This is a genomic window from Lujinxingia litoralis (assembly GCF_003260125.1).
Taxonomy (GTDB): domain Bacteria; phylum Myxococcota_A; class Bradymonadia; order Bradymonadales; family Bradymonadaceae; genus Lujinxingia; species Lujinxingia litoralis.
This window is the reverse complement of sequence record NZ_QHKO01000007.1, coordinates 62,672-178,014: the sequence shown is the minus strand read 5'-3', so window position 1 is coordinate 178,014 and position 115,343 is coordinate 62,672. Positions and strand designations below refer to the sequence as shown.

The window sequence follows — 115,343 nt, the reverse complement described above, 5'->3', positions numbered from 1 at the left end:
AGTTCCAGAAGGGAAACACAAAGGACTTCTGATCCGGGGTGCGCGGGCCGCCGAAGGTTGAAGCGCTCAGGCTGGCCGAGAGCCAATCGGTGACCGGGTAGCCCAGCGAGATGGAGCCGGAAGCTCCCTGACCGGCGCAGCCCAGACCGCGACACTCGTACTGAGAGCTGAACTCATCAGACTCATTGACGCGATAGGCCCAGGAGGTGCGCAGGTTGTAGCTCACACTGGCGCTGAGCTTGTTGGGGAAACTCATCGACGCGGAGAGCCCGGTGCCCAGCGAATAGGGCGTGTTGATCCCGCCCACCGCGAAGAGCCCGGGCGCCACCGCCTCGCTACCATCGTAGCGGTAGATCGCGTTCTCTTCCCCGATGTCGTCGATCTCAATGACCGGCGAGGTGTAGCGGTGGAAGGTGCGCGAGCCGCTCAGGGAGGCGCCGATGGTCAGACGCTTGAAGAAGGTCTTCGACGCGCTCAGCCCGAGCGAGCTTGAGAGGAGCATCGTCGCCACCTGAGAGGTGCGGCTGGTCGGCAGTGAGATCGAGAGCGAGGGGCGAAGCGAGACGCCGATGGCATCAAAGGACCAGCCCTTCCACCCGGCGCTCAACCCGAGATCGCCGAGGCGAGTCTCGTAGGGACCGTTCATCCCGTTGTTGGGCGTAAGCCCCTGGCTAAAGCCCAGGTTACCCGAGAAGTTGAAATCACCGACGCTGTAGCTGGGGCTGATTCCAAAACGCATGCTCACGCGATTGTACGCGCCGCTGCCGTCGTGGACCTCATCGGCCCAGGGCGAGTCGTTGGCGACGCGCACAAAGGTGCCCTGCCCCACCGAAAACCCGAGAGAAGCACCGATCGACCAGGGCTTATCATCCCTGCCACTGTCTTTCCCCAGCAGCTCATCGAGCTCCGCATCGAGCTCATCCTGGGCAGCCTCTTCCAGCTCTTTGGCTGCACTCTCTTCGGCTTCAGCGACCTCCACCGGAGCGCTCTCGGCGTTCTCCGATGCGTCGGGGGTATTGGACTGGGCGAACGCCGGGGCGCTGAAAAGGATCAGCGCGGCCGCGGTGGTGCTGGCGAGCGCTCTGGAGTTCGGGACCATCGTCTATCTCTCAGGTGAGTCGTTATCTTTCATCGGCGCCGGGCCTGGGGGCAGTGTCATACACCGAGCCGACAACATTTGCACGCGAGACGGGTTGGTGCAAGGAACATTCCAGCGATCGAGGTGTGCGTAAGCTATCAATTTTTTTGACGGTCCGGCCTCCTGCCGTAGCCTGAGGACGTTCCACGGCGGCACACCGCCCAACCGGTCTTCGGGCTGGTTCGGCAGCGTCACTCAAGGAGGAGCGACGCCCCCGACGGACTCGATGCGCAGGGATGCGTTGACGATACGAGTTGCCCCGTGCGGACGCCATCAAGAGGAAGCGCCGCCCTGGCGAATCGGCCCCATGGAATGGGCCCGTTGCCCGAGGCGCCACCATCCAAGGAGCGGATCATGAGCGCACTGCCTGTTAATCTGGAACGTCGTCGCAAGCGCAGCACCCAGACCATCACCGCGCTGACGTTGCAACTCGAACACATCTTTGAGCGCGAGCACCTGCGCAACTTCACCCTGGGCGACAGCCGCGGGCTGGTCATCGCCCAGGCCGGCGATTCGGCCGAGTCGGACATCCTGGCGGCCTACGCGCCGCTGCTCTGCCGCAGCACCGAGAAGGGGCACCGCGAGCGCATTCTGGCACGGATGCCCCAGTTTGTGCCGGGCATTGAAAGCGATGCCATCCACGTGAAGAGCTTTGAGGTCGATGGCGAGCCCCTCTTTCTGACGATCGTCGGCCAGCCCGGCGTCTACCGACACGTGGGCATGTACCGCGCGGTTACCGGCGTGCGGCGCATTCTGGGGCAGATTCCCCCGGCCTAAGCCCCCCGCAGCATCGATCCACCACACGCGCCTGTCGCCTCCCGAGGTTTCGCCTCAGGAGGTGGAGGCGCGTTCGTCGATCAGGGCCTCCACGCGGGCGCGATCGCCCTCCAGCTCCAGCTCCCGGTAGATGTCGCGGGCGCGCTGCCACAGGGCGCGGGCCTCCGCGGCGTGGCCGGCCTCGGCGCGAAGCCGAGCCAGACGCTCCAGGGGCTGCGCGTAGTCGAGATCCGGAACCGGGAAGCGCGCCGAAAGCTCGAGCACGCGTCCCATCGATTCGCCATCCTCGTCTTCGCCCCGCAACGCGCGCACCAGCGCCAGGTTGTACTCCACGCCGGCCTGCAAATAGGGGTATTCCTCGTGGGCCACCCGCTCGCGGGCGGCCAGCAGGTAGTCGCAGGCCGCGGCGTAATCGTTGAGTGCGATCGAGGTCAGCCCCAGGTTGGTGTACACCAGCGCCACATCGAGCTCCGCGCCGATGCTCTGGTAGGTGGCCAGCGCCCGGTCGTAGAAGCGACGTGCCGCGTCGTAGCTGTCGCGAAAGCGGGCCACGTCGCCCAGGCCGTTGTAACACTGACCGGCCCCGCGGCGATCTCCCAGGGCCTCGTAGCGTCGCAACGCACGCTGATAGAGTTCCTCGGCCTCATCGAAGGTCTTTTGAAAGCGCGCCAGCTGCGCCAGGCTCAAGAGGTTGCGGGCGATCTCAACAGGTTGCTCCGCGCGCTGACTCATGGCCATCGAGCGCCCGTAGAGTTCACGGGCCTGCTCCCCATCGCCCTGAATGCGGGCGACCTCCCCCAGGATCCACAACGATCGGGCCACGCCGGCGTCATCGCCGCGGGCCTGAGCACCCAGCAACGCCTCCCGGGCCAGCGCCACGGCCTCGGGGTAGCTGCCGCGATGCCAGGCCACCCGCGCCAGGCCGCGAGAGGCATGGTCACGCATCGGCGCGAGCTCCGCGCGCGTGGCAACCTCATCGCGCACCCGTCGAAACGCCCAGTGGGCGGCCTCAAAGTCTCCACGCTGCCAGGCGATGTGCCCCAGCCCCAGCCAACTCCCGGCCAGCGCGGTGAGCGCACGGGCATCCGGCGCATCACTGGGGCCCACCAGACGCACCACCCGACGGTAGCATCCCTCGGCGTCGGGAAACTCACCGAACCCCTCGTAAAGATCTCCCAGGCGCATCAGCGTATCGACGTAATCGGCGCCGCTCAGGCCCAGCTCCCGCGCGCGGGCATCCAGACGCGCCAACCCGGGGGGCTCCGAGGCGGTATCAAGCCCCAGCAGCTCGTCCATGATCAACAGCGCCTGGCTGTAGGCTCCGGCGGCCTGGCGCAGCATGGCCGCTCCCGAGGCTGTGCGCCCGGCGCGCATGTACCAGCCCAGCGCGCGTTCCAGTTCGCGGGCGGCATGCCAGTGCGCCGCGATCTCGGCGGCATACGCATCGACGCGCTCCGCGTACACCTCTTCGCGGGCCAGGGCGGCCATGCGGTGCAGGCGTCGCGCGCGAAACGCGCCACCGATCTGGCGAAGAAAATAGTCGCGCAAGAGCCCGTGACTAAACGCGTACCAGTCCTCGCGACGCCCGTGGCTCTCAATGAGCACGCCCTCGCTCAGGAGATGATCGAGGTCCTCGTCAAACCAACGCAGGCGCTCGGCGTCGCCCTCGCGCTCGATCATCGACCGGAGCACCTCGTAGGTAAAGCGCGGCCCGGCAATCGCCGCGCGCCGCAAGAGTTCCCCGAGCTGGCCCTGACGGTGGTAGCGGGCTTCGATCTGCTGGAGGCGCACCTCAAAGAGCCCGCCCAGACTGGGCGGCACCGCCTCGCGCACTGCGTCCACATCGGCCGTGGCCCAACGCTCGCCATCGCGTCGGATCAGCCCTTCGTCTCGCAGGTAGCGCAGCAAGAGCACCAGGTGCAGGGGGTTGCCGCCGGAGCGCTCAAAGATCACCCGGGTTAAGCGTTCATCGACCGGGAGCATCAGGCGAATAAGTTCGTAACCGCTGTCCGGTGCCAGACGGCCCAGTTTCATTCGCTCAACCGACTCCCCGACATAGCGATTCAGGGCATGAAACCGGCGCTCCAACGCGGGGTTCTCACTCATGTCCTCGGAGCGAATCGTGCAGATCACCATCAGCGGGATCGCGCGGTGACGCAGCTCCACGGCCAGAAAATCCAGAAAATCTCCCAGCTCTCGCCCCGCCCAGTGCACGTCGTCCAAAATGATGAGCCGCGGGCGGCGGGTGGCCGCCCGCTCCAACACGCGAAGGATGGTGGCAAAGAGGGTGGTCGGCGCGACCGCGGCCGGCGTCTCGCGCACCGCGCTATGCGGTCCGGCCGGCCGCATAAAATCCGCCAGGATGCGCGCATCGATGCCATCATCATGCCCCCACCTGGCGAGCCAGGCGCTCACCCGCGTCTGAACTTCGGCGCGGGGCTGACCGCGGGTGCCAAAGACGCTGTCGAGCACTTCCTGAAGCCCGCGTAACCCCTCGGTGCCGCCCCGGGTGAAGGCGCCGATATGTCCGTGCAAAATCCCCCGTTCTTCGGCCTGCTCCTTGAGCCACATCGTGAGGCGAGTTTTGCCCACGCCGGCCTCTCCCTCCATCAAAATGATCTGGCCGCGCTGGGTCTCTCGCACGGCACCGGCGATCTCCTGGAGGTGCTGTCGCTCCCGGGGGCGCCCAACAAAGGGAAGTTGTTTAATGCCGGCGACCCCGGCATTAAGCGCCTGGAGATCGGCCTGCTCCGCGGTCGGGAACTCGGGGCTCGGGCTGCTCGGCACCGGGGGGGGCAGCGGATCGCGAAGCGCACCGGAGCGACGTCGACCCACGATGCTCTCCTCCAGCGTCACCGGGAGCTGCCCCTCAGCGCTGACATCACCGGCCAGCGCCGGAGGAAAGGTGTGAATGAGCGGATCACCGGCCAACTCGGCCTGCAGGGCCTTAAGCTGCACGCGCATCTCCCCGGCCGAGGGCCAGCGCCGCGCCGGGGACTTCGCCAGCGCACGTGACACAAAGGCCTCCAGCGCCACCGGAAGGGGCAAGCCGGAGCGCGCAACCATCGGCGGAATCGGGTCATGCACGTGCATCGCCATCACCGCCAGTCCCCGCTCCTGAGCAAAAGGCGGACGTCCGCACATCAATTCGTAGAGAATCAGCCCCACATTGTAGAGATCGGTCCGCGGGGTCAGAGCCCGTTCGCCGGCGGCCTGCTCCGGGCTCATATAGCGCGGCGTCCCCACCACCTCGCCATGCGCCGTCTCCCGCGGGTCGGCGTCGGTAAGCACCGTGGCGATGCCAAAATCCACCAGTTTGAGCGTTCCCAGCCGCTCCGGGATCGAGGCGCCGACGACCATGAGGTTGGAAGGCTTTAAGTCACGGTGGATCACGCCGCGGGCATGCGCGTGTGCGAGCCCGGCCAGGAGCTGGTCCGTAAGCTCCAGAATCAGCGCCAACGAGAGCCCCTGACGGATAAGATCGGTGACGACCAACCCCTCCAGCAGTTCCATGGCGATGAACATGCGACCATCGGGATCGACCCCATGGTCGTGAACCGCGGCCACATTGGGATGCATCAGGCGACTGGCGGCGCGGGCCTCGCGGGAGAAGCGCCGGCGCAGGTGGGGCAACGTGGCCACCTCCGGCTTGAGCAGCTTCAGGGCAACCGGGCGCCGGGCGACCAGGTCCTGCGCCCGCCAGATCGTACCCACGCCCCCCTCACTGAGCAGCACATCGAGGCGATAGCGCCCATCGACGATCTGAGGAGAGGTCGAATGTTGCGGATCGTCGGAGTACATAGAGGCTGGGTCCTGAAAATAACCGGAGGGGTTCTGGCGAGCGCCGTCTATCGCGAAGCGCGCCCGGGGTCAAACCCGATGATGCATCCCCGACGAAGTCGTCACGAAGAGTTACGATGGAGCCCCCCCCGACGACCGGTGCACTCAGTCGAGCACGTTGAGTTTGGTCAGGTTCAGTCCGCCGGTGTAGGCATAGGAGACGTAGTTGTCGTAGCCGTAGACCACCAGCCCCAGCGGCACCAGGCTCTCAATGGTCTGAGGACCGGGCTCCAGCGGGATATGCGCGCGCATGCGACTGTTGTCGTCCATGATCTCGGCGTCGAATGCCATCGGGTCGATCTCTTCGCCGTTAAGCGTAAGGGTGAAGCCGGGGGCCATGGTGACCATCGCGTAGCTCTGAAAATAGGTCGGTGGCGCCAGAAAGGAGTAGTCGGTGCGATACTGCTCCTCGGGGGGCAAGAGGAAGAAGCTCGGATCCCCGGCGCGATCCTCCCAGTTGACCTGCTCATACACGGTGTTCTGCCCACTCAAAAAGGCCCCCACCGCGATCGGACGGCTGGCCAACACGCGGAACATGTGCCGGGTACCAAATTCACAGCTCTCGCCGGCATTGAGCACGAAGCTGCCGGTGGCCGGAGCGCTGGAGAAGCTCGCGCAGCCCGGCACCGACTCGCCGGAGGGCTGCAAGACGGCAGGCGGTCGCAGATCCATACCGGTCTGAATCAGGGTGTCATTTTCGCTGGCCACGAACTTCCAGTAGGTGGCCTCGCGAGAGCCCGCCGGAGGATCGGGATTTCGAAGTTTAAGTGGCGAGGCAATAAAGATGGTCCCCCAGGTCTCCAGCGGAAAGAGCTGACTCTCCAGGTGATCGCAGGCCGACCAGGTGTAGGGCACATTGGCGCAGCTGTGCCCGCTAAACACCGAGACCGGCTTGGAGGCCTCCACCCGCGCCCCGCTCAAATCTTCGACGGGCCCAACCCCGCGCCCCCCCAGGTTGAAGACCTCAAAGGGCTGCAAGGTAAAAGTAATGCGACCGCTCTCATCGGGCCCGGAGACGCGTTCGGGCTCGGTGATGGCGAAGATCAGGTCGTCGTAGGTTTTGTCGGCATCGGCCGGCGCGCGCAGCTGCACCGTAACGTCAGTCTCCTCGTCGAGCGCGATGACGCTGAGCGTGGCGGGCCGGGGCACAGACAAGCTCTCCGTGGAGGCATTGGCCCACACGGTCTGCCCCAGATACATGTAATTTTCGGTGAGTGCGCCCCGGGGAAGGAGCAGGCTGGCGTCATTGGTGTAGTTGTAATTACAGCAGAAAGGATTGAACTGATAGGCAACCACCGGCTCCGACGAGACCACCCGATAGGCGAAGGGCCGAATGGAGGTGGCGCGCCGCGGGATGGTGCGGTTGGGCAGGAGCAGGGTCATGGTGCTGTTGGGAGGAAGTTCCACCTGATCGATGGGCCCGCTCAGCGGCTGCCCCACCCGCCCGCCATCCGCATCGACAACTTCTGAATAGACGGTGACGCGCTCCTCACCAGGAAACTCTCGCCCGGGGATGACCTCGCGAGAGGTCACAAACTGAGCATGCTCCTCGGGAGCCGCCCACACGCTGATCCGCGCGCTGATAAGGGGGTCGGTATTGGCCAGGACCACCGCAAATGGAGCACGCTCGTCCTCATCGTCGAGGATCGCGCCTGTCTCACTCTGGTAGAGTTCGGAGTTTTCAAGCTCCACCGCCCAGTACTCGCAACCGATATACGAGCTGGTCTGCTCGGCGAGTTGGCAGCGGTTCAGGCACACCCCCCGCTGGCAGCGGGTGCCCGGGGCACAGGCTTCGGCGTTCTCAAAGGCGTAATCATCGCCTTCGGGTCGGCAGACCTGAGGCTGGCTCTCCGAGACGCATCGACGGGTATTGGGCCGACAGTTCACCTCCACACACGCGCCCTCGCGACAAAGCGAACTCGCCGGACACTCCACAAGCCGAGTGCTCGCGCCGTCTTCGGCGCAGACCTCACGTGAGGGGCTCTCGGGTCCCGGACACCCCAGAATCTCACCAGGGGTGCAGGCAAAGGCGACATCAGGCCCGTCGGGTCGTTGCGCATCGACGTCATCTGGGGCCTGAGCGACGTCGTCGCAGGCAGAGAGTGCGTAGAAGGCAAAAGCGAGCAGCGCGAGCGATCTCCGGGGGAGCATACCGGGTCCTACAGCAGGGCGCGCCGAGCGCGCGAAGTGGTGAGCCGTAACAAGCCCACCCTAGCGCATCATCGCGCACAAAGCATGTCATGACCGGGAGTCACATGACCGGGAGTCACATGACCGGGAGTCACATGACCGGGAGTCGCATGACCGGGAGTCGCATGACCGGGAGTCACATGACCGGGAGTCACATGACCGGGAGTCACATGACCGGGAGTCACATGACCGGGAGTCGCATGACCGGGAGTCACATGACCGGGAGTCCCTTCCCTACTTTTTCACTTTCTCCGACGGCACCCAGGGCTCCACCCCTTCGGGAGCCGGTCCGCATGGATGCAGTCCGACCTGATGCCAGACCCGAAACGACTGGAAATTATCGTCGATGGTCAGCAGCACGCGGTCGCGCAACGCTGGCATGTCAGTCCAGAGCCCTTGAGGTTCGGGAACGTCTTCATCGCGGAGGAGCTTAAGCTGGCGATCTGCCATCTCTTCGAGGATACGAAACTCGTTGTCCATAAAGCCGAACCAGTCGTTGAGCTGTCGGCGAAATGAACGCTCTCGCAACACCGCGCTATCCACGCGCTCGGCAACGCTGCGATGGCGTGAGCGAAACGCGGTAGCCGTCTCGCGCACCTGATCGACACTTTTAGGATCGGCGCCCAGAACATGGTCTTCCATAAAGCGCTCACGAGCCTGATACTCCTCGGCCATGAGGGTAACCTCATCAATGATCCCACGACAGACCGGATCATTTGTCACCGCGAGCACCTCCTCCTCGCCCGCCTCAACCTTGATATTAGGCCTAAACAGGGTGTCTGTATTGGTGACCATCCACCAGGCCACAAACCCCAGAACCGCCAGAATCACCAGACTGAGCACACCGGTTCGCAAGAGCCGGCGGTGCTCCTCGGCCCGGAGTTCATCAAGGGCAGCGTCAACATCGACGTCTTCAACATCGACCGGCGAGCGCTCCTGGTTATCGTCGTTCTGCATCAGACCTCTCCGCGACCGCGACACACGGCCGGATGTACCTCCTAAAAACCCAACCTACGCGCTACCAACATGACGGCTGCCCGCCATCTTCCGGCAGCGCTCACCGTCATCACCCTCAGAGTAGCCCGAGTCGCCCCGGTTGTCAGGCGCCGGCAGGCGTGCTATCGGAGCCTGCTCTCTGGCCCCGGTATTTCAGGACCGTGCTGCCTACCCTCGTCGCTCGAATAATCAGCCCGGGGAGGCCGTTGTATCCGGCGCGGGCCAGAATCTTAGACGCAGGCACTACTTGAGGCGGGCCCGGCAGCGACATGCTCCCCAACCTCGTAACCGATAGGACGCCCCTTGAACACTACGATTTTCCTCCAACGTCACCTTGATGCCACCGACGAGGAGATCCCCCGGTTGATCGAAATGGCGACCGCGGCGCTCTCCAACAGCACGGATTATCCTGGCGGCTCCGGAAACGAGGAGCGCCTGTGGCGCTACCTCCAGTACCCCTATTACCTGGGCCTCTTCGCCCAGCGGGTGGTGGCCGCCGAGGGCATCTCACCGCACGTGAAAGAAAAACTCAGCCACGCGGTGCTCCAGATCAACATGCATCTGGAGCAGGGGCAGGAGCCTGGGCCGGGCATCTTTCAGCTCTCGGCCTGGCTGGCCGGTGCCGGGCTCTTGAGCCACGACGATTACCTGGGGCTGCGCAAGGGACTTATCTGGCTGCCGCGTCTGACCGACAACTACGTCGAAGATGCCTCGCTTATCATGCCGGCCTGTGATGGCATTTTCCGCGACCCGCAGATTCGTCGCGAGCAGATGATTGAGCTCGTGCTGATGATCCTGACCGCGAAAGAAGCCATCGGCGACCAGGGGCGAGTGATCTTCGATCATCTGATGCAACTCAACGCGCTCAACAAGAGTCTCAAGCGCGAGGTCTGTCAGATTGTTGTCGAGCACGCCATTCCCTTCCCCCGTGGCGAGTATCAGCACCCGATTGAGACCACTGCCCAAGAGCAGGATCGACTCAGCATTCGCTTCCTTCCCGGCGGTGTGCGTCGTCTCTCGGTAGTCTGGCTGGCCCGCCTGGGTAAAGACTCCATGGAACTGCTCAAGCGCCTGCTCAAGCCCAATACGGTCCGCGGCCACGGCGGCGACCAGGTTGCCAGCGGTGCGCTCGACCTGCTCGACGAGCAGTGGAAAGACATCCCCGAGGAGACTCGTCTGGGACTTCTGCGCAAAGCCGCCGACCTGCCGGACACCGCCGTGCGCAAACGGGCCTATATCCTGGGCGAGAAGTACCTCGGACTGGACTTCTTGCGTCAGGCGCTTGATGACAAAGCCAAGAGCCTTCGAGAGTGGGCCGAGGATCGACTGGAGCGCCGGGAACGTGGCGAGGTGGCCACCGAAGAGGACCTGGCTGCCGAGTTGATGGAAGAGCTTGAGGAAGACGAAGATTAATCTGCAGAGCCCCTGTCTCGCCCCTATCCCGAGCGGGGGCTCGTCTCGTTTTGTCCGGCTCTGGAGATTGCGATGCCTACCTGGAGCGTGCGGGCCGATCGCCGCAACGTCGATCTGAGCCACCTTCAATCTGAGTTAAACGCCCTGGGAGCTACGGTACAGGGGCTCCGGGTGGAGACCGCCGAGGCTGCGCACTTCTGGAACGCCCCCGACCAGGGGGCGTTTCGTGATTTTGTGGCAGTCGGCAGCATCTCGCACTCCGAGCTCCGTGCGCTGGAGATCGTCGCTGAAGAGCTGATCGGTGAGTTTGGCTGGACCATCGACTTTACGCGCCACGATGAGACAGGGCTGTAGGCCCGCGATTCCGCGCGCACTGCCCAGATCTGCCTTTTCGCCGGGAAAAAGAGGCAGGGGAGAAAAAGCATGAAGGAAGAGCTTGGAGAGCTGAACGCATACCAGAAGCCCGAGCCCAATCTGGAAGTCAGGACTCGGGAGGGCTGGCAGGCGTATCTGGGGGATGAAGTCCCGTCCCCAGGAGAAGCTGTAGCGATCCTACATCCACAACATGAGCGCGTTTACGCAGCAGTGGTCCGCCACCTGGGGGCTCGTCGTGTAGAACTATGGGCTCCGTACTGGCCAAGCTGGGTGGAGGCGGGACTAGCCGTTGAGCGAAGCTACCAGACATCGGCGATTAACCTGACTCCCGGTCAGGGGACTCCCGGTCAGGGGACTCCCGGTCACGCGATTGTGGTTCCCGAGTCGGAAGGCATCGCACGCATCTGGCCCTACGCTCCGACGCTAACCGAGCTTCAGGGCGAAAGACCACCGCTATTCCTGGGCCTCGACGCGGTGGATACTATCGCTCCGGTCGTACGCGGCGGACTCAATCTTGTCATCGATACGCAAGACTCCCCAGATCACCCATCGGCGCTCTTTACCTCTCTGGCCTCGCATATAAGGCGGGCGTTATCTGAGGAGTCACCGGAGCTCTATGTGCTGGATGCGGCCTCCGTATTTTCCGACGCTCACACTCTCATTGCCCCAGGCAAGACCCCGGATCAGCAAGTCAGCGCGTTACGGGTTGCAGTAGCTCTCGGAGCAGCTCAACGAGGCCGGCACGCGGAAGTACTCAACGTTCTTTGCCTTCCAGTCTTACAGGAGTTCCGACAGGTATCCGCCCCCCAAGAGGCCGCTACTCAGTGGGGGCTACGAGAGCTCGTTGAGTTGCTCAACACCCACCTGGCCTCTACCCATTCGACCAGGCAGACTACATTGCTCTACCTCGGAATTCCGCCCCACCTGGGAGGACTTGCAGAGATCATTGAAACGCTCTGCCTTGGTGAGGTTGATGCTCAACTCGTTATCACCCCGGAAGGTCGTTTCAACCCAGAACGATCTGTATCACGAGCCGATATCAGCGATGCGCAACAGGAGAAGCAACAGCAATCCCTTTCCATGCTTGCGCGTAGTTCAAGCGCGCTCGATCGCGCTGACCTTTTCGGCGAATCTGAACTCAGTTCATCAGAGCGAGACGACATCAATCAAGCCAACATGCTCAAAGTAGATCTCCGTTCAGCTCTCGCATCAATGTAGCAGGAACAGACCGACTTGCCTGCTCTATAGACAAAGGACCGGGAGTTAAATGCCCCGGAGTCCATCGTTCGAAAAGATGTTCGACACTATAAGGTATCGTCTATCATTTGTCCGAGTCTTTGAAGTTCGAAGGCCGGCCCGGCCTTCTTTGCTTGTTAGTGTTCAAGCGCTTTCTAAACTGCGATCGCCAGTTTATCTGCACAGGCCCTATCACTAGCAAACCGGCCCCTCCCTGGGCTGGTATTGCTCCGGCCAGACACCATAACCATCAGGCCGGCAGCTTAACTAAGTGCGCCCGCAATCTATTGAGTCCAGACTCACACTTAATACTATCTCGGCCCGAACGTCTTCTTCAACTACGCCGAGTTGACTCCAATCAATGCCCGTTGTCGCTCGCCTGATTTCTGTACCCGTATCTTTGCGATTCGCACAATCTGAATGGATGGCGCATCACTGGGCGTTTTCCTGCACTTTACTGGACCATGACGCCTAAGCCAGATCGTCCCCGGCGGAAAGATACACCGTGCTTTCCCGCGTTTCCAACGCCGCCGCTGCTGCGCATAGTCTTCATAAAATGCCTTTCTCGCTTTCCTCGCCCGTTTCAACAGAACGGGATCCAACGTCGCGAACTCGGGATTTACTTTAGAATCACTATCCGGCGTACCGGGCGCCGAGAAAGAATCTGTCATCAACACTTTGTCGACACCGAGAAAAGGCGGCCAATTATCTCTGACGCGTTCGGCATGAATTTCGGTCTCGGCGCGTGCAATCAGCCGCTCATAATGCGCAATCGTCTCTTCTAGTGGCCACTCTTCATACCCTGGAGGCGGTTGGGGCGTAAAATCGATGAACTCCGGCGACTCATCACCATAGTAGTTTGAAGGCCGGTACACACGAATGGTCTTTCCCCAATCACGGGGCCTAATCATATAACCCGGCCACTCATCCACGCGAGACACCAGCCCTGCTCGCACCGGATTAGCCCAAGTGTACACGAGCATTCGCTCGATCGCGTTTGTATCAAGAAGCACACAGTCGCCATACGTTCCAGACTCCCAGAAGTGCCCTTTCCGCCCGAGGTCTTTGTTTCTCGCGCGAGCGATACTGGCCAATGCATCACGCGCCATCTCGCTCCGTTCTCCAGTTTCGTCAGTAAACACGGCATGGAAGTGGTTCGACATGGCCATCGCCGCATGTAGTTTCTGGCCGTGCCGAAGTGCCGCGCGAGCGAGATCGTAGGCCATCGCGTCGTTAATAAACTTGTCAGGTCGGAGAAAATAGCGGCGCTCAGATGTACGACGAGTAAACAAAACAACCTGGCCGGCGAGGTGTTGGCGAGGACGGGTCATCAAGTCGCTCCTGGGTGCGAGACGATTCAACTCGTTGCCCTCCTATTGTCGCGTGTTTGTCCCAGATGTTGCTGATGTGCGCTCAAAAAGTTGCTCGCACTGACCGGGAGTCCCCTGACCGGGAGTCCCCTGACCGGGAGTCCCCTGGCCGGGAGTCCCCTGGCCGGGAGTCCCCTGACCAGGTTTTGAGAAATACTCCTCGTCGAATACAAAAAAGCCCCGTAGCTCAAGGGCTGACGGGGCTTTGTACTACGCGGAATTAAACAGGCTGTTCCGCCTGCCTACACGACTTAAACTCAGGCAGCAGCCGTCTTCTCATCGTTGTAAAGACTGTTGAGCAACTCTCCGTAACGCGCCAACACCACTCGACGCTTCACGCTGAGTTTCGGCGTAAGCATATCGTTCTCCGCACTGAACTCTTCTTCGATCAACGCAAAGCGTTTCGGCCGCTCATAGCCCTTGAGCGTCGAGCTGACCCGCTCGATCTCTTTGCGATAGAGCTCCTTGACCTTTGGATGGGTCAAGAGTTCATCGCGCGATACCCCATTATTATCTGCCCAGGTGCCCAGGTTCTCCAGGTCGACCACAATCAACGCCACATTGTAGGCCTTGTTCGTGCCCTCCACCATCACCTGGTTGACATAGGGGGAGAGCTTGAGCTGCTCCTCAATCGGACCGGGTACAACGTACTTACCGTTCTCCAGCTTGTACTGTTCTTTGACCCGTCCGAGAATCCAGACGTAGCCATCTTCATCCACGCGGCCCAGATCGCCGGTGTGGAAGGTTCCGTCTTCATCGAGCACCTTGGCAGTCTGCTCGGGAAGGTTGTGGTAGCCCTTCATCACATTCGGCCCCTTCACACAGATTTCTCCGGTTCCCGAGGGGTATCCCTCCACGTCCGCAACCGTCACGGACACACCGGGAATCGGCCTTCCTACGCTGCCGATCTTGCGGTTGTCCGGATAGTTGCAGGTTGCAATCGGAGAAGTCTCAGTCAGGCCGTAACCCTCGTAGACCATGATATTGAGGTTATCAATAAAGCGTGCCACCTCGGGGCTAAGCGCGGCTCCTCCGCTGAAAGCGTACTTCAGGCGGCCCCCGAAGCGCTCGCGTACCTTGGAAAAGACCAGCTTATCGTAGAATTTGTTCATCATCGCGGTCAGCCCGCCCGACTCTCCGCGCTCACGTACGGCACGCAGTTCCTCGGAGTTCGCCATCCCTCTTGTAAAGAGGAGCTGCTTGATGCCACCGGCCGCCTCCATTTTCTGCTGCACCCCGTTATAGATGCGGTTAAAAATTCGCGGCACGGCAAAAAGCAGGGTCGGGCGGACCTCAGCAAGGTTCTCGATGATAGTGTTGACGTTCTCGGCAATCCCGAGCGCGGCTCCCATCGACAGGAGGCAATGCAACTCCACAACCTGCCCGAAACTATGTGCCCAGGGCAAAAAGGAGAGGCTCACATCGTCGGGGCCAATTTCCAGAAGTTGATGCACGCCATTTACGTTGCTCATAATGTTGCTATGGCTGAGCAGCACGCCTTTGGGATCACCGGTCGTACCCGATGTGTAGATAAACCCACAGATGTCGTCCTCCTGCGGATAGACGACTTCAGCCGGATTTTTGGCCCCGTGATCGAGCAGGGTCTGAAAACTGTCCTCGGAATCCCGCGGCCCGTCGCAATAAATCACACGCTCCAGGGTATCGAGCTCGTCGAGCAGCGGCTTGACCTGGTCGTAGATCATCTGATTGGCGACCAGAACCACCTTCGCCCCACTGTCACGCAGGATGTAGGTCCAGTCCTTGACCAGCTGGGCCTCGTACATCGGGCAGTAGCGCCCGCCCAGGCTATAGGTCGCATAAGCCCCCACGGCCCATTCCACACGGTTATTGGCGATGACCGCCACCGTATCACCTTTCTGGACGCCCATATCGGCCAACGCCCCGCGGAACTGCTCGACCTGAACGCCGAACTCCCCGTAGGTCATCCATTTATAGGCCCCTCCGGTCTTGGTGCCGAAGAGCGGTGACGACTTATAGGTCGACACGCTGTGCTCCAAAATCTCCACGAGGTTCTTGAACTCTTTGGCCATCGATCACTCCAGGTTCGTAAGGCGTGTTAGCACTCGACGCTCTCGGCAAGGTCACTACCGCAGCGTGCGTGGCCAACAGCGACCACGGCTTGTTGATTTTAACCGTTCGACAAACAGCTCTTGACGCGCCAATCTAGCCCGCCTGACGCAGGCGTGCAAGGCATCCCCGAGATGCTCAGCCGCTTGTAAACCGTGGCCCACAGCGTACCCCATCATGACTGAATCTCAACGCCTTGACCGACTTTCGAGTGACTCCACTGTACGGACCCGTGGAAGACTCGTGCAACAAAAAGATACGTGGCGCCTGCGTAACCTGCACTGCGAGTACGAAGTCGATTTCGCGACCGGGAGTCACCTGACCGGGAGTCACCTGACCGGGAGTCACCTGACCGGGAGTCACCTGACCGGGAGTCGCCTGACCGGGAGTCACCTGACCGGGAGTCCCCCGACCGACGACGACAATCACGCCCTGGTCGAGCTCTGTGGCTTGCGCGAGGGCAACCAAATTCGCGTCACATCCTGGAAGGTCATCACCCGCCCCACCATCGCGTCAACCCGACTCTCGCGCCAACGCACAACCTCGCTTGGTCGCGCCCTCAACGCCCGCGCGACCTTCAACCAACGCGCCCGCCACTTCTTCTTCACGCACGACTTCCTGGAGGTCGAAACCCCCGCCTGGGTTCGCGCCCCGGGAACCGACGTGCACCTCTCCCCGCTCGCCGCCCCTCTCCACCTGGAGGGCCCCCACCGGAGTTCCCCGGGCTTCTTACATACTTCGCCCGAACTCAGCATGAAGCGCCTCCTCTGCGAGGGCGCCGAGCGCATCTACCAGCTCACCCACGTCTGGCGCGATGGCGAAGTCACCCCTCGCCATAACCCCGAATTCAGCCTCCTGGAGTGGTACCGCGCCTGGGAGCCCCTGGATGCCATCATCGCCGACGTCGAAGCCCTGGTCCGACAGACCCTCGACGAGCACAGCGCGCGCCCCATCACCTCGCCCATTCACCGCATCACCATGCAGGAACTCGTTGACCAGGCCTGCGGCTTCGACATCCTGGAGCACCTGGATTTTGAGTCGCTTCGCACGGTGGTTCACCGCCTTAATCTTCTGCCGCCCCACCTGACCGCCGTCCGGCAATGGGACGAGCTCTTCTTCGCCCTGGTCGTCGAACATATCGACCCTCTCCTGGAGACCCTGGGCGCCGTCTTCGTCACCGACTGGCCCGCCCCGCTGGCCGTACTTGCCAGGCGCTCCGAAACGGACCCCCGCACTGCCCAGCGCTTTGAGCTCTATGTCGACGGCGTCGAACTTGCCAACGGTTTCGGAGAACTCACCGACCCGGTCGAACAACGTCGGCGCTTCGCCGAAGATCAGGCCGCTCGCCGTGCCCGCGGCCTGCCGGCACTGCCCATGCCGGACGCCTTCCTGGAAGCCCTCGAATACGGAATGCCACCCTCTTCCGGCGTAGCCCTGGGCGTAGATCGCCTGCTGATGCTTAAGCTCGGCACCCGCTCCATTCGCGACGTCGCGCCCTTCTCCCTGTGGCGAAATAGCGCTGGCGAACTCGTGGACTGGCCTTAAGTTTGCGCTCCCTGCAGGCAGTTGCATTGTCGTATCGGCACCACTAAAGTGCCGCCGCCCGCAGCCTTTGGCGCGGGCGCCTTCCTTGTATTTCCCCCAGAACAACCTGGCCTAACCCGTACCACCGAGAGCACACGATGAGTGAGTTGCCCGAAGAGCTCAAAGCCTGGCCCTACCGCGAAGCCCAGAAAATTGTGGAGCGCGATGAAAAAAAACCTGCCAGCGACGACTCCGGCGATAAACCCACGCTCTTTGAAACCGGCTTCGGTCCCAGCGGTCTGCCGCATATCGGCACCTTCGCCGAGGTCGCTCGCACCACCTGGGTGCGCAAGGCCTACGAGCACCTGACCGGACGCCCCACTCGCCTGGTCGCCTTCAGCGACGACCTCGACGGGCTGCGCAAAGTGCCGCAGAACGTGCCCAACCAGGAGTTGGTCGCCTCGCACCTGGGCAAGCCGCTATGCGATATCCCCGATCCCTACGGTGAGGAAGACAGCTTCTCGGGCTACATGAACGCCCGGCTGCGCGGGTTTCTCGACAGCTTCGGTTTTGAGTACGACTTCGTCTCATCGAGCCAGCAGTACCGCAGCGGCGTCTTCAACCCCGGCCTGACTCGCATCCTGGAGTGCTACGACGAAGTTCGCCAGGTCATCACGCCGACGCTTAGCAAGGACAAGCGCGAGGACTGGAGCCCCTTCTTTCCCATCTGTCGCCAGTGCGGAAAGGTCTACACCACCCGCATCACCGCGGTGAACCCGGAGGCCGGCACCGTCTCCTATGCCTGCGACAAATCCTTCCGCGGCATTGAGTCCTGCGGCAACCACGACACCGTCCCGGTGACCGATGGCAACGTCAAAGTAGGTTGGAAAGTCGACTGGGCGATGCGCTGGTACGTGCTTGGCGTTGACTACGAAATGTACGGCAAAGATCTGATCGAGTCGGCAACCCTCTCCTCGAAGATCGTGCGGGTGCTCGGCGGCGAGCCCCCCGCCGGCATGTTCTATGAGCTCTTTCTGGATGAAAATGGCGCCAAGATCTCCAAGAGCGTGGGCAGCGGTCTGACTATCGACGAGTGGCTGCAATACGGCACGCTGGAGAGCTTGAGCTGGTTCATCTTCCAGAACCCGGTCAAAGCCAAAAAACTCCATTTTGACGTCATCCCCCGCTCCACCGACGACCATCTGCAGGCCCGTCACAACTTCGGCCTGACCGACGATGAGAACGACCGGCTCAACAACCCCATCACCTTCATCGAATACGATAAACTCGATGCCGGCGAGGCGGTGGGCTTTGAAAGCGACCTGACCTACTCCATGATTCTTAACCTGGTCAGCGTCCTGAACACCGACGACAAAGACATCATCTGGGACTACCTGCGCCGCTACGACGCCCATTCCAAAGACGACGAAGCGATCATTGACGACATGATCGAGCGCGCCGGGCGCTACTACCGGGACTTCATCGTTCCGACCAAAGAGTACGAGCTCCCGGGCGACGAGATGATGCCCAGCCTGGAACAGCTTCGCGAGTTCCTGGTCAACTATCAGGGCAGCGATCCCGAGGAGCTCCAATCAGCGACCTACTCCGCCGGTAAAGATCACGGCGTGGCGCTGGGTAAGTGGTTTCGCGCCATGTATCGCATGCTTATCGGACAGGATCGTGGGCCTCGCCTGGGCACCTTCATCCATCTCTACGGCGTAAAAGAGACGGTGGCTCTTATCGACGAGCGTATCGCTCAGAAGAAAGCCCAACAGGCGCCATGAAGTCATGCTGCCCCCGATGATACGCAGAATCCCGGGCAACCCGACATTCGTAATACCGGTCACATGGCCCCTGACTCCCGGACACCTTGACCGGGAGTCTTTTTACCGGGAGTTTCCTGACTCCCGGACACCTTGACCGGGAGTCTTTTTACCGGGAGTTTCCTGACTCCCGGACACCTTGACCGGGAGTCTTTTTACCGGGAGTTTCCTGACTCCCGGACACCTTGACCGGGAGTCTTTTTAGAACGGGAGTTTCCTGACTCCCGGTCATGTTGACCTGACTCCCGGTTGCACGGGCCGGGAGTCTTTTGGTCCCAAAAACCTTCGGACCGAAAGCCATCCAGCCGCACCCTTTGCGCCCCATCCTACAGGTCGAACCATGAGCAGTGACGATAAGATCGTGCAGCTGAAAACGCCCTCCTCCGCGCCCGCGATTGCCCGAGCCCTCATCGCACGACAGGACTCTTCTCTGGGCCCGGGAAATCCCGTGGAGCAGATTCAGGCCATCCTGGACCGCCCCGATGCCGAAGGCTTCATCCCCTCGCTCAACCCGCACAGCCTCTTCCGGCTGATCAAAGAAGCGGGCTTTGATCAGGGCGTCGACCTGGTCCCCTACGCCAGCCCCGAACAACTTCAGGTTATCATCGACCTGGATTGCTGGGAGGGCGACCACTTAGTCGGCAAGAGAATGGCCACCTGGATGGCCGTGCTGGTCGCCGAGTCCGACGATCATCACCTTAAAAAAGTCATCCGCGAGCTCGATCCGGAGGTTATCAGCCTCTTTTTCAAAGAGCACATCCTGGCCGTCGAGGTGCTCGACCCCGATGAAGGCATCCCCGATCATCTCCCGGACAATGTGGAATTGAGCCCGGATAACGCCTACGCGCTGGTCTATACCGATGACGAAGACATCGCCGCGCTGATGCGCGCCACTGTCAAGCGCCTCTACGAGGTGGATCCGGCCATGGCCTGGACCCTCTTTGAAGCCGTGCGCTGGGAGTTGACCTCGCAGATGGAGGAGATGGCCCTGCAGTGGCGCACCAGCCGCCTGGAGGAGTTTGGCTACGTGGCCCGCACCGAGGCGCTGGACGTGTATGCCTACCTCAACCCGGTTCGTTTTCGCGAGCGCTGGGACAAGGGGGAGCTTCAGGCCAAGGTCCATCTCACTCCCCCGGAGAGCCTGGAAGTACCGCAGGTGCTGGTCGACAACCTCGATGAGCGTCTTTTCTTCTTCAAGATCGTCGATCAACTCGACGACGAAGCCCTCATGGAGCGGATCGCCGCCGAACTTACCGCGCTCAACAACCGGACCATGATCGCCGACGGCATCGAACCCGGCGAAATCGAAACCGGCCGCGAAGTCGTTCGCCGCACCGGTGGCTATCTGAGTCTGGGACTGGAGTTTGTCTCGCGCAGTGACACGGATCGCGCGGGGCGCGCGCTTCACAGCGTGCCCCTGCGTCAGCTCTTTCAGGTTGGCTACTCCCTGACCCGCAACCTCCAACTCAAGGCCGCACAGCTGGCGCAACGCCCCACGCTCACCCTGGTCGAGGAGCTCCCCTATTCGCTCCTCAACCCCGATGAGGAGGCGCTCTTCGAAGGCCTGAACGCAGTGCGCCCGACCTACGCCGCCGATCGCGACACCTTCGATATCTTCCACACGCAGCCCCAGATCGATCAGGCCGCCCTGCGTATCGGCATGCTGGCGTTTAAGCAGCTCTGGCTCTTCGGGGTCACCCGTCACCGGGTCGAAGACCTGGCCGCCCTGCTCTACAACGACAAGATCGCCAACGAGCCCGACGAAGTAAGCTTCGACGCGTTCTTTGCCACCGCCCTGGCAACCCACCTGCTCACGGGCGAAACCTGGGTCCGAGGACTCCACGAAGACGAACTTCGCCTCCTCCCGCAGCGTCTGCGAGAACGCCCCTGGGGCGATGATCCCATCGGATATTTCGAACCAGTGATCGGGCCGATTTTGGTGGAACTCCCCCCGGCCACCAGCGGTCTGGCCACGCGCTGGTTGCGAGATATGCTGGCCCTGCTGGAGAGCGAACTCGCTCCGGTTACCGACTTCATCGGCATCGCTCCCTACACCGGGCTGGTGCTCGTAGCAGCCACCTGAGCCTCCCTGGCGCCCGGAGATTGGCGAATCTTATTTCCGATATGCTAGGGTGTAGGTGACTCTACGACGTTTCACCGACACCCTCGTCCCTCTACGCGGAAGGGAGATAGCCCATGCGTGCGCTCTTCGTCGCCCTGGTTGCCCTGGTCATGATGGTCTACCTCCCCGCCGCCAGCGCCGGGGAGCTGAGCGGGCGTTTGGCCGACGGCTGGACGGACACGCCCATTGCAGGCGCGACCATCGAGGTGCTCGGACTGGGAGAGCGCACCACCACCGATGCCCACGGTCGCTGGACCTTCGACCTCCCGGAGGGCGTCTACGAACTCTCCATCGCAGCCCCCGTCTTTGGCGAAATCCACGCCAGCCGTCTGGTCCATCAACGCGTCCCCCAGGTACGGCCGGCCCGCGCTCACGTCTACACCTCCGAGTTCCATGACCGTGGCGCCACGGCGACAACCTTTCCCGTGGGACTTCCGAGCTTCTCCGGGCGCATCAACGATCCGGCAGGTCCGATGGAGCTCTGGCGCCTGCTGGGCAACAACCCCAGCCTGGCCAGCACCTTTTATGAAATCCCCCCCTCCCAACCTCCCATCATCCGGGTGGGTCGGCGCAGCGATCCCACCGGACGTCAGGGATGCACCGACGCGTCAAACCCGATCGTGGCCATCAACGAGATGACCCTTGATGAGTACGTCAAAGGCGTGCTCCCTCCTGAGATCGGCGTATTCCGCTCGTTGCCCGGCGCCAGCGAGGTCTACAAGGCCTTTGCCATCGCCGCGCGTAGCTACGGGCTCTGGTTCGTATTGCGCTACGGCCCGGGCAACCGCCGCGAACTCAATCGCGCACTTCCCCCTCATAACTACACCTGGTTTCATATCGACGACACCGCCTGCAACCAGCGCTACGACGACCAACGCCTGACGATCACCACGGACGCAGCCGAGGCCGTCAGCGAACTAATCATGGTGAAACGCGGCGAAACCAGCACCATCGACAAGTACGAATACGCGGCCAGCTGCGGACGCCACGGCTCGCGCCCGGCCTACCAGAGCGCCCTCGTCCCCGATCAGCCGCCGACCGACGCCTGCGCCGGGTCCTGGTGCGGCCACGGCAGCTGCGCCGCCCACGAGGACAACCCCAATGTCCCGGGCTCGGACCGCTGCCTGGTGCGGGGGATCTGCCAGTGGGGTGCGATCTCCTGGGCCGGACACGGCCGCGACTACACCTGGCTTTTGGTGCACTACCAGCCCAACACGGAACTGCGCACCCTGAGCGCTGCCAACAGCGATCCGGCAGTGCGCCTGACGGGCTACGTGTACGAAGATCCCGACAACATCATCGACAGCGTCATCGCCGGCGCCACCGTCACTCTGAGTGATGGCCAGCAGACCACCTCCGGCGCCAACGGCGTCTACACCTTTGAAGCCGTACTGCTCTCCGAAACCATGGTCACCATCGAAGCCACCGCGCCGGGGTATTTAAGCGCATCACGCGACAAAGATCTGGTGTCCGGCGTCACCAACTGGGGGAGCATTCGCCTGGAGCGTGACCCTTCTCCCAATCCGGAAGAACCCTCGGATGCCGGTGACTCCAACGACTCCGGCGATCCAGGCGATGTCGGGATCCCTTCCGACACCGAAACCTCTCCTGGCTCCGACTCCGATACGCCATCCCCCCGACCACCGGGGCCTACCCAGGAAGGTGAGATGAGTCTGCTCAGCGCCTCCACCGGCGTAAGCGGTGGTTGCCAGGCAATGCCGGGCTATCCGGGCATCCCGGCGCTCTTCGGTGCCCTGGGGTTCATGCTGGTCGCTCTCCGAAGACGCCTGACTCGCGCCAGCTAACACCAACATCAACAGCGTTGTTTGTATAAACTCCCCCTCATGCATTTGGCGCGGGCCGGGCCGAGGAGCGCAGTTGCGCTCACGCACCACGATATTTTCCCCGGACCGGGAGTCACCCGACCGGGAGTCACCTGACCGGGAGTCCCGGAACCCGGAGTTACTACGACCGGGAGTCCCGGAACCCGGAGTCCCGGAGTCCCGGAACCCGGAACCCGGAGTCACTACGACCGGGAGTCCCGGAACCCGGAGTCCCGGAACCCGGAGTTACTACGACCGGGAGTCCCGGAACCCGGAGTCCCGGAACCCGGAGTCACTACGACCGGGAGTCCCGGAACCCGGAGCCATCCTGACCGGGAGTCCCACCGACCGGGAGTCCCGGAACCCGGAGTCACCCTCCACACAAAAAAGCCCCCCGGCCGCATATCGCGACCGGGGGGCTTCAAAGAGTCACTCCGTCTCACCGAGGAGACGACTTCAGCTTTATCCCTTCACCGCGCACAACCCGGTTGTCCCCGCATCGCAGCTCGGGCAGATCGTTACCGGATACTGATAAACGTTCGAGGTCACCTTGTTCCCGGCAAAGGTCTCGCCTTCAAGCTGCACCGTGAGCACAAAGGTGATCTCGCGCGCTCCCGCCGACTCCACAAACGCGTAGAACTGCTCCAACTCGGAGTTCCCCTTGATCAGCGGAAGCTGCATGACAATCGAGCCGTCTCCACTCTCAGCAATCGCACTGAAGTCTCGATGCACCGGTTCAAAGTCCACGTCAGCGGCCGAATTACCAAAATCATTGAGCTCTGGAGGGACACTCACCGTAGCTCCGGTCACGAGCACCGAGTTCTGATCGAGGTAAAGCCCCTCAAACCCACCTGAGCCGCCACCACCGGTGGCGCCAACGTTGCGCGAGTCTGGCAGGCGATTGCGAAACGCAATCCCCAGATAGAACACATTGCGCGAATTGCTTTCGTACGTGTCGCCAATCAGCGGCTGGCCGAACTCTGCGAGTTCCGCACCCGCAATGGCACCTCTCGCAGAAAACGTGACAGCCGACTCATAGTCTCCCGGCATCTCACAAGCCGCGTCACCGGCGCTGGCGGTGGCCAGCACCCCTCCTTTTAGCTGCAGCGAGGCGTCCTGCTCCACGCAACCGCTCAGGCCAAATGCCAGCACCGCAGTGGCCATGCTTGCTACTTTGATGGGCGTCCTCATCATCCATCTCCTCGTATGGGCCTGGCGCACAGCGGCGCCAGCTAAAGGCATCGACCGGGGGGGCTCTCCCCCCATGCTCTCAAATTCCAACGGGTATCGCCACTGCATCTCGCTCACTCCTCGTCCCAGCTCTCGCCGGAGACGCTGCCGGCGGACATCCCGCCCAGCGATTCGGCGCGATTGACGATACGCGGGGTGATGAAGATCAGCAGCTCCGAGCGCCGCTCGCTCTCCGACTGAGTCTTGAAGAAGAAGCCCAGAATCGGGATGCGATGCAGGAAGGGCACCGCCGAGAGACTATGACCGGCGTTGCGGGTGTAGATGCCCCCGATGACCGTGGTGTCTCCATCGGGAATCAGCAGCTCGGTCTCCGCCTGGCGCTGGATGATCGTGGGGTCGCCGCGAGCACCGGTGTTCTGGAAGTCGGGCTCATTCTTGGTCGCCTGAATCGCCAGACGGATGTTGCCATCCGGCGTCACATGCGGGGTCACCGTCAGCTCCAGGGTCGCATCCACAAACACCGTCTGCACCCCGGCCGCTCCGACCACGCTGATCGGAATGCTGGTTCCCTGAGAGATCGAGGCCTCTTTGTTATCCATCGTCAGAATGCGCGGCGCGCTGACGATCTTGGCGTGACCGGCCTCTTCCAGCGCCGAGAGGCGCAGGTTCAGGTTCACCGCCCCACCCACGCTCCCCATCGTCAGGCCGATAGCACCACCGGCCCCGGTACCCACCGGTGCCGGGAGGTTCACCGCGAAGTTCGGGTTCGACGAGGTACCGGCAATCGGCGTCTGACCGTCGGTCGCGCCACCGGCCAGTCCGAGCACGTTGGGGAAGATCAGCCCGGTCGGGTTACCGGTGCCCTGCGAGAAGCCGATGTCGCCACCCCACTGAATACCGATCTGACGGCTGAAGGTGTCGCTGGTCTCCACGATGCGCGCCTCAATAAGCACCTGCGGCACCTGCGAGTCGAGCGTCTCTACCAGCATGCGGATCGAGGTCAGGTTTTCACGCAGGTCCTTGATGATCAGCGTGTTCGTGCGCTCATCAACCGACACGCTGCCCCGCGGGCTGAGCAGCCCCTGAACCTGGGCGACGAGTTCATCGGCCGTGGCGTAGTTCACCGGAAGCAGGAACACCTCCAGGGGCTGGACGCGCTGGGCGCGGCTGCGGGCCTCGGCACGCGCGGCTTCTTCTTCACTGAGCACCGACGCCGGCGCCACGCGGATGACATTGCCACGCACCTCAAACCCGAGCTGCAGCGCCTGAAGAATATTCAGGAAGACCTGGTCCAGCGGCACGTTGCGCAGGCGCATCGTCACCGCCCCGGAGACCCCGTCGCCGGCGATGATGTTGACACCACCCTCGGTGGCGACCAGGCGCAGCACGTTCTGAATGTCGGCGTTGCGCAGATCGATGGTAATGCGCTTGCGACTCATGCCCGGCACCGAGCTCACCTGCGAGGGGTCGGTGACCACACGCGGGTAATTCGGCGGGGCCGAGGTCACGCTCTCCCCGGCACGCACGCGGCGCGGAGACGCATCGGCAGCAAGCTGCTGCGTGGCCACCGGACGGGTCGGCGCAAACTCCCAGACCAGCTCATTGCCCTGCTGGCTCAACTCGGCGCGGGCCTCGTCGTTAAGTTCGGCCTCCATGCGCACGGTGTTGGTGCGGGCATCAACAAAGCTCGAGACAAAGCGCACCGCGCCGCCCTGGCTGTCGGCCGCGAGCGTGCGCTCCAGGTGTTCGGGCAGCGCCACGTCATTCAAGATCATGACGGCACGGCCATCGCGGCTCTGCGTCGTCTCCACCTGACCGGGGCGCTCAAGCTGCACGACGATGCGCGAGCGACCGTCATCACCGGTTTCCAGTCGTACCGAACGCACCGCGTTGGAGTTCTTCGGGTCCACGGGGATGGCGCGTGCGGCCTGAGCTGCCGCGGCACGCGTAGCTTCTTCACGAGCGGCTTCCGCGCGCGCGGCCTCTTCACGGGTGGCCTCAAGCGCCCGGCGAGCCTGAGTCAGCTCGGCCTCCAGCGCCTGGCGGGCCTGAGCCATCTCGTCTTCCAGGCGCTCCCGCTCCTGGCGCACGGCGGCCACACCATCTTCTTCTCGGGAACGACGCGCCTGCAGGTTCTCCAGCTGCCCTTCTTCCTGGCGGCGGGCCTGCTCCAACGACGCCACGCGCTGCTCTTCCCGGGCGATCGCCTCGTTAAGAGCGCGCAGGCGAGCGCGTTCGGCCTCATCGGCGCTGGCGACCTCGCGAGCCTGTTCCTGACGGGCCTGCTGCACGTCCTGGCGCAGACGCTCGATCTCGGCGTCGCGCTGGGCCAGCGCATTGTTGAGACGCTGGAGTTCACGCTGAGCCTGGGCGGCTTCCTGCTGCACACGCTCCACCTGCGCCTGGGCCTCGACCTGCAACTCGCGCTGGCGCTGACGCTCGGCCTGCAAACGGGCCATCGCCTCGCGATCGGCCTGGGAGCTCGACGAACTCAGCTGCTGCAACTGCGCCTCCAACTGGGCCTCGCGGCGACGAGCCTCTTCGAGCTGGCGACGCTCGGCTACCAGACGGCGCTCGGAGGCTTCAACCTGCTCACTGAGACGCCCCAGCTCAGACTGAGCACCTTCGCGCTGCTGATTGACACTGGCCATCGTCTGCTGGGTGCTACGAAGCTCCGCCTCCAGCTCTTGAGCTCGCTGACGCGCACGCTCGCCCTCGGCTTCCTTGGTACGGGCCAGGCGCAGTGCCTCCTGACGCTCGGCTTCGGCCTGGTCGGCGCGACGCTGGGCGTCGACCAGACGCTGCTGGCTCTGGGCCTGTTCGGCCTCCACCGCAGCCAGCTGCTGGCGCAACGCCTGGGCCTCGGCCTGACGGCTGTTGGCCTGGTGCTGTGCCTGCTCCAGCGCCCGGGTCCGCGTGGCGATCTCCTGCTCCAGGCGCTCGCGCTCCTGGCCGCGGGCCTGCTCACGCTGGGCCCGGGCCTGGGCCAACTCCTGTTGGGCGCGGCTCAGCGCCTGCTGAGTGCTGGCCAGCTCGGCACTGGCACGCTCATAGGCCTGACGGCTGCGCTCCAGCTCCTGGGCTGAGGCCCCGTCCTGACGAGCGACCGCCGCGCTGGCCTGCCCGCGGCGACCGGCGCCGTCGACAAAGACCACCACATCGCTGCCCTCGGTGCGCACATCGTAGTGAGCGCTCTCCTCAAACCCGATGACCAGGCGGGCCACCGTCTGGAAGCTGTCCTCAAACTCAATGAGCCCCACCCGCGAGATCACCCCGTTGTTGACCTGCTTGCTGACCGTCTCCCCGGCCAGTTCGCTGTTGGAGAGGTCCACAAACAGCCGTGGCGGATCGTCGAGCTTAAACACCGAGAAGGTCGCCACCTGGCTCCCTTCAATGCGGATGTAGGTGCCATCGCTGGCCTCATCCACCGAGAAGGTGCTGACCGCGTTGAGCTCACTGCTCTGCGCCACCGCCGCCGGCGTCTGCGCCAGGGCTGGCGCACCGTAGCCCAGAGTCGCGCACAGCATCACTACCGGTATCTTCCATCTCATAGCCTGACTCCTGCGTATTGCAGCATGGGTGATGCCTTCGTGGCCAAACGCGCGAGCGCTCCAACCGAATACACCCCGTCGTTCATCGACGTCGTTCATCTTCATCATTGCCGCCGTGAGGGCGGGGCGAGCCCCGGGAACCGTGTGTCAGATGCGCGCTGGGAGGCTGCCTCATCGGCGGCCGACGCACCCGGAGCCATGTCGCGATAGGAGCGCTCAATCGCTTCACGACCCTCCTCAGATTCCAACAGACGCTTCAGCGCCTCACGCTCCTCAGGTGTCAATCCGCTGTCGGCCACCCGCAGCTGCTGATCGCGCAGGCGCACCGTCACCACCGCGCCGCTCTCATCGGCGCCGCCCTCGCGGATCTCCACCTCATTATCTCGAATCACCCGCACCACGCCGCTGTTGCGGCCGATGCGATCGCCTTCTTTGACAAAATGCCCCAGCCCGTTGGGATCCACGAACATCGCCCGCGGCACCGCCGTCTCGCTGATGACGGCCACCAGATTCAGCGAGCTGAGCGGAAACTCCTCCAGGGGCTCCAGCGGTCGCACCGAATCATCGACCGTCGCCGGCTCGGGTTGCATCACGTCCAGATCGGGCTGGAAGGGGTTGCGGCGCACCGGATAATCGGGACGCTGATAGTCCTCAGCCGGATCAAACGCCGCGAGCTGCGCGGAGTCCGCGCCGGCGGCGGCACCGGGAGAGGCCTCCTGGGCCTTCTCGGCGCGCTGCTGGCGTCGTTTCTGGCGCTCCAGCACCTCGGGCGGAATTCCCGTGGCCTGATCGCCACCACAGGCGCCCAGCGTCGGCACACTCAGCACGACCAGCGCGGCGACTATCCACCACCGCCGCGCCCCGGGCCGGGCCCGCCGCGTGCGGGCTCTCTTCTGAAGCTCAATCATCCTGCTCACCTTATCTCAGCGTCCCCTCCCCGGCCGGGGAGGGACCGACACATCGGGATTCGCGCCGCTTAGTTGGCTTTCCAGCGATAGGTCGTGGCCCGGGCCGAAACCTGGAGTTGACCGTCGGCGACCAGCCCACTTGTCTGCCGTTTGACGTTGATATCCTTGACGTTGACGATACGCGTCATCCGGCCGACGAAGTAAAAGAAGTTGGCGACTTCATCGAAGCTGCCGACCAGCTCCATCTCCACCGGGATCTCGATGAAGTCGCTGCTGGCGACGTCTTCATTGCGCCGGAAGCGGTTGATCTCCAGCCCGGCGGTCTTGGCCTGGTTATGAATGCGCTGCAAAAGGCTGGGAATCTCGGCCGACTCCGGCAGCTTCTCGCGGGCGATATGCAGCTGACGCTCCAGATCATTGAGGCGCGCGACCACCTCGGCGCGGCTCTCACTGATCTCTTTGAGCCGGCCCAGCTCCCGCTGGAGCTCGCTGCGGCGCGTCTCCGCCTTGGCGATCTCATCCTGCATCGGCCGGTGCACCAGCGTCAGAAAGCCCACCAGAATCCCGATCATCAGGACGAACACCGCCAGCACCTTCTGCCCCAGCGGGTAGGCATTAAATCGGTCGATCAACTCATTCATCGTCTTCGCCCTCCAGTGGCGAATTCACCGGGCGCGGCTTAGCTGCCCTGGTTGGCGTCGGTGTCCTGAGCGGCGGCGTAGCCGATGTAGCTCAGCTCGCCAAAGATCCGGAAGCGAACCATCCGCATCGCCCCGGCACCGCTGCGGCCGGCGGAGCTGGCGGTCTCAACATACTCGAGCTGCACGTTGTTGAAGTGGCGAGCGGTGGTCATGCGCTGAAGAAACTCGGCGACATCATCGGCCGTACCGGCCATGCCCTCCAGGCTGAAGGCGCCCTCTCCCTCGGTGAAGCTCTCAATCCAGAGGCGACGAGTGTCCCACTCCACGTTCCAGTCCCGGCGCAGCTGGGCCACCCGCTCCTCTTCGTTGCGGGGCGGGCTGAGCATCGCCTGGACCTCGTCGAGCATGCGCACCGGACCGATACGCCGGGCCTCCAGCTCATTGAGCACGGCCAGCTGGGCATCCAGCGCTTCGGCCTCCTTCTCCAGGGTGCGCGCGTCGGCCACCTCGTTTTCAATGGCGGAGACCTCGCGCTGCAGACCGGTGACCTCGGTCTGGCGGGTATCCAACTTCTCGCTTTCCACCAGATAGAACACAAAGAGGATGACCAACTCGGCGATGAGCAGGCCGGCGAAGAGCAAGAGCTGGGTGCGACCGGCCGAGCGGCGGCGAGCTTGCTTGATCGGTAAGAGGTTTACGCGAATCATCGTTCGTTAATCCTCCGAAGCGCCAGACCCACACTGACCGCCGCAATCGGCGACCAGCGCTGAATCCGGTCCGGGGTAAACTGCCGCTCATCGTAGGTGACGTTGCGGAAGGGGTTGGCCAGCTCGGCCGGCACCCCGCTGATCCGTGCGATGGTACGCACCAGCGATGGGATCGCCGCGGTGCCCCCGCTGACCACAATCTTGTCGATCCGGGAGTCGGCGGCGGTGGCCGCATAGAAATCCAGCGAGCGCTGAATCTCGTGGGCCATATCCTCGGCTTTGTCCTGAATGATGCTCTCCACCTCCTGGGGCAGCACCTCATCGGAGCTCATCCCCGGGCTGCCGCCCATCTTGTAGAGTTCGGCCTCCTGGTAGGTGATGTTGAGCTGGCGCTGGATCTCCTCGGTGATGTCGCTGCCGCCGATCGAGAGATCGCGGGTGAACATCGTGACCCCGTCGGTGACCACGTTCATCGTCACCACCGAGCTGCCGATATCGAGGAGCACCACCGTCTCGCCGCGGTGGAAGCCGTAATTGACCTCGTACATATTCTGCAGCGCGAAGGCATCGACATCGACGACCAGCGGATCCAGGCCGCCATCGTGGCAGACCGCCACGTAGTCGTTGATCATGTCCTTCTTCGCCGCCACCAGGACCACATCCATCTGGCCCTGCTCGGTCTTGGGAGCCACCACCTCAAAGCCGATGAACACATCCTGAATATCAAAGGGGATGTGCTGCTCGGCCTCCCATTGAATCGACTCTTCGAGCTCCTCCTGGGTCATCAGGGGCAGCCGGATCTTTTTCACGATCACGGTATTGCCGGACACGCTAATCGCGCACTCTTTGTGGCGAATTTTGTTGCGTCCCAACAACTCCACGATGGCGTCCGCGACGACCGTCGAGTTCATCAGTGCCCCGTCGACAATCGTCTCCGGCGGCAGCTGCGCGTAATCGAAGGCCTGCAGACTCAGACCACGCTTATTGCTTTTGAGGACGCACAGCTTGACCGCGCTCGAGCCGATGTCGAGACCGATACAGTTGCGTCCATTGGCCATCGCCATGTGACTGCTCCTTACTTAAAGCTGTACTCGAAGAAATCCGCTCGCATCGTGCCACGCGTGCAAAAACAGTGTCAACCTGGCCCAGTTACTTATAAATCACGCGCCAAGCCGGGGCTTCAGAAGGCGCGCTATCGCCAGGAAGTATTCGGGGGCTGTAGGACCATCGTGCTGCGGCGATTGTAGCCCAGGATGAATGTTACGAAAGTTTTTTTCTTCATCGGAATGAACTTCCCCCGGGCCAATGTTGGGGGCAGCCGGCCGGGCGCGGTGGAGCCTTGAACTCTCCGGGGTTTTGACTACACTTCGCAGGCTCATTTGGCGGGGTCGCCTCCACGCGCCTCCCTGCCCCTGAGCCGGCACCACGCTTGAGGGTCGCTGGGTAGTTTGCTCTACGGTGCTTACGTTTGGCGCTATTCCAGAGGCTTATGCCGCCGCAACCATCTCTAATCCTTCGGCTTTCAGGCCGAGACAGCGTGTGGGTTATGCCATGAGTCCTGAACATATCGAGGAATTCCGGCAGCTTCTGAACGACGAGAAGAAGCGCCTCCTTCATAAAGCAGCCAATACCATCAAGCACGAAATCGAACTGTCCAAAGACGACATGGCTGATGAGGCCGATCTGGCCAGTGCGCTCACCGATCAGAGCCTGAGCCTGCGCCTGCGCGGCCGGGAGCGCTACCTGATCGACAAGATCGATCTGGCGATCGAGCGCATCAATCAGGGTGAATTCGGAGAGTGCGTGGTCTGCGGTGACGACATCTCACTGCAGCGACTGCGTGCACGACCGGTCACCACCATGTGCATCGCCTGCAAAGAAGAGCAGGAGCGCCGCGAGAAGCTCTACTCCGAGTAAGTCGCATAAGCGCCCTGCAACGCCACCTGTGATCCGTGAATCATAAAGCCGGCCTCCCGACCTGCAGTCCGGAGGCCGGCTTTGTTCCACAATGGAAGTAAACTGATGGAAAAACAGCCCCTCTACCTCTACGAAGCCCAAAACGCCGCCCAGGTCGGCCCTGTCGAGAACACCGGCCTCGATGTGTACTTCCCCGATCATGTGGCCGGCTGGACCGACGTGCTCGACTGCCGGGAAGAGCCCTACACCGAGCGCTCCATCGCCGAGAACTGCGCGTTCGCGCTCCACGTGCATAAAAAATTCATCCTGGTCGGCGCCTCGCAGATTGCCCAGGAATCGCCCGCGCTCTGATCGCGGCCCCCGGTGAGCCCATCTCTGGCGCGCTTTGCGCGCCGGCTCCGGCTCGCTACACTGAGGGGGACGTTCACACTTAGCGAACCGGCGGCCCTCCCCTCCTGGAGCCTACGATGGAAGTGCAATGGCGCGATCACACCCTTAAAGTCACGGGCGACTGGACTCTGCGTTGGCTCTACCTGGCGCCCCAGTACGAACTCTGGCTCGACGACCAGAAGCTCGACAGCCGTGGCGGTCCTCGTCTCAAACCGCTGTTGGAAGCCATCTACGAGGATGAAGAGGGTGAGCTCCACCACATTGAAGCTGAGCTGGTGTCGGTGATCGGCTACCGCCCCTATTGCGAGATCAAGGTCGAGGGCGAGGTTATCGCAGCCGATAAGGTGCGGGTGGAGAACTTCATCAACCCCTTTTTGATGCTGGTAATCATGGCCTCTACCGTGGTCATGCTCTACCTCGGCCCGGAGGTCATTCGCGACCTCCTGGGCATCTAAGAGGTAACCACCGCCGGCTCAGGTGAGCACCAGGTTGTCGCGGTGCACGATCGCATCAAAGACGGTAAATCCCAGCACCTCCTCGATCGCCTCGGAACGCAACCCGGCGATGGAGCGGATCTCGTCGGCGTCGTACACCACCAGGCCGCGCGCAAAGACCTGCTGGCGCGGATCGACAAGTTCCACGACGCTACCGGCCTCAAAACTCCCCTCCACGCCGGTCACACCGATCGGCAGCAGGCTCGCGCCGCGCTCGCGCACCGCGCTGGCGGCGCCCTCATCGCAGAAAAGTTTCCCGGCAGCCCGCGCGCCGTGATCGATCCAACGCTTTTTCGCTCGCACCTGCCCCCCCTGTCCCGGGTCAAAGAACGTGCCCACCGCCTCCGCTCGCCAGAGCGCGGCGAGCACACCGGGAGCCTTGCCCGGTGCAATTACCGTAGGAGTATCGGAACGCGCCGCGATTCGAGCCGCCAGAATCTTCGAGACCATGCCCCCTCGTCCCACCCCGGAGACCGGCGGCCCCGCCCACTGATCCACCCGCGGATCATCGAGCGAAATCTCCTCGACCCGCTTCCCAAAGCGTCGTTCGCCGCCCTCTCCCTGATGGACCTCCAGCAGCCCCTCCACATCGGAGAGCAGGACCAGCAGGTCGGCTCCCAGTAGCGCCGCACACATGGCCGCGAGCTGATCGTTGTCGCCAAACGTCAGCTCTTCGGTGGCCACGGTGTCATTCTCATTGATCACCGGCACCGCCCCAAAAGCATGCAGCGTCTCCAGGGCGCGGCGAGCATTGAGATAGCGGTCGCGATCGGCCAGGTCCTGACGCCCGAGCAGCACCTGCGCCACGCGGCGGTCATAGTGACCAAACTCCGCCTCCCACATCTGCATCAGACGCGACTGTCCCAGGGCCGCAAACGCCTGTAATTCCGCGACCTCGCAAGAACCGGGAGTCACCCCGAGCGCCTGGCGCCCCAGCGCTACCGCCCCCGAGGTGACCACCGTCACTCGGACACCGCCGGTCATCAAACGGTCGAGATCATCGACCAGCGCGGCAAAGGTGCGCCGATCGACGCGTCCTCCCTCCCGCATAAAAATAGCGCTTCCGATCTTCACGACGACATGGCCGGCGCTGGCGATCCGCGATCGCTTCGACATCACTTACTCCTGACCTTCACTCTTCAGTTCGGCAAACCCCGGCCCTGCGACCACGTCGCCGTCTTCCACCAACGCCCGCACCTGCTGCAGGAGCGCGACAAGTTCGCGATCCTCGCGCATCGCCTCCAGGGACACCACCTCCGCGGGACTCTCCCACCGCGGCGCGTCGTCCATCGCCTGGGTGCACTCATCCAACTCCATCGATACCTCTCCGCCGGCGCGCAGTGCAAAGCGAGCCTCAAGTTTGCGACAGCGAGCCCCGGCGTGGTCCCGGCGCGTGACCTGCGCCTCGCTCAACTCGGCCCGCGCAGTCAGCACCGAGGCCCAGTCCTCGAACTCCCGCACCGGCTCATCCCCACAGCGGAAGTCGCGCTCGGGCACTGGCACCAGCACGCCCTGTGCGGTGGGAGCCCACCCCGGGGAGGTTAGACGCATCAGGGCCTCAAAGCGCCCGCGGGCCTCCTGCTGAACTCGCATCAATGCCGGGCTGATTGGCGAGTGCGCCACCGCGCTGGACTCGCCAAGCCATTCGTAGGCCCCCTCATTCGACCAGGTCCAGCGCTGCTGCTGGGTCGAAGACTCGCCCGAGAGATCGACGACATCAGCCCGGCTGACAAGCTCCCCGTGGCCGTCCTCACGCCGGGTGTACTGAAGCTCCTCTTCCCAGCGTCTGAAAAGACGCCCCTGCTCCGCGCGAATCTTTAAGGTTGAGCGCACCCGTATTACGCGCCCCTCCTGCCAGCCCAGATCACACGCATCCAGACGCGGTGAAGCCAGCAGGCCAGCGAGCTCACGCGCCCGCGCCATCGTCTCCAGCGCCCGCAGGGTCCCGACTTTGCCCTGGCGTCCTTCCTGCTCGGTCAGGAGCCCGGGCAACGTCCCCCGGGCGCCGCTCCAGAAGGCCCAGGCGCCGGCGACCATCCCGATCGCCAGGAGCAGTGCCACTCCCCCCTTCCATCTGCGTGCTGACCGTGTCCTCATACGTGCGCAGCCTACCAACGCCGGGCGGACTTACCAAACGCATTGAGCCGCCCCGGGAACACCCGGGGCGGCTCAATCCTCTCTGCGTCTCCCTTCACCGGGGAGGCGCGTCACTCCTTAGAGCGCTTAGCTGCAACCACTGGTCGAGCCGCAGTTCTGGCACTTATAGCAGGCGCCGGAGCGCACCATAATGCTGCCACACTCCGAGCAGGGCGGCGCATCGGCCTGCAGGGTGTACACGCTCGTCCCTGTGTTGCCGGCCGTCGCATCAAAGAGCACCTGGCCGTCACGCGCCGAGGCAAATCCTTCGCTCTCCTCAACGTCGCTGCTCTCCGCTGCGGCCGAGACCTCTTCCTCGGGCTCCTCGTCGGCCGGGGCTGCCGCCACGTTGACCTGCGGCTCACCGGGACGCCAGGCCTCGGTGGTGTTCTTGGTCAGGTAGAGATCGCGCTCTTCTTCCTGCAAGAACTTATCGGCCAGCCAGCGGAAGATGTAGTCGGTGACCGACTTCGCAAAACGGATCTTCGGGTTGGTGGTGATACCGCTGGGCTCAAAGCGGGTGTGGCTGAACTTGTCGACCATCACCTGAAGCGGCACGCCGTACTGCAGCCCCAGCGAGATCGAGGTCGCGAAGCTGTCCATCAACCCGCTGACCACCGAGCCCTCTTTGCTCATCACAATGAAGAGCTCGCCGGGCTGACCATTCTCGTACATCCCCACGGTGATGTAGCCCTCATGACCGGCGATCGAGAACTTATGGGTGATCGAAGGACGCTCATCGGGCAGACGACGGCGGCTCTCGGTGGAGCCCCAGACCGGCTGCGCGGCCGCCAGCGGTGCCGGCTGGGACACCTCAACCTTCTCGGCCTTCTTATCCAGGCTGGTCGACAGCGGCTGAGTGCGCTTGCAACCGTCGCGGTAAATCGCGATCGCCTTCAACCCGAGCTTCCAGGCCTCCAGGTAGCAATCGGCGATGTCTTCGGCGGTGGCCTCATGCGGCATGTTCACCGTCTTGGAAATCGCCCCCGAGAGGAAGGGCTGCGCCGCAGCCATCATGCGCACATGGCCCATCGGCGCGATGGAGCGGGTGCCGTTGGCCGGGGTAAAGGCACAGTCAAAGACCGGGAGGTGCTCCTCTTTAAGAGCCGGAGCACCCTCAATGGTGTCGTGCTCCATCAGGTAATCGATGATCGCCTGACGCTCGCGCGCCTCATAGCCCAGCTGAATCAGCGCCTCGGGCACCGTCTGGTTGACGATCTTGAAGTACCCGCCGCCCACCAGCTTCTTGTACTTGATCAGCGCAATATCCGGCTCAATCCCGGTGGTATCGCAATCCATCATAAAACCGATGGTTCCGGTCGGCGCCAGCACCGTGACCTGGCTGTTGCGGTAGCCATGATCCTTGCCCGCTTCCAGGGCCCGGTCCCAGCTCTGACGCGCGGCCTTGAGCAGCGCGGTGTCGGCCATCTCCGCCCACTCGTCGCTGATATTCTCCACGGCGGCGCGGTGCTTGGCGATCACCCCGAGCATCGGCTCTTCGTTGAGCGGGTACTCGACAAAGGGCCCGGTTGTTGCGGCGACCTTCGCCGACTGGGCATAGGCCTCCCCACACATCAGCGCGGTGATCGCGCCGGCATAGGCGCGCCCCTCCGTCGAATCGTAGGGCAGCCCGCGGGCCATCAGCAACGCGCCGAGGTTGGCGTAACCCAGTCCCAGCGGACGGAAGGCGTGGCTGTTCTTCTCGATGGCCGGCGTCGGGTAGCCCGCGTTATCGACCAGGATCTCCTGCGCGGTGATCGTCAGCGCCACCGCCGCCTGGAAGCTCGCCACATCAAACTCGCCATCGCTGTCGCGATAGGTCATCAGGTTGAGGCTGGCCAGGTTGCAGGCGGAGTCGTTGAGGAACATGTACTCCGAGCAGGGGTTCGAGCCGTAGATGCGGTCGGTGTTCGAGCAGGTATGCCAGTCGTTGATGGTGGTGTCGTACTGCATCCCCGGGTCGCCGCAGATCCAGGCCGCCTCGGCGATATCCGCCATCAGCTTGCGGGCCTCATACTCATCGACCACCCGACCGTCGACCACCGCGCGGGTCTGCCAGGTTCCCCCTTCTTCCACGGCCTTCATGAACGCGTCGCTAACGCGCACCGAGTGGTTGGCGTTCTGGAAGAAGATCGAGTCGTAGGCGCCGCCCACCACATTGAACCCGCCGTCATAGCCGGCCTCGATCAGGGCCCAGGCCTTCTTCTCTTCATCGGCCTTGCTGTGGACGAACTCCTCGATATCGGGGTGATCGATGTCGAGCATCACCATCTTGGCCGCCCGACGCGTCTTGCCGCCGGACTTAATCACTCCGGCAAACGCGTCGTAGCCCTTCATGAAACTGACCGGACCGCTGGCGGTCCCGCCGCCCCGAAGCTGCTCCCGGCTGGAGCGAATCGTCGAGAGGTTGCTCCCGGTACCGCTGCCCCACTTAAAGAGCATGCCTTCGGTCTTGGCCAACTCCAGGATCGACTCCATGGTGTCGCTGACCGAGTTGATGAAGCAGGCCGAGGCCTGCGGACGCTCCTCCACGCCCACGTTGAACCAGACCGGGCTGTTGAACGCCATCTTCTGATGGAGCACCAGGTAAGTAAGCTCGTGACGGAACACCTCGGCGTCTTCCGGGCTGGCAAAGTAGCCGTCTTTGATGCCCCAGTCGGTGATGGTGTTGGCCACCCGATCGATGAGCTGACGAATGCTCGTCTCCCGCTCCTTGGAGCCCAGCTGCCCACGGAAGTACTTGGACACCACCACGTTGGTCGCCATCTGCGACCAGGAGGTCGGCACCTCAACATCGCGCTGCTCAAACACCAGCTTGCCGGTCTCACTGCCGATCGACGCAGTGCGCTGCTCCCACTCAACTTCATCGTAGGGATGCACGCCCTCGGTGGTGAACACCCGCTTAAAGCTCAGCCCCTTACCCGAGGGTTTGAACTCCCGGACCTTCTTCGCTGATTTTTTCTTGGTGGCCGGGGTTTCGCTCACGTTCGGCTCGATCGACGTTGTCATACTTCCGTCTCCATGGATAAAGAGGGCATAAATCCCCCACAAATCTGAACATAACTACAGCATCCTTACTGTCCACCAGGCCGCCCCAATGCGAGCGACACGTCGCGTCCGGACGCCTCGCCAGCCGGGTCGGGCTGCCAGCTGGATGCGAGGCGGGACTCTATCAAGCGTGATCGGCGTGTCAACCACCTGAGCCCCAACATCTGGTATACCCACCTCAGGTGATGCCACTACATATAGAAATATCCACGACACAACCTCTGCAATTTCAAGCCTTTAGACCTCCACCCCTGAAGTATTGAGTGAGGGCCGAGCGACACACTCTAAGATACTGATATCAAAGCGAATTTCATCTCTATAGACGATCGTTAATCGATCAATTTACCAGAATCCCGCCTGACGTCTGGACGATCGCCCTGCCGCCCGCCGCCTCCCCCCGGCCGATCGCGCTTGCACCCCTTGCCCTAACAGGGTTCACTGTCGCCCCCCATCGCCAGATGCGGGGTTTCTTTTGACTTCGAAGTTCGGGACGGAGCGTCCATGCGTAAGATCGTCGTGCTCGGGAGTGGATTCGCTGGCTATCACGCCGCGCGCTGCCTGGAAGACGCCTTGCTAAGTCGCAAGCGCGTTCAACTCACCCTGGTCAGCGACCAGAGCTCCTTTGTGTTCAGCCCCCTGCTCTACAACGTGGCCAGCGACGAGCTCGATCCGGGCCATATCACCACGCCCCTGGATGAGGCCTTTGACGCGAGCACCGAGGTGCTCATCGCCCGGGTCGAAGAGCTCGATCTCAAGGGACGTCGGCTGATCACCGACCGCGGCGAAGTCCCCTTTGACTATCTGATCCTGGCGCCGGGAACCTCCCGGGATGATGAGGCCTTCGAGGGCGCCGACCAGGCCCAGACCCCCGACTCGGTTCGGCGAGCGGTGGACATCCGTGACCGCCTGGCCGGCCTCTTTGAGTTTGGCGACCAGGATCCCTGGACCTTTGCCATTGTCGGGGCCAGCACCGACGGCGTGGAGTGGTGCGCGGAGCTGGCCAGCGCCCTGGCCGACGTGCGCGCCAAACACCCCGATACCCCTCCGCCCTCGGCGATCACGCTGATTGAGGCCCGCGATCGCGTCCTGGCCGATCATTCCGAGGCGATGAGCGAGATCGCCACGCGCTACCTTACCCACCTGGGTGTCGACGTGCGCACCGGCCGCCGCGTCCTCCAGCTCGAGCACGGCGAACTCCTCCTCGATGATGGCGAGCGCATTGAGGCGACCCACATCTATCATCTGGCCGGACGGCGCGGGCACCCCTGGGTCACCCGTTCCGGCCTGCCCCTTGATGAACTCGGGCGCGTGGAGGTCGAAGACAATCTCAAGGTGCGCGGCTACCACCGCATCTACGCGGTGGGGGATGTCGCGCAGATGCAGGTCTCCTCACCGCGCAACGCCCAGGTGGCCATGCAGGCCGGCCGCCACGCCGCGCAGAACCTGCTGGCCGATCTGGTCGGCCGCGCGACGCTGCCCTTTCGCTACGAAGATCGCGGGGACTTCGTCACCCTGGGCCGCGCCAACGCCGCGCTCGACCTTTTGGGGCGGGCCTTTGAGGGGCGCGCCGCCTGGCTGGCCTACCGCCTGTACTTCACCGCCTTGATGCCGCGCCCCTTCCAGAAAGCCCTGCTCCTGATGGACTGGATCGCCATGCGGGCCGCGCGTCCGGACTGGGAAGCGCGGCCCCCCGCGCTGCCCGCGGGCGAGCCGGAAGACGAACGCTGAGCCCACAAAAAACGCCCCCGAACTTCGGGGGCGTTTTTTTGTGGCTCTTAACCTGCCGGTCTTTCGACCCGGGGACTTTCCGACCGCTTACTGGCGCATCCGCTCCAGCTCCAGTTTAAGCTGCTCTTCTGCGGAAAGCTCCTCCTCCCCGTCCTCCGAAACTTCCTCGGCCGGCTCGGGGCTGGGAGCAGGTCTGACCTGCTTGACGGGCTTCGCGATCTCGATCGTGCGTCCCGATTCCGCTTCGGGCTCCGGCTCCGGCGCCACTTCGGGCTCCGGCGCCGGCGCCGGCGCCGGCCGAGCGCTCTCACGCTTTGCCGGCACGCGACGCTTTGCCACCGGCTCCGGCGCCTTCTCGGCAACCGCTTCGGGCTCGGCGGCCGGCTCCGCCGGCGCTTCCGCCACGGCCAGCTCCTCGGAAGCCTCTTCGGCCATCGCGGCTTCCTCCTCGCCAGCGGCCTCGGCCTCCTCTCCCTCCACAGGTGCCGGAGATTCGTCGACGGCCGGCTCCGCAGGCGCTGCCGGCGGCTCCTCGGCTTCGACAGCCGGCGCCTCCACCGGGGCACTCTGTGCCGTCGATGACGTCGTGCTTCCGGCCCCGGGACCAGCCACAAAATACCACCCGGCGCCGGCGATACCGCCGAGCAGAATGATCACCGCCAGCAGGAGCCCCACCTTGCCGCCCTCTTTCTCCGGCGTGGGCTCCAGCGCCACGGCGGCTGCGGCGCGCTCCTCCACCTCGGGCTCATTGACCCCGGGCGGAATGGCTGCCACCGGCGTGGCTTCCTGCGGCGACTCCTGCACCGCGGGCTCATCGCCAAAGAGCGAAGCCTCATCAAGGCTCGGGGCTGCCGCCACGGCCGCCTCTTCCTCAAACGATTCCGCCGCGGCGTCGTCCTCTTCCTCCTCGGACAACGCGCTCTCTGCGCCTTCCTCGTCCTCTTCCGCCGACACAGCTTCCAGCGGCGCTTCGGGCTCCACGTCCTCCGCCGGCGCTTCGGCCTCCGGAGCCTCGAACGCCTCATCCGGCGACGCGAAGTCGACCTCAGGTGCAGGCTCAACCTCGGGCAAGGGTGCCGGCGCCGGCGTTAGCTCCACGGCCGCCTCCTCATCCTCCCCGCTCTGAACCTCACCAAAGAGATCCGCAGAATCCTCCATCGAGGTCAGCGTGGCCTCCGCCGGCTCCGAGCCGCCCAGAGGCACCCCATCGCCAATCTCAACCTGGGCCTCAGCCTCGTCCCCCGCCATGCCAAAGAGCGGCGTCCCATCGTGGGGACACACGTCGATGGCTTCTTCGAAATTTCGCCCGCAAGTGGTGCAAAAGCGCATACCCTCTGGCCTCCTCGTCGTGACCCTTTTCGCGCGCTCTACCGCGGAGTGTGGTCGTCCTTTTCCTTCGCAAGGCCCCGCCACCATAACCCATTGTCCAGGTGGCGACAACTTAGCGGTGCACCCCGGAATTCACCAGAGACAACAAGGGCCGAGGGTTGCCCCTCGGCCCTTAAAAGTGCGCTATCGCCCTTCGCTGGCCCCAAAGGGGCCGAAGCGAACTTAGTTGGCGTTGTAGTTCACTTTGTAGTCACGCTGGTGCACCGAGCCCTGCAGCTCGCCGGCGGCACCGGCCGCGGTCAGCTTGCCGCTGACTTTGACGGTGTTGCCGTTGCGCTCACCGGTGGCGTTGATGTCGCCGCCGCGGGAGACTTCACCGCTGAAGGGAATGGCGAACGCCGCGCCTTCGCGGTTGCCGCGCACGGTCCCGGTGACTTTGAAGTCCGGGCGCACCGACATACGAATCGACGCACCGTCGAAGCCGCCGCCACCGAAGTTACCGGTCATCGCGCCGGTCTTGGCGGGCATGGCCTTGGCCGGAGCCTTCTTGGCGGTCTCTTCGCCACCGGCTTCTTCGCCCGCAGCCTCTTCACCGGCTTCGGCAGCACCGGCCTCAGCCAGCGACTCGGCCAGCTCGGCGGTGCACTTTTCCATGCGGGTTTCGAGGGCGGTCTTCACGCTCTCACGCTCCGCCAGCTGCTCCTGAGCAGCGTTGAAGCTCTCTTCGGTGAAGCCGTAGCGCGGGTAGATCTCGTTCTTGATCTCGGTGGCGCGCGCCGGGTCTTCGATCTGCGCGTTCACGCAGGTCACTTCGAAGGCAGCGTTGATGTACATGTCTTCGTTGACTTCGGCGGCCTCTTCTTCAGCAGGCGCTTCCTCTTCCGCTTCTTCGGCGGCTTCCTCTTCGGCCGGGGCCTCGGGAGCGGCTTCTTCGGTCGGGGCGGTCTCTTCGGCGGGCTTGTCGCAACCCGAGAAGATCAGACCAGCACTTGCCAGGGCGACAATCAACAGTTGAATTCCACGCTTCATGAATCTCTCCTTCAATCGAATTTACATCAGGAAACCCGGCGCCCCCTTCAACATCGGGGTCTGCTCCGGAACCGAGCTTGCCGCAACTTTGGTCGCGCCGCGCGAACTCGTGTAAACCAGCTCACCGCAGGAAAAGTCAATACGCGGCCATTGCGGCGCATACTATGCCCCTAAACTTCGGGCTGTCAATTCTAACGGGACCGCCTCCCTTGGCGGGTTCGGGGGGCGCTGCCCACCAAGGCCAGAGCACAACGGTCCCCTCCAATATGAAGGGGACCGTTGTGAGCCTAACGCTTAGCGGGGATTAGCGGCGGCGACGCCGGCTAATCACCATACCCAGCGCGGCCAGCACCAGCCACAGGCCGTTGCCACCGGAGCCCGGCGCCGAGGCGCAGCCCGCGAACACGCTACCGCCGGCGAGTTCGCCATAGGTCACGCTGAACGTGCGCTGCTCTTCGGTGGTGTTGCCGGCCGGATCTTCGGCGCGGACGGTGACCACGTGCTCACCTTCGCCCAGATCGCCGGGCAGCGTCGTCGACCACTGGCCGTCTTCGCCCACCTCGATCGTCTCGACGACTTCGCCGTCGACCTCGATCACGACCACACTGCCGGGCTCAGCCTCACCTTCAACGACCACCGGCTCACCGAACCAGTCGCTGTCGCCCTTGGGAGAAGTCACCTCCAGGGTGGGCGGGGTCAGGTCGACTTCAAAGTCCACCGTCGCCTCAGTCTCCACGCCCTCGTCCTCGGAAATCACCGTCACGGTGTGCTCGCCTTCGCTCAGGTCGTCTTCGGGCACGTAGCTCCACTGACCGTTGGAATCGGCTTCGACCTCGGCAACCTCTTCACCGTCGATGATGATGGTGACGGTGGCGCCGGGGGCCGCGTTACCGCTGAACTCCGGAGTCGCCTCCGAGGTGGGGACATCGGTGCCGGGCTTCACGATCGTGACGTCGGTGGTGGTGGTGTCGACCGTGATCTCCACCTGATCCTGACGGGTGCCCGAGGGCGAATCGGCCTGGACGACCACGTCGTACTCACCGTCTTCCAGCGCCTCTTCCAGGGTGTAGGTCCACTCACCCTCTTCGTCGGCTTCAACCTGGGCGACTTCTTCACCGTCGATCAGCACCACAACGATGGTGCCCGGCTCCGCCGTACCGCTGATGGTAGGCGTGGAGGTGCGCACGGTGCTTTCGTCTTCGGGGGTCTCGATCTGCAGCTCCGCGCTGCCGTCGACCGAGAAGTCCACGATTTCGTCGGTGGTGTTACCGGCGTCGTCGGTGGCGCTGACGATCACTTCGTACACGCCATCTTCCAGCGCTTCGTCGAGTTCAAACTCAAACTCGCCATTTTCGTCGGCGGTGGTCGTACCCACGTGCTCACCGTTGATGACAATATCGATCTGGTTGCCCGGCTCGGCCTGGCCTTCGATCGCGTCCGGCGAGTTGGAGTAGCGCACGTCCTGCTCGGGCAGCGTGACTTCGAGTTCCGGCGCCAGGGTGTCGATCACCAGCGTCACCTCGTCGGTGCTGCTGCCATCGCCAACCACAACGCTGTACTCACCGTCTTCCAGCGGCTCGTCCAGAACGATCGTCCACTCACCATCGGGGTCCACGGTCGCGGTACCCACGACTTCGCCGTCCACGCTCAGCTCCACAACTGCACCCGGCTCGCCGGTCCCTTCGAAGGTCGGCGTGGGGGTGCCCACCGGGAGGCTGGTGTCGGGGCTGATAATGGTCACGACCACGGTGCAGACCTCACCATTGCCGGCATACCCGGGCTCGCAGCCGCACTCGTACGCGCCGTCGGTGTCGGTGCAGGTGGCGTTCTCCGAGCAGGTGTCGGTGCTCTGCGCGCACTCATCCACGTTCTCGCAGGTGCCGTTGGCGAACTCGTAGCCCTCTTCACAGGCGCACTCGTACGCGCCATCGGTGTCGGTGCAGGTGCCCGCGCCACAGACGCCAGCGTTCTCGGTGCACTCATCCACGTTCTCGCAGGTGCCGTTGTTGGACACGTAGCCTTCCGGGCAACCGCAGCTGTAGCCACCGTCGGTGTTGGTGCAGGTGCCCGCGCCACAGGTGGTCGTGTCGGCGCACTCATCCACGTCCACGCAGGTGGTGCCGTCGAACTCGTAGCCCGCGTCACAGGCGCAGCTGTAGTCACCGCCGGTGTTGGAGCAGGTGCCCGCGCCACAGACGCCAGGCGTCTCGGTGCATTCGTCCACGTCCACGCAGGTGGTGCCGTTAAACTCGTAGCCCGCAGGGCACACGCAGCTGTAGCCGCCATCGGTGTTCACGCAGGAGGCGTCACCACAGATGCCGGTCGTCTCGGCGCACTCGTCCACATCCACGCAGCCCGCCGGCACCGCGTCAACCGTGCAGGTACCATCGGCCAGCGCGTTGTTCGGATCGTTGTTGCACAGGGGCGTGCCCGTGTAGCCGGCCGGGCAGCTCGCCGCACCGCCGGCGAAGGCTTCGCCGTCGCACTGCTCAACGCCCGGCTCCACAAAGCCGTCGCCGCACATGCTCACGGTACAGATCGGCGTGCATCCCGCGCCGCCATCGCACTCTTCGCAGGTGTCGATAACGCCGTCGCCGCAGGAGGGCATCGTCCAGCCGGCCACGCGGAACTCAAAGACCCCCGGGGTACCGGTGTTCGTTTGGTTCACCAGATCCAGCACAGCGGCGGTGCCACTGCCCGGGAGCGCCTGTGCGGAGAGTTCATCGCCGGCATCAATGCCGGCCACCGCCGGATGGCCTCCCAGACCTCCCGAACCCCCGCTGTCGTTTGCATCACCCGTGGTCCACTCCAGGCGGTTGTAGCGGAACTCCACATCGAAGGTCTCCGCGTCCGCACACTCCCCTTCGGTGTTTTTCAACACCACCTGAAAGCTGTTGAGCTTGTCGATTTTCTTGTTGTAGTAACCGACATCCTTCCAGGTGATCAGCACCCGGTTATTGGCCGGGTCCTCACAGAAGGTCATGTCGCCCTGGCGCTCCCGGGGAGGAATGGAAATAATCGGAACGCGGAAATCGACGTCCGCGAAATAAGGCGCGATCGTCGGCTGCGAGAGCCCGGGGATGGCATCAGGCGTGTACGCTGCCAACGGATCTTCAAAGGTGATCGTGCCGTTAATGTTCACCCAGGCGTCGGTGAAGCGCACGCCGAGCACATCCATGCCGTTGGGGAAGACCCCGGCAATCGAGACGGACGCCGATCCATCATCCAGGCCACCCTGGACCAAACTGATCAGGCTGTCGCCGTAGCCCCCGCCCGGACACTCCAGCAGCGGCGCGCTTGCCAGCGCCGGAGCGGCAAAGAGCGTAGTCGTTGCCAGCGCGGCTCCGAGAGCCGCGACACGCGATTGAACTTTCATACAAAACCTCGACTTCATTTAAGAAAACAAACTGCATACGCCGCCCCTCGCTCCAGCCCACGGGGGGCGGAGAGAGGGGCGGCAGAGAAATTACTCGTCGTCGGCGATGTGGAACTCGACGCGGCGGTTCTTGCCGCGGCCGGTCGCCGTACCGTTGTCAGCCACCGGACGATCCGGGCCAAAGCCCTGCGCGCTCAGGCGCTCGGCCACGATGCCGCGGTTGATCAGGTAGGTGCGCACCGACTCGGCGCGACGCTGAGACAGGTCAACGTTGCTGGCGCGACGACCCACGTTATCGGTGTGGCCTTCGATGCGCACGGCTTCGACCTGCGGGTTGTTCTCCAGCACCTGCGCGACCTGGTTGAGCAGCTCAAAGGAGCGCTCTTCGATCTCGTCGGAGCCGGTGGCGAAGTACACGATCTCGCTGATCTCGATGCGCTTGGTCTCTTCGTCAATCTTGACCAGCTCGGTCTTCTGGACGCAGGCCGGCACGCCACGGGTCAGGCCACACTCAAAGCCTTCTTCGCAGGTGGTGGTGCTGGGGGCGTACTCACAGCTGCCCTCGGCGCACATCCCGGCGTAGGTGGTCAGGGTGTTGTCTTCGCAGGTCGGCGAGGGGGCGTTGGTGCAGTCGCCATCGACTTCGCACTCGGCCTTGGCCACGCAGGCCGCCTGGCCTTCTTCGTCGGTGCCGCAGACGGTGCCTTCACCACAGGTGGTGGTCGCCTCGCGGTAGGCGCAGGCGCCCTCTTCGCAGGCGGCCACATACGAGGTCAGCTGACCTTCTTCGCAGCTCGCCGCCGGGACATCCGGGCAATCAAGCTCCACGCTGGCCGCGCGGCACTCGGGCTCGGGCTCAGGCTCGGGCTCGGGCTGCGGCTCAGGAGTGGGCTCGGGCTCGGGAGCCGGCTCCAGGAGCGCCGGCGCCCAACCCACACCGGCGAACGCGCGCCAGTCCGGGGTGCCGTAGCCGCTGACCAGACCCAGGCCACCACCGCCCATCACCAGCAGGTTGCCCCACTGATACTTCGCGCCGGCGACCAGTTCGGTCGGCGAGTTGTAGCTCTCCAGGGAGTCGGCCAGGGGGGTGAGCTTGCCGAAGACCTCGGCGGTCGCGCGCAGCTCCGGCGTCACCGGCACTTCCACACCCAGGTTCCAGCCCAGGGTGTCGTCGACGGTGAGGTTCTCGTAGCTCACGCCCGGGCGGTAGAGGTAGCCCAGGTTGGCCGCGATGCGCGGGCCGCCCACGATGGCGTCAAACGCCACGCGCGGACCCACGCGGAAGTCGCCACCCTGGAGGCTCTCTTCGTTGCCGGTGGGGACGAAGACATCGGCCAGCACCGCCAGCGCGACCCCGTTATCCTGGGCGCTCTCGCGGGTGGAGAAGACCTGGACCTTGGGCACCAGGCGGATATCACCCACGCCAAAGCCGCCTTCGCCCGGGGCCTGCTCGCCACCGGGGACGCCGCTGCCGCGCTGCCAGACCACCACCGGCACGTCCACTCCCAACTCAAAGCGATCCAGCAGCGCCAGCGAGAGCAGCAGGTGCGTCGTGGCGTGGTCGGCGACCACGCTGTCGATGCGATCGCCGTCGCTGTTGCGCAGCACCAGGGGATCGTTGCTGTAGTTGAAGAGGAGCGTGGCGGACCAGTCCAGGTGGGCGCCGACATCGGCCGACGAGGTGCTGAACAGGTTGCCCGAGGGGTTGGGCATCGGGTTGAACTGCTGGAGTTCAAATCCCTGCGCAGAGGCGTTGAGCGGGGCAAGCAGCGCGGTTGCGCCGAGCGCGGCTGCCATGGTGACTACAGACTTCTTACTTCCATTCATGTGTGTCTCCCAATGAGTGAGAACTACGACCGGGCACTAAGGCGCCCGTAGGTTTGTAACAAAATCTAAACAATCAACCCTGCTCTCCGGGATTTCGGCGAGGCAGGGCTCCTTCAATCAGCAGCCCCGGGCGGCAAATGCGCCGCCCCGGGCGATGTGGGCGCATCCCTAACGACCCGGACGACGCGAATCAACTCCTTTTTACAGACCCGCGCAAATTTTACCGAAATGGTACAATTCACACCTTCATTCAGCCGCCCCTCCTCGAACCATCCGACGAGAAGCTGTCGAGGCCGCGAAATCCCCGGCCAGGCGCGGGCCCTGACGGGTTTTCAGGTGGTTTCGTCACGCATCAAAAAAGAGCGCGGACCAACGACGCTATGGCACATAGGATAAATCCCTGTACCTCGATCATGACCGCCCCGAATTTTCAATGCTTGAGAGTGTGAGAGCGCCGCCTTTCTCCTCCGGATGAGGTAGCGGATCGGCGTCCACTCACCGGGCGGTCTACACGAGGATCGGCAATGACGCCAGTCCTGATTTCCGGGCCGGGACTTTCGCACCGCGCTCGGCGCCCGACGCCCGACACTCGACACTCGACACCTCCCCCGACGCGCCAGGACAACACCGGAGCCAGCCACGATGCGCCGGAGCGGGCCTTGTTCAAAATGCCCCCGGTGCTCAGCCGCTGATCCCCCCTCCCCGACTGAAAACCCGCGATCGGCCGTTGCGCGCCCCCCTCCCCGACTGAAAACCCGCGATCGGCCGTTGCGCGCCCCCCTCCCCGACTGAAAACCCGCGATCGGCCGTTGCGCGCCCCCCTCCCCGACTGAAAACCCGCGATCGGCCGTTGCGCGCCTCTTTTCACGCGTCAAACTCCGTGATCCGCAGATGATCGCCTCTTTTCACGCTTCAAACTCCGCGATCGGCCGTTGCGCGCCTCTTTTCACGCGTCAAACTCCGCGATCCGCAGATGATCGCCCCTTTTCACACTTCAAGCTCCGCGATCCGCAGGGGCGCCCCCGCCATCGCCCCCCCCTCGCCACGGCTGACGGCCCGGGGGCCGAAAAGGCCGCCGGGGGAATAGGAGCGCCGCATCCTTCTTGTTAGGCTAGTCGGCCGCCCCGGCCCGGCGCTCCCGGCGCCTGCCCCGGGTGGTCTCGTTGTCCAGATTCGCTTACTACGCCGTGAGCAGCAGCTGACGCCACGGCGTCATACCTCTCCCCCCCGAACTCTCCACCGCTGAGCCTTCCTATGCATGTTGTCATCGTGGGCAATGGCGTCGCCGGCACCGAGGCGGCGCTGGCCATTCGCCGACGCCTGGACCCCTCGCGAGCGCGCATCACCCTCATCAGCGAAGAGCACCCCTACTTCTTTTCGCGTACCGCCCTGATGTACGCCTACATGGAGCGGATGCAACGCCGCGATCTCGAGCCCTACGAGCGCGGGGTCTGGGCGCGCCAGCAGATTGAGCGCATCCAAAACCGCGTGGTCGATATCGACGCCGATGCCCACACGCTGACGCTGGGCTCCGGGGCCACCCTGAGCTACGACCGCCTCCTGCTGGCCGTGGGGGCGCGCCCCCGCATGGTCCCCTTTAAGGGGCTGGAGCAGGTGAAAGACGGGCTGGTGAACTTTGTCTCGATGCAGGACCTCGACGCCTGCGAGCGCCTGACCTGGTCCACCGACCAGGCCGTCGTCATCGGCGGCGGTCTCATCGGCGTCGAGCTCGCCGAGAGCTTTGTGCACCACAAAATCCAGGTGAGCTTCGTGGTGCGCGAGCCCTACTTCTGGCCGGCGGCCCTGGCCGAGGAGGAGGGGCAGCTGATCAGCGAGGAGATCCGCCGCCACGGCATCGAACTCATCCTGGAGCGCGAGGTCGAGCGCATCGACACCGACGCCCGGGGCCGGGTCAGCGCGGTGCATTTAAGCGATGAGCGCCGCCTGGACTGCCAGATGCTCGGGGTAGCCATCGGGGTGACCCCCAACGTCGAGTGGCTGCGCGAGGTCAAAACGGCGCCGGCGCTGGCCCGGGGCATCTGCGTGGACCGCAGCTTTCGCACCTCGCTGCCCGATGTGTTTGCCGCCGGCGACTGCGCCGAAATCGACCGTGGCGAGGACCAGCCTCCCCTGCTGGAGACCATCTGGTACTCGGCCAAACTCCAGGGCCAGCTGGCCGCGGCCGCCATCCTGGGCGATGCGATACGCTACGAGCCGCCGATCTTCTACAACAGCTCCAAATTCTTCGGCATCGAGTACACCACCGTGGGCCAGTGCGTGAACCTGGCCCCGGGCACCCGCTCGCTCTACCGCAAGCACCCCACGCGCCCGATCACCCAGCGCATCATCTTTGATGAGGAGCGGGTGCTGGGCTTTAGCATGCTGGGCTCGCGCTGGGATCACACCCTGCTGACGCAGTGGATCGCCGAGCGCCGCCCGCTGGATTATGTGCGCGAGCATCTGGGCCGCGCCCAGTTCGACGTGGAGTTTGGCCGCGTCGAACTGTCGACGTTTCAGGAAGAGGAGCGCACGCTGTGAGACAGAAAGGAACCCTGGGCTGGCTCAAACACGACCTGACCCACCGCGGGCCCACCGCCTGGCTTTTGACCGTGGGGCTCTTTGCCTTCTACTTCATCCTCTACTACGGGGGGCGCACCCTGGCCGGGGTGCCCGTCCCGGATCTCTTCACCCCCCTGGCACAGCTGCTGCATCTGCCCAGCAAGTGGACCTTCTACGGGCTGCTCTACACCCTGGCGGTGACCCTGGGCGGGGGGTACGTCATCTACAAGTACCGCCATAACCGCTACCAGGTGGTGCGCACCTCGGTGGTGATTTTTGTGCAGGCCACCCTGGCCTTCTCGGTACCCTGGGTGCTCTCGATCTTTGAGCAACCCGAGTACTACTTCAGCTACCTGTGGCCGCTGAAGATCGAGTACTTCTACCCCTCGACGATCCTGTCGATGCCCCTGCCCTTTATCCTCTTCAGCCTGCTGGGCTCGCTGATTCTGGTCCCGCTGCTGGGGATCTTTTTTGGCAAGCGCTGGTACTGCTCCTGGGTCTGCGGCTGCGGGGGCCTGGCCAACACCGCCGGGGAGCCCTTTCGACACCTCTCCAACAAATCCACCCGGGCCTGGAACTTTGAGAAGTGGTCGATCCACATCACGCTCTTTCTGGCGCTGGTGACCACCGCCCTGGTGATCGCCTCCTGGGGGGTGGGAGAGAACTATCCGGCCTTTGCCGAACGCACCGCCAGCCTGCGCTCGCTCTACGGGTTTGTGGTCGTGACGCTGCTCTCCGGGATCATCGGCGTGGCGCTCTACCCGGTGGGCGGCACCCGGGTCTGGTGCCGCTACTTCTGCCCGATGGCCGCCATTTTGGGCCTGGTGCAAAAATTCGGGCGCTACCGCATCCGCGTCAAAGACAACATGTGCATCAGCTGCGGGATGTGCTCGACCTACTGCGAGATGGGCATCGATGTGCGCGCCTACGCCCAACGCAACCAGGACTTTGTGCGGGCCAGCTGCGTGGGCTGCGGGATCTGCGCCGAGGTCTGCCCCCGCGGCGTGCTGCGCCTGGAGAACCGCTGGCGGCGCGATCCCCAGGAGCTCTCCATGGACGCCCTGCTCAACGAGAGCTACCGCGACTGAGCATCCCGCGACACGGAACCGGGAGTCACCCCCAGACCGGGACTCCCGGTCATTTTTTACCCCCACATTTCAACCACTTAAAATGACCGGGAGTCACCCCCAGACCGGGACTCCCGGTCATTTTTTACCCCCACATTTCAACCACTTANTCCCCGAGAATCGTACATGGACCGCCGTCGGAAGCGTTTCTTCCCCGAGAATCGTACATGGACCGCCGTCGGAAGCGTTTCTTGCCCCCCTCCCCTGCGCGTCCTTCGTCGCCGAGCTTGAGAAGTACAGCGAGACCTCCGGGTGCCTGGAGCCAAACGCCTTGCCGGAGCGCGCCATAAACGCTTGCAGATCCGCGGTGGTGGCACCCTCCAGGCCCGTGGCGTCGAAGTAATAATAGACCATATGAAAACCATCGACGCGGGCGGCCTCCACGACTGCCACCCGACCGTCAGCCAACTCGATGGTGCGGGGAGCTTTGTCGGTGGCGAGCTCGCGGGTGCCGCCGGTGGGGTCATCGGCGTCGGTGGGGTCGTCGGCGTCGGTGGGGCGGTTGCTGCGGTCGGGGGTAATTTTTACCTCACTACCCGCTTTCATCCGCCACCTGAGGGTAATTTTTACCTCCAGGGGCGAATTCTACGTCCCCCGTTCGCCTCTCGCTCTTGATAGACCCGACTTCTATTTTTGCTAGTCTTGGCTGACGCCTTAGACGCATCCTGATCGTATCGCGGTAATTTTGGCCATATACGATCCAGGACTAATCCGTTAAGCTAGATGAATCATATCATCGACAGGGGCGAGTGCAGGTTATCTCAAGTCCTAACCCTTACGTTATCCGCTTACCCTTACCGATAAACCTTATTCACATAATACACACAAAGAACTACAAAACAGTCAATAAGGCCACCCGAAATGAATGCATTCGAGCCAGTAAAAATACTCTACACAGGAGACCTTCACCTGGGCCGCCGGCCCAGCCGAATCCCCTCCTCACGACGCGGACTAAGCGTAGCGACAATCTGGGAAGCTATCGTACAGGCCGCAATTGACCATCGTGTGGATCTCGTGGCGCTCACGGGCGACGTTGTCGACCGGGAGAACCGTTATTACGAAGCCATAGGACCGCTCGAGTGTGGGCTGAAGCGCCTTCGGGAAGCCAACATTGCAACCTACGCCGTATCAGGCAACCACGACTTTGATGTTCTCTCAAAGCTCCACAGGGTACTCGGCGACAGTCATTTTCACCTTTTGGGCAAAGAGGGCACCTGGGAATCAGCGCTTTTCGAGCGCCAGGGCCAGCCTGTACTGCAGCTCATCGGCTGGTCCTACCCCACACAGCATGTGAAGCGCTCTCCCCTGGCTGCTCTTCCCGACCTGCAAAGCGATCTACCGACGGTGGGCCTGCTTCACGCTGACCTCGATCAGCCCACAAGCTCCTACGCGCCGGTGACCACCTCGGAGCTCGCACAGCATCCCGTCGCCGCCTGGCTCCTCGGGCATATCCACGCCCCTCAGGAGCACCGTACCCCCTCAAATGGCCTGATTCTCTACCCCGGCTCGCCTCAACCCCTTCACCCTGGCGAACCCGGAGCCCATGGCCCTTGGCTGGTAGAAGTCGGTGCGAGCGAAGCGGTCCAGGCCACGCACCTCCCCCTGGCCTCCCTGCGCTATCGCCCCCTTCGAATCGATCTCACCACCGTGCAAAGCGAGGACGACTTTAAACACGTCGTCCCATCGAAGATTCGCGAGGATCTTCAAAGCCTTGTCGCGCAGCAGAACACACTAAAACACGTCGTCTATCGCATCACGCTGGAGGGCCGCACCAAACTTCACCGCAGTCTCGACTCACTTTACCGGAGCCTGCAGACCGATCTGGAGCTCTCCTATCAGAGAGCTCATGCGTCCATCGACACTGTGTTTATCAACACAACCCCCGAACTTGACCTTAACATACTGGCCCGCGGGAACGACCCACCAGGCGTTCTGGCCAGCCTGATTCTCGACCTACAAAAGGGGGTTATCGACGCATCCCGAAAATCTCTCTTCAACGAGCTGCGTAGAACGCTAGAAAAGGCCCACAAAGCAAGCGCGTTCTCCCCCCTTCTTGCCGACCAACAGACCCGGGATTTCATCAAGGATGACGCCATCACCCAGATGATCATCGCCCAGGGTTTGTCGCTCCTTGATGCCCTGCACGCTCAGAAAATCCAGGAGGATCTGTGATGCTCAGCAACGACGTGCGCTTTGAAAAAGTGGAGGTCCGACGGGCCGCTGCGTTTCGCCCCCCCGGCTTTCAGGTCGACAGCCTGGCTGAAGGCATCAACATCATCTTTGGCCCGAATGCCTCCGGAAAAACCACCCTGGCCCGCTCCGTTGAAACCCTCCTCTGGCCCGATAAGCCGGCGTTAGAAAACGCCGAGCTGGTCGCTAGGCTCAGCTACCGCGGAGAGCAGTGGCATGTGGAAGTCCAGGGGGCTCGCTCGACCCGGCAACGCGACGGAATCCCCGCTCAAGACGCTCTTCCCCTACCGCCCTCCTCGGCGAGGGACCGCTACTACCTCTGCCTCCATGAGCTTTTGGAGGCGGATAACCGCTCCTTCGCCGAAACGATCATGAGGGAGTCGGTCGGCGGATACGACGTCCCGAAGGCCGCAAATTCCCTCGGCTTTACTGAACCCAACATTCGCAGTGACAGTCTGACGAAGGCCGCCAAAAACACCAAAACCGCCTGGCATGACGCCCGCCAAAAACAGGAGGAGCTCAGCCATGAAGAGTCTCGTCTTGAAGAATTGACCAGGAAGCTCGAAGAGCACGACGATAAGCTCAAACGAAAGTCCCTCCTCGAACACGCCCTTCGTTATCACGCCACACGTCAGGCATTTCAGGCTGCCAAAGCAAAGCTGGAGGACTTCCCTCCGGCGATGCACAAGCTGCGCGGCGATGAGAAAGATCGACTCCAGGATCTTCGCACCCGGCGCTCTAACGCCGCGCGCAAACGCGATGAAGCGCAGGCCATCATCAACGACTCTAAGAAAGAGATCGATGCCAGCCCCATCCCCATAACAGGCCTCCCGGAGTCGCTGTTTGATACGCAAGCTCGCCGTATTAACGATCTCAAAAGGCTTGAGGAACTCCAGCTCTCGCTCCATCGCGAGTTTGACTCGGCTCAGAAGCGCCGGGACGCAAGCCTGGCGCTTATTGGCGAAGGAAACGCTCTATCAGACCCGGGCACGATCGATGCCCGGGCGATTCGAGAGATTCACAACCTGGCGTTAGAGGCCGATAAAGTCCGAGGAGGCCTGCAGGCCATGCGGGCACTTCAGGACATCCTCGATGGCCAAGACACGCACACCTCCGCGGAGCGCGTCCTGCAGGCCCTTCGTTACCTCCAACAATGGTTGCGAAGCCCCGGCCCCGTGGCCTCCACGGCACCTGAAGCCCCCTCCCGGAAAAGCGCGCGTCGTGTCGTTCTTATCTGCGCGCTCCTGATCGCGGCTCTTGGCTTCACCCTTGTGTTTTTGCTTCATGTCGCCTGGTGTGCGCTCCTGCTCATCGCAGGTGCATTGGGATGGGTATTCTGGGCCTCCGCGCCCACGCCCCTGGCTGGCGCTGAAAATCGCCGTGCGATGTTTCGACAGGAATACGAAAAACTCGATATCACGCCCCCCCGCACCTGGAACGAAGACGCCGTCGATGAGCGCATTCGCGAGTTGGAGGAATCCCACGCCCGGGCCGTCCTATCCGACTTGAAGTCGGCGCGATGGAAGAGCGAACAGCGCGAGTTTGACGAGCTCAAGGCCCGCGAGCAGAAGCTCGAACACGCCTGCCAGGCACTGGCCGACACGCTGGGACTCTCGCTCCAGGAGCCCTTAAAACGAGAGCCGGCAGATCTCTTCTGGCTTATCAAACACCTTCAGGAATGGCAGGCAGCCTGTGCCGACGTTCTGGCAAAAGATGCCGAGTTGACCACCGCTGCTGACCAGGCGAGCGCACTTCGACTAGAGATTCACGATGCGCTACGACCTTTTGGTGTTTTGTCTGTTGATGGCTCGGCACACGCGCACGCCGAACTTGAGACCCTCAAACGCCAGCACTCAAACCTCCGGTCTTTGCTCGAAGAAGTGCACAGAGCCGAGAAGGACGTTGCTGCCGCTGACCAGGAATTGCGCGAATGTGACGAGGCTCTCGAAGCGCTTTTCCTGAGACTGGATCTCGCTATCGACGATGACCACGGTCTTATGACCCTGTGCCGTCAACTTTCGTCGTTTGAAGAGAACTCCAGCGATGCACGCGACAAAGCGTCGACCTTTGAGTACGAAAAGGGCCGTCTCGTAGCGCATCAGGGGTTCACAGAAGAGCTGATTGAGGCATCAGATAGCTCCCTCTCCAACGAGTTAAACAAGATCGAGGAAAAGCTCGCACAGCGGGATTATTTGCTCCAAGAACGACAGGATATTGAAACCAGGATTGGAGCGGCCAAAAAATCCCACGATGTCCTGGATAAGCGGGGAGCTTACGAGGATGCCTTACACACTCTGAGTTCCAAGAGGGAGAAGACTTACGCGCAGCTCATCGGCCATCATCTCGCCGACTTTCTGCGTGAGGAGACCCGAGATCGCGATCGCCCTTTGGTGTTCCATCGCGCCAATCAGCTCTTCTCGGAGATCACCCGTGGGCGCTACCGTCTGGTCATTGAAGGCGGTGATTCGCCCCAGTTTCGCGCGTTTGACGAGGTCCGGGAGATTGGGCAGAACTTGAACGAGCTCTCCAGCGGCACGCGCGTGCAGCTTCTTCTGGCCGTGCGCGTGGCCTTTGTCGAACACCAGGAACGCGGCGCCAGACTCCCCCTGATTCTCGATGAAACGCTTGCCAACAGCGATGATCTGCGGGCCGAGGCGATCATGGAAGCCATTGAGCGCATCAGCGTCTCCGGCCGCCAGATCTTCTACCTCACAGCTCAGCACGACGAAGTCGCCAAATGGCGACTTCGCCTTGAAAGATCCACGGTCAGCTCTCGCTTCATTGAACTCGGAAGCTCAGAAGGGAACGCCAATTACCGAGATATCTACGACGATACGAGCCTGCCTCCGGCACCGGTCATGGTTCCGCCACCGCAGGGCCTCTCGCACGCCGAATATGGCCTTCGCCTGAAGGTTCCCCGGCGTCTTAACCCCCATGACCCGGCAGGAGCCGTCCATCTCTGGTTTCTCATCGAGAATACAACGGTCTTGCACAGCGTCTTGGAGCGAGGCATCACGTACTGGGGAGCGTTGAAGAGCCTTCAAGAGCAAGGCGAACTCTCTATAAACTCGCTGACGCCCCAATTGCTGGCACGCATTCAGGCGGGACAACGCGCACTCGAAACCTTTACCGATGCGTGGTTGGTGGGGCGAGGAAAACCGGTGACACGTGCCGATCTGGAGGCTTCGGGGGCGGTGAGCGGTGCCTTTATCGACGAGGTCAGCGAGAGATGTGAAGAGCTTAACGGCGACGCCCGGGCCTTACTTGATCTCCTGGAGCGCGGCGATGTGGCCCGCTTTCGGGCCAACAAGATATCAGATCTCGAAGAGTTTCTTGCAGACAGGGGGTTTCTCGATCCCCGAAAGCCATTGTCCAGAGAGGAGCTCTGGCTAAGGGTCATCGGGAGTGTGTCATCCGAGCTTGATTCAGGCGTTGTGGACGACGCGTACCTCCGAAGACTCATTGCCCGTGCGACGGGTCGGGACATCAACGCATCTAAAGACCTCCCCCTGGCAGAGTACCACGGCTAAAGAAGGAGCATCGGCGCATAGGGTGTTGTTCCGGACTATCTGGGGGGATTTTACTCTCAGCGCCGACTTCCCCCACACGCCCTCCCCCCCTCACCCCCAATCATACGTCACACAAAACTCCCAGATCCCCCTCCCCTGCGCGTCCTTCGTCGCCGAGCTTGAGAAGTACAGCGAGACCTCCGGGTGCCTGGAGCCAAACGCCTTGCCGGAGCGCGCCATAAACGCTTGCAGATCCGCGGTGGTGGCACCCTCCAGGCCCGTGGCGTCGAAGTAATAATAGACCATATGAAAACCATCGACGCGGGCGGCCTCCACGACTGCCACCCGACCGTCAGCCAACTCGATGGTGCGGGGAGCTTTGTCGGTGGCGAGCTCGCGGGTGCCGCCGGTGGGGTCATCGGCGTCGGTGGGGTCGTCGGCGTCGGTGGCGAGGCAGGTGGCGGGCAAAAAGGCCCACCGCTGGAGCTTCGACGCGCTCATTCAGGCGTATGGCGACGGTTCGTATACACCCTCCGAGGTGTGCCGGATCCACGAGGCGTTACCTTCGGAAGTACGGATTCCAGTCGGGTTCCAGGCGTGCCCTATCCCGCACCTCACACGCTTCACGTTTCCCAACGAAATCAGCGCCTTAGCGGACCGGAGGGCATCCCTCATGATGGTTTACGTCTCCGCCCTCCGCTGCCTCGCGCGTCCCCCCCGGCTCAAGCCTCTTCCCCCCGCCCCCCAGCCCCCCTTAAACAATCGCTACACCTCGCCGCCTTGGCAGGCCCCCCCGATCGCGGTACAAGAGGGGCATTCACACGACGTTAAGCGCCTCGAAGGGGGGGCGCGTACGCCTGGAGGGAGCGATGAAGCAGATCGTTGCAGCGCTGGTATTGGTGGGGTTGATCATCGTCGTCGCCGTAGTGGTGGCACTTCGACACACGCCAGAACAAGAGAGTGGGACGCTGGAGCGCACCGGCGTGGCCGGGCAGCACACCCGTCCCGAGGAGGGGGCAAAGCCGGCCGGCGAAGGGGCGGCCGCGGATGAGGGGGAGCATCACGAGCGGCCGGTGGTGGGCCGCAAGCCTTAAGGCGCCGCCCGGCGCTGAGTGCGTCGCCGGGGCGCCGCGTGCTTCTTAAGGAGGCACGCGGCGCCCTTTTTTTTATGCCCGATGCGCCCGCTGTGGCCGCGGCGGGCGGAGATTAAGCCAGGCCTTTCGAGCCCGGGGTGAGAGTGAGGGGGCGCCTGGAATGTTGGCCCGGCTGGGGGGTTACGCTAAGGTGCGAAAACCTGTACGCATGTACCGCACTCACCCACCGGGTCGGTGTGCAGGTTTGTACGGCAACGCGCCCCGGGTCGCGCCCGGGTTTGCCCACCGCCGCCTCGACGTATCGCCAGCCAGGGAGTCTCCGTGTCTCAGCCCCGCACCACACCCCGCCGCCAGAAGTTCGAGCTTGTCACCGAGTACTCTCCCCAGGGCGATCAGCCCCGGGCGATCGAGCAGATGGTCGCCGGGCTGGAGCGTGGCGAGCGCCACCAGACCCTGCTCGGCGCCACCGGGACCGGCAAGACCTTTGCGATCGCCAACACCATCGCGCAGGTCAACCGCCCCACCCTGGTGATGGCCCCCAACAAGACTCTGGCCGCCCAGCTCTACGCCGAGTTCAAAGAGCTCTTCCCGCATAACGCCGTGGAGTATTTCGTAAGCTATTACGACTACTACCAGCCCGAGGCCTACATCCCCTCCACCGACACCTTCATCGAGAAGGATTCGGCGATCAACGACGCCATCGACCGGATGCGCCACTCGGCCACGCGCAGCCTCTTTGAGCGCAACGACGTGCTGATCGTGGCCTCGGTCAGCTGCATCTACGGCCTGGGCAGTGGCGAGGCCTACATGGGGATGTTGCTCTTTTTGGAGGAGGGCGACCAGGTGCGCCGCGACAGCGTGCTGGAGAAGCTGGTGGAGATGCAGTTCAAGCGCCGCGACGCCGACTTCCACCGCGGCACCTTTCGGGTGCGCGGCGACGTGGTGGAGATCTTCCCGGCCCACGAGGAGGATAAGGCCATCCGCATCGAGTTCTTTGGCGATGAGGTCGAAGCGATCTACGAGATCGACCCGCTCCGGGGCCGCCGCATCCAGCAGCTCTCCAAGATCGCGGTGTATCCCAACACCCACTACGCGGTGCTCCCCGAGAAGAAGAAGATGGCGATGGAGTCGATCAAGGCCGAGCTGCGCGAGCGCCTGGAGGAGCTGGTGGCGCGCGGGATGCTCCTGGAGGCCCAGCGTCTGGAGCAGCGCACCCAGTTCGACCTGGAGATGATCGCGACGATGGGGTTCTGCAACGGCATCGAGAACTACTCGCGCCACTTCTCCGGGCGAGATCCCGGCCAGGCCCCGCCCTGCCTCTTTGACTACTTTCCCGAAGACTACCTGCTGGTGTTGGACGAGTCCCACGTCACCGTGCCGCAGATCGGCGGGATGTACCGGGGCGACCGCTCCCGCAAGACCACCCTGGTGGAGCACGGCTTTCGCCTGCCCAGCGCCATGGACAACCGCCCCTTGAAATTCGAGGAATGGGAGAACCACATCAACCAGGTCATCTTTGTCTCGGCCACCCCGGGCGACTACGAGCTGGAGAAGTGCGAGGGCGTGGTCGTTGAACAGATCATTCGCCCCACCGGACTGATCGACCCCGAGATCGAGATCCGTCCGGCGCTGGAGCAGGTCGACGACGTCTACGGCGAAATCCGCCTGCGCATTGAGCAGGGCGAGCGCGTGCTGGTCACCACGCTGACCAAGCGCATGAGCGAGGATTTGACCGAGTACCTCGAAGAGCTCGGGATCAAGGTGCGCTACCTCCACAGCGACATCGACACCATTGAGCGCATGAACCTGATCCGCGACCTGCGCAAGGGGGTCTTCGATGTGCTCATCGGCATCAACCTCTTGCGCGAGGGCCTGGACATCCCGGAGGTCAGCCTGGTGGCGATCCTCGACGCCGACAAGGAGGGCTTTCTGCGCTCGACCCGCAGCCTGATCCAGACCATCGGGCGCGCGGCGCGCAACGCCAAGGGCAAGGTCATCCTCTACGCCGACCGCCTCACCCACTCGATCAAGGAGGCCGTCGAGGAGACCAACCGCCGCCGCGAGATTCAGGCGGCCTACAACCTGGAGCATGGCATCACGCCGCGCACCGTCACCAAGCGCATCTCCGACCTGGAGGAGCATGTCCCGGCCAACCCCGACGCTCCGGCCGGCCCGAGCGGGCTCCCCGCTGGCGTGGACGCGGTCTCGGCAGACGAGGAGCTGACCCCGCAGCTTTTGGAGAAGCGCATCGAAAAACTCAAGGAGGCGATGAAGGCCGCCGCCAAAGAGCTGCGCTTTGAAGACGCCGCGAAGCTACGCGACGAGCTGCGCGCCACCCAGGCCCGTTTTCTGGGCGTGGCGTAAGACCGCCGGCCGGGCTAGCCCCCGACCTTGAGCGCGCCGGTGGGGAGGTCGCCGGCGCGCTCCGCCCCCCCAAAGGGCCGCACCCAACCGGTGTCGGCGCAGCGCCGAAGCAGCTCGCCCACCGAGCGCTGATGCACCGGATGGAAGAGATCGGGGGCGATGCTGTTTAAAGGCACCAGCACAAAGGCCCGCTCGGCGATCGCCGGGTGCGGCAGGGTCAGGCGAGTATGGTTGAGGATGAGATCGTCGTAGAAGAGGAGGTCGAGATCGATGGTGCGGGGCCCGCGGCGCACCCTGCGCACTCGCCCCATCGCCTCTTCAATGCCCAGGAGCGCGTCGAGGAGTTCCAGGGGTTTCAGCCCGGTGTGCAGCTCGCAGCAGGCGTTCAAAAAGAGCGGCTGATCCTCGACAACGCGGGGCTCCGTCTCATAAAAGGCGCTGACCGCCTCGAGGCGCGTGTGGGGCAGGTGCTCTAAGGCGCCCAGCGCGCGCTCCAGGGCGCAGGCGCGCTGGCCCAGATTGGTGCCCAGCGCCACGATGGCGCGGGCGCTCGACAGTTCTCTCGATGGTACTTCGTTGGACACGGCACGACCGCGGGCAGGTTGCTTACTAAGGAAAGACGATGGTTCACCCCCGAAAAGAGCGCTCCCCAGGGTGTTTGAAGCGCCGGCTGCTCCTCGCCGCCCTGCTGCTGATGACGGCGGGCCCGGTGGGCTGCACCGACGCAGAGCTATCAGATGGCGAGTCGCTTGTGTACTTAAGCCCCTGGTCGGGGCGCGATCTGCAAGCGGAGCCGGTCCAGGCCGCCTCTCCGCGCGCGCTCAGCGCCGAAGAGGCCGCGAACTACCGCGAGATCGCCGACAGCTTTGCCACCAACGCCCCCACGCTGCTGCAGCGCCCCGATGTGGTGCAGCGCCTGGAGTCGATCGAGCAGGTCTTCTTGCTCTCGGGTCGCTACCTGGAGCTGGTTTCGCTCTACCAGCAGGCCGTCGAGGCCGGCGGGGCGCAGAGCCCGGCGGCCCCGGCGCTGGCCTGGAGCTACCTGCAGCTGGGTCAGGAGGGGCAGGCCCGCGAGCTGATCGAGGAGCTCAAGCGCGCGCGCCCCAACGAGGCGGTGGTCCACGTGCTCGACGCCAGCCTGCACCTGGGGTTGATGGAGCGCTCCAACGAGTCGGCGGCGGCCGCGCTCCAGGCCTTTGAGCGCGCGCGTGAGCTCGACCCGAACTTCGGGCCCTTTCGCGGGCTGAGCGCGCCGCTGATCGCCGAGCAGATCAACCGCCTTACCACCCGCGTCGCCCGCACCGGGGGCGCGGTGCCGGCCAACGCGGTGCCGGCCAACGCGGCGACTCCGCCCGCACCGGACGAGAACGCGCCGAGCGATGCAGAACAAGCTGCTCAGGAACAAGCCGCTCAGGAACAAGCCGCTCAGGAACTGGCCGCGGCGCAGGCTCCGGCGCCTCCCCCGCTCGGCCTGACGCCCCCGGCCGGGCTGGCGCCGGCAGCGCCCACCCCGGCGCAGCAGGCCGCCATTTTGGTGGCCGATGGCCAGATCACCGCGGCCCGTGGCCCCGAGCACTACGAACAAGCCCAGCAGTACTTCCGGCGCGCGCTGGAATTTGAGCCCAACAACGTCGACGCCGGCCTGGGGCTCTTGACCATCGCCGCGCGCTCCGGCGCGCCCGACACCATGCTCCGCAGCCAGGTGGAGCTCCTGGCCGGCCAGAAGCACCTCAAGGCGTCACAGGCCTATGAGCTGGCCATGATCAGCCTGCGGCGCTTGAATGATCGCCCTCTCGCTACTAGCTTGCTCCAAAAGGTCCAGGAGCTGGACCCACGCTACGCCGAACGGGTCGGCGTCGAGGCTCTGCTGACACCCTGACCCCTCCTTTTACGGCATCACAGCCCACGCTCACTTTTGAGGAGCTCTTTATGTCCGACCAGAACGCGGTCGTCGCCGACAACAAAGTCGTTGCCTTCCATTACACCCTGACCAACAGCGAGGGCGAAGTCCTCGACACCTCCGAAGACAACGGCCCCCTGGCCTACCTCCACGGCGCCAGCAACATCGTGCCGGGCCTGGAGAAGCAGATGACCGGCAAGAAGGTCGGCGACGCGTTCAAAGCCGAAGTCACCCCGGCCGAAGGCTACGGCGAAACCCAGGGCCCGGGCCCGCAGCCGGTGGAGCGCAGCGCGTTCCCGCCCGGCGCCGAGATTCACGAAGGCATGATGTTCGCCGCGCAGATGCCCGACGGCAGCCAGATGCCCCTGTGGGTCGTCGAGATCGAAGGCGACACCATCATGGTCGACAACAACCACCCCCTGGCCGGCGAAACCCTCTACTTCGACGTGGAAATCACGATGATCCGTGATGCCAACGCCGAAGAGATGGCCCACGGCCACCCGCACGGCATCGACGGCAACGAGTCGCACTCTCACTGAGAGACTCGGGAAGCGCCGCGCCCTGCGGGCGCCGCGTGCCCATCGCCCTTAAAAAAAGCGACGCGCCCTTTGACAGGCGCGTCGCTTTTTTTTGTGTCGCCCGTCCCCCTCCGGCGCTCCGACCCAAGCGCGGGCCTTACTCCGCAGCCGGCGGGAGCAGATCCATGGAGTCGCAGTGGGTGGCCTCGATCATGCCCTGGCCCTGCCCCTGGGGGAAGGTCCCGGCCACAAAGAGCTTCAACCGGCTCTCGGGCTGCGAGGGCGCCGGCTGCCCGACGCAATCGTCCAGGCAGTAATCGGTGACGATCGGGGTGATCTGCGCCCCATCTTCGGTGCGGATCAGCGGCGGGTTGGCGGCCGGATCGATGAAATCCCCCATGTAATCGAAGATCACCAGCTCGGGGTTGTCGGTCGAAAGGTTGCCGTCGATATCGAGCACCACACCGAGCACCAGCATCGTGCGCGCCGGCGTCGCGCTATCCTCGCTCGGGCATCCCTCAGCGCCCCCCTCGGAAACCTCAATGTAAAACTCCCAGCGCCCCTGCTCGCTCATCTGCGGGTGGGTCAGCCCGAAATAGGCGTCGGAAAAGTCGTACTCCTGGCCATCCAGGGTGAGCACAAAAGGCTCATCCACCGGGGGAATCTCATCGGGGCCGACCTCAGGGAAAATCTCGTCGGGATTGTCGTACCCCAGATCGGCATCATCGCCGGCGTCGTGCTGGGAGTCGCCACCATCGGGCGACCCGCCCGCCGGGGTGATCGCGGGATCGCCACAGGCGATCAGCCCTGTCAGAAGAGCGAGCGCCGGCCAGAAACGTTGAACAGAAGTGCGTGAGGACATGGGGGGACTCCAGAAAATACAGGGGAAGGTGCACAAAAACTCGCCGCGCTTGCGACCAAGGGAGGGAGACCTTCGCGCGGGGCGCGGGGAGGCGCTCGCCATTGTGTGTAAAACGGGACGAAAAATCGACCGTCCCTTCAACTCAATTTCTGGAGGTCGACCATGGTAGCGATGTTCAAGGCGCTGGTGATGACCGCTCTCATCGTCTTCGCGAGCGGATGTCTGATCGTAGAAGAAGCCCACCTGGAATCTGAAGACGGGGAAATCGGCTGCGAATGCCAGCGCGACACCGACTGCAACAGCGGGGTCTGCGACGACGACGTCTGCGTGGCTCCCGTCTGCCGCTGGAGCTCGGATTGCGACGATGATGAGCGCTGCGTCAACGGGCGTTGTGCCGACGACGACTCCCCGGGCGACGCCGGCGAGGAGCCCGACACCGACACCGACGAGGAGCCCGACACCGACGCCGGCGAGGAGCCCGACACCGGGGAGGACTGCCCGGACACCGACGAGCCCGGCACCTGTGAGTCCTGCGGAGGCTGCGGCGATCTGGATCGCTGCGTGCTCAACAACGAGTGCCCCTTCGGCGCGCTCTGCCTCGACGGGGATTGCCGCCTGGCCTGCACCGACGACGCCCAATGCCCCAACACCGAGATCTGCACCGATGGCATCTGCCAGCCCGACCGCCAGGGCGGCGATCAGTGCGTCTACGATGAGGATTGCGGTCAGGGACGCTGCATCAACGGCTTCTGCCTGGAGCGCTGCACCGACGCCAGCAGCTGCGCCGATGGCGAGTCCTGCCTCAACGGCACCTGCCGCCCCGACCACAGCACCGGACCGCAGTGCCGGGTCGGCGCCGACTGCAACCCGGACGAGGATTGCGTCAACGCGCGCTGCCGCGCCGCCTGCACCTGCGACGAGGACTGCCAGGCCATCGGCGGCGCCACCGACACCTGCGAGCAGGGCTACTGCGTGGCCGCCCACGAGAGCCAGCCGGAGTGCACGCTGGGCAGCGACTGCGCAGATAACTCGCGCTGCCTCGATGGTCTGTGCGTACCCTTCTAAGTAAGAGGTCAGCGAGCGTGGCCGGTCTTCTCCCTCATCCGCAGGCTGCGGGAGCCCGAACTCCCGCAGTCCCCCGGCCACGCTCCACGCACCAGACGTCTCGCAAATCCCCGGAGCCTGTGACACCCTTGACGCCCCTACTCCTCTCCATTGACCCGACGTTGAGCCGTTCCCATGGCCCAGACCGAACCGCAGTTTGATCGTGACGCCGCGCTGATCACCCGGGCTGCGGCCGGCGATCGCCACGCGTTTCGGCAGCTCTACGAACGCCACGTCGGCTATGTCACCCACCACGTCGGCCGCCTGGTGGGCCCCCGCGGCGAACTCGAAGACGTGGTCCAGGAGGTCTTCGTCCGGGTGCACCGCTGCCTGGCCGACTACCGCGGCGAATGCGCCTTTACGACCTGGCTCTATCGGGTGGCGCGCAACGTGGCGATCGATCATCTGCGTCGTCGCAAAAAGACCGTCTCACTCGATGACTGGCGCCCGCTCCGCCAGACGGCCAGCGCCTGGCGGCGCCTGGAAGCCCGCGATCAGCTGCGCGGGCTTTACGCCGCGATGGAGCGCATGTCGCTTGAGCATCGCGAGGCTTTTGTGCTCTATGAAATCGAAGGCATGAAGCTGCGCGAGATCGCCGATCTGACCGGCGATCCGCTCAACACGGTGGCTTCCCGGGTTCGCCGGGCGCGCGAGGAGTTGCGCGCCGTGCTGGAAGCCACGCAGCCAGGAGAGCGGGCATGAGTTCAGCGCCCACCTGCCATCATGTGCGGATCGACGCCTTCGATCTGCGCCGGGGGGAACTCGATGACGCGCGCCAGGCCGCGCTCAGCGCCCACCTGGAGCACTGCTCGGGCTGTCGCGACTACGTCGAGCGCATGGTCGATATGCTCGACGAGGCCGTCATCTGGGATCCGGCCGATCCCCTGGTCTTCGACGCCGACGCGCTCTTCGATCGCATCAGCACCTCGCTCGACGCGCCCGAGGCGCCCCATCCGGCGCGCCCCGACGACGCGCGTCTGGGCAGCCCCGGAGAGACCTGGCCGGCGCTGCCGCCCCGGCGCCCGCGCCCGGCCCACGACGACGCCCACGATCTGCCGCTTCGCGAAGGACGCCGCGGCTCGGCCGCCCACCTGGTCGCCGCGCTGGCCGCCGCGCTGGTGGCCTTTCTGGCCTGGCCGCTGATCCTCAGCTCCTGGACTCAAGACAGCTCGGAGACGCCCCCCTCGCTGGCCTCGCGCGCGCTGACCGAAGACGCCCCCGCGCCAGGCCTCGACGCGAGCTCGGCGCCGACCCTGGAGCTCGACGCGCTACGCCTCTTCGCCTCCGACGATGCGCGCTGGGGCATCTCGGTGATCGAGGGGGGCTGGGAGATCGACGCCCGCCAGGGCACGCTGGTCCTGGAGTTTTTGCCCACCGCCGACGAGAACCTCAACGTGCGCTTCCCCGGCGCCGAGGCCACCGTGGTGGGGACGGCCTTTTACGTCGACGCCGACCAGCGCGAGCTCGGCGTGATCGCTGGCGAGGTCGCCGTGCGCGGCGACCAGAGCCCGGAGCAGCCGGTGCTCGGGGGGAGCGCCTGGCAGCAGGGCCGCCAGCGCCCCATCCCCTCGGAGCGCTGGGAAGCGGTGACGCTTCATGTGGATCCGCAGAGCCACCGCGCGCGTCAGGCCCTGGCCCGGGAGGCCGCCCGGGCCCGCGACGAGGCCTCACAGGCCGAGGAGCCTGCAACCCACGCGCAAACGCCTGAGGAGCCTCCCGCTTCGGCGCCCCATCCCGCCACCGCCGCGCGCACGACCGGGCCCGCCGCCCGGGGCCAGGCTCGCCGGCCCGGCCCGGCCACGCTGCGCCTGGACGCCGAGGAGGCCATGCGCCGCCGCGACTTCCAGGGCGCGGCCCGCAGCTACGAGCGCCTGCTCAACGAGCTCGCCCCCAACGCCCGGGCCGCCGCGACGATCCGCCTGGATCTGGCGCTTCTCTATTACCGTCAGCTCGGCGACAAAGCGCAGGCCATCCACCACCTGAGCACCTTTGCCGACACCTGGCCCGATGATCTGGCCGCACCTTTTGCGATCAGCGAGCTCTGCCGACTCCTGGGCGATCAACGCGCGAAAAGCCCCCATTGCGGAGGGCGCTGAGTGCGCAGAACCCTCTTCTGCATCGCGCTCGGCACCCTGAGCCTGCTCTCCCAGAGCGCGTGGGCCGAGCGCTCCCCACAGCGCGCGGAGCTGCAAGCGGTGGAGGCCTGCGCCAGCGCCGAGCAGGTCGCCGAGCTCCAGCGGGAGCTCAAGCTGCGCCTGCCCGAGCTGCACTTCTTTCGGGCGTCGCGCGCCGACTCCCGGGCGCCGGACTGGCAACTCTTCTGGGTGCCCGCCGGCCGGGGAGAGTGCGCGGTGCTGCTACGCACCCACGAGCTGGAACACCGCGCCACTCTGGGCCCCGATGCCAGCGCCGAGCAGGTGCGGGAGGCCGCCAGCCGCCTGGCCTGGGTGATCACCGCCTCGCGCTCCGCCGCCCGCGATGCCGCCCACCAACAGGGGCAAACCCACGCCACACAGGTGCTCGCCAGGGCGCGCCAGCTCAGCGCCGCCCGCCACACGCCCCCCCAACCCGACGCCCTGGCGAGCACCGCGGCCCGGGAGAGCGCCGGCGCCATCGCCCGGCACACCCTCCAGCGCGCCCGGCACCTGGCCCGCACGCGCCAGCCCCCCGCGCTCGCCACGTCCACGCTCCCCGCAGCCCTCACTACCCCCACCGGCCCCCTGCGCCTGGGAGTCGTCCCGGGCCTCTCGGTGGGCAGCTCCAACCCCTCCCTCTCGCTCAACATCATCGGCAGCCACGCGCACTTTGAGGGCGCCGAAGTCGGCCTGCTCAACCACCTGCGCGAGCGGGGCGCCGGCGCCCAGATGGCCCTGGGCGCCAACTGGGTCGACGGCTCGCTCCACGGCGTCCAGATGGCCTCCCTCCTCAACTACGCCGCCGAGATTCAGGGCGCCCAGCTCAGCCCCCTGGTCAACATCTCCGAGCGCCAGCGCGGGGTGCAAGTCGGGATGGTCAACGTCGCCGGGCGCCTCCAGGGCACCCAGCTCGGGCTGGTCAACGTCTCCGAAGACGCCAGCTGGCCGGTGGGCCTGGTCAACATCGCCACGGCCTACCCGCCGCGGGCCTTCGCCCACTACGCGCTCCCCGGACACCTCTACGCCGGCGTGTCCATGGGCGGCCGGCGCCTGCGCTACCTGCTGCAGTGGAGCCGGGCCCTCTCCGGCGGCATCGACGCCCTGGGCGGCGGGCTGGGCCTGCACCTGCCCTTTGAGGGCCGCCCCTACTTTGGCGACATCGCGCTGGTCCCGATGCTCACCCAACTCAACGCCGACGTCGGCCTGCAAACCCACCTGCGCGCTCTGGCCGGCTACCGGTTCTCCCGACGTTTCGCACTGGTCGCCGGCCCCTCCTTCAATTACTACCGCTCCTCGACGTCCCGGGGCCACGCCTACGGCTCGCCCATCGCGCTGATGGAGGTGCGACAATCTGACGGGCTTTACCAGCTCTGGGTCGACCTTATGGTGGGCGTCGTCTTTTAGGCGGCCGGCGCTCCCGGACGCCCGGCCCTCACCAGACTTCCCGGCGCTTTCGTGCCCTTTGTGGCCTGTGCTTTCACGTCCCCCTGCCCCTGAGAGCTCTCCGATGACCACCGCGAAACGTACCTACCCCGAATCGCCACGCGCCACCCGCGCGCTCGAACTCGTCGAAACCCTCCAGCTCGCCCTGGCCCGTCGCCTGGTCGAGGCCGCGCCCAACGCCGATGAGCCCGACTTTGCGCCCATCGAATGGCTGCGCGACCAGGGCACCCACGGCGGCGGCAAGCGCCTGGCCACCGCGCAGACCCCCACCTTTAACCGGGCCTCGGTCAACGTCTCCTCGGTGCACTACGACGACCTCCCCGAGCGCCGCCTGGCCTCGGCCACCGCGATCTCCACCATCGTGCACCCGGCCCACCCGCTGGCCCCCTCGATGCACATGCACATCAGCTGGACCGAGCTCAAAAACGGCCAGGGCAGCTGGCGCGTGATGGCCGACTTAAACCCCTCGCACCCCGACGCCCAGGCCACCGCGCGCTTTACAGACGCGCTACGCCAGGTGCGCGAAGACCTCTTTGAGGAGGGCCAGGCCCAGGGCGACCGCTACTTCGACATCCCGGCGCTCGGACGCACCCGCGGGGTGGCACACTTCTACCTGGAGGGCTTCAACAGCGGCGACTTCGACGCCGACCTGGCCATGGCCCGGGACTACGGCCAGGCCGTGATCGCCACCTACGGCGCGATCCTGGAGGAGGCGCTGAAACACGCCCCCGCCCCCACCGACGCCCAGCGCCGACAGCAGCTCGACTACCACACCCTCTACCTCTTCCAGGTGCTCACGCTCGACCGCGGCACCACCTCCGGGCTGCTCGTCCACGATCAAAACGACGTCGGCATCATGGGCTCGTTGCCCACCTACATCGACCGCGATCTGCTGGCCTCCTGGGCCGATCGGGTCCCGACGCCTCAGCCCGAGCTGGTGCGGGCGCTGGTCGCCGCGCTGCCGACCGAGGTCCCCACCCCGGTCGACACCGCCTCCCGGGAGCGCCTGGCACAGGTGGTCCGCGAGCACTACCAGCGCCACCCCGAGGCCCTCGACCTCCAGGCCAGCGGCAACACGCTCCCGCCCACGGTCGACAACCACCTCAAGCCGCGCTGACCCCCTGCGGGCTGCGGGCCTCTCCCCCGGCCACATACGCCCGGGCCCCAAGCCCGCAGGAACCTCCCCCCTTGACATCCTCCAGAGCCCCCGCCGAGGATTGGAGCCCTACTCGCCACGCGCGGCGCCTCTTGCGATCTCTGGAATCGCTCCGGGCGCCCCGGGCACGATGTTTTGCTCCGAGCCCTCATGCACCCCGATCGCTGGCAACGCCTCTGCGACGCGCTCAGCGCGCTCGCCAGAGCCCCTCAACACCACCCCAACCTCATCGCCGAGTGCCTGGCCCACCAGGCCGCACGCGCCACCGGCGGGCACCGCGCCTTTGTGTTGCTGATGACCCGCAACCGGGTGCTGCCCCGCAACCTTCAAAACGAGCCGATTCAGGGCTGGACCCCGATCCATCGCTACAGCCCGCCAGCGTCTCCAGAGTATCAGAAGCTCATCGGTGAGCTGATGCGCCGGCGCAGTCCCATCAATGAACTTCCCTCCTCGGTAGCCATCGCCCGCTCGGCCGGGCGGCTCCGGGTGCTCCTGCGCCCTGAACTCATCGGCGAACGACGCTGGGAGGAGACCCCCACCGGCGAGTTGATGGCACTGCTGGGCTCCGGGGACCGGATGCTGGGCGGGCTGCCCCTGGGGGATACCGTCGAGGTCATTATCGGCGTCGATCGCCCGCTGGGTGCACCTGAATTCGTCGAAGAAGATCGCGCCCAGCTCGCACGCTTCTTCGAGCGCTGTGGCCCCTACCTGATGCGCATCCTCATCAGCCACGGGCTGCTCCCCCACCAGAACCCGCTGACCCCACGCGAGCGCGAATGCCACGAGCTCTTGCTCGACGCGCTCACCGAAAGCGAGATCGCCGAGGTCATGGGGCTCACCCCCCGCTCGGCCCATCAGTACGTCGCGCGCGTCTACCAGAAGCTGGGCATCAACAGCCGCGCCCAGCTCATCAGCGAGTGGCTCATCGCCGGGCAACTCTTCGAAGCGATGATGCCCTTTGACCTGGATCACCGCCTGGCGAACGTCGAAGGCCTGCGCAGCGCCGAAAGTACACAGACGTCGACGCCGGCCTGACAAGCGCACCGGGACGACTCGGACGTCGGCGACGCTCCTCATCCCCCCACCTGGCGACCTCGCCTGACGAAGAACCTCGTCAGACGTTGATCATCCCACCTTCTGGTGAGCCCCCCGCGCCTTGAAGCGCGCCGGGGTAAGGCTTCGCCCCCGCCTACGACCTCCCCTTTCGGCAGACAGCCATGCTCAAAGGCCATCCCCCTCTTTCAGGGGGCCGCGCCCTCTGGCGTCTTCGTCTGCCACCCGCTCGCAACAACTCCCCACGTTACTGATCAGTAACACATCATTTCCAACCCTCGATGCGTCAATTGTAGCCCCCGGCAGTCTCACTAGTCTCCCGTCTGCAACCCACCTCATCACACCTGCAGATTCGGAGGCCCCTCTTGAAGCCCTACCCTCGTCCACGTCTCGCGATTTTGGCCCTGGCCACCTCTTGGATGGCCTGCGGCGGCGACCCCGCCGATGACCCCGCTCAGACCTTCCCCGATCCCAACATCCCGGTGGAGCTGGACGACGAACCCCTGGCCGTAAATTCCCAGAACGCCTGCACCCTGGATCTGGACTGTGCCGCCGGGAGCTATTGCTTTCAGGGCATCTGTGCCAGCCAGTGCTCCGAGACCCGGGCCTGCGACTCGGGCCTGAGCTGCAATGAGCGCGGGCGCTGCGTGGTGGCCAGCGTGCCCGGCCGACAGGCCCTGGGCGAAGAGACCCCCTCGGTGCTGCCGGGCCTGAACTTTCGCGGCCTGCTGCCCACCCAGCACTACATCTCCCCGGGGCAGCAGAGCGTCACCCTCACCCTGGAGCTCAACGATCAGGCCCCGGCCAGCGGCGTGGCCTACATCGCCCGACGCAGCGATGAGCCCGACGCCGAGCCGCAGGTCCTGCAGATGCAGGCCGCCGGCAATCAGGTCAGCTTCGAGCTCCCGACCGGCCTGGCCAACCCCCAGAGCGCCGATCCGCAGGCGGTGCGCGTCGAGATCATCTCGGCGGTGGGCAGCTTCACCCTGGGCCTCTTCCCCGAGCGCCTGGCCGGAGGCCACTACGAGGGCGTCGTCCAGATCGAGACCTTTGGCGCCGGCGGGCTCCCCTTTAGCGCCGACATCGTCACCGTGCCCCGGGACAGCTCGCTGAGCAGCGCCGAGCAGGCCTTCCTGGTCCTGGCCATCGACGACGCGGCGATCTTCAGCCCGGCCCGCGGCCCGGGGCTCCCCGAGACCATGGCCGCCGAACTGCACTACGACGACTTCACCCAGAGCTGGGTGGCCACCTTCGACGCGAACTTCGATTTGAGCGACAGCCCGGTGATTCGTGCCCCGGAGCAGCAGGTCGCTCGCCAGATGCGCTTTGAGATCAACCTCGACAGCGATGGCCAGCTCACGGGTCAGATGCGCGACGGTTTTGCCGGCATCTACGAGGCGCGCAGCAACGAGGGCGTCATCTCGCTGGCCGACGTGACCTTTACCGGTGCCCTCTACGCCACCCGCACCGGTGACGGGCTCACCCGCGACGCAATCGATCCAGACGCGGCCATCCCCCAGGCCTCCCCACAGCCGCTGCCCGCCCCGACGCTCGACGCCTGCCAGAGCGCCGACTTCGCAGCAGTCGCCGAGATCGACCAGGAAGTCTTCGACTGCGCCGACATCACCTCGGTGGAAGCCTTTCAAAACGCCTCTCCCGATGCCCAGGCCGCCTGCGCCATCGCCGTCTCCGCCGACGCCCTGAGCGGGGAGACCACCGCCACCCAGATCGAGGACTACATCAACGGCGTGGGCGAAGGCTCCTTTGCCGAGTTCATGGAGCGCTGCGCCCGCGGCGACCAGGGCCTCTGCCGCCCCTCTGACCAGGTGGTCTGTGGGCGTTCGCTGGTGGCCAGCGCCTACCGCACCCAGCAGACCGACTCCACCTACGTCAACGAGCTCTCGGGCTGGTACCTGCAGACCTCCCGCGAGCAGTTCCTCGGTCAGCAATTCGGCTCGCTCAGCGCCGACACCGAGACGCGCCTGGAGTGGCTCAGCGCCACCAACTACCCGGCCATCGTCACCAACGCGGTGCGCAGCCTCAACGAGAACCTCCTCGATGAGTGGCAGAGCTCGGTGCTCGACGTGCACTTTGAGGTGCTCAGCGCCCAGTTCGACACCGCCGGCCTCTCCACCCTGGCCCGCCAGCCCCTGGGCCAGGCCACCGTGGACGCCCGCGGCGAGCTCTTGTTGGAGATCAATCAGAACTTCCGCACGGCGATGGAGTCGCTGACGATCGCCGCCCGTCGCTGGGACGTGGTCGCCAGCAACCCAGCCGACCGCCGCGCCAAAACCGACTACGTCGCCTCCCGGGCGCGCGACCTCTACCTGGCCGCCGGCGTGCTCAAGAACCTCAACCGCGCCGGCGATCAGGGATTCTTGTCATCCAGCATCGGCGCCGGCTTCTCCGGCCTGCAACGAGAGATCCAGCGCCTGAACGCCGAGTTCAGCGAGCTGATCTACGCCCGCGATGGCGAGGTCGTCGTCTCCACCTCGCTCGACCCCACCGTCTCCAACATCACGCTCCTGGGCACCCTGCGCACCGAGGCCGAGAACGCCGTCGAGCGCGCCGACATTCAGGTCAGCGAAGTCATCGCCCGCGACCAGGCCGAAGCGCTCAGCGAAGCCGAGCTGCGAAACCGCCTCAACAACGAGATCGACGACCTCAAAGACGAGCTCGTCAACCTCTGCGGCCTGCCCCTGGGCTGCGACCTGGGAGACGCCTTCAACACCCCGGGATGCGAGGTCCGCGTAGAGTTCGGGGAGTGCGGCTTTGCCATCACCCAAAATGGCGAGTTCGACGAGGACTTCCCCATCACTGACCTCGCCACCAGCGAGGCCAGCGCCGCACTGCTCAGCGTGCTCGAAGGCGCCCGAAACGTAAAGATCGCCGCCCAGGACAAAGAGGAACTCATCCAACGAGCTCTGGCTCAGAGCGCTGCCACCGACGCCCTGGCCCAAAACCTCGCCGAACGCGACCTGCTCCGCATCCAGGAAGTGGCACTTCTTGAAGAGAAATTCGCAGAGCTCCAGGCACACCGCGACACCACTATCGCGAAGATCGCCGGCACGCTGAAAGAGCGTCAGCAAGCAAAAAAGACCTTCTACGAAGGTACCGCCGCGGACTTCAAAAAGTGGAACGAGATGCGCATTGCTAACGCCACAGCCGAGCTCGATCAGGAGTTTTTGGCCATGCAGCTGGGACAAGGAGCCAACGCCATCGACACCACGCTGGATATCTCCAAGCTGATCCGAGAAAACGTCAACACTGCCATCCCCGATGACGCCGACGATCCCGGGTCGTTTGCCTCCGCCACCGTCCGTACCGCCTTTAACGTAACGCATCTCATCGGATTCTCTGTGCTGCGCACCGCGCAATTCGGACTTGAGGCGGCCAGCGAAAGCGTGGCATTCGCCGCCAGCGAAGCCCAACGCTACAACGAGATCGAACTCACCGAACTTCAGGAAGCCGCCGATTTGAGCACCCTGGAGTACGAGCAAGAGCTCGACGAACTGCACCAGAGCGCCCTCAACGCCCGGCATCTCGGCGCGCTGGAGCGCGAGACCATTGCCGAAGCCCTGGAGATGGCGCGCCTGGATATCGCCCACGACAAGGCGCGCCTGGAGGATGTGCAACTCCTTCAGGACCGACGCGACGCCATCGTCGAAGAACTCCTTCGCGCCGCCGGGCTGAACCTTCGCAAAGCCCGGGCCGAACTCCAGAGCGTGCAACGCCAGATGGAGTACGGGCAAATCGCCCAGCGCGCCCAGCTTTTGGAGTCCAAACTTCAGGAGCTGCTTGTACAGCGCGAGCACGTCAACCTGATCGTGGGCTCCCCCTCGGCGGTCTTCTCGCGCTCCAGCCGTATTCTCAGCGCCGAAAACGCCCTGGAGCAGGCCAAAGACAGCCTGATGAACTGGCTGGTGGCCCTGGAGTACTACGCGGTGCGCCCCTTTATGGACCAGCGCATCCAGATCCTGCTGGCCCGCAACCCCACCCAGCTGCGCGCGATCGCCGACGAGATGCTCCGCCTGCAAAACGCCTGCGGCGGCGCCACCAACGCCTTCACCGCTGAACTCTCGCTGCGCGACGATCTGCTGGGCCTGAACTTCGCTCAGAGCGACCTCGACGGCAGCACCTTCACCCCCTCGGAGGTTCTGCGCCAGCTGATGCAGGACGGCTTTGTGCCGGTCAACAAACGCGTGCGCTACACCTCCGACGAAAACGTGGGCGATCTCCTCAACCGCGCCAACGACATCCTGGCGGCAAGCTTCTATGTGAACCTGAGCGACTTCGCCAACCTGGGCGCCACCTGCAACGCCAAACTCAGCTCCGTCGACCTGCAGCTCGTCGGGGACCTGGGCCAGGCTCGCCCCACCGTCAGCGTGCTCTACGACGGCACCGGGACCCTGCGCAGCTGCCAGCCCGGCATCGACAGCTACGTCGACCAGTTTGGCGAGGGCACAACCTCCTTTGGTGCCACGACCTACCTGCGCTCCATGGGCCGCTCGATCAGCCCGGTGGCCGGCATCAACACCTTCCTTCAGGAGGGCTCCAACACCACGCTCAACGGCCTGCCCCTGGCCTCGCAGTACACCGTGCTCATCGACACCACCGCCGGCGAAAACGCCGGGCTGGACTGGTCGAAGCTCGAAGATATCCGCCTGCGCGTGGCCTACACCTACCAGGACGTCTTTCCGCAAGGACAATGCCAATGAGACCTCCTAAAGCGATTCTTTGGGGAATGGCTGCGATGCTGAGCCTGGGGGGGCTCAGCGCCTGCGGCTCCGATGACACCCCGACCTCTCATACCCCCACCCCGGGACTCGACGCCGGCGACACCGACATCTCAGATGCCGATGCCGGTCAACCCGACGCCGATGCCGATCAACCCGACGCCGACCTCGATGCCGGCCCGGATGCCGACGCCGACAGCGGCCTACCCGACGCCGACCCCGATGCAGACGCCGATGAGCCCCCGGAAGACTTCGGCCGCACCCTGGCCGACTACCGCCTGTGCACCACCGATGCCGACTGCCCGGTGGGCCTGGGCACCTGCGTCAAAGACATCGCCCTCAACCGCGCCGACCCGCTCCTGGGAACCCACGTCAGCGTGGCCGAGCTCTTTGCGCTGGACCCCGACCAGGGCATCTGCACCGAGGTCTGCACCAACGCCGACAGCGCCTGCGACGAGCTCAGCGTCAATGGTGAGCTCGCCGATCACGAACCCTACAGCTGTCAGGTGGTGGTTGTCGGGGAGTCGCCCTACCCGCCTCCCGGAGCTCGTCCGGCCCTGCCCTTTGCCGATCAACTCAACCCGGCGGAGCTGACCGCCAACGTGCCCTTCGGGGCGATCTGTCGCCCCCCCTTCCAGCTCGATGCCGGGGTGGACCGCGGCTTCTGCCAGGCCTGCGATGGCGAGCAGAACCCCTGCGCCGGCGACTCCCTCTGCTACGACTGGCGCCTGCAACGCCCGGCCATCGGCACGCGCCAGGGCACCTGCCTGGCGCCCTGCGAAGACGAGAGCGGCTGCCCGATGGGCTTTGCCTGCGAAGACGTCGGCGCCGAAGAACTCGACGACCAGGGCAACCTGCTGCCTGGCACGCGCGTCTGCGTGCCCACCGCCCGCAGCTGCGGCTCGTGCATCGACCACGACGAAGACGGCTTCGGCCTCGGACGTTGCGGCCCGGCCAGCCACCCGGTGACCGAGGTGGACTGCGACGATACCAACCCGGCGGCCTTCTACAGCGCCAACGAGCCCGATCACCCCTTCCCCCGGTTCTGCGCCCCGGACCAGGACTTTAACTGCAACGGTCTGGACGACTCGGCCGAGCAGATCGGCAGCCCGGAGTTTGGCGATAACCACTGCCAGGCCTGCGGCGACACCTGCTCCGGAGCGGTGCCCAACGGTCAAGCCAGCTGCGCCACGGGAAGCTGCATCGCCCACTGCGACGATCCGGCGGCCTTTGCCGACTGCGATGGTCTGCTGGACAACGGCTGCGAGCAGCCCGTCGATGATCCCTCCCTCCTCTACTTCCCCGACCTCGACCTCGACGGCTACGGCGATGCCCGGGCACAGCCCTTCTTTGCCTGCTCGCCAGCGGCGGTCCCCGCAGGCCTGGTCAACAACAGCCTGGATTGCGACGACTCCAACCCGCAGACCTACACCGGCGCGCCGGAGATCTGCGACGGAAAGGACAACAACTGCAACCAGGTCGTCGATGACCTGCTCACCGACACCGGCGGTAGCTGCTCCACCGGCCTACAGGGGCGCTGTGAAGCGGGCACCTACGCCTGTGTCTCCGGCGCCCTCTCCTGCGCCCAGAGTAACGCTGCTGTGGATGAGATCTGCAACGGCATCGACGATGACTGCGACGGCACCGTCGACGAGGGCTCCCCCGACCTGGGCGTGTGGTACCGGGACGAAGACGGCGATGGCTACGGCGTCGAGGGCGTCTCTACCCAGGCCTGCAGCCCGCCCCAGGGCTACGCACAGGTTCCCGGAGACTGCGACGATACCCGCGCCGACGTTCACCCGGGCCGCCGGGAAGACTGCGCCAACAGCACCAACATGAACTGCAAGGCCGAGGCCGATGAAACCCCGGACGACTGGCTCCACGCCCGCCAGGCCTACCGTGATGGCGACGGCGACGGCTATTCGCCATCGCCCAACACCACCCTCGCCTACTGCCGCACCCTGCCCACGGGCTACAGCCAGGCACTTCACACCGGCGCGGGCAACATCGACTGCAACGATGCCAACTCCGGCGTAAATCCCGGCGCCACCGAAACCTGCCAGACGCCCCACGACGACGACTGCGACAACAACGTGCATAACGCCCCGGCCCACGAAACCACCCCCTACTACAGAGACGTCGACGGCGACGGCTACGGCGGAAACACCTCGGCACGCTTCTGCGACAGCGCCCCGGGCAACGCCCCCCCCACCAACGAGCCCTGGGTCCGCACGGGAGGCGACCTCCTCGACTGCCAGTGCACCCGCACTGTCATCAGCTCCGGGCACACCTACCAGGGCCGCGATGTCCACCCCGGGCAACACGAACAATGCGACGGCCTGGACAACGACAGCGATGGACGCACCGATGAGGGCTGCCCCCTGGACATGGGCTGGAGCTATCTGGCCAACCCCACCCCCTGGCGCGGCATCACCACCGGGGAGATGGACGACTTTCACTGCCCCTCCCATCAGTATCTGGTGGGCTTTAACGTCAACGTCGTCCGCCCTCACACTAGCTGCGCCTCCGGACATGTTGGCGTCTGGGGCGTGGAAGCGGTCTGCCGCAACTTCGCCTCGGTAGAGACCAACACCGTGCATCCCTTCACCTATCAGGTGCGCCACACCCGGGCCGAAAACAAAGAGATCTACCGCGGCAGCTACAGTGGCTCCTGCGGCGTCGCCGAAGGCTGGGAGGTGCTGCGCTGCCCGGATGGTCAGGCGGTGCGCTCGCTGGTCGGCAGCTACGACCCGGGAAGCCGTATTCGTAAACTGGGCGTTCGCTGCGCTCCCCTGGAAGCAGACCTCCTGCCCATGAGTCAGACCCCACCGCAGGAGGCCGGCATCTCCATTAACACCATCCACAACACCACCAGCGCCATCGTCCCCTCCTACAATGACCAGGGCAGCTGGCCGATGGACGACTCCTGCCAGGCGGGCACGGTGGCCGTGGGCTATACGGCCATCCGTACCCACTTAACGGAGCTGCGCGGCATTCGCCTGCTCTGCGGCCGGGTGGACGCCTGGAACAAGTAAGCGCCGGCCTCCGCAGGCGGCGCGCCAATCCGGCGCGCCGCCTTGACAGCTCCTGTACAGGGAGTTGAGGATGGCCCCATCGTTAGCTCCCTTTTTTAACGTTGAGAACGTCTCATGGCACCGCGTTGGCATGCCCTTGTAGAGGCCTTGCACCGCATCAGCACGGCTCCACAAAGCCGCCCCGATGCGCTGACCCGCGAGCTCATCTACGCCGCCACCGATGCCTTAAAGGGCTCCCGCGGCTTTCTGCTGATCATCACCCGCAACCGCATCCGTCCCCGCCATCTGCGCCGCGATCCCCTCGGGGGCTGGTCCCCGGTGCGCTACATCCCGACCTTTGCCACTCCCGAACACCAACAACGCGTCAAAAAGCTCCTGCGGAACCGCTCCCTGCTCGCCAGCGACCCCTTCAGCCAGGAGATCGTACGCCAGGCCGGCAGCCTGCGCGTCTTTCTCTTTCACGAATTCCTGGCCGGTCTTCCGCAGGGAAGTACGCTTCCCAGCCTCGAGCTCATGGGCATGCTCTCCACCCGAGATCGCATCCTGGGCTGCATCCCGATGGGGCGCACCGTGGAGTGCATCCTGGCCGTCGATCGTTCCGACACTCAACCCCTGTTCAACGCCGAAGATGCCACCACCCTGGCCGAATTCCTCCCCCGCATCGGCCGCTACCTGGTGCGCGTGCTCACCAGCCACGGCTTCCTCGATCACCAGAGCCCGCTCACCTGTCGCGAGCGAGAGTGCTACGAACTCTTGCTTCATAGCCTCACCAAAGCCGAAATCGCCCAGGTCATGAAGCTCTCCCCCCACTCGGTGCATCAATACGTCTCCCGCATCTACACCAAGCTCGGCGTCAACAGCCGAACCGAACTGATGAGCGAGTGGCTCTGCGCCGAAGAGACCTTCGCATCCCTGAAGCCGATGCCTCGCCACCACGACTTCCCGGGCGCCGCCGACGTGGAGTCGGCTTAAGCCCTCGCCACACCGCCACGCCGCTCGACACCGCATACTTCCCCCTCCCCAAACGCCACGCCCGGCGCCAGGCTGTGGCCCACCACCGATGTTTGAGATGCCCATGTCCGCCCTGCCGCCCCGCCGCCTCCTCGTCCCGACCGCCCTGCTCGGCCTGCTCCTCGGGGCCGCTGCCTGCGCCTCCAACCCACTCGCCAGCGACGCGGCAGCGCCGAACTCCGAGGCCGCCGCCTCTTCCACCCTCACCCTCGATCTGCGCGCGCTGGCCACCCAGGCCTGGCTCCACTTCGATCAAACCCGGCATACCTGCGAGACCTTCGACTACTTCCCGGCCGGCGGCATCTACACCTTTTACTGCCGGGCCCGCACCTTTTTGAGCGTGGAGGCCCTGCTGGCCAACACCGACCTCCCCGTCTTTGAGAGCGGCCCCCACCAGGGCACGCTGGTGCGCGACGCCACCGACAGCTTTGGCCACTACAACCCCGCGTTTGTGAGCCGCCTGGCCGACTGGGCGCTGCCCGCGGCCACCCACCCGGCCCTGCTCCCCCGGACCCGCGCGGTCTACACCAAAGCGGTGCGCCCCCTGGCCACCACCCTGTGGGCCACCTACCAGCGCCTCCAGCAGCACCCGGAGTACCTGCAGGCCGAGGCCACGCGCCTGCAACTCGCCATGCAGAGCCCGCAGGGCGTGCCCCGCGACCACTACGAGCGCTACTTCTTCGTGATGAATCCCCACTTTTTCGACGCGCCCGAGGCCGACTTCAACTACTTCTATAACCGTGGTTTTGACGGCGGGGTCTATGAGGGCAACGTCGTGAAATCCGCCGTGGGTTTCTGGATTCGACGCCATATCGACGGCACCGACACGCTCTTCGCCGACCAGCTAAAACGCCTCTTCCAAGTCTACGAGCCCGCCCTGGTGGCCGATCAGCCCCATCCCACAAAACAGGGATTGCCAACCTCGCCGCCCATCTCTCATCCTTAACGACGTCGTGAGCAGAAGTTGACGTCGATGGCGGCGAAGCCGAGAGATCCTCGGGCAAGGCGCGAAACTTAAGGCGATGCTTTAGCATCGTCGAGGCTTTGCAACGCTGCCCGAAGTGCTCTCAACGCCGCAGATACGGCGTCAACGATAGCTCACGGCGTAATAACCTCGCCGCACGACGTTTCGGAACGCCTGTAAACCCGCCAGCCCCCCTCCCCCCGGGCCGGCCCCCCTGAGAGGCCCTCATGAAGCTGCGCCTTCTGCTCTGCTCGATTCCCCTTGTCCTGGCTCCCCTGGCCTGCTCCTCCCCCTCGTCGGAGCCTCTGGAGGCCGACAGCGGCCTGGAGGATGGCGGCAGCAACGATGGCGGCGAGGAAGATGGCGGCATCCACGATGCCGACACTTCCGATGCCGATGCTCCCGACGTCGACGCCGAGCCCGACGATCATTTACGTGTCGAGCGCCAGGTGCTCACCGAGGTCCGCGATGAGGTGCGCATCGCCGAGGTGCTCGCTGCACAGCCCGGCTGGGTGGCGATTTACGCGCTCGAGGTTCCCGAAGATCTCAGCAGCGCCGGGGAGCTTCTGGGCAGCGTGGCGATCGAAGCGGGCGTCTCGCAAGATGTGAGCGTGAGCCTGACGCGCGAGCTCGAAGACGGGGAGTGGCTGCTGGCGAGACTTCATCGCGAGGCCCCGGAAGATGGCGTCTTTGGCTACGATGCCAGCGCCGACACCCCCGACGATCCTCCCGCGCTCGACGCCGATGGCCAGCCCGTCGCCGCGGCGGTGGAGGTGCGCATCCCCTCGGCCGGCCTCCAGGCCGACGACCAGACCCTCGAATTTTCCACCCGCGTGCGCATCGCCATGGTGAGCAGTGCTCGCCACGCACTCATCGCCATCGCCGACGCCGACGAGGAAACGCTCGCGACCGCTCCCCTGACCCCCGGGCTTTTTGAAGCGCTGCCCCTGACCTTAAGCCGCCCCATCACCACCCCGGGTGAGACCCTGTACGTCTACCTCTTTAAGGATGTCGACGAAAACGGCGTACTCGATGCGAGCATCGACACGCTCCAAACCGACGCCGGCGGTGCGCCCCTTGTGCTGGACTTTGAGGTCACCCACGCCGACCCGGCCGACCCGGCGCCGGCGGTGCGTTTTGAGATGGTGGCCTCCGGCAACGACGCCTACCTCTTTGAGAGCGCCGAGCCCGCCGAGTTCACCGACATGATCAGCGACCCCACCGCCTTTAACCCCACGCTGACGCTGAAGCGGGGCTGGCGCTACGAGATCGTCAACCTGGTCAGCAACGCCCACCCCTTCGACCTGGTGGAGCTCGGCCAGACCCGCGCCCAGGACACCCTCCTCCTGGCACAGGGCCGGGGGCAGGACCCGGCCCCCGAAGACGAGGCCGAGATCGCCTGGGTGCAGCAGGATCAGGTCATGCGCTTTACCCTGGCCGGCTCCCTCACCCCGGAAACCCCGCCGAACAACGATGTGAACCTCACCGGCTACCGCTGCGCGGTGGCCGGTCATTCGGACATGCGCGGAGAGATCGTGCAGGTGGACTGACCTCGCCAGCCCCCCGACGCCAGCCCTACCTCCCCGTCGGGGGGCATGCCTCTCCCACTCCCCCCCCTGCGCTCCGACGCCTCACTTTCATTTTAAAACCGACTCGCCGAGCCGCTCGACGCCTTCCGCCAGAGTTGAACCTCCTGGCCAAAGCGCTCGGCGACCCCTGCGCCGACTGAACCCCCTCGCCAACACGCTCGGCGACCCTTGCGCCGACTGAACCACGCGTGCCGAAGTGCTCGGCGACCCCTGCGCCGACTGAACCCCCTCGCCAACACGCTCGGCCCCCCTTGCGCCGACTGAACCACGCGTGCCGAAGTGCTCGGCGACCCCTGCGCCGGTTGAACCCATCCTGACAAGGGCTTCGTCGCGGCCTCTTTCGCTAACGAGACACCTGTCGAGCGCTTCGACGCGCCTTCTTGAGTGGCGACAAGAGGCGCCGAGGGCTTCGACACCACCTGCACTCGTGCAGCGAGGTGTGTCGAGCGCTTCGACGCGCCTTCTTGAATGGCGACAAGAGGCGCCGAGGGCTTCGACACCACCTGCACTCGTGCAGCGAGGTGTGTCGAGCGCTTCAGCAACCCACTTTCGGGGGACTCAGGGCCGGGTCGAGCGCTCAAACAACCCACGTTCAGGGGACACGAAACGCGGGCTGCGGGCCTTTTTGGGGCCTGCCCCCAACCCGGCGTTGACAGCTCAAGAAGCTCAGCGGCATTCTGGCTTTGCAAATCATTACATTCCCTCGTCAGCCCTTTCGCCGCCCGACACTCCCCCATCCCGTCGGTGGCTCATGCCCGGAGTCCGGGCCAACCCAGGAGCGCGTCATGAACATCGCCCGGTGGTCTCAAAAGCCACTCTCCCTGACCTGTGCTGCCGTGTTTGGAGCGGTCTGCCTCTTCGCCACCCCCGCCACCGCCGCGCCGCCAACGCAGATTCTTCAGCAGGGCCGCCTGCTCGACGAGAGCGGGGAGCCCAAGAGCGGCATGGTCGACATGCAGTTCACGATCTACAACGCCGAGACCGCTGGCGAGATCCTCTGGCAGGACGAGATCCGCGTGGAGCTCGATGACAACGGGTTTTACACGGTGAGCCTTGGCGAGCAGGGCAGCCCCCTCAACGCCGCGGTCTTTGCTGCCGACCAGACCTGGATCGGGGTTGCCCTCGATGGCGAAGACGAGCTCACCCCGCGCTTCCAGTTCCACTCGGTGCCCTACGCCCTCACCAGCGACCTGGCCATCCGCGCCCTCGTCGCCGACCAGGTCGCCGCCGGCGCGGTGACCCGCGAGGCCCTGGCCGAAGACGTCTTTGAGCAGACCGCCGCCGCGGTCAGCTGCGCCCCGGGCCAGGTCCCGGTCAGCTCCAGCACCGGCTGGGAGTGTGGCGAACTCTCCGGCGGGCTGACCCTCGCCCAGGTGCGCGACGCCCTGGGCTCCACCCTCGGCGATCTGAGCTGCGCTCCCAACCAGATCCCCAGCTACGACGGCAGCCAGTGGACCTGCGCCTGGCAGATGTCCTACACCGCCGGCGACCACCTCACGCTCAACGGCAACACCTTCAGCGTGGACACCACCAACCTGGATGCCGCCTCCCTCGGCGGCACCCCGGCCAACGCCTACCTCACGCAGGCCCAGGCTCAGGCCAGCTACCTGCCCTTGAGCGGCGGCACCCTGCAGGGCGACCTGCGCGTGCGGGAATTCGAGATCGTCAAGGCCCCCGACAACAGCGTCAGCTCCGGCTACATCGAACGCGACACCACTCGCCTGGTGATCCGCAACCAACGCCGGCGTGAAACGGTGCCCATCCCCTCCGAGCGCCTTCACGATCTCTGCCACGATGGCTGCACCTACACCATCTCCATGCGCTACTGGGGCAACAGCAACGTGGAGCTGGGCTCCCGTGGCCCCTACGTCTTCTCCTACGACGAACCCTCCGGCCGCTGGCGCGATAGTCGCAACGCCAACGGTGTTGCCGGAGCCGGCTCAGCCGACCACGTGATCAACGCCGGCGACTGGGGCTGCTGCTACTTCACCGAAGGCGAATACATCGCCGGAGTCGCCCAGGGAGACAGCACCCGCGAGATGCATCTGCTGAACTATTCCAGCACCACCTGCCCGCTCAACTCCAACTCCTCGTTGGAGTGCATCCTGACCTTCTCCGACTGAGCCCTGGAGGCGAGCATGAACCCCATGATGCAACTCCACATCCCGGCGCTGATGCTGGCGTTGGCGCTGAGCCTGGCCTGCAACGTCGACGACGGCTCGGCAAAGGTTGACTCCGATGTCGGTCCCGATTTCGAAGTGGGCGAAGAGGTGGACGCCTCTCCTGACGAGCTACCCGTGGAGGCGAAGCAGTGGTGCGCCGCCGGCGGCGTGGCCACCGGCCCCGGCGTGCGCCTGATCCACTGCACCGCCCCGGCCGAAGCCGCCGCCACTGAGCTGAAGGGCTCCGGGGTGCGCCTGGAGGTCGGCGCCACCCGCGTCATCACCCGCTGAGCTCCTCTCCCCGACGCCGGCCTCACCGCCTCGTCGGGGGATGCCTCTCCCATTCGTATCACCCAAAAAGCCGGGGCTTGTGCCCCGGCTTTTTTTGCGCGCCTTGAGCGCCCAAAACTTCCGCGATCATCCCGAAGCAGGCCCCTCGAAGCCAGCGGATGGGCAGCCAGGCCGAAGCCCGGCACGCCCCCAAAGCTCAGGGCTCGTTCACGCGCTCCTCATCGCCGGCGAGCTCGGGCGCCTCCCGGGGTTTGAAGATCGCGTAGAGGTAGAGAAAGGAGGGAACCAGCAGCACCGAGCCGGCCGCCAGGGCAATGAGCACCGGGCGCAGCACCGCGGGCTCGGCGGCCGACTCCAGGATGCGAAAGTCCGGGTAGATCAGGTAGGGAAACTGCGCCAGCGCCCAGCCCATCATGATCAGCGCCACCTGGGCGCCGGCGGCCACCCGGGCCAGGCGGTAGCGCCGCGTCCACAGCGCCCCGATGGCCAGGAGCGCCGCCAGGCCCGTGATCAACTGAAAGAGCAGCGACCAACCTGCCCCGGTGAGCCCCTCCCAGATCAGCGGGGCATCGCGTATCGCGAGCAGACCCGCCACAAAGGCGCACACCCCGGTGGCCAGCGCGCTCCACAGCGCCCGACGCCGAAAGTCCTCCTTGAGCGCCTCCCCCGGAGCCTCCACCGTCATGTACACCGCGGCTAAAAAGGCGCAGAGCACCAGCGTGAGCGCGCCGATCGCAAAGGGAAAGGGGCTGAGCCACTCCGAGACAAAGTTGGTGTCGACCACCCCGTTCTCTAGCACCCGGATCTCCCCGGTGGCAATCGCCCCCACGCACACCCCCAGCAAGAGCGGGGAGCTCACGCTGGCGATGGCAAAGACCCGCGCCGAGCTCCGCTCCAGCCCCTGGGCCCCCGCCGAGTAGGACTGAAACGCAAAGGCCGAGCCCCGCAGCACGATCCCCACCAGCATGATCACCAGGGGAATATGCAGCGCGGTCATCATCGCCGCGAACACGCTCGGAAAACACACAAAGAGGAGCACGATCACCAGGATCAACCACACGTGGTTCGCCTCCCAGATCGGCGCAATCGCCTGGGTCAGGGCCCGGCGCTGCGCCTCCTTTCGCTCGCCAGTTGCGAAGAGGTACCAGATCCCCCCGCCAAAATCGGCGCCCCCGGTGAGCAGGTAGACAATGAGCGCGAGCACGATGATCGCGGCGATGATCATGGCCAGTTCGGGCATACCAGCTCCTCAGTCGGTGGATTCGCTCAGGTCATCGGCAGCGCTCTCGGGAGCCTGAAGCGCCTCAAGCTCCCGGGAGGTCGGGCTCTGAAAGACGTGGCGCCAGAGCAGGTAGACCACGATCACCGAGAGCACCAGATAGAGGAGCGTGAACACCAGAAAGGGCACCACCAGATGAGGCATCGGGGTCACCGCGTCGGCCGTGCGCAGGTAGCCCTGAATCACCCAGGGCTGGCGCCCCACCTCGGTGACCACCCAGCCGGCCTCCACCGCCAGCATGCCCATCGGCGCGGTGAGCACCAGCACCCACAGGTACCAACGCGCGGTGTAGAGGCGCCGCCCTCGCCAGCTCATCCCCACCCCGAACACCCCCACCGCCATCATCCACAGCCCCAGCGCGACCATGATCTGAAACGCGATGTGCACGATCGCCACCGGCGGCCACTCATCGCGCGGGAAGGCCTTGAGCCCCCGGACCTCGGCGTCGAAGTCGCCGTAGGCCAGAAAGCTCAGTGCCCCGGGGATCTCGATCGCCCAGGGGGTCTGCTCGCGCTCCTCGTCGGGCAGCCCGAAGATGCGCAGCGGGGCGCCCTGCTCCGTCTCAAACTGCCCCTCCATCGCGGCGAGTTTGACGGGCTGGTTCTTGGCGGTGGCCTTGGCCAGCAGGTCGCCCATCAGGGGTTGGGCCAGCGCGGCGATCGCGGCGATCGGCAGCGCGATGGCGATCGCCCTTTTATGAAACGCGTTGCCCCCCTCCCGCAGCAGCATCGCCGCGTGAATCCCCGCCACCGCAAAAGCCACCGACTGAAAGGCCGCGATCACCATATGCCCGCACTGCGTCGCCCACATCGGGTTAAACATCGCCTCCCAGGGCCGCACGTTGACAAAGGCGCCGTCGACCAGATCAAACCCGGCCGGCGCGTTCATCCAGGCGTTGGCCGTGACCACAAAGACCCCGGAGGCCGTCCCGCTGATCAGCACCATCACCCCGGCCAGCAGGTGCGCGCGCCGCCCCACCCGATCCCAGCCGTAGAGGTAGATGCCCAGAAAGATCGCCTCCAGAAAGAACGCAAACCCCTCCAGCGAAAAGGGCATCCCCACCAGGGGGCCGGCGTGCTCCATGAAGGTGGGCCAGAGCAACCCCAGCTCAAACGAGAGCACCGTCCCGCTGACCGCCCCCACCGCAAAGATGATGGCGGTGCCCCGGGCCCAGCGCCGGGCCAACTCCCGGTAGATCGGGTCGCCGCTGCGCAACCACCGGGCCTCGGCGATGACCATCAACAGGGGCATGGCCATGCCCACCACGGCAAAGACGATATGAAAGGCCAGAGACATGGCCATCTGACTTCGTGCAGCGAGGAGATCTTCCATGCGCGGTGTACCCCCGATGAAGTGGCGTCAACGGGGGGGAGGATAGACACCGCCCCCGCGGTGACGAGGCCGGTGGGGCGCGCTCTCAGCGGGCCATTCGTTTCGAGTCTGTGCGCCCTTGCTTAGCTTCTCCGGTAGGCAGGCCGGTTCTTATAAACACGCCGGCGCATCATTCCCCCCGCTTTACGGAGTCGCCATGGCAACCCAATCCGCCAGCAACGCCCCTTCCTCCGGTCGCCTCAACACCACCGCCGCGCTCTGGGCCGGTGGCATCGGCGGGCTTCTCTTCCTTGTGCTGGAGCTGGCCATCGTCCCCTTGATGGGCATGAGCGTGTGGGCTCCCCTTCAGATGATCTCGGCGATCGTGCTGGGCAGCGACGTGCTCCCCCCGCCGGCGGCGTTCTCCATCGGCGTGCTCCTGACCGCGCTCCTGGTGCACTTTGCGCTCTCCTTCATCTACGCCTCGATCCTGGGCTTCATCATCGCGCGCCGCCCCATGGGCGTGGCGCTGGGCATCGGCGCGATCTTCGGGCTGGCGCTCTACGTGCTCAATTTCTACGTGTTCACCGGGCTCTACCCCTGGTTCGCCGAGGCCCGAAACGCGCTGAGCATCGGGGTGCACCTGGCCTTCGGCCTCTCGGCGGCCTTTGTCTACGTGCGCGTGCGCGCCAGCGAACGCCTGGGCCGCGCGGCCACCGCCTAGCAGGCCCCCTGATCGGGGCGCCTGGCGCCCCGCGTCTCTTGTTGCACACACAAGCCCGGCTGCCCTGGAGGCAGCCGGGCTTGTGCGATCCGGGCCCCTCCTCGCCCACCCTTTAGACAGATTGACTATGGTCCGCGCGCGCCCCTTCGATACAAAATGTCACACACAACACCCCAAAACGTTTAACAGATAGGTTCATCCCCATGCGCACGTTCCCACACCACTCCCTCGCTCTCCTCCTGATGATGATGCTCGCCGCCCCCCTGGCCTGCTCCTCCGACGATGGCGACACCACCACTCCCGACACCGGGGCGGTCGACACCGACGCCGACTCCACCCCCGACGCCGACACCACCCCCGACGCCGACACCTCCCCCGACGCCGACGACACCCCGAGCTGCCCGCAGAAGGGTTTTGACGCCCTCACCCTGGAGGATGCCACCGTCACCTTCGGCCCCTCGCTCCTGGCGTCCTTCCTGGGGGAAGCCGATGGCGAGGGCAAATCCCGTGGCCTGACCATCCGTTGGAACTTTGGCTACGAGGCCAGCAGCGACGTGGCCGACTACAACCCCTACGTGCTGAGCCCCTTTGTCAGCGGCCGCGCCAACGCCATCGTCGTGGTCGGCTACACCGGCTGCACCCCCGGCGTACTCCCCTCGATCAACAGCTGCGAGGTCTCGTATTTCAATCAGTCGGGCAACCTCACCCTCAGCGCCCTGGGCACGCTCACTGGCGAGTACCTCACCGGCGAGCTCTCCGACCTGGTGATGGATGTGCCGGACTCCGAGGGTGAGACGAGCTGGTGCATCGACGCCTTCGACTTCGATCTTGGCGTCGTCTCCAACGTGCCCGCCTCTGGCGAGTGCCGTGCCGACGCGGACTGCAACGGCAGCGCCTGCTTTGATCCGGAGGAGGCCCGGCGTTTTGCGATGTGCCCGCCGCAGAGCTGTAACTCCGAGCTGACCTTCTGCCTGAACGATGAGTCCTGCGGCGCCGGCGGCGTCTGCCAGCGCGCGCCGATGCACGAATGCGCCTGCAGCGCGGACATGCCCATCTGCCAGCCCCGCTGCGTTGAAGACATGGACTGCGAAGCCGGCGAAGCCTGCGGCGACGATGGCCACTGCGGCCCGATCCCCTGCCAGGGCCTCGGTGCCAACCCCGACTGCCCCGCCCATTACGCCTGCACCATCGACAACATCTGTGAGCGCACCACCTGCATGATCGATGTCGACTGTGAGGGCGGACGCTGCGTCGAAGGCCGCTGCTATGAGGGCTTTGGCGCCTGCGCCTCCCAGTTCTGATCCTCGCTTCTCAACACCGAAAAGCCCGGCTGCCGCCCACGCAGCCGGGTCTTTTGATCGACGCCTACCCTTCGCCCCCCTGCGCTTGAAGCAGGTTGATGAAGGTCGGCGTGTCGTCATCTCGCCTCCGCTCAAACCCACATCACACAGGTTCCAACCATGCACATGTTCACTCGCCAGACCCTCGGCCTCCTCCTGCTGATGATGCTCGCCAGCCCCCTGGCCTGCTCCTCCGACGATGGTGACACCGACACCTCGCCAGACACCGGAGTGGTTGACACGGACACGGGCTCCACCCCCGACGCCGACACCACCCCCGACGCCGACACCACTCCCGACGCCGACACCACCCCCGACGCCGACACCACTCCTGACGCCGACACCACTCCCGAGGTCGGGGATGACGACCCCGTGCCCGGCTGCGACTTAAGCGGATTTGGCCCTCGCACCCTTGAGTTTGCGCGCTATGACCACAACGGCATCAACGCCATCTTCCGCGGCGAGCCCGACGAGAACGGCAAAACCCGCGGCCTGGTCATCTACTGGCCCCAGGGCAGCAGCACCGACCTGGCCGACTACGACCCCTTCGTGATGAGCACCCCCGAGCAGGACGTGCCGATCAACGCCTTTGTCAACGGATGGACCGGCTGCGCCCCCGACGCCAACCCCACCCCCTACACCTGCGAAAACTACTTCTACACCGCCGCTGGCGAGCTGACGCTCAGCGCGATCGGCATCCGCGCCGGGGCTTCGGTCACCGGCCGAATCAGCGACCTGGTCCTGCACCTGCTCGACTCCGATGGCGAGACCCAATGGTGTCTCAACGGCTTTGACTTCGACCTGACCCTGCCCGCCACCACCTACGATCTGGGCATGTGCAACAGTCAGGAAGACTGCTTCGCGCTTGAGAGCAGCACCTGCCTGACGCCCGTCCAGCATGAGCGCTACACCTACTGCGCGCCCCGCACCTGCGTGCCCGCCGGTCAGATGAGGGGCTGCGGCGACGACACCGACTGCGGCACCAACGAGGTCTGCCGCCGCGCCGAAACGACCCGCTGCGCCTGCGACGGCATTGGCCGCTACTGCCTGCCCCGCTGCACCGACGACAGCATCTGCGCCGAGGCCGAGTTCTGCGCCGCAGACGGCCACTGCAAAGCGATCGCCTGCGAGAATGGCGACTGCCCCGACAACTTCTCCTGCTCGGCGGAGAACACCTGCCTGCGCACCTCCTGCACCACCGACGCCGAATGCGCCCAGGGTGGCGCCTGCGTGGAGGGCAAATGCCACGCCGAGATGGGGTACTGCATCGATTGAGATAGGCGTCATGTCGCAACAAAAAAGGGCCCCGAGGGGCCCTTTTTTGTGTTGAAGCGCTATCGGCGGTGTGAGCGCCCTTGATGGGGGCTCTGGCGATATAAACGCCGCCGGGGGAGAAGCCGCATCTCAAACGCCTTCTGCCACCATCCAGAAAGCCCGTCCATTACTCCGCCGGCTCAAGCACCCGCTGATTCTCCCCCGTCAACAAACGATGCTGCGGATTGATATTACGCTCAAAAATTAAAAAATGGGCCTCACGAGCAAAGCCGAGAAATGTTCGCTGGGTCTCATGAATCGAACGTGAAAGTTTCCATCCACCCATCCGACCCCGACGCATACCCCTGTCAATCGCTCCCCCTCGCGACGCCACCTCATCGTTTGACCCTCTCACCTCGTTTATGCGAAAAAACGTAACGTTCACACACCACGCACGCCCCCCCCTGCTCCAGAGGATCTTGATGGTCTTGCGCCCCGCTCTTTCTGCCCGCTCGCATTTCGCTACCCTCCTCCTGGCCGTACTCGCCGCCTTGAGCGCCTGCGGCGACGCCGACACCACCCCCACCGAAACCCTCCGTGACGATGGCGCGGCCTGCGAGCTTGACGCCCAGTGCAACAGCGCCTTCTGCCATCCCACCGAAGGCCTCTGCGCCCAGCCGACCTGCGGCGACGGCATCGTCCACGATGGCGAAGCCTGCGACGACGCTGGCGAGTCCGAGACCTGCAACGACGACTGCACCGCCGCCACCTGCGGCGATGGCGAGGTCAACGCAAGCGCTGGAGAAGCCTGCGACGACGCCGGCGAATCCGAAACTTGCAACGACGACTGCACCGCCGCCCAATGTGGTGATGGCGTAGTCAACGCAAGCGCTGGCGAAGCCTGCGACGACGGCAACGCCATCGACGACGACGCCTGCACCAACACCTGCGAGCTCCCCACCTGCGGCGACGGCATCGTGCAGCCCGGCGAAGGCTGCGACGACGGCAACGCCATCGACGACGACGCCTGCACCAACGCCTGCGCCCTCCCCACCTGTGGCGATGGCATCCTGCAGAATGGCGAAGCCTGCGACGACGGCAACGACATCGACACCGACGCCTGCCTCTCCACCTGCGTGGCCGCCTCCTGCGGCGACGGCATCATTGAGGAGGGCGTCGAAGCCTGCGACGACGCCAACGACATCGACGACGACGCCTGCACCAACGCCTGCCAGCTCGCCACCTGCGACGACGGCATCCTCAACCAGGACGAGAGCGACGTGGACTGCGGCGGCACCAACTGCACAGCCTGCGAAGACGGCGCGACCTGCACCACCCACAGCGACTGCGTCTCCGGCCACTGTGCCTACGGTTTGAGCTGCGCCCCCAACCCCGTCAGCTGCCTCGATCTTTTGCTCGGCGGCACCACCACCAGCGGCGTCTACAGCATCGACCCCGATGAGGACGGCACCCTCGAAGACGTCTACTGCGACATGACCACCGACGGCGGCGGCTGGACGCTCGTCGCCTCCACCTTCCAGACAGCTCTCAACGACGAGGCATCCGCCTACTACGCCGACCTGAGCACCCTCGACCCGACCAGCGCCCAGACTGGCATCTGGAATGGCCTGCGCTCGGTGGTCGATACCACCGGCGATATGCGCTTTACCTGCAAAGTCGACGCGGCCGCCTCTCAGGGCGCGACCTTCGACGTCGACCTCTCCTTCTACGACGTCTCCTGGTACCAGACCGTCACCACCGGCACCGACGCCGACTCCTGCTTCGAAGAGAATCAGGGGGCGGGCTACACCGGCCCCTGGAATCGCCGAAACAACCTCACCGGCGAGTTCAAATCCGACACCGACGCCTACGCCCAGGGCTTTATGGAAGGGGAAGACCGCTGCGAAAGTACGGACGACTTCACCGTCGACTTCGATGACCGCGGCATGGACTCCGACCAGACCGACGGCACCGACTGGGGCAAAGATGATAACAGGCCCAAATGCGGCTCCGTGCAGGAAATGACCACCGGCGCCTGGCATATCTGGAGCCGGGAGACCACCTGCTTCGACGGCCGGCAAAGCGGCGATGAGAGCGATACCGACTGCGGCGGCTCCTGCGCGACCTCCTGCCAGAGCGGGGCGAGCTGCCGCGTGGATGACGACTGCGCCTCCTCCGACTGTTATCTCGGCGTCTGCCGGCCTGACCACTGCGGCAACGGGATCCAGGACAGCGATGAGAGCGACCTCGACTGCGGCGGCTCCTGCGCTCCCTGCTCCACTGGCGAGCAATGCGCAAGCGACGCCGACTGCGGCGGCTTCACCTGCTCTGCCGACTCCACCTGCGACATCCCCGCAAGCTGCCTTGACCTGCTCACCGACACCCCCGGCCTGCCCGATGGCGAATACCTGATCGACCGCGACGGCAACGGCCCGCTCAAAAACCTCCAGGTCTTCTGCGACATGACCAGCGACGGCGGCGGCTACACCTTCCTCAAAATCGCCCCGGACACCAACGTCTACGCCCCCGAGGCCGAGGCCCTCTGCGCCCAGCACAACATGCAGCTGCACATCCCCCGCTCCCCGGCCCACCTGGCCACCACCCTCACCCTGGCCCGCAATCCCGATGTCGGCCCCGATGCCAACATCCACTACGCCCGCATCTTCGGCATCTACCCCGACTTCGACGGCGCCACCTGCATCCGCACCCCCTTCAACTCCTCCAGCGCCGACTGCGACTGGAGCGCCAGCGACGACGGCCCCTTCTTTATCGGCACGCGCACCAACATCGCCGAGCCCAACGGCGATAACACCACCGCAGGCTCCATGGGCTACTCCTGGTATGCCGACAACACCGTCGAAGGCTACAACGACCTCCCCGGCCAGGGCTTCACCTCCAGCCGCTTCATCTGCCAGGTGGGCGATAAGCAGCCCTGAGCTCCCGGGTTCGCGATGTCGATCGATTCGTGTGGGCCTTGGGGGGGGGCACGCGAACCCAAAGATCCGAGCGTATCCAGGGCGGCGCTGACAAGGAGATAGGGATGAAGCTGTAGCAACGCTACCGCGTATCCAGGGCGGCGCTGACAAGGAGATAGGGATGAAGCTGTAGCAACGCTACCGCGTATCCAGGGCGGCGCTGACAAGGAGATAGGGATGAAGCTGTAGCAACGCTACCGCGTATCCAGGGCGGCGCTGACAAGGAGATAGGGATGAAGCTGTAGCAACGCTACCGCGTATCCAGGGCGGCGCTGACAAGGAGATAGGGATGAAGCTGTAGCAACGCTACCGCGTATCCCTATCGACGCAGTCAGCGTCGTCCTGGGGCGCTCGGCACCGGCTTGACCGGCCACTCCCCCCGATGATAGCGCTCCCCCCTCGAGCTGGGAGTGTTCGCCCGTGGTGGGCGAGCTGAGAGATATCCCTTGAACCTGAACCGGATCATGCCGGCGTAGGAAAGCTCAGGACGTCGTCGTCTGGCCTCTTTACACGTGCATTCGATGCGCGCGGGGGGGGCCCGATCCATCGTCGCTGCTGCCTCCTCGCCATGGCCGGATCTCGAGTGGAGCGCCCCATGATGAGCGACGCCAACGGCTTCGACCTCTTTGCCAACGACTACGACGCCTGGTTTTCCGAGAACCAGCCCCTCTTAGAGAGCGAGGTCCGCCTTCTTGCGCACCTCTGGCCCGAGCCGAAACCGGCGCGGGTACTCTCTGTGGGATGCGGCACCGGGCTCTTTGAGGCCGTCCTCAAGCGCGACTTCGATATCGTGGTGACCGACGGCATTGAGCCCGCCGAGGGCATGGCCGCCATCGCCCGGACCCGGGGCATGGAGGTCACGATCGGCACCGCCGAAGAAGGGGATTTTGGCCAGGAGCTCTTTGATATGCTGGTGTTCAACGGGTCGAGCTCCTACGTCAACGATCTGCAGGGGGTCTTTGAGCGCGCCTTCAACGCGCTGCGCCCCGGGGGCTATGTGATGGTCATCGATGTGCCGCGGGAGAGCAGCTTTGGCATTCTCTACTGCCTCGCTGCCGAGCTCGGCACCTGGGATCATCCGCTGATGGCCGGGGTGGCACCGAAGAGCCCCTATCCGATGCCCTTTGTGCGCGCGGCCTCCTGGCACACCACCGCCGAGCGCATCGAGGCACTCACGGCCGCGGGATTCACCGTGGAGAAGACCGCGCAAACCCTGACGACCCACCCGGTACGCGCCGGCGAAGAGGTCGAGATGCCCCGCGACGGCCACGAATCCGGTGACTACGTCGGGGTGCTCGCCAGCAAAACGACCGCGGGGCACTCATGAGCCTGGCGAGTCGACTGCGCCGGGAGAACGACGCGCTCTTTGAGGCGGCCCGGGCCCACCCCTTCGTCCGCGGTATCGGCGACGGCAGCCTCCCCCGCGAGGTGTTCGGGCGCTGGATCACCCAGGACTGGCTCTATCTACAGGGCTACGTCGTGGCGCTGGACGCCGCGAGCCAGCTGGCGCTCACCGAGTCGTCCCGCCACTTCTGGGGGGAGCTCGCCAGACTCACCCGCGAGGTCGAGCTTGAGCTGCATCGCGGCCTGGCCAGACGTTTTGGGTTGCCCATCAACGCCCTCGATGAGGCCGCACCTTTTGGGGCGACCACGTCGTATCTGGCGACCTTAAAGGCAGCGCGTTCGAGCTATCCGACCCTGGTCGCCACGTTGACCCCCTGCGCGGTGGGCTATGCCGAGATCGCCCGTGATCTCGACTCACAAAACGCCCACCGGCCGGCGGATTACGACGCCTGGATCGCGACCTACACCGACGCGGCGTTTCAGCAGTCGGTCCCCATCTTCGAGGCGGAACTCAACCGCTGCACAGCGATCGAGGGCGCGATGATGACGATCGAGGGCGCCTACAAAGATGCCGCGCGCTGCGAACTCGAGTTCTGGGAAGGACTGTGGCAAGGGCGGTGAAACTGCCCGAGCACCAGCACCAGCACCAGCACGAGTACGAGCACCAGCACCAGCACGAGAACGAGGTCGAGGTCGAGCACGAGCACGAGCACGAGAACGAGTACGAGCCCGAGGTCGAGGTCGAGGTCGAGGTCGAGCACGAGCACGAGAACGAGCACGAGCCCGAGAACGAGGTCGAGCACGAGCACGAGCACGAGCACGAGCACGAGCACGAGCACGAGCCCGAGAACGAGAACGAGAACGAGAACGAGAACGAGCACGAGCACGAGCCCGAGAACGAGAACGAGAACGAGAACGAGGTCGAGGCCGAGGTCGAGGTCGAGGTCGAGGTCGAGGTCGAGGTCGAGCACGAGCACGAGCACCTGCACGAGCACGAGGTCGAGCACGAGCACCAGCCCGAGCACGAGAACGAGAACGAGCACGAGCACCAGCACCAGCACCAGCCCGAGCACCAGCACGAGCACCAGCACGAGCCCTAACCCCAGATCGCCCTATCCCCACCCACAAAAACCCCCGGCCGCCACAGCGACCGGGGGTTTTGCATACGACACACGTCGAGCGCCGGGGCGCTCGGCACTCCACTCACCACCACATCCTCAACTCATGACCACCTCCGCGTCTCCCTCCTCCCCCACCACATCAAACTCCGCCTCTCCCTCCAGCTCCCCCAGGTCGGCCTCCTCCACCAGCCCGGCGCGGCGGCGGGCCGTGGGGCGGACCCGCTCGGCGAGCTCGGGCATCTCGGCCAGGCGAAAGAGGTTTTCGATGATCGCGGCCACCGGGCTGTAGTGGGTGCTCCACTGCGCGTCGGCCTTGTCGCGGGCGTTGAGCGCGGCCTGGGTCTCGCGCTCCTCGACCTGATAGGCCTCCATGCTGGCGATGAGGCCCCGGGCGCGGGTGTCGATGGCGGCCGCCAGGCTGGCCGGGTCCGGCCGCCCCAGATCCAGGTCGGAAGGCATATCGACCTCGTAGTCGTCAAAACCCGCCGCGAGCTTTTCCTGAATGTTGGTGGCGAAGCTCAACAGGTGGTCGGGCGTCTCCGGCGTGTTACCCACAAAGCCCACATCCTGCGCCGCATACTCGCCCCAGTAGTTGACGATGGCACCGCGCACCTTAATCAGCACCTGGCGAAGCTCCGTCACCGCCTCGTCCCGCACCACACGCCGACGCCGGTCCTCCCCGCGCTCCGTGGCCAAAAAACGCTCCGCCCCCTCAAAACCCTCGGCGCTGCGACACGCGACGTTGGCAATGGCCACCATAAACTGACCGGAGGTCAGGTTCGGCGGCACCCCGTCCGGAAAAAGCAGCGCATCGAGCCGCGCCCCCGCACGCTCTTGATTGACCTCCGCGGAACTCTTGATGGTACGGCTGATCGCGCTCTTGTTCGCGCTTGTACGAGACATCTTAGCCATAGCTAACCCCTCTTAAGGCATATGCATGCCTGTGGGTCCCCCGGTTAGGTGGCTCCAACCGATTCGAAGCCTCTCCCCGACGTCGAGGACGCGTGTTTTGGAATGACGCCACGCTAATCCGAACACTTTTAAGGCGCAATACATGAACCCGGCACGACAAAGCACTCGACGCGTCTCGCTGCGGCCCAGCTACTCCCGTCGAAGCCCTCGACGCGTCTCGCTGCGGCCCAGCTACTCCCGTCGAAGCCCTCGACGCGTCTCGCTGCGACGTAGGTACTCGCGTCGAAGCATTCGGCGCGTCTCGCTGCGACGTAGGTACTCGCGTCGAAGCATTCGGCGCGTGTCTCAGCGACCTTGGAAGCCGCGTCGAAGCGCTCGGTCGGCGAGTTCAGCCGGCGCAAGACGCGTCGAGGGCTTCGTCACGTGGGGTTGAGTCGGCGAGAGAAGCGACCAGGGCTCCGCGGAGTACGTTTAGCTGGCAGATGACGCGTCGAGGGCTTCGTCAGGTATGGCGGAGTCGGCGCAAGGAGCGTCGAAGGCTCCGGGGGCCGGGTTTAACCCGGCACGTAGGTCTCGAGGGGTTCGGCGCGTGTGTTTCAAAATGAAAGCGAGGCGTCGAAGCGCATGGGGGCTGGGGGATCGGCGATTCGGGGTGTCAGGTGGTTGCGGGGCGCCACGCTTTGCGATGGGGGGCGATTTGAGCGAGCCGTGGGGGGTTCACGCGAACCCAAAGATCCGAGCACATTCAGGACGACGCTGACGGCGACGACGCAGCGTCGTCCCGGGGCGCTCGGTCCGCGTTGCCATCGACCTGGCAGATATGGCATCCACGACAGCTCCCGGCGTACTAACGCTTCCGACGGCAAAGGCCCCCATGAACTTCCTCTCATTGCGCTCGTTGGCGCTCGCTCTGCTCACCTCCATCTGCATCCTCGGCGTCGGCTGCCAGGCGGAGAGCCCTCAAACCTGCGAGAGCAGCGCCGACTGCGACTCGAATCAGAGTTGCCTGAACGCCCGCTGCCAGCTCACCGACACCTCGCTGCCCGACGCCGATCACGACGCCCAGGCGGGCGACTGCCGGGTGGAGCCCTGCGCCGAGGGGCTGCTCTGCAACACGAGCACCGGCGCCTGCGAGCACTGTACTCTTGATGAGCAATGCGACGAGTACGCGGTCTGTCACGCCACCGAGCGCGTCTGCACCTGCCAGGCCGGCTACGTGCGCTGCGGCGGGGTCTGCACCTCCCAGGACTCCGTCGAGAGCTGCGGCAGCCAGTGTGAGCCCTGCCCGGAGGTGGAAAACGGCGAGCCTGTTTGTGTGCAACAGACCTGCTCGGCGCTCTGCGTCCCGGGCTACTACCCCTGCGAGGAGGGGTGTGATGGCCCCCCGGGCCAGTGCGTCGAATGCCTGGAAAACGCCCATTGCACCGACCCGCAGGCGCCGGTCTGCCAGCAGGGGGCCTGCACCGGATGCGCCTCCAACCAGGATTGCGCCGGCGTCGAGGGCAAGGCGATCTGCGATGTGGCTACGGGCATGTGCGCAGAGTGTTTGCCCGGCCAATCCGAGGCCTGCGGCGACTTCTCCTGCGATCCGCAGACCCGGGAGTGCACCACCACCGAGCTTAAGAGCCGGGGCAGCTGCGAGAGCTGCCGCTCCGACGATGAGTGCGCCCCCGACCACATCTGCGTCGCCATGAGCTTTGCCGGTTTGGCGCGCGACTCCGCCTACTGCCTGCGCATCGACACCGCCCCCGACGCCAACAGCTCCGATTGCCAGGAGCCCTTCATGGTGTTGGACATCAAGGAGAGCATCACCACCGCGGAGCTCGAGATCGTCTGCGGCATCAACGAAGCGCTGACCACCTGCGAGGCCGTGCTCGACTACAACCGCAGCTGCACCAGCGCCGACGACTGCGGCGTGGCGGGCCTGGATGACGGCCTCTGCGAGCTCATTGAATTTGAGCCCGGTGTGCGCTGCACCATCCCCTGCGACTCCTCTTTGGAGTATCCCCAGTGCTACTTCCCCTATGGCTGCGCCAGCAACGGTGACACTCAGTTCTGCGGGGCCCACTGACATGATGGTTCGTACGTTCCCAGCCCGCCTCCTCGCCGCCCTCCTCACCACCCTGGTGGTGATCGGGGTGAGCGCCTGCTCCTCGCGCTCCGCGACCAGCTGCAGCGACGATCAGGACTGCTTCGACAACGAGGTATGTCGCGCCGGCACCTGCGAGGTGCTCACCCCCGATACCGGCGATGAGCGCGACTGCGTCGAGAACATCGGCATCTGCGGCCAGGAGTACTGCCACCCCGAAGAGCGACGCTGCGTGGCCTGTGTGCGCAACGACCACTGCTCCGGGGAGCTCGTCTGCGACCCGAGCTCCAACGCCTGCGTCTGCCCGCCGGGCACCCACCGCTGTGGCGAGCGCTGCGTCGACTCCGGCTCCCCGGAGCACTGCGGTGAGCGCTGCGAGAGCTGCCCGACCCAGTGGGGCGCCGACGCCGCCTGTGTGCAGGGAAGCTGCACGCTTGAGTGCGCCGAGGGCTTCTTCCCCTGCTCCGGCCCCGACTGCCAGACCCAATGCATCGAATGCGAACGCCACGCCGACTGCACCAGCCCCTCCCACGCCCGCTGCGACGAGGGACGCTGCCAGGGCTGCGCCACCTCCCAGGACTGCGCCCACCAACCCGACACCCCGGTCTGCGACCAGGCCAGCGGCACCTGCATCATGTGCACCCCCGAGGACTCCTCGGCCTGCAACGGCAACTCCTGCGATCCGCGCACCAACCTCTGCACCACCACCCCCATCCGCAGCCTGAATGACTGCGAGCTCTGCCAGGCCGACATCGAGTGCCAGGACCACCAGCGCTGTGTTCCGATGAACTTCGCCGGCCAGAGCCGCCCCCACGGCTACTGCCTGGACATCGAGAGCCTGCGCTCCTGCAGCAAGCCCTTGCCGATGCACCTGGAGCGCGTCAGCCTCTCGGGCCATCCGCTCACCCGCTACTGCGGGGTGCGCGAGGAGAAGATCACCTGCGAGGCCTTCCTGGACTTTGGCAACCCCTGCGCCAACGACCACGACTGCGGCGCCCCGAGCCTCGACGACGGCACCTGCACCTGGTTCTCCGGCGCAAACGCCCGCTACGGCTGCTCCTACCCCTGCACCAACGACGAGGACTGCCCGGCCGGCGCCTTCTGCACCAGCCCCAACAACGGCTTCTGCCTCAGCAACCCCCTTCCCTGACTCCCGAGCTCCGGCCCGCTCCCGGGTCCACAGCGCTCCCAAACCACAAAAGCCCCCCTTCGCGATGGCGAAGGGGGGCTTTTTCGTACGTCGGAGCTTTTCTTCTGAAACCTTTCCCCCTCCCGGGGCATCTCTTACCACGACACCCGATCCCCCCCTTGCTTTTGGGGGTCAGGGCGCTACTACCGGGCCGGAGCTGGCCCGAAACATGTTTTCCACCTTTCTGTATGAGGTCACACCATGAGCCTGCGCATCAATGACATCGCCCCGAACTTTGAAGCTGACTCCACCGCCGGGAAGCTCTCCCTGCATGAATGGATCGGCGATGGCTACGCGATCATCTTCTCGCACCCCAAAGACTTTACCCCGGTCTGCACCACCGAGTTTGGCGCCGTGGCGCGCCTGGTCCCGGAGTTCAAGAAGCGCAACACCAGGGTGATGGGCGTCTCCGTCGACAGCGTCGAAGAGCACCACAAATGGGTCAAAGACATCGAGACCTTTGCCGGCTCGCCGGCCGACTTCCCCATCATCGACGACACCTCGCTTAAGGTCGCCAAGCTCTACGACATGCTTCCGGCCGAGGCCTACCTCCCCGACGGCCGCACCGCCGCCGACAGCGCGACCGTGCGCACCCTCTTCATCATCGGCCCCGACAAGAAGGTGCGCCTGACGATGACCTACCCGATGTCGGTCGGCCGCAACTTCGCCGAGGTGCTCCGTGCCCTGGACGCCGTCCAGGCCACCGACGGCCAGCCCCTGGCCACCCCGGCCAACTGGCAGCCCGGCGAAGACGTGATCGTGGGGCTGAGCCTCGACGATGACGCCGCCCGCGAGCGCTTCGGCAAGATCGACATCAAGCTCCCCTACCTGCGCCTGACCAGCGTGAAGTAAGCGCGCCCTCCCCCCGACACCGTCGGGGGGAACCGGCACCCCACATCCGCCTCACCCAAAACGCCGGGAATTCACTCCCCGGCGTTTTTTTATGCGCGCCCCCCCAGGCTTACGCCCCCCACGCCCTTGCCGCGAGCACACGACCTCGTACACCAGCACGAGCACGAGCACGAGTACGAGATCGAGGTCGAGGTCGAGGTCGAGCACGAGCACCAGCACGAGCACGAGCACGAGCACGAGCACGAGGTCGAGTCCGAGTCCGAGTCCGAGGTCGAGTCCGAGTCCGAGTCCGAGGTCGAGCACGAGGTCGAGGCCGAGGTCGAGGTCGAGGTCGAGGTCGAGGTCGAGCACGAGGTCGAGTCCGAGGTCGAGGTCGAGGTCGAGTCCGAGTCCGAGTCCGAGCACGAGCACGAGGTCGAGCACGAGGTCGAGCACGAGTCCGAGGTCGAGTCCGAGGTCCGAGTCCGAGTCCGAGTCCGAGTCCGAGGTCGTCGCCCCCATCACCGTAGCCGGTCAACATATAGCCTTCGATCGCGGCGAAGACATGCCTCAAGTTTTCGGTATAGGGGCCGTAGTGGCCTTTGACGTACTTCAACCGCAGGGGCTCGCCGGCCTCCTGCGCAAAATACATCAGCTTATGAAGCTCCAGCAGGGAATATGGAGGGATCCATCAAGCCGGCGAGGTAGCGTTCGAAGAGTTGAACGAGCCACACGCGATCGGGAGTCATGGTGGGGGATTTCTGCACGGGAAAATCGGTCGTTGAAGGTCGGGAACATACGTGCGCGTGTATAAGCCTCACTCTGCCTCGCCGCCAGCCCTCTCCTCTCGCAACGCCGTCGCTGCCTTTAAAAAGTAGCGCTCCTTCCCCCGCGACGACACGACCCGAAAACGCAGCAGCGCCTCCCGATTCTCCCACGCTGCCTTAAACGCCATCACATCGGCCACGCTGCGATCGATTTTGCCTTTGATGAGCGCGCCATCCCCCGACCTGCACTCAAACGCACGCGACTCGGGAAGCGCCCCGATCAACATGCCCTCCACCTCGTCCTCGTGCTCCGTCATATCCGCGACGTTAAGTGCGTCGACCACGCGCCGCACCTCTTCATCACTGTTGAGCCGTACCTGCCGCCCTTCGAACTCCGCCGCGAAGAGCGCGCCGTGGTCGGCCAGCACCTTCACAAACGCCCGCACCTTATCCGCCGCCCGGCGATGCATCTCCGCGACCGCATCCGACGTCGCCTCGTCGCTCGCTGACGACGTCGCCACCTCGTCGATCAACGCCAACGTGGTCTCGATCGCCAGCGCGTATGCGTCCACCCGACGCTCCTGTACCTCAGGCAAGATACTCCCCTGCGGTGGCTCCTCCTCGGGGGCCAGAGGCGGCAACTCCAGCTCAAACCCGAACGACCCCAACGCCGTGTCCACGATGCGCAACGAACGCTCCCGTCCCCCCGGCAAGGGCCCGCTGTCCTTGAGTTCCTCAGACGTCAGGCTCGCCGCGACCGTGTCTGTCGCTTCAATAAACGCCTTGAGCGCCGCCGCACCAAAACCCGCGTCGATCGAGCGCGTCCCCTCCACCGGCGCCCCTCGAAACGTAATGGGCAGAGATTTCGCCTGCGGCAAATGCTCGATCTCCGCCAGACGCTCCCGGACATTGGCCAGACGCCTTTCCAGTTGAATTCGCTCAATGAAGTTATCTTCGCTGAGATCTTCTAGAAAGCGCGTGAGCGTACCGATCTCAGTGCGCAAAAATTTCAGCTCGTTGTGGCTCATATAGCACCTCCCTCGTGACCAATCTGCGCGCCAAGCCAGACAAGGGCCTCCTCATCATTCGATGCCAGATTGACCGAGACAAAGCCCTTAAGCCGCATGGTCTCTCGTTGATGGGACCACATCGAGTGCCAGTAGCCGATACGTCGCGCGTACGCCTCATCCAGCATGCAGTCTGTCGCAAGGATGTAGTGGTCCACCTTGAAGCGCGTCTTACTGCCCGGGTTTAACACTTCAGGATTCGCCCCGAATTTCTCCCGCTGCGAAGCTTCATCGCCCAGCACCGCGAACGTCACCACGTCGATATCATTCGGTGGCCGGCCCTGCAAAAACTCCACATCCTCGACGAAACTCCCATCGAGCCACTGGTACCCCTCCACAATTCCAAGGGTTCGCAGCGCTTCCCGCAGCTCCAACAGACCCGTCAGAATACGGCGACGTTCCGCAGTCCCACCAAAACGCTGACAAAAGGTCAACATATCCGTCGGAAAGGGTGCACGCTCGTTTGAATGCGCCTCAGCACCCGGCCGAATCGCCGGAATCAGACCGTGAACATCGAACCCAGGGATCATCGAATCACCTTGTTTCTCATAAGGTTATGGCGCACTCGCCAATGACACGTCCCATATCCGTGGGTTTTCGAAGGGGCCGCCCCATCTCCTTCCAACCTGTTCGAAACGTACACCCTGACATCCCCCCAGGCGAGCGACGAGGTCGAGGTCGAGGCCAAGGTCGAGGCCGAGTCCGAGCACGAGGTCGAGGCCGAGCACGAGCACGAGCACGAGCACGAGCACGAGTCCGAGGTCGAGTCCGAGGTCGAGGTCGAGCACGAGCACGAGCACGAGCACGAGCACGAGACCGAGCACGAGCACGAGGCCGAGCACGAGCACGAGCACCAGCACCAGCCAAGCCCCACCCCCGTTTCCCCCCCTATCCGATCACTCTCCCCCCTTCCCCCACCCCTCCTCCTACGTTACAACCTGTACTCCCCGCTCCACCCCACCTCGCCGACCCCACGGCTACGAGGTCGCACAACCCAAGTCGTTCCGGACGTACCCATGACCGATACCAAACTCCCCGACATCACCCTCCCCCTCCTTGAGCGCCACCTCTGGAAATCCGCCGACATCCTGCGCGGCTCCATCGATGCGGCCGACTACAAGCACTACATCTTCGGGCTGCTCTTTTATAAGCGGCTCTGCGACGTCTGGCAGGAGGAGTACGACCAGAGCCTCGACGAGTTCGGCAACAAAACCCTGGCCGCGATGCCCGAGGAGCACCGCTTTCATGTGCCCCCGGGCAGCCACTGGCACGAGATTCGCCAGAGTTCGGTGGATATTGGCGAGCGCCTCAACGTGGCATTTCGCGCCATTGAGGACGCCAGCCCCCGGGTCAAAGGCGTCTTTGCCGACGTGGACTTTGCCAACAAAGAGCGCTTCCCCGACGCCCTCATCGAAGCGCTGATGGCGCATTTTGAGGAGCTCGGGCCCCTGACCAACGCGCGGGTCGACGCCAACATGCTCGGCGACGCCTACGAGTACCTGATCGCGCAATTCGCCGACGACGCAGGCAAGAAGGGCGGCGAGTTTTATACGCCGAAGCAGGTGGTGCGTTTGATGGTGGAGATTCTGCGGCCTGAGCCGGGCATGACCATCTACGACCCGGCCTGCGGCGCTGGCGGCATGCTGCTCGTCTGCTGGAAATACCTGGTCGAGCAGGGCCAGAACCCCAAAAGCCTCTCGCTCTACGGCCAGGAGAAGAATCTCAACACCTGGGCCATCTGCAAGATGTCGCTCCTCCTCCACGACATCGACGACGCCCGCGTCATGCGTGGCGACACCCTCCTCGACCCCAAACTCCTCGAGGCCGACGGCAGCCTTAAGCAATTCGATATGGTGCTCGCCAACCCGCCCTTTTCGCTCAAAAACTGGGGCAACAAGGTCTGGAAAGAGGGCGACCCCTTCGGCCGCGACGTCTACGGCGTGCCGCCCAAAAGCTACGGCGATTTCGCCTTCATTCAGCATATGGTCGCCAGCCTCAAACCCACCGGGCGCATGGCCGTCGTCGTCCCCCACGGCGTGCTCTTCCGCGGCGGAGCCGAGGGTAAGATCCGCACCAAACTCCTGCAGGCCGACCTGATCGAGGCTGTCATCGGCCTCGGCAATAATTTGTTCTATGGCACCGGCATCCCCGCCGCCATTGTGGTCATCAACAAACAAAAAGCCCCCCAACGCCGCGAGAAGGTGCTGATCGTCAATGGCGAAAAACACATCGCCGAAGACAAAACCCAGAACTACCTCACCGACGACCACGTCGCTCGCCTCGCCACCGCCGTCCACGACTACGAGGATCAAGAACTCCTCGCCAGAGTCGTCGAGCTCAGCGAAATCGCCGACAACGACTATAATTTAAACCTCTCCCGCTACGTGCAGACCGACCCGCCCCCACCCCCCATCGACGTCGACGCCGAAGTGAAGAAGCTGCGGGAGTTGACCGCCAAACGAGATGCGGCCGAAGCTCAGATGAACGCGTATCTGGAGGAGTTGGGTTATGGCGAATAAGGGGCCGGAAGGATGGATCTACACACCAATCAATTCAATCCTGACGGACTGTTTTGCCGGCACTTGGGGGAAAACACCAACTGATCCTGCCAACGCAAACGCCTTTGCATTGCGGTCTACAAACATAATCAACAACAACAAGCTCGACTATACAACTGCAGCGGCCCGACTCATTTCTGACAAACATCTAAAAACTAAAACCCTTCAACATAAAGATGTAATCCTAGAAATATCTGGTGGAAGCACAGATCAACCAGTCGCACGCCCTGCTTTGTTTGATGCGCCTGATGATCGCATTTACATTTGCTCAAACTTTTTTAGAACATTACGAGCGGACACAAAGAAAGTTGATCAACGGTTTTTATTTTGGAGCCTTTATAATATTTGGGACACGCCAGAAACTTATGGATATCAACAACAAACCACCGGCATTCGAAACCTGAACGTTTCTGCATATTTAGAGCATCCAGTTCTTCTTCCCCCCCTCCCCGAACAAAAGAAAATCGCCGCCATCCTCTCCAGCGTCGACGAGGCCATCGAGGCCACCGAGGCGGTCATCGAGCAGACCCGCACGATCAAGAAGGGGCTCCTCCAAGAGCTGCTGACCCGGGGCATCGGCCACACCGAGTTCAAGAAGACGGCGATCGGGGAGATTCCGAGGTCGTGGAAACTTAAATCTGTCGACGATCTATGTAGTTTATCTAATGGTCATGGATTTAGACCAGATGACTGGTCTGATGAAGGTTACCCTATCATTCGAATTGGAAACCTAAATGGCTCGGAGAAATTCAACTACTTCAACGGCGAGCCTGAACCCAAATGGTTGGTTGAGCCTGGCCAGTTGTTGTTTGCATGGGCTGGCGTTGCTGGAGTTTCTTTTGGACCCACCATCTGGCGTGGTAAAACAGGTGTCCTAAATCAACACATTTACAAAGTCCACCCTGCAAAAGATGTTGATAAAACCTGGCTATTTGAAGCACTCCAGCTTGTTACATCAGAAATTGAACGCTGGGCCCACGGTTTTAAAAGCAGTCTTTTACACGTTCGCAAAAGCGATATCACCAACCAACTCATTCCATTTCCTACTCTTGAAGAACAACAAAGCATTGCGACCCGTTCAATAGCATTACAGCGAGTTCTCGAAGATGAAGAGTTACAACTTTCACAATTAAAAAAACTCAAACGCGGCCTCCTCCAAGACCTCCTCACCGGAAAGGTCCGCGTCAACACCCTCGACCTCCCAGCCCTCTTGAACGCCGAGGCTCCCGCCGAGGCCCTGGCCGAGTGACTTAAGTATGAGTGAAGAAAGCGCCGTCGAACTCCCCGGCCTGCGATTTCTGGAGTCGCTGGGCTACACCGAACTGAGCGCCGCCGAGGTGAACGCGCAGCGGGAGAGCCTTGAGCGGGTGTTGTTGAAAGACACGCTCGTCGACGCGCTGGTGCGCATCAACGCCATTGGGCGAGCCACGGCGCTGAGCGTCTACAACGAGCTCGCGGGCCTGGGCGATAACGAGGCCTGGTTTAAGCGGCTGCGCGGGCAGTACTCAAAGATGGTACCTGGCGAGTCGACCTCGAAGACGATTCGCCTCCTGGACTTTGAGCGGCCGCAGAACAACACCTGGGGGGTCACCCGGCAGTTTTATGTGCGCGCCAGCGGCAGAGTGATCGAGGCCGACCTGGTGGTCTTTGTGAACGGCATCCCGCTGGTGGTGATCGAGGCCAAAGACATCACCGTGGGCGTTGGCAAGGGCATCGCGCAGATCCGCCGCTACGAGCAGGATGTGGAGGCGCTCTTTGCGCCCAACGCCTTCAACATCGCGACCACCGGTGCCACGCTGCGTTACGGTGCCACGGGTGCCTCATCGCAGTACTGGTTCGACTGGCCGGAGTCCACGATTCCCGGCGAGCCCTTCGCCAGAACCCAGGCCATGGAGCGCGGCTTCACCGAGCTTCTGACGCCGGCGCGCCTTCTCGATCTCATCGCCCATTTCATCGTGTTTGAGCGCGACGCCACGGGTCAGAAGGTCGTCAAAAAAATCTGCCGCTACCAGCAGCTCCGCGCCGTCAACAAGATGGTGGCGCGCGTGATCGAGGGAAAACACCGCAAGGGGCTGATCTGGCATACCCAGGGCTCGGGCAAGTCGCTCACGATGGTGTTTGCCACCCTCAAGCTCAAGTTTCACCGGGGCATCGAGCACCCGCAGCTCAAAAACCCCAACATCCTGGTGATCACCGACCGCAACGACCTCGACGCCCAGATTTCCAGTACCTTTGCGGCCTGCGGGCTGCCCAACCCGCGCCACGCCCGCTCCTCGGCCGAGCTGCGCGCGCTCATCGACCAGAAGAGCCCCGGGCGCGTGATCACCTCCACCATCTTTAAGCTCGACGGCGACGACCCGCGCCTGCAAGGCGCCACCCTCAAAGCGCGCCAGGACGCCGCCGCCCGGCTCGCTGCCCCCGACAGTTCTAACTGGATCGTGCTCGTCGACGAATGCCACCGCACCCAGGAAGCGTTGTTGGGCGCCTACCTGCGCGCCACCTTCCCCGAGGCCTTTTTCTTTGGCTTTACGGGCACCCCCGTCAAAAAGAACGACAAAGACACCTACGCCAATTTTGGCGCCCCGGGTGAGGGCTATCTCGACAAATACGGCATCGACGAGGCCGTGCGCGACGGCGCCACGGTGGAAGTGCGCTACACCGCGCGCCTCCCGGAATGGCACCTGGACGACGCCGCCCTCGACGCCGCCTTCGAGCAGGATTTTGCCCACGAAGACGACGCCACTCGCCGCAGACTCAAAGAGCGGGGCGCGCAGCGCAGCGACCTTGCGCGCCTTCCGGCCCGCATCGCGCAGATCGCCGCAGACATCTGGCAGCACTTTCGCGCCCACATTCACCCCGACGGCTACAAAGCCCAGATCGTCACCGTCGACCGCCGCGCCGTCGCCGAGCATAAAAAGGCGCTCGATGCCGTGATCGCCGCCTGGTACGTCGCCGAGCAGGGCCTCTCCGAATCCGAGGCGCGCCTGCGCGCCACCGGCCACAGCGCCGCCATCTACTCCGCCAACGCCAACGATCGCGGCGAGGTGCTGGAGGATGACGAGATGAAGAAGGTGCTGCGTTTTCAGCTGAGCGCGGCGGAGCAGGCCGACGCCATCAAACGCTTTCGCGACCCCGACGATCCCCTCTCCTTCCTCATCGTCTGCGACAAGCTCCTCACCGGCTTCGACGCCCCTGTCGAGCAGGCGATGTACCTGGACAAGCCCCTGCGCGACCACAACCTGCTTCAGGCCATCACCCGCACCAACCGCCGCTATGGCGACAAACCCTACGGGCTGATCGTCGACTATTTTGGCGTCTCCAAAAACCTGCAAGACGCCCTCTCGGCCTACCGCGCCGACGACGTCAAAAACGCGATGCGCCCCGAGTCGGGCCTTCACGACGAGCTGCGCGACGCCCACCGCGAGGTCATGGCCATGATCGACCCCGCGATGCGCTCGAATGCCCTCCACGCCGTCCGCGCGCTCGGCAGCCTCGACCGCTATTACGACTTCTGCCAGCGCGCCAAAACCTTCATCGCCCTCTACGCCGCGCTGATGCCCGACCCCGTCGTCATCCCCTACGCCCCGGACTTCAAACTCGTGGGGGCCATGATCCCGGTCGGCAAAATCGAGTGGGAGCACGAAGAACCCGATCTCGACTTTGCCCATTACAGCGCCAAAATCCGCCAGATGCTCGCCAACCACGTGGAGGTCACCGGCATCCGCCAGCTCTGCACCCTGCGCCCCTTAAGCGACCCCCGCTTCTGGACGGATTTTAACGACCCCGACGCCGAGGACTCCCGCGACCTGCACACCGCCGCGGTGCGCAAGACCGCCGAGCTCAAGAAAATCATCGCCGAAAAGCTCGCCGAAAACGCCGAGCGCTACGCCAGTTTTAGCGAACGCCTCAAAGAGCTCATCGCCCAATTCCAGCTCGGCCTCTTCGACGACGACGCCGACAAACTCGACGCCCTCGAATCCGTCGCCCGCGACCTCCAGGCCGAAGACGCCGCCCACCAATCCTCTCGCCTCAGCGAGCGCGCCTTCGGCATCTGGTCCATCCTCAAAACCACGGTCGCAGACGACGCCGACGCCCATCCCGACGACGCATCTCCGACCGAGGGTCAGGCCGACGCCCCACCCACCGAGGGCCACCCGACCGAGGGTCAGACCGAAAGCACCTCCTACGCCGAGGCCTACGCCGACGGCACCACCCACGCCCAACGCTTAACGGCGCTCGAAGCCCTCGCCGAAGACATCGCCGCCCTCTACCAATCCGACGAACTCGCCACCATTCGCTGGCAGGAGAAGGGCTCGGTGCGCCACGAGCTGCGCAAACGGGTGCGCCACATGCTCCTGCGCCACGACGTGCCCCGGTGGGAGGAGCTGCCCGAAAAGATCGAGACCTTTGCCCTCAAGCATTTTGCGAAATCATGACCCCCACCGCCCCCCCACATCCCGAGCATGGCCTGTCGGAACATGGCGAGCTGAAGGTCGGCGAGTCGACGATCCCCTACAGCGTGCGGTTGAGCGCGCGCGCCACGAAGAAGCGCCTGGAAATCACCCCCACCGGCGTCGTCGTCATCGCCCCTCAAGACACGCCCGCCAGCGGCCCGGGCAGCGTCGAGGCCTTTTTGCTCCAAAATCGCCGCGCGCTCTACCAGGCCTACAGCGAGCTGCAACGCCTTGAAGCCCTCGACACCACCCTCCCCCAGACCTGGGAGCGCGGCGCCAAACTCATGTACCGCGGCCGCAACCTCATGCTCGAAATCGTTGAGGCCGACGTCCCAAACGTCCAGATCCGCTGCCCCAGCCGCTTCCACGTCCAGGTGCCCCGAGGCTTAAGCCCCGCGCGCCGCCGCGCCGCCCTGCGCCACGCGTTTCATGCGTGGCTGCGCAGTCGGGCTTTGAAGGACGCCCGCCACTTCTGCGCGCACTACGCGGCCCGATTGGGCTCGGAGTTCGTTGGCGCGGAGGTCGAACTCGGCGACTACCAACATATGTGGGGAAGTTGCGGCAAGGACGGCGTCCTGCGCATCCACTGGCGCTTGATTCAAGCCCCCCGCGTGGCCCTGGAGTACGTCTGCGCCCACGAGGTCGCCCACCTCCGCCACCGCAACCACGACCCGGAGTTCTGGGAGACGTTGGGAGGGTTGATGCCCGATTGGAATGCGGCGAAGGAGGTGTTGGAGAGGTGGGAGAGGGAGAGGTTTGGGGGTGGGAGGGAGTTGTGAGGGTTGGGGTTCGCGATGCTGGTCGATTCGTGTGGGGGGTGGGGGGTTCGCTTTGGGGTTGGGTGGTTGGGTGGTTGGGTGGTTATGGGGCGCCCGGGTTCGCGATGGCGGTCGATTCGTGTGGGGGGTGGGGGGTTCACGCGAACCCAAAGATCCGAGCGTATCCAGGGCGGGGCTGACAAGGAGGCTGGGATGAAGCTGTAGCAACGCTACCGCGAATCCCAGACGACGCAGCCAGCGTCGTCCTGGGGCGCTCGGCACCTTCCTTTAAGAAATCTTTTGCGCTATAGCCTCTGTTCTAAAAGAAGGGCCTCTTGCGCAGTTTTCCCGCATAAAACGGCTCTTCTCTGAACCGGAGATCCCCATGCTGATCGAATTCCGCGTCTCGAACTACCGCTCGTTTCGCGACGAAAACGTCTTCTCCCTCGTCGCTGCGGGGCGAGACAAGACGCATCCCGACAACACGATCGACGACGTGGCTCAAAAGGGATTTCAGCTCCTGCGCTCCGCCGTCATTTACGGGGCCAACGCCTCCGGAAAAACCAACCTCTTGCGCGCGCTCGACTTCGTTCAGACCGCCGTCACCGACTCCGCAAAATGGCAAAAGGGCGACCCCATCGAGGGTATCGCCCCTTTTCGCCTTGACGCGGAGCTTCAATCGCAGCCCAGCCGATTCGAGATCGTCTTTGTGCAGGATGGCGTGCGCTTTGAGTACGGCTTCGTCATCGATCGCCAGCGCGTCCATGAAGAATGGCTTTTTGCATACCCCAAAAAAGTCGCGCAGACCTGGTTCCAACGCGACGCCTCGCTCGGGGAAGAGGGCTGGACATGGGGCGCAAACCTCAAAGGCCAGAAAAAGCAGATCGCGGAGCTCACCCGCGACAACGCCCTCTTTTTATCGGTCGCCGCTCAGCTAAACCATGAACAGCTAAGCCCCGTGTTTCAGTGGTTTCAACGCCAGCTCCGCCCCCTTTTCGACACGAACTTTTCACCATCACTAAACAGCTACACTACTCACGTAGCGGCCCAGAGCGATGAGCATCGCGCTAAAATTGCCATGTTCCTTCGCACCGCTGATTTCGGCATTGCCGACATTGAAATCTCGCGTCAGCGTTTCGACGAAACGATGCTTCCTCAAAACCTACCTGACGACCTCAAAAAGAAGTTCCTTCAAGAGTTCAAAGATGCGGAACGACTGGACATTCAAACCCTTCACCGCACCACCGAGGGCAAAACTGTATCTTTCTCCTTTGATGATGAATCGCACGGCACTCGCAATTTCTACGGTCTCACGGGCCCTCTCCTCGACGTCCTCGAAAACGGACGCATCCTCGTCGTCGATGAACTCGACACCAGCCTTCACCCCCTTCTTGTGCGCAAAATCGTAGAACTTTTTCATAGTCCCGAATTCAACACAAACAACGCCCAACTCATCTTCAACACCCACGACACCTCGCTCCTCGACCCGAGTCTCTTTCGGCGAGATCAAATCTGGTTCACCGAAAAGGACCGCGACGGTGCCTCGCACCTCTACCCCCTCAGCGACTTCAAACCCCGCAAGGACGAAGCGCTTGAGCGGGGATATCTGGCCGGACGCTACCGCGCGCTACCCTTCATTGGTCGCCTCGAGTTTTAATCATGGGAAAGCGAAAACCCCGCGGCACCTCCAGCACTCGCCGACGCCCCGCACGTCGCCAGGCCCTGGAGCGCCTTCTTATTGTCTGTGAAGGCGAAAAAACCGAGCCCGACTATTTCACGCGTCTGCGCCAGGAGTACCGCCTTCCTTCAGCAGATATTGAAATCGTCCCTGCCGCGGGTGGCGGTGCGGCAAAATCGATCGTCAAAGAGGCCCGTTATCGTCAGAAAGAAAACAAAAAGGCACACAAAAGAAGTGGAGAGCCTCTCTACGACGACATCTGGTGTATTTTTGACGCTGAAGATCCGCATCATAATCCGGGCATCTATAGCGCCATCAAAGACGCCAACAAGCATGGTTTTCACATCGGCCTCTCCGTCCCCTGCTTCGAATACTGGATTCTTCTCCACTACACCTCCGATCAACGCCCCTATCGCAACTGCACGCAAGTACTTACCCGACTTCAGGATGTGGTTCCGGGCTACAGCAAAGCCGACATCGACTTCGACGCGCTCAAACCCTCCCTCCCGGACGCCATTCAGCGCGCCCGAGCGCACCTGGCCTCTCTCCAGATCGACGAAACGAGCCCCTGTTGCGCCGCTGACCTTGAGGCCAACCCCTCCACCCGGGCCCATCTCCTCACCGAAAAACTCATGCAGCTCGGCGAGAGCTTTAACCCCTATTAGATTAGCGTGGCTCGGCTTTTTGTCGTTTTCTTTTTCCTGCCCCGCATCCCGAACTCGGCGACTACCAATATATGTGGGGAAGCTGCGGTAAGGACGGCGTCCTGCGCATCCACTGGCGCCTGATACAGGCCCCCCGCGTGGCCCTGGAGTACGTCTGCGCCCACGAGGTCGCCCACCTCCGCCACCGCAACCACGACCCGGAGTTCTGGGAGACCTTGGGAGGCCTGATGCCCGACTGGAATGCGGCGAAGGAGGTGTTGGAGCGGTGGGAGAGGGAGAGGTTTGGGGGTGGAAAAAGGTTATAATGTTTTGTTAAAACTGCTGAGCACTTATAGTCCGACGAGTAATCCAAGATTATATCTGCACATAATCGCATCAACACTGCTATTTCAATTTAGACCCACCATCAACTAGCACACGCTACGGCTCCCCCACCAACCAAAAACTCCGCTACAATATATTTCATTATTACATTTGACGCCCAGGTATCAAGGCCGCTTAAATACATCCACAACAAATTAGCATCCTGAGTCCGTCGCGTGGCCCGAACTTCGGGTTTCATTCATATATCGCGCAGATCGCGTCTAGTACGCTATTCAGCAAAACAACACATCTCGTTACATATGGAGGTAAAAGACAGTCAAAACTTAGCCAATTTACGCAAGTTAAAGTTCGTTCATTTCAAACGGTAGGAGATTCAAATGCGACGTTTTTTCTGTGCATTCATTACACTGCTGGCTCTCGTATTCGTATGCGGACCGGTTTCGGCGCAAACTCCGGTTGTAGAGGACGGTACGGTCGGTCGTGCTCGGTTACAGCTCAGCACAATTGAACAGTTCGGAATCGATCTTTCTAACACGACCCCGACTGTACTGTCGCACGCCGACACGATCAAGATCATGTCCGACGATTGTCCCGGTTCAAACCAGCCTTTCAGCTACTTCGACTCGACGTCAGACAAACTGCTTCACGACGCAATTTCCAACGGCGAAACAACTGCCGTCCTTTTGACTACACCGGAGGTATCTGTTCTCTTTATTGACCATTCGTCTTCAACTGAGCTTGTGAAGCTGACTGGAGCTCCTGACACTACGTTGCTACTCGGTATAGGAGCATGTGGAAGCACGAATGCCTGTGCTGACCCTGACAACTATTGCTATTATGGATATGAAGGCGACGGATGCGATATGTGTGGCAGAGGGTCGTATAATGGATGCTTCACTTGTGCGGTTGCGTCATTTACTTTCGAGCCCGGCGATTTTGACCCGTTGACCGGTCTCGTGCCTGGGGTCCCCTTACCTAACTGGAATTACTAAACATGTGTTAGGATCGCGCGCGGGAGCATGACTATTCTTTTGCGCGCGATTTTTAAACTCCTCTCTTCAGCCACCGTGACTCTCATGCCATTCTTCAAAAATTTGGTTATCAGCAGCATCGTCACGGGAGCACTCGCCTGCACCCTCCCCAACGACTCGGCCAATCCCACTCCGACCGAACCTCCCCAAACGACACAATCCCAGCCCTCGGCCGCCCCCGACGAGCCCCCGCCCTCCGACCCCGCACCGGACTCCCCCGACCCCGACGCCCTGACCTACAGCCGCCTGAGCATGCAAAGCGACATGCACTACGGCCTCTTCCTCCACCAATTTGACCTGCAACCCGGCGAGGTCATTCGCCACGAGATCGACGGCCCGACCGCCTGGGAGCTGCTGGTGCAGCACCGGCTGACCACCTTCTTTGACGGCGCCTACAACGACTACCTGCGTCGCCTCCTGCAACGCCCCGACGCCCGCGCCATCTACTTTGAAACGGCCCCCGGCGAGGACCGGCCGACCGGCGGTATTTTCATTCCCTCGCCGAACCCGCAGAGTTTTGAGGTGGCGCCGGGCGCCGGTAGCCAGAACGGCGCGTTTTTGATCCTGGGCATCGGCCTCGGCGCTCGCGAAGCGTCGCCCTCGGCATCCGACGCGCAGGCCCCTCAGCCGGAAGTCGCTCCCTCGCGGGACTATCCGACGCTCACCGATCGCGACTGGGAGACCCTTCAATCCTCCGAAGGCACCCACCTCGTCCTCGTACACGGGGCCGGTTGCAACGCCTCGGCCGGCCTCCTCTCAGAGCTCAACGCCCTCTTAAGCGCCCACCAACGCACCTCAGTCCTGCACATCGACCACGACGCCAACCTCACCGGCCCCACCCTCGATGATCTCGTCGCGCGCCGGATGTTCCCCACCCTGCTCGTCCTCCACGATGGCAAAGTCGTCGACGTGCACGTCGGTGTCGGAAGCCACCTCCGCGCCCGGCTCGCCCATCTCCTGGTCCGCAACGACATCGTTGACGCCGACGCGTTCGGCGACGCAGCCGACCCCACCGCCCCCATCAACGATGGCCAGGCCGAGGCCCTTGAGCCCGACGTCTGGCGCCGCCGCATCAGCGTGCTGCGCCACTGGTCCGCCCATGATTTCAGAAACGCAAACCTTGCCGGGATCCGCCTCTCCCACGCCGCCTTGTCCGGCTCGTCTTTCGTGGGTGCCGATCTCCAGAACGCCGACCTCAGCGACGCGGTGCTTTCCCACGCGGACTTGACCGACGCCAACCTGGAGGGCGCAAACGTGGAAGGCGCGTTGTGGTACCGCACGGTCTGCCCGGATGGCTCGATGAGTGAGGAGCACGGCGGAACGTGCGAGGGGACGTGGTAAACGCTCAGGAGCGCTCATTAAACGTTGCTCGATAGCCGAAGCGCGCCAAATCGCTGAAAGCGCGCAGTCGACGCGAGTGACGACCTTTTCCACGATTAACGCAGCTCCGTCCAAGCGAATCGCGCCCTCCCCGAGAGCAAGGTTATCGCCTGCAAAAAGCAACGCTATTCGTTATTTTTTGAAGCCAAAGACTTCCTTGCCGCTCGCACTCCTGATGCCGTTCGACGATGTTTACTCCCCATCAGAATGCTTTGCTTCGACGTCGTTGCGGGGCAACGAGCGCATCCAGGGCGGCACCTGACAAGGAGATAGGAGGAGTAAGTAGCATCATTTCAACTTCAAACCCTGCGGCAAATCAAGTCTTCCTCGTCTCTACCAACATCCTCAAACTTCGTCCTGAGTCATCATGGTCCAGCGAGATAAATTCTGCAGGTGCAAAACCAAGCTCGGCTAACAAGTCCGAGATTTCCGCGTCTCCGATGGGTCGTTGCTCCAAAGCAAAATCCTCGCGCTGCCACAGCTCCCCCACTTTGGAAAAGAGC

The 115,343-nt window shown here is 64.2% G+C and carries 80 protein-coding genes, 3 pseudogenes and 1 riboswitch (2 of these 84 running past the window's edge); of the genes and pseudogenes, 51 read left to right on the top strand and 32 right to left on the bottom strand.

Annotated elements, in window-relative coordinates:
- Nucleotides 1–1,099, bottom strand: partial view of a hypothetical protein gene (locus DL240_RS14945; RefSeq protein WP_111730698.1) — the 5' portion only. The gene continues 59 nt to the left of window position 1, outside the view; only the first 1,099 of its 1,158 coding nucleotides appear in the window; the start codon lies at nucleotides 1,097–1,099; its stop codon lies beyond the left edge, outside the window.
- A 393-nt stretch (nucleotides 1,100–1,492) separates the two neighbouring features.
- Between DL240_RS14945 and DL240_RS14940 the strand changes: the two genes are divergently transcribed.
- Nucleotides 1,493–1,915 (top strand): hypothetical protein, encoded by a 423-nt coding sequence (locus DL240_RS14940; RefSeq protein ID WP_111730697.1) that lies wholly within the window; start codon nucleotides 1,493–1,495, stop codon nucleotides 1,913–1,915.
- A 54-nt stretch (nucleotides 1,916–1,969) separates the two neighbouring features.
- On the opposite strand, the gene DL240_RS14935 is transcribed toward DL240_RS14940, so the two are convergent.
- Both DL240_RS14935 and DL240_RS14930 read right to left on the bottom strand, forming a co-directional pair.
- Entirely contained in the window at nucleotides 1,970–5,716 is a 3,747-nt protein-coding gene (locus tag DL240_RS14935) for a serine/threonine-protein kinase (protein ID WP_111730696.1), read from the bottom strand.
- 144 nt (nucleotides 5,717–5,860) lie between these two features.
- Nucleotides 5,861–7,906 (bottom strand): IgGFc-binding protein, encoded by a 2,046-nt coding sequence (locus DL240_RS14930; protein WP_111730695.1) that lies wholly within the window; start codon nucleotides 7,904–7,906, stop codon nucleotides 5,861–5,863.
- Between the two features lie 89 nt (nucleotides 7,907–7,995).
- On the opposite strand from DL240_RS14930, the pseudogene DL240_RS20965 reads away from it, so the two are divergent.
- Nucleotides 7,996–8,157 (top strand): annotated as a pseudogene (locus tag DL240_RS20965) (pentapeptide repeat-containing protein); the annotation flags it as partial.
- Nucleotides 8,158–8,179: 22 nt separating this feature from the next.
- Here the strand turns inward: DL240_RS20965 and DL240_RS20530 are convergent.
- Nucleotides 8,180–8,902: a hypothetical protein gene (locus tag DL240_RS20530; protein WP_233497075.1), complete on the bottom strand. Its 723-nt coding sequence runs from the start codon at nucleotides 8,900–8,902 to the stop codon at nucleotides 8,180–8,182.
- A gap of 342 nt (nucleotides 8,903–9,244) precedes the next feature.
- Here DL240_RS20530 and DL240_RS14915 point away from each other — a divergent pair, with 342 nt between their 5' ends.
- The 3 genes from DL240_RS14915 to DL240_RS14905 all read left to right on the top strand — a co-directional run bounded on the left by DL240_RS14915 (nucleotide 9,245) and on the right by DL240_RS14905 (nucleotide 11,947).
- Entirely contained in the window at nucleotides 9,245–10,354 is a 1,110-nt protein-coding gene (locus DL240_RS14915) for a hypothetical protein (RefSeq protein WP_111730692.1), read from the top strand.
- A 72-nt stretch (nucleotides 10,355–10,426) separates the two neighbouring features.
- A complete protein-coding gene (locus DL240_RS14910) occupies nucleotides 10,427–10,708 on the top strand; it encodes a hypothetical protein (RefSeq protein ID WP_111730691.1) in 282 nt (93 codons plus the stop codon).
- Nucleotides 10,709–10,777: 69 nt separating this feature from the next.
- Complete coding sequence (locus DL240_RS14905) at nucleotides 10,778–11,947, top strand: hypothetical protein (RefSeq protein ID WP_111730690.1); 1,170 nt, start codon at nucleotides 10,778–10,780, stop codon at nucleotides 11,945–11,947.
- Nucleotides 11,948–12,303: 356 nt separating this feature from the next.
- Here the strand turns inward: DL240_RS14905 and DL240_RS19730 are convergent, their stop codons facing one another.
- Together DL240_RS19730 and DL240_RS14900 are read right to left on the bottom strand one after the other, a co-directional pair.
- Entirely contained in the window at nucleotides 12,304–13,296 is a 993-nt protein-coding gene (locus tag DL240_RS19730; protein ID WP_146618322.1) for a hypothetical protein, read from the bottom strand.
- A gap of 296 nt (nucleotides 13,297–13,592) precedes the next feature.
- Nucleotides 13,593–15,386, bottom strand: coding sequence for an AMP-dependent synthetase/ligase (locus DL240_RS14900; protein ID WP_111730689.1), 1,794 nt, complete (start codon nucleotides 15,384–15,386; stop codon nucleotides 13,593–13,595).
- 280 nt (nucleotides 15,387–15,666) lie between these two features.
- Between DL240_RS14900 and epmA the strand changes: the two genes are divergently transcribed.
- The 4 genes from epmA (at nucleotide 15,667) to DL240_RS14880 (ending at nucleotide 22,697) form a co-directional block, all read left to right on the top strand.
- Nucleotides 15,667–16,968: an EF-P lysine aminoacylase EpmA gene (gene epmA, locus DL240_RS14895; protein ID WP_158542605.1), complete on the top strand. Its 1,302-nt coding sequence runs from the start codon at nucleotides 15,667–15,669 to the stop codon at nucleotides 16,966–16,968.
- 137 nt (nucleotides 16,969–17,105) lie between these two features.
- Nucleotides 17,106–18,731: a lysine--tRNA ligase gene (locus DL240_RS14890; RefSeq protein WP_111730687.1), complete on the top strand. Its 1,626-nt coding sequence runs from the start codon at nucleotides 17,106–17,108 to the stop codon at nucleotides 18,729–18,731.
- Nucleotides 18,732–19,110: 379 nt separating this feature from the next.
- Nucleotides 19,111–20,853: a DUF6178 family protein gene (locus tag DL240_RS14885; RefSeq protein WP_111730686.1), complete on the top strand. Its 1,743-nt coding sequence runs from the start codon at nucleotides 19,111–19,113 to the stop codon at nucleotides 20,851–20,853.
- Nucleotides 20,854–20,966: 113 nt separating this feature from the next.
- The gene (locus DL240_RS14880) at nucleotides 20,967–22,697 is read left to right on the top strand and encodes a carboxypeptidase regulatory-like domain-containing protein (RefSeq protein WP_111730685.1); all 1,731 of its coding nucleotides are present in this window, start codon (nucleotides 20,967–20,969) and stop codon (nucleotides 22,695–22,697) included.
- Between the two features lie 480 nt (nucleotides 22,698–23,177).
- On the opposite strand, the gene DL240_RS14870 is transcribed toward DL240_RS14880, so the two are convergent.
- The 6 genes from DL240_RS14870 to pilM form a co-directional block, all read right to left on the bottom strand.
- Nucleotides 23,178–23,909 carry a hypothetical protein gene (locus DL240_RS14870; protein ID WP_146618321.1) on the bottom strand — a complete coding sequence of 244 codons (732 nt, stop codon included), beginning with the start codon at nucleotides 23,907–23,909 and terminating at the stop codon, nucleotides 23,178–23,180.
- Nucleotides 23,910–24,019: 110 nt separating this feature from the next.
- Nucleotides 24,020–27,457, bottom strand: coding sequence for a type IV pilus secretin PilQ (gene pilQ, locus DL240_RS14865; protein WP_158542604.1), 3,438 nt, complete (start codon nucleotides 27,455–27,457; stop codon nucleotides 24,020–24,022).
- A 104-nt stretch (nucleotides 27,458–27,561) separates the two neighbouring features.
- Nucleotides 27,562–28,365, bottom strand: a complete 804-nt coding sequence (locus DL240_RS14860; RefSeq protein ID WP_111730682.1) for a pilus assembly protein PilP — start codon at nucleotides 28,363–28,365, stop codon at nucleotides 27,562–27,564.
- A gap of 68 nt (nucleotides 28,366–28,433) precedes the next feature.
- Complete coding sequence (locus DL240_RS14855; RefSeq protein ID WP_111730681.1) at nucleotides 28,434–29,006, bottom strand: type IV pilus inner membrane component PilO; 573 nt, start codon at nucleotides 29,004–29,006, stop codon at nucleotides 28,434–28,436.
- 38 nt (nucleotides 29,007–29,044) lie between these two features.
- Complete coding sequence (locus tag DL240_RS14850; protein WP_111730680.1) at nucleotides 29,045–29,713, bottom strand: PilN domain-containing protein; 669 nt, start codon at nucleotides 29,711–29,713, stop codon at nucleotides 29,045–29,047.
- On the bottom strand, nucleotides 29,710–30,777 hold the full coding sequence (gene pilM / locus DL240_RS14845; RefSeq protein ID WP_199589832.1) for a type IV pilus assembly protein PilM: 1,068 nt from the start codon (nucleotides 30,775–30,777) through the stop codon (nucleotides 29,710–29,712). Before pilM ends, DL240_RS14850 begins: the two co-directional genes overlap by 4 nt.
- Nucleotides 30,778–31,264: 487 nt before the next feature.
- Between pilM and DL240_RS14840 the strand changes: the two genes are divergently transcribed.
- From DL240_RS14840 to DL240_RS14830, 3 genes are all read left to right on the top strand, one after another.
- On the top strand, nucleotides 31,265–31,630 hold the full coding sequence (locus DL240_RS14840) for a TraR/DksA family transcriptional regulator (protein WP_111730748.1): 366 nt from the start codon (nucleotides 31,265–31,267) through the stop codon (nucleotides 31,628–31,630).
- A 105-nt stretch (nucleotides 31,631–31,735) separates the two neighbouring features.
- A complete protein-coding gene (locus tag DL240_RS14835) occupies nucleotides 31,736–31,981 on the top strand; it encodes a hypothetical protein (protein WP_111730679.1) in 246 nt (81 codons plus the stop codon).
- Nucleotides 31,982–32,097: 116 nt separating this feature from the next.
- Nucleotides 32,098–32,475 (top strand): hypothetical protein, encoded by a 378-nt coding sequence (locus DL240_RS14830; RefSeq protein ID WP_111730678.1) that lies wholly within the window; start codon nucleotides 32,098–32,100, stop codon nucleotides 32,473–32,475.
- 18 nt (nucleotides 32,476–32,493) lie between these two features.
- Here DL240_RS14830 and proB read toward each other — a convergent pair whose 3' ends face one another.
- From proB to DL240_RS14815, 3 genes are all read right to left on the bottom strand, one after another.
- Nucleotides 32,494–33,630 carry a glutamate 5-kinase gene (gene proB / locus DL240_RS14825; RefSeq protein ID WP_111730677.1) on the bottom strand — a complete coding sequence of 379 codons (1,137 nt, stop codon included), beginning with the start codon at nucleotides 33,628–33,630 and terminating at the stop codon, nucleotides 32,494–32,496.
- A gap of 3 nt (nucleotides 33,631–33,633) precedes the next feature.
- Nucleotides 33,634–34,575, bottom strand: coding sequence for a hypothetical protein (locus tag DL240_RS14820; protein ID WP_111730676.1), 942 nt, complete (start codon nucleotides 34,573–34,575; stop codon nucleotides 33,634–33,636).
- A 162-nt stretch (nucleotides 34,576–34,737) separates the two neighbouring features.
- Nucleotides 34,738–37,659 carry a vitamin B12-dependent ribonucleotide reductase gene (locus tag DL240_RS14815; protein WP_111730675.1) on the bottom strand — a complete coding sequence of 974 codons (2,922 nt, stop codon included), beginning with the start codon at nucleotides 37,657–37,659 and terminating at the stop codon, nucleotides 34,738–34,740.
- A gap of 540 nt (nucleotides 37,660–38,199) precedes the next feature.
- Here DL240_RS14815 and DL240_RS14810 point away from each other — a divergent pair.
- A complete protein-coding gene (locus DL240_RS14810) occupies nucleotides 38,200–39,426 on the top strand; it encodes an NAD(P)/FAD-dependent oxidoreductase (RefSeq protein ID WP_111730674.1) in 1,227 nt (408 codons plus the stop codon).
- An 87-nt stretch (nucleotides 39,427–39,513) separates the two neighbouring features.
- On the opposite strand, the gene DL240_RS14805 is transcribed toward DL240_RS14810, so the two are convergent.
- From DL240_RS14805 to DL240_RS14790, 4 genes are all read right to left on the bottom strand, one after another.
- On the bottom strand, nucleotides 39,514–40,755 hold the full coding sequence (locus DL240_RS14805; protein ID WP_111730673.1) for a hypothetical protein: 1,242 nt from the start codon (nucleotides 40,753–40,755) through the stop codon (nucleotides 39,514–39,516).
- Nucleotides 40,756–40,977: 222 nt separating this feature from the next.
- A complete protein-coding gene (locus DL240_RS20310) occupies nucleotides 40,978–41,784 on the bottom strand; it encodes a hypothetical protein (RefSeq protein WP_199589831.1) in 807 nt (268 codons plus the stop codon).
- Nucleotides 41,785–42,088: 304 nt separating this feature from the next.
- Complete coding sequence (locus DL240_RS14795; protein ID WP_158542602.1) at nucleotides 42,089–45,160, bottom strand: Ig-like domain-containing protein; 3,072 nt, start codon at nucleotides 45,158–45,160, stop codon at nucleotides 42,089–42,091.
- 90 nt (nucleotides 45,161–45,250) lie between these two features.
- Nucleotides 45,251–46,987 carry an OmpA family protein gene (locus DL240_RS14790; protein WP_111730671.1) on the bottom strand — a complete coding sequence of 579 codons (1,737 nt, stop codon included), beginning with the start codon at nucleotides 46,985–46,987 and terminating at the stop codon, nucleotides 45,251–45,253.
- Nucleotides 46,988–48,241: 1,254 nt separating this feature from the next.
- Here DL240_RS14790 and DL240_RS14785 point away from each other — a divergent pair.
- From DL240_RS14785 to DL240_RS14765, 4 genes are all read left to right on the top strand, one after another.
- Nucleotides 48,242–49,525 (top strand): NAD(P)/FAD-dependent oxidoreductase, encoded by a 1,284-nt coding sequence (locus tag DL240_RS14785; RefSeq protein WP_111730670.1) that lies wholly within the window; start codon nucleotides 48,242–48,244, stop codon nucleotides 49,523–49,525.
- Nucleotides 49,522–50,634, top strand: coding sequence for a 4Fe-4S binding protein (locus tag DL240_RS14780; RefSeq protein WP_111730669.1), 1,113 nt, complete (start codon nucleotides 49,522–49,524; stop codon nucleotides 50,632–50,634). Before DL240_RS14785 ends, DL240_RS14780 begins: the two co-directional genes overlap by 4 nt.
- A gap of 900 nt (nucleotides 50,635–51,534) precedes the next feature.
- Nucleotides 51,535–52,845, top strand: a complete 1,311-nt coding sequence (locus tag DL240_RS14770) for a metallophosphoesterase family protein (protein ID WP_111730667.1) — start codon at nucleotides 51,535–51,537, stop codon at nucleotides 52,843–52,845.
- Nucleotides 52,845–56,393 carry a hypothetical protein gene (locus tag DL240_RS14765; protein ID WP_111730666.1) on the top strand — a complete coding sequence of 1,183 codons (3,549 nt, stop codon included), beginning with the start codon at nucleotides 52,845–52,847 and terminating at the stop codon, nucleotides 56,391–56,393. Before DL240_RS14770 ends, DL240_RS14765 begins: the two co-directional genes overlap by 1 nt.
- Nucleotides 56,394–56,483: 90 nt before the next feature.
- Here the strand turns inward: DL240_RS14765 and DL240_RS14760 are convergent, their stop codons facing one another.
- A complete protein-coding gene (locus tag DL240_RS14760) occupies nucleotides 56,484–56,873 on the bottom strand; it encodes a hypothetical protein (protein WP_111730665.1) in 390 nt (129 codons plus the stop codon).
- 368 nt (nucleotides 56,874–57,241) lie between these two features.
- Between DL240_RS14760 and DL240_RS14755 the strand changes: the two genes are divergently transcribed.
- Together DL240_RS14755 and uvrB are read left to right on the top strand one after the other, a co-directional pair.
- Complete coding sequence (locus DL240_RS14755) at nucleotides 57,242–57,466, top strand: hypothetical protein (RefSeq protein ID WP_111730664.1); 225 nt, start codon at nucleotides 57,242–57,244, stop codon at nucleotides 57,464–57,466.
- A 321-nt stretch (nucleotides 57,467–57,787) separates the two neighbouring features.
- Nucleotides 57,788–59,830: an excinuclease ABC subunit UvrB gene (gene uvrB / locus DL240_RS14750; protein ID WP_111730663.1), complete on the top strand. Its 2,043-nt coding sequence runs from the start codon at nucleotides 57,788–57,790 to the stop codon at nucleotides 59,828–59,830.
- A 14-nt stretch (nucleotides 59,831–59,844) separates the two neighbouring features.
- On the opposite strand, the gene folK is transcribed toward uvrB, so the two are convergent.
- Nucleotides 59,845–60,414 carry a 2-amino-4-hydroxy-6-hydroxymethyldihydropteridine diphosphokinase gene (folK, locus tag DL240_RS14745; RefSeq protein ID WP_199589830.1) on the bottom strand — a complete coding sequence of 190 codons (570 nt, stop codon included), beginning with the start codon at nucleotides 60,412–60,414 and terminating at the stop codon, nucleotides 59,845–59,847.
- Between the two features lie 38 nt (nucleotides 60,415–60,452).
- Between folK and DL240_RS14740 the strand changes: the two genes are divergently transcribed.
- Both DL240_RS14740 and DL240_RS14735 read left to right on the top strand, forming a co-directional pair.
- A complete protein-coding gene (locus DL240_RS14740) occupies nucleotides 60,453–61,709 on the top strand; it encodes a tetratricopeptide repeat protein (RefSeq protein WP_111730662.1) in 1,257 nt (418 codons plus the stop codon).
- Between the two features lie 50 nt (nucleotides 61,710–61,759).
- Complete coding sequence (locus tag DL240_RS14735) at nucleotides 61,760–62,269, top strand: FKBP-type peptidyl-prolyl cis-trans isomerase (RefSeq protein ID WP_111730661.1); 510 nt, start codon at nucleotides 61,760–61,762, stop codon at nucleotides 62,267–62,269.
- A 136-nt stretch (nucleotides 62,270–62,405) separates the two neighbouring features.
- Here DL240_RS14735 and DL240_RS14730 read toward each other — a convergent pair whose 3' ends face one another.
- Complete coding sequence (locus DL240_RS14730) at nucleotides 62,406–63,110, bottom strand: hypothetical protein (RefSeq protein ID WP_111730660.1); 705 nt, start codon at nucleotides 63,108–63,110, stop codon at nucleotides 62,406–62,408.
- Nucleotides 63,111–63,272: 162 nt separating this feature from the next.
- On the opposite strand from DL240_RS14730, the gene DL240_RS14725 reads away from it, so the two are divergent.
- From DL240_RS14725 to DL240_RS14665, 13 genes are all read left to right on the top strand, one after another.
- Nucleotides 63,273–64,175 (top strand): DUF7107 domain-containing protein, encoded by a 903-nt coding sequence (locus DL240_RS14725; RefSeq protein WP_111730659.1) that lies wholly within the window; start codon nucleotides 63,273–63,275, stop codon nucleotides 64,173–64,175.
- A gap of 174 nt (nucleotides 64,176–64,349) precedes the next feature.
- A complete protein-coding gene (locus DL240_RS14720) occupies nucleotides 64,350–64,916 on the top strand; it encodes an RNA polymerase sigma factor (RefSeq protein WP_111730658.1) in 567 nt (188 codons plus the stop codon).
- Complete coding sequence (locus DL240_RS14715; RefSeq protein ID WP_111730657.1) at nucleotides 64,913–66,310, top strand: hypothetical protein; 1,398 nt, start codon at nucleotides 64,913–64,915, stop codon at nucleotides 66,308–66,310. The genes DL240_RS14720 and DL240_RS14715 overlap by 4 nt, the downstream gene beginning before the upstream one ends.
- Nucleotides 66,311–67,753: an LA_2272 family surface repeat-containing protein gene (locus DL240_RS14710; RefSeq protein ID WP_111730656.1), complete on the top strand. Its 1,443-nt coding sequence runs from the start codon at nucleotides 66,311–66,313 to the stop codon at nucleotides 67,751–67,753.
- A gap of 103 nt (nucleotides 67,754–67,856) precedes the next feature.
- Entirely contained in the window at nucleotides 67,857–68,909 is a 1,053-nt protein-coding gene (locus DL240_RS14705; protein ID WP_111730655.1) for a coproporphyrinogen III oxidase, read from the top strand.
- Nucleotides 68,910–69,098: 189 nt separating this feature from the next.
- Nucleotides 69,099–69,983, top strand: coding sequence for a helix-turn-helix transcriptional regulator (locus tag DL240_RS14700; RefSeq protein WP_111730654.1), 885 nt, complete (start codon nucleotides 69,099–69,101; stop codon nucleotides 69,981–69,983).
- Nucleotides 69,984–70,366: 383 nt separating this feature from the next.
- Nucleotides 70,367–74,719, top strand: a complete 4,353-nt coding sequence (locus DL240_RS20760; protein ID WP_111730653.1) for a coiled-coil domain-containing protein — start codon at nucleotides 70,367–70,369, stop codon at nucleotides 74,717–74,719.
- Between the two features lie 26 nt (nucleotides 74,720–74,745).
- A complete protein-coding gene (locus DL240_RS14690; RefSeq protein ID WP_111730652.1) occupies nucleotides 74,746–77,772 on the top strand; it encodes a putative metal-binding motif-containing protein in 3,027 nt (1,008 codons plus the stop codon).
- 114 nt (nucleotides 77,773–77,886) lie between these two features.
- Complete coding sequence (locus DL240_RS14685; protein WP_111730651.1) at nucleotides 77,887–78,744, top strand: helix-turn-helix transcriptional regulator; 858 nt, start codon at nucleotides 77,887–77,889, stop codon at nucleotides 78,742–78,744.
- A gap of 103 nt (nucleotides 78,745–78,847) precedes the next feature.
- Nucleotides 78,848–79,729, top strand: a complete 882-nt coding sequence (locus tag DL240_RS14680) for a hypothetical protein (protein WP_111730650.1) — start codon at nucleotides 78,848–78,850, stop codon at nucleotides 79,727–79,729.
- Nucleotides 79,730–79,974: 245 nt separating this feature from the next.
- Nucleotides 79,975–81,297 carry a DUF7282 domain-containing protein gene (locus DL240_RS14675; RefSeq protein ID WP_111730649.1) on the top strand — a complete coding sequence of 441 codons (1,323 nt, stop codon included), beginning with the start codon at nucleotides 79,975–79,977 and terminating at the stop codon, nucleotides 81,295–81,297.
- Nucleotides 81,298–82,121: 824 nt separating this feature from the next.
- Nucleotides 82,122–83,459, top strand: coding sequence for a hypothetical protein (locus tag DL240_RS14670; protein WP_111730648.1), 1,338 nt, complete (start codon nucleotides 82,122–82,124; stop codon nucleotides 83,457–83,459).
- Nucleotides 83,460–83,474: 15 nt separating this feature from the next.
- Complete coding sequence (locus tag DL240_RS14665) at nucleotides 83,475–83,789, top strand: hypothetical protein (RefSeq protein ID WP_111730647.1); 315 nt, start codon at nucleotides 83,475–83,477, stop codon at nucleotides 83,787–83,789.
- A gap of 196 nt (nucleotides 83,790–83,985) precedes the next feature.
- On the opposite strand, the gene DL240_RS14660 is transcribed toward DL240_RS14665, so the two are convergent.
- Together DL240_RS14660 and DL240_RS14655 are read right to left on the bottom strand one after the other, a co-directional pair.
- Nucleotides 83,986–85,029: a cytochrome d ubiquinol oxidase subunit II gene (locus DL240_RS14660; protein ID WP_199589829.1), complete on the bottom strand. Its 1,044-nt coding sequence runs from the start codon at nucleotides 85,027–85,029 to the stop codon at nucleotides 83,986–83,988.
- Between the two features lie 9 nt (nucleotides 85,030–85,038).
- Nucleotides 85,039–86,400 carry a cytochrome ubiquinol oxidase subunit I gene (locus DL240_RS14655; RefSeq protein WP_111730646.1) on the bottom strand — a complete coding sequence of 454 codons (1,362 nt, stop codon included), beginning with the start codon at nucleotides 86,398–86,400 and terminating at the stop codon, nucleotides 85,039–85,041.
- Nucleotides 86,401–86,596: 196 nt separating this feature from the next.
- Between DL240_RS14655 and DL240_RS14650 the strand changes: the two genes are divergently transcribed.
- The 6 genes from DL240_RS14650 to DL240_RS14615 all read left to right on the top strand — a co-directional run bounded on the left by DL240_RS14650 (nucleotide 86,597) and on the right by DL240_RS14615 (nucleotide 94,637).
- Nucleotides 86,597–87,103 carry a hypothetical protein gene (locus DL240_RS14650; protein WP_111730645.1) on the top strand — a complete coding sequence of 169 codons (507 nt, stop codon included), beginning with the start codon at nucleotides 86,597–86,599 and terminating at the stop codon, nucleotides 87,101–87,103.
- A gap of 203 nt (nucleotides 87,104–87,306) precedes the next feature.
- Nucleotides 87,307–88,404, top strand: a complete 1,098-nt coding sequence (locus DL240_RS20305) for a hypothetical protein (RefSeq protein WP_199589827.1) — start codon at nucleotides 87,307–87,309, stop codon at nucleotides 88,402–88,404.
- A gap of 159 nt (nucleotides 88,405–88,563) precedes the next feature.
- Nucleotides 88,564–89,718, top strand: a complete 1,155-nt coding sequence (locus DL240_RS14630; RefSeq protein ID WP_158542601.1) for a hypothetical protein — start codon at nucleotides 88,564–88,566, stop codon at nucleotides 89,716–89,718.
- Nucleotides 89,719–90,179: 461 nt separating this feature from the next.
- The gene (locus DL240_RS14625; RefSeq protein WP_146618320.1) at nucleotides 90,180–92,633 is read left to right on the top strand and encodes a fibrinogen-like YCDxxxxGGGW domain-containing protein; all 2,454 of its coding nucleotides are present in this window, start codon (nucleotides 90,180–90,182) and stop codon (nucleotides 92,631–92,633) included.
- 435 nt (nucleotides 92,634–93,068) lie between these two features.
- A riboswitch (TPP riboswitch) is annotated at nucleotides 93,069–93,168 on the top strand.
- A 99-nt stretch (nucleotides 93,169–93,267) separates the two neighbouring features.
- Nucleotides 93,268–93,999 (top strand): class I SAM-dependent DNA methyltransferase, encoded by a 732-nt coding sequence (locus tag DL240_RS14620; RefSeq protein WP_199589826.1) that lies wholly within the window; start codon nucleotides 93,268–93,270, stop codon nucleotides 93,997–93,999.
- Entirely contained in the window at nucleotides 93,996–94,637 is a 642-nt protein-coding gene (locus DL240_RS14615) for a TenA family protein (RefSeq protein WP_111730641.1), read from the top strand. The genes DL240_RS14620 and DL240_RS14615 overlap by 4 nt, the downstream gene beginning before the upstream one ends.
- Here DL240_RS14615 and DL240_RS20300 read toward each other — a convergent pair.
- Both DL240_RS20300 and DL240_RS20055 read right to left on the bottom strand, forming a co-directional pair.
- Entirely contained in the window at nucleotides 94,577–95,107 is a 531-nt protein-coding gene (locus DL240_RS20300) for a hypothetical protein (RefSeq protein ID WP_199589825.1), read from the bottom strand. The genes DL240_RS14615 and DL240_RS20300 overlap by 61 nt on opposite strands.
- Nucleotides 95,108–95,233: 126 nt before the next feature.
- A complete protein-coding gene (locus DL240_RS20055; RefSeq protein WP_158542600.1) occupies nucleotides 95,234–96,049 on the bottom strand; it encodes a hypothetical protein in 816 nt (271 codons plus the stop codon).
- An 874-nt stretch (nucleotides 96,050–96,923) separates the two neighbouring features.
- Between DL240_RS20055 and DL240_RS14600 the strand changes: the two genes are divergently transcribed.
- The 3 genes from DL240_RS14600 (at nucleotide 96,924) to DL240_RS14590 (ending at nucleotide 100,179) form a co-directional block, all read left to right on the top strand.
- On the top strand, nucleotides 96,924–98,120 hold the full coding sequence (locus DL240_RS14600; RefSeq protein WP_158542599.1) for a hypothetical protein: 1,197 nt from the start codon (nucleotides 96,924–96,926) through the stop codon (nucleotides 98,118–98,120).
- Nucleotide 98,121: 1 nt separating this feature from the next.
- Complete coding sequence (locus DL240_RS14595) at nucleotides 98,122–99,288, top strand: hypothetical protein (protein WP_111730639.1); 1,167 nt, start codon at nucleotides 98,122–98,124, stop codon at nucleotides 99,286–99,288.
- 240 nt (nucleotides 99,289–99,528) lie between these two features.
- Nucleotides 99,529–100,179, top strand: a complete 651-nt coding sequence (locus DL240_RS14590; RefSeq protein WP_111730638.1) for a peroxiredoxin — start codon at nucleotides 99,529–99,531, stop codon at nucleotides 100,177–100,179.
- Between the two features lie 51 nt (nucleotides 100,180–100,230).
- On the opposite strand, the gene DL240_RS20295 is transcribed toward DL240_RS14590, so the two are convergent.
- From DL240_RS20295 to DL240_RS20290, 5 genes and pseudogenes are all read right to left on the bottom strand, one after another.
- On the bottom strand, nucleotides 100,231–100,680 hold the full coding sequence (locus tag DL240_RS20295; RefSeq protein WP_199589824.1) for a hypothetical protein: 450 nt from the start codon (nucleotides 100,678–100,680) through the stop codon (nucleotides 100,231–100,233).
- Nucleotides 100,670–100,913 (bottom strand): annotated as a pseudogene (locus DL240_RS20895) (type II toxin-antitoxin system antitoxin DNA ADP-ribosyl glycohydrolase DarG); the annotation flags it as partial. The pseudogene DL240_RS20895 and the gene DL240_RS20295, both read right to left, overlap by 11 nt.
- Nucleotides 100,914–100,975: 62 nt before the next feature.
- A complete protein-coding gene (locus DL240_RS14575; RefSeq protein ID WP_111730637.1) occupies nucleotides 100,976–101,953 on the bottom strand; it encodes a hypothetical protein in 978 nt (325 codons plus the stop codon).
- The gene (locus DL240_RS14570) at nucleotides 101,950–102,522 is read right to left on the bottom strand and encodes a DUF6932 family protein (RefSeq protein ID WP_146618318.1); all 573 of its coding nucleotides are present in this window, start codon (nucleotides 102,520–102,522) and stop codon (nucleotides 101,950–101,952) included. The genes DL240_RS14575 and DL240_RS14570 overlap by 4 nt, the downstream gene beginning before the upstream one ends.
- Before the next feature lie 24 nt (nucleotides 102,523–102,546).
- Nucleotides 102,547–102,852, bottom strand: coding sequence for a hypothetical protein (locus DL240_RS20290; protein WP_199589823.1), 306 nt, complete (start codon nucleotides 102,850–102,852; stop codon nucleotides 102,547–102,549).
- 156 nt (nucleotides 102,853–103,008) lie between these two features.
- Here DL240_RS20290 and DL240_RS14560 point away from each other — a divergent pair, with 156 nt between their 5' ends.
- The 8 genes and pseudogenes from DL240_RS14560 to DL240_RS14525 all read left to right on the top strand — a co-directional run bounded on the left by DL240_RS14560 (nucleotide 103,009) and on the right by DL240_RS14525 (nucleotide 114,801).
- Nucleotides 103,009–104,511: a type I restriction-modification system subunit M gene (locus tag DL240_RS14560; RefSeq protein ID WP_111730635.1), complete on the top strand. Its 1,503-nt coding sequence runs from the start codon at nucleotides 103,009–103,011 to the stop codon at nucleotides 104,509–104,511.
- Nucleotides 104,501–105,799 (top strand): restriction endonuclease subunit S, encoded by a 1,299-nt coding sequence (locus tag DL240_RS14555; protein WP_111730634.1) that lies wholly within the window; start codon nucleotides 104,501–104,503, stop codon nucleotides 105,797–105,799. Before DL240_RS14560 ends, DL240_RS14555 begins: the two co-directional genes overlap by 11 nt.
- Nucleotides 105,800–105,806: 7 nt before the next feature.
- Entirely contained in the window at nucleotides 105,807–108,986 is a 3,180-nt protein-coding gene (locus DL240_RS14550; RefSeq protein ID WP_111730633.1) for a type I restriction endonuclease subunit R, read from the top strand.
- Nucleotides 108,983–109,783, top strand: a complete 801-nt coding sequence (locus DL240_RS14545; RefSeq protein WP_111730632.1) for a M48 family metallopeptidase — start codon at nucleotides 108,983–108,985, stop codon at nucleotides 109,781–109,783. The genes DL240_RS14550 and DL240_RS14545 overlap by 4 nt, the downstream gene beginning before the upstream one ends.
- Nucleotides 109,784–110,147: 364 nt before the next feature.
- Entirely contained in the window at nucleotides 110,148–111,419 is a 1,272-nt protein-coding gene (locus tag DL240_RS14540) for an AAA family ATPase (RefSeq protein WP_111730631.1), read from the top strand.
- Nucleotides 111,420–111,421: 2 nt separating this feature from the next.
- Nucleotides 111,422–112,105 carry an RloB family protein gene (locus tag DL240_RS14535; RefSeq protein ID WP_111730630.1) on the top strand — a complete coding sequence of 228 codons (684 nt, stop codon included), beginning with the start codon at nucleotides 111,422–111,424 and terminating at the stop codon, nucleotides 112,103–112,105.
- Nucleotides 112,106–112,167: 62 nt separating this feature from the next.
- Nucleotides 112,168–112,410, top strand: a pseudogene (locus DL240_RS14530) (M48 metallopeptidase family protein); the annotation flags it as partial.
- A gap of 1,095 nt (nucleotides 112,411–113,505) precedes the next feature.
- On the top strand, nucleotides 113,506–114,801 hold the full coding sequence (locus DL240_RS14525) for a pentapeptide repeat-containing protein (protein WP_158542598.1): 1,296 nt from the start codon (nucleotides 113,506–113,508) through the stop codon (nucleotides 114,799–114,801).
- Nucleotides 114,802–115,156: 355 nt separating this feature from the next.
- Here the strand turns inward: DL240_RS14525 and DL240_RS14520 are convergent, their stop codons facing one another.
- Nucleotides 115,157–115,343 carry the 3' end of a class I SAM-dependent DNA methyltransferase gene (locus tag DL240_RS14520; protein ID WP_111730627.1) on the bottom strand. 551 nt of this gene lie beyond the right edge of the window, so the window shows 187 of its 738 coding nt (coding positions 552–738); its start codon lies beyond the right edge, outside the window — the gene reads right to left on this strand; it ends in the stop codon at nucleotides 115,157–115,159.

Excerpts from the sequence above, each read along its gene's own strand:
- DL240_RS14670 (WP_111730648.1), top strand. The coding sequence starts at position 82,122 with ATGAACATCGCCCGGTGGTCTCAAAAGCCACTCTCCCTGACCTGTGCT.
- DL240_RS20530 (WP_233497075.1), bottom strand. The coding sequence starts at position 8,902 with ATGCAGAACGACGATAACCAGGAGCGCTCGCCGGTCGATGTTGAAGAC.
- DL240_RS14935 (WP_111730696.1), bottom strand. The coding sequence starts at position 5,716 with ATGTACTCCGACGATCCGCAACATTCGACCTCTCCTCAGATCGTCGAT.
- DL240_RS14655 (WP_111730646.1), bottom strand. The coding sequence starts at position 86,400 with ATGGAAGATCTCCTCGCTGCACGAAGTCAGATGGCCATGTCTCTGGCC.
- DL240_RS14545 (WP_111730632.1), top strand. The coding sequence starts at position 108,983 with ATGACCCCCACCGCCCCCCCACATCCCGAGCATGGCCTGTCGGAACAT.
- DL240_RS14810 (WP_111730674.1), top strand. The coding sequence starts at position 38,200 with ATGCGTAAGATCGTCGTGCTCGGGAGTGGATTCGCTGGCTATCACGCC.
- DL240_RS14600 (WP_158542599.1), top strand. The coding sequence starts at position 96,924 with ATGAACTTCCTCTCATTGCGCTCGTTGGCGCTCGCTCTGCTCACCTCC.
- DL240_RS14940 (WP_111730697.1), top strand. The coding sequence starts at position 1,493 with ATGAGCGCACTGCCTGTTAATCTGGAACGTCGTCGCAAGCGCAGCACC.
- DL240_RS14770 (WP_111730667.1), top strand. The coding sequence starts at position 51,535 with ATGAATGCATTCGAGCCAGTAAAAATACTCTACACAGGAGACCTTCAC.
- DL240_RS14740 (WP_111730662.1), top strand. The coding sequence starts at position 60,453 with ATGGTTCACCCCCGAAAAGAGCGCTCCCCAGGGTGTTTGAAGCGCCGG.
- DL240_RS14870 (WP_146618321.1), bottom strand. The coding sequence starts at position 23,909 with ATGATGAGGACGCCCATCAAAGTAGCAAGCATGGCCACTGCGGTGCTG.
- DL240_RS14660 (WP_199589829.1), bottom strand. The coding sequence starts at position 85,029 with ATGCCCGAACTGGCCATGATCATCGCCGCGATCATCGTGCTCGCGCTC.
- DL240_RS14730 (WP_111730660.1), bottom strand. The coding sequence starts at position 63,110 with ATGTCCTCACGCACTTCTGTTCAACGTTTCTGGCCGGCGCTCGCTCTT.
- DL240_RS14590 (WP_111730638.1), top strand. The coding sequence starts at position 99,529 with ATGAGCCTGCGCATCAATGACATCGCCCCGAACTTTGAAGCTGACTCC.
- DL240_RS14705 (WP_111730655.1), top strand. The coding sequence starts at position 67,857 with ATGACCACCGCGAAACGTACCTACCCCGAATCGCCACGCGCCACCCGC.
- DL240_RS14575 (WP_111730637.1), bottom strand. The coding sequence starts at position 101,953 with ATGAGCCACAACGAGCTGAAATTTTTGCGCACTGAGATCGGTACGCTC.
- DL240_RS14755 (WP_111730664.1), top strand. The coding sequence starts at position 57,242 with ATGAAGCAGATCGTTGCAGCGCTGGTATTGGTGGGGTTGATCATCGTC.
- DL240_RS14765 (WP_111730666.1), top strand. The coding sequence starts at position 52,845 with ATGCTCAGCAACGACGTGCGCTTTGAAAAAGTGGAGGTCCGACGGGCC.
- DL240_RS14620 (WP_199589826.1), top strand. The coding sequence starts at position 93,268 with ATGATGAGCGACGCCAACGGCTTCGACCTCTTTGCCAACGACTACGAC.
- DL240_RS14525 (WP_158542598.1), top strand. The coding sequence starts at position 113,506 with ATGCCATTCTTCAAAAATTTGGTTATCAGCAGCATCGTCACGGGAGCA.
- DL240_RS14715 (WP_111730657.1), top strand. The coding sequence starts at position 64,913 with ATGAGTTCAGCGCCCACCTGCCATCATGTGCGGATCGACGCCTTCGAT.
- DL240_RS14550 (WP_111730633.1), top strand. The coding sequence starts at position 105,807 with ATGAGTGAAGAAAGCGCCGTCGAACTCCCCGGCCTGCGATTTCTGGAG.
- DL240_RS20295 (WP_199589824.1), bottom strand. The coding sequence starts at position 100,680 with ATGGGGGCGACGACCTCGGACTCGGACTCGGACTCGGACTCGGACCTC.
- DL240_RS20055 (WP_158542600.1), bottom strand. The coding sequence starts at position 96,049 with ATGGCTAAGATGTCTCGTACAAGCGCGAACAAGAGCGCGATCAGCCGT.
- DL240_RS14685 (WP_111730651.1), top strand. The coding sequence starts at position 77,887 with ATGGCACCGCGTTGGCATGCCCTTGTAGAGGCCTTGCACCGCATCAGC.
- DL240_RS14910 (WP_111730691.1), top strand. The coding sequence starts at position 10,427 with ATGCCTACCTGGAGCGTGCGGGCCGATCGCCGCAACGTCGATCTGAGC.
- DL240_RS14885 (WP_111730686.1), top strand. The coding sequence starts at position 19,111 with ATGAGCAGTGACGATAAGATCGTGCAGCTGAAAACGCCCTCCTCCGCG.
- DL240_RS14625 (WP_146618320.1), top strand. The coding sequence starts at position 90,180 with ATGGTCTTGCGCCCCGCTCTTTCTGCCCGCTCGCATTTCGCTACCCTC.
- DL240_RS14700 (WP_111730654.1), top strand. The coding sequence starts at position 69,099 with ATGCACCCCGATCGCTGGCAACGCCTCTGCGACGCGCTCAGCGCGCTC.
- DL240_RS14880 (WP_111730685.1), top strand. The coding sequence starts at position 20,967 with ATGCGTGCGCTCTTCGTCGCCCTGGTTGCCCTGGTCATGATGGTCTAC.
- DL240_RS14760 (WP_111730665.1), bottom strand. The coding sequence starts at position 56,873 with ATGAGCGCGTCGAAGCTCCAGCGGTGGGCCTTTTTGCCCGCCACCTGC.
- DL240_RS14905 (WP_111730690.1), top strand. The coding sequence starts at position 10,778 with ATGAAGGAAGAGCTTGGAGAGCTGAACGCATACCAGAAGCCCGAGCCC.
- DL240_RS14795 (WP_158542602.1), bottom strand. The coding sequence starts at position 45,160 with ATGAAAGTTCAATCGCGTGTCGCGGCTCTCGGAGCCGCGCTGGCAACG.
- DL240_RS14665 (WP_111730647.1), top strand. The coding sequence starts at position 83,475 with ATGAACCCCATGATGCAACTCCACATCCCGGCGCTGATGCTGGCGTTG.
- DL240_RS14930 (WP_111730695.1), bottom strand. The coding sequence starts at position 7,906 with ATGCTCCCCCGGAGATCGCTCGCGCTGCTCGCTTTTGCCTTCTACGCA.
- DL240_RS20305 (WP_199589827.1), top strand. The coding sequence starts at position 87,307 with ATGCGCACGTTCCCACACCACTCCCTCGCTCTCCTCCTGATGATGATG.
- DL240_RS14615 (WP_111730641.1), top strand. The coding sequence starts at position 93,996 with ATGAGCCTGGCGAGTCGACTGCGCCGGGAGAACGACGCGCTCTTTGAG.
- DL240_RS14725 (WP_111730659.1), top strand. The coding sequence starts at position 63,273 with ATGGTAGCGATGTTCAAGGCGCTGGTGATGACCGCTCTCATCGTCTTC.
- DL240_RS14570 (WP_146618318.1), bottom strand. The coding sequence starts at position 102,522 with ATGATCCCTGGGTTCGATGTTCACGGTCTGATTCCGGCGATTCGGCCG.
- DL240_RS14680 (WP_111730650.1), top strand. The coding sequence starts at position 78,848 with ATGTCCGCCCTGCCGCCCCGCCGCCTCCTCGTCCCGACCGCCCTGCTC.
- DL240_RS14890 (WP_111730687.1), top strand. The coding sequence starts at position 17,106 with ATGAGTGAGTTGCCCGAAGAGCTCAAAGCCTGGCCCTACCGCGAAGCC.
- DL240_RS14850 (WP_111730680.1), bottom strand. The coding sequence starts at position 29,713 with ATGATTCGCGTAAACCTCTTACCGATCAAGCAAGCTCGCCGCCGCTCG.
- DL240_RS14555 (WP_111730634.1), top strand. The coding sequence starts at position 104,501 with ATGGCGAATAAGGGGCCGGAAGGATGGATCTACACACCAATCAATTCA.
- DL240_RS14630 (WP_158542601.1), top strand. The coding sequence starts at position 88,564 with ATGCACATGTTCACTCGCCAGACCCTCGGCCTCCTCCTGCTGATGATG.
- DL240_RS14785 (WP_111730670.1), top strand. The coding sequence starts at position 48,242 with ATGCATGTTGTCATCGTGGGCAATGGCGTCGCCGGCACCGAGGCGGCG.
- DL240_RS14560 (WP_111730635.1), top strand. The coding sequence starts at position 103,009 with ATGACCGATACCAAACTCCCCGACATCACCCTCCCCCTCCTTGAGCGC.
- DL240_RS14720 (WP_111730658.1), top strand. The coding sequence starts at position 64,350 with ATGGCCCAGACCGAACCGCAGTTTGATCGTGACGCCGCGCTGATCACC.
- DL240_RS19730 (WP_146618322.1), bottom strand. The coding sequence starts at position 13,296 with ATGACCCGTCCTCGCCAACACCTCGCCGGCCAGGTTGTTTTGTTTACT.
- proB (WP_111730677.1), bottom strand. The coding sequence starts at position 33,630 with ATGTCGAAGCGATCGCGGATCGCCAGCGCCGGCCATGTCGTCGTGAAG.
- DL240_RS14595 (WP_111730639.1), top strand. The coding sequence starts at position 98,122 with ATGATGGTTCGTACGTTCCCAGCCCGCCTCCTCGCCGCCCTCCTCACC.
- DL240_RS14840 (WP_111730748.1), top strand. The coding sequence starts at position 31,265 with ATGAGTCCTGAACATATCGAGGAATTCCGGCAGCTTCTGAACGACGAG.
- DL240_RS14815 (WP_111730675.1), bottom strand. The coding sequence starts at position 37,659 with ATGACAACGTCGATCGAGCCGAACGTGAGCGAAACCCCGGCCACCAAG.
- pilM (WP_199589832.1), bottom strand. The coding sequence starts at position 30,777 with ATGGCGATGGCCAATGGACGCAACTGTATCGGTCTCGACATCGGCTCG.
- DL240_RS14830 (WP_111730678.1), top strand. The coding sequence starts at position 32,098 with ATGGAAGTGCAATGGCGCGATCACACCCTTAAAGTCACGGGCGACTGG.
- DL240_RS14540 (WP_111730631.1), top strand. The coding sequence starts at position 110,148 with ATGCTGATCGAATTCCGCGTCTCGAACTACCGCTCGTTTCGCGACGAA.
- DL240_RS14805 (WP_111730673.1), bottom strand. The coding sequence starts at position 40,755 with ATGCGCTTTTGCACCACTTGCGGGCGAAATTTCGAAGAAGCCATCGAC.
- DL240_RS14860 (WP_111730682.1), bottom strand. The coding sequence starts at position 28,365 with ATGATTGAGCTTCAGAAGAGAGCCCGCACGCGGCGGGCCCGGCCCGGG.
- DL240_RS14650 (WP_111730645.1), top strand. The coding sequence starts at position 86,597 with ATGGCAACCCAATCCGCCAGCAACGCCCCTTCCTCCGGTCGCCTCAAC.
- DL240_RS14835 (WP_111730679.1), top strand. The coding sequence starts at position 31,736 with ATGGAAAAACAGCCCCTCTACCTCTACGAAGCCCAAAACGCCGCCCAG.
- DL240_RS14675 (WP_111730649.1), top strand. The coding sequence starts at position 79,975 with ATGAAGCTGCGCCTTCTGCTCTGCTCGATTCCCCTTGTCCTGGCTCCC.
- DL240_RS14855 (WP_111730681.1), bottom strand. The coding sequence starts at position 29,006 with ATGAATGAGTTGATCGACCGATTTAATGCCTACCCGCTGGGGCAGAAG.
- DL240_RS14900 (WP_111730689.1), bottom strand. The coding sequence starts at position 15,386 with ATGGCCAAAGAGTTCAAGAACCTCGTGGAGATTTTGGAGCACAGCGTG.
- DL240_RS14690 (WP_111730652.1), top strand. The coding sequence starts at position 74,746 with ATGGCTGCGATGCTGAGCCTGGGGGGGCTCAGCGCCTGCGGCTCCGAT.
- DL240_RS14535 (WP_111730630.1), top strand. The coding sequence starts at position 111,422 with ATGGGAAAGCGAAAACCCCGCGGCACCTCCAGCACTCGCCGACGCCCC.
- pilQ (WP_158542604.1), bottom strand. The coding sequence starts at position 27,457 with ATGAGATGGAAGATACCGGTAGTGATGCTGTGCGCGACTCTGGGCTAC.
- DL240_RS14735 (WP_111730661.1), top strand. The coding sequence starts at position 61,760 with ATGTCCGACCAGAACGCGGTCGTCGCCGACAACAAAGTCGTTGCCTTC.
- DL240_RS14790 (WP_111730671.1), bottom strand. The coding sequence starts at position 46,987 with ATGAATGGAAGTAAGAAGTCTGTAGTCACCATGGCAGCCGCGCTCGGC.
- DL240_RS20310 (WP_199589831.1), bottom strand. The coding sequence starts at position 41,784 with ATGAAGCGTGGAATTCAACTGTTGATTGTCGCCCTGGCAAGTGCTGGT.